At 48.7% G+C, this 115,343-nt stretch carries 104 protein-coding genes (2 of these 104 cut by a window edge); 60 read left to right on the forward strand and 44 right to left on the reverse strand.

What is annotated here, in order from left to right; translation table 11 throughout:
* The 5 genes from P2H89_RS11760 to P2H89_RS11780 form a co-directional block, all read left to right on the forward strand.
* On the forward strand, window positions 1-2,114 hold the 3' portion of the coding sequence (locus tag P2H89_RS11760) for a B12-binding domain-containing radical SAM protein (protein WP_275826941.1). 88 nt of this gene lie to the left of the window's left edge; the window shows 2,114 of its 2,202 coding nt (coding positions 89-2,202); the start codon falls outside the window, past its left edge; it ends in the stop codon at window positions 2,112-2,114.
* A gap of 22 nt (window positions 2,115-2,136) precedes the next feature.
* Window positions 2,137-2,637, forward strand: coding sequence for a DUF2004 domain-containing protein (locus P2H89_RS11765; protein ID WP_275826942.1), 501 nt, complete (start codon window positions 2,137-2,139; stop codon window positions 2,635-2,637).
* Between the two features lie 176 nt (window positions 2,638-2,813).
* A complete protein-coding gene (locus P2H89_RS11770) occupies window positions 2,814-3,923 on the forward strand; it encodes an ionic transporter y4hA (protein WP_275826943.1) in 1,110 nt (369 codons plus the stop codon).
* Window positions 3,924-4,025: 102 nt separating this feature from the next.
* Window positions 4,026-5,381: an AraC family transcriptional regulator ligand-binding domain-containing protein gene (locus P2H89_RS11775; protein ID WP_275826944.1), complete on the forward strand. Its 1,356-nt coding sequence runs from the start codon at window positions 4,026-4,028 to the stop codon at window positions 5,379-5,381.
* A 6-nt stretch (window positions 5,382-5,387) separates the two neighbouring features.
* Window positions 5,388-6,023, forward strand: coding sequence for a response regulator transcription factor (locus P2H89_RS11780; RefSeq protein WP_275826945.1), 636 nt, complete (start codon window positions 5,388-5,390; stop codon window positions 6,021-6,023).
* Here P2H89_RS11780 and P2H89_RS11785 read toward each other — a convergent pair.
* The 4 genes from P2H89_RS11785 to P2H89_RS11800 form a co-directional block, all read right to left on the reverse strand.
* Complete coding sequence (locus P2H89_RS11785) at window positions 6,016-7,209, reverse strand: DUF3179 domain-containing (seleno)protein (protein WP_275826946.1); 1,194 nt, start codon at window positions 7,207-7,209, stop codon at window positions 6,016-6,018. The two genes, P2H89_RS11780 and P2H89_RS11785, sit on opposite strands and share 8 nt — an antisense overlap.
* Window positions 7,210-7,236: 27 nt before the next feature.
* Window positions 7,237-9,483: a CRTAC1 family protein gene (locus tag P2H89_RS11790; RefSeq protein WP_275826947.1), complete on the reverse strand. Its 2,247-nt coding sequence runs from the start codon at window positions 9,481-9,483 to the stop codon at window positions 7,237-7,239.
* A 126-nt stretch (window positions 9,484-9,609) separates the two neighbouring features.
* Window positions 9,610-10,152, reverse strand: coding sequence for a hypothetical protein (locus tag P2H89_RS11795; RefSeq protein ID WP_275826948.1), 543 nt, complete (start codon window positions 10,150-10,152; stop codon window positions 9,610-9,612).
* Window positions 10,153-10,239: 87 nt separating this feature from the next.
* Window positions 10,240-10,509 carry a hypothetical protein gene (locus tag P2H89_RS11800; protein ID WP_275826949.1) on the reverse strand — a complete coding sequence of 90 codons (270 nt, stop codon included), beginning with the start codon at window positions 10,507-10,509 and terminating at the stop codon, window positions 10,240-10,242.
* A gap of 92 nt (window positions 10,510-10,601) precedes the next feature.
* Here P2H89_RS11800 and P2H89_RS11805 point away from each other — a divergent pair, with 92 nt between their 5' ends.
* Window positions 10,602-11,417, forward strand: a complete 816-nt coding sequence (locus tag P2H89_RS11805; RefSeq protein WP_275826950.1) for a helix-turn-helix transcriptional regulator — start codon at window positions 10,602-10,604, stop codon at window positions 11,415-11,417.
* 103 nt (window positions 11,418-11,520) lie between these two features.
* Here the strand turns inward: P2H89_RS11805 and P2H89_RS11810 are convergent, their stop codons facing one another.
* The gene (locus tag P2H89_RS11810) at window positions 11,521-13,887 is read right to left on the reverse strand and encodes an ABC transporter permease (RefSeq protein WP_275826951.1); all 2,367 of its coding nucleotides are present in this window, start codon (window positions 13,885-13,887) and stop codon (window positions 11,521-11,523) included.
* A 140-nt stretch (window positions 13,888-14,027) separates the two neighbouring features.
* Between P2H89_RS11810 and P2H89_RS11815 the strand changes: the two genes are divergently transcribed.
* Window positions 14,028-15,647 carry a Na+/H+ antiporter gene (locus tag P2H89_RS11815; RefSeq protein ID WP_275826952.1) on the forward strand — a complete coding sequence of 540 codons (1,620 nt, stop codon included), beginning with the start codon at window positions 14,028-14,030 and terminating at the stop codon, window positions 15,645-15,647.
* Between the two features lie 384 nt (window positions 15,648-16,031).
* Here the strand turns inward: P2H89_RS11815 and P2H89_RS11820 are convergent, their stop codons facing one another.
* Entirely contained in the window at window positions 16,032-18,413 is a 2,382-nt protein-coding gene (locus P2H89_RS11820) for an ABC transporter permease (protein ID WP_275826953.1), read from the reverse strand.
* A gap of 231 nt (window positions 18,414-18,644) precedes the next feature.
* Complete coding sequence (locus tag P2H89_RS11825; RefSeq protein ID WP_275826954.1) at window positions 18,645-19,310, reverse strand: DUF1080 domain-containing protein; 666 nt, start codon at window positions 19,308-19,310, stop codon at window positions 18,645-18,647.
* 602 nt (window positions 19,311-19,912) lie between these two features.
* On the opposite strand from P2H89_RS11825, the gene P2H89_RS11830 reads away from it, so the two are divergent.
* The 6 genes from P2H89_RS11830 to P2H89_RS11855 all read left to right on the forward strand — a co-directional run bounded on the left by P2H89_RS11830 (window position 19,913) and on the right by P2H89_RS11855 (window position 26,546).
* Window positions 19,913-20,971, forward strand: coding sequence for a histidine kinase (locus P2H89_RS11830; protein WP_275826955.1), 1,059 nt, complete (start codon window positions 19,913-19,915; stop codon window positions 20,969-20,971).
* Complete coding sequence (locus tag P2H89_RS11835) at window positions 20,968-21,678, forward strand: LytTR family DNA-binding domain-containing protein (RefSeq protein ID WP_275826956.1); 711 nt, start codon at window positions 20,968-20,970, stop codon at window positions 21,676-21,678. The genes P2H89_RS11830 and P2H89_RS11835 overlap by 4 nt, the downstream gene beginning before the upstream one ends.
* Window positions 21,679-21,705: 27 nt before the next feature.
* A complete protein-coding gene (locus P2H89_RS11840) occupies window positions 21,706-23,475 on the forward strand; it encodes a CocE/NonD family hydrolase (RefSeq protein ID WP_275826957.1) in 1,770 nt (589 codons plus the stop codon).
* Window positions 23,476-23,570: 95 nt separating this feature from the next.
* Window positions 23,571-23,993, forward strand: coding sequence for a DUF6157 family protein (locus tag P2H89_RS11845; protein ID WP_275826958.1), 423 nt, complete (start codon window positions 23,571-23,573; stop codon window positions 23,991-23,993).
* 226 nt (window positions 23,994-24,219) lie between these two features.
* Window positions 24,220-25,386 carry a helix-turn-helix transcriptional regulator gene (locus P2H89_RS11850; RefSeq protein WP_275826959.1) on the forward strand — a complete coding sequence of 389 codons (1,167 nt, stop codon included), beginning with the start codon at window positions 24,220-24,222 and terminating at the stop codon, window positions 25,384-25,386.
* A 278-nt stretch (window positions 25,387-25,664) separates the two neighbouring features.
* On the forward strand, window positions 25,665-26,546 hold the full coding sequence (locus P2H89_RS11855) for a DMT family transporter (RefSeq protein WP_275826960.1): 882 nt from the start codon (window positions 25,665-25,667) through the stop codon (window positions 26,544-26,546).
* On the opposite strand, the gene P2H89_RS11860 is transcribed toward P2H89_RS11855, so the two are convergent.
* From P2H89_RS11860 to P2H89_RS11905, 10 genes are all read right to left on the reverse strand, one after another.
* Window positions 26,508-27,449: a hypothetical protein gene (locus P2H89_RS11860; protein WP_275826961.1), complete on the reverse strand. Its 942-nt coding sequence runs from the start codon at window positions 27,447-27,449 to the stop codon at window positions 26,508-26,510. The two genes, P2H89_RS11855 and P2H89_RS11860, sit on opposite strands and share 39 nt — an antisense overlap.
* A gap of 589 nt (window positions 27,450-28,038) precedes the next feature.
* A complete protein-coding gene (locus tag P2H89_RS11865; RefSeq protein WP_275826962.1) occupies window positions 28,039-28,575 on the reverse strand; it encodes a TlpA disulfide reductase family protein in 537 nt (178 codons plus the stop codon).
* Between the two features lie 52 nt (window positions 28,576-28,627).
* On the reverse strand, window positions 28,628-29,212 hold the full coding sequence (locus P2H89_RS11870; RefSeq protein ID WP_275826963.1) for a hypothetical protein: 585 nt from the start codon (window positions 29,210-29,212) through the stop codon (window positions 28,628-28,630).
* A 35-nt stretch (window positions 29,213-29,247) separates the two neighbouring features.
* Entirely contained in the window at window positions 29,248-30,003 is a 756-nt protein-coding gene (locus P2H89_RS11875; protein WP_275826964.1) for a hypothetical protein, read from the reverse strand.
* Window positions 30,004-30,011: 8 nt separating this feature from the next.
* Window positions 30,012-30,746 (reverse strand): hypothetical protein, encoded by a 735-nt coding sequence (locus P2H89_RS11880; RefSeq protein WP_275826965.1) that lies wholly within the window; start codon window positions 30,744-30,746, stop codon window positions 30,012-30,014.
* Window positions 30,747-30,803: 57 nt separating this feature from the next.
* Window positions 30,804-31,244 (reverse strand): hypothetical protein, encoded by a 441-nt coding sequence (locus P2H89_RS11885; protein ID WP_275826966.1) that lies wholly within the window; start codon window positions 31,242-31,244, stop codon window positions 30,804-30,806.
* Window positions 31,245-31,305: 61 nt separating this feature from the next.
* On the reverse strand, window positions 31,306-32,109 hold the full coding sequence (locus tag P2H89_RS11890) for a hypothetical protein (RefSeq protein WP_275826967.1): 804 nt from the start codon (window positions 32,107-32,109) through the stop codon (window positions 31,306-31,308).
* A gap of 84 nt (window positions 32,110-32,193) precedes the next feature.
* Window positions 32,194-32,676 carry a hypothetical protein gene (locus P2H89_RS11895; RefSeq protein ID WP_275826968.1) on the reverse strand — a complete coding sequence of 161 codons (483 nt, stop codon included), beginning with the start codon at window positions 32,674-32,676 and terminating at the stop codon, window positions 32,194-32,196.
* 290 nt (window positions 32,677-32,966) lie between these two features.
* The gene (locus tag P2H89_RS11900; RefSeq protein ID WP_275826969.1) at window positions 32,967-33,827 is read right to left on the reverse strand and encodes a hypothetical protein; all 861 of its coding nucleotides are present in this window, start codon (window positions 33,825-33,827) and stop codon (window positions 32,967-32,969) included.
* 121 nt (window positions 33,828-33,948) lie between these two features.
* Window positions 33,949-34,338: a hypothetical protein gene (locus P2H89_RS11905; RefSeq protein ID WP_275826970.1), complete on the reverse strand. Its 390-nt coding sequence runs from the start codon at window positions 34,336-34,338 to the stop codon at window positions 33,949-33,951.
* Window positions 34,339-34,797: 459 nt separating this feature from the next.
* Here P2H89_RS11905 and P2H89_RS11910 point away from each other — a divergent pair, with 459 nt between their 5' ends.
* Both P2H89_RS11910 and P2H89_RS11915 read left to right on the forward strand, forming a co-directional pair.
* On the forward strand, window positions 34,798-35,670 hold the full coding sequence (locus tag P2H89_RS11910) for a DUF4886 domain-containing protein (protein WP_275826971.1): 873 nt from the start codon (window positions 34,798-34,800) through the stop codon (window positions 35,668-35,670).
* Window positions 35,671-35,677: 7 nt separating this feature from the next.
* The gene (locus tag P2H89_RS11915) at window positions 35,678-36,988 is read left to right on the forward strand and encodes a PKD domain-containing protein (protein ID WP_275826972.1); all 1,311 of its coding nucleotides are present in this window, start codon (window positions 35,678-35,680) and stop codon (window positions 36,986-36,988) included.
* A gap of 94 nt (window positions 36,989-37,082) precedes the next feature.
* Here P2H89_RS11915 and P2H89_RS11920 read toward each other — a convergent pair whose 3' ends face one another.
* From P2H89_RS11920 to P2H89_RS11945, 6 genes are all read right to left on the reverse strand, one after another.
* Window positions 37,083-37,703 (reverse strand): hypothetical protein, encoded by a 621-nt coding sequence (locus tag P2H89_RS11920; protein ID WP_275826973.1) that lies wholly within the window; start codon window positions 37,701-37,703, stop codon window positions 37,083-37,085.
* Window positions 37,704-37,788: 85 nt separating this feature from the next.
* Window positions 37,789-38,046: a helix-turn-helix transcriptional regulator gene (locus P2H89_RS11925; RefSeq protein WP_275826974.1), complete on the reverse strand. Its 258-nt coding sequence runs from the start codon at window positions 38,044-38,046 to the stop codon at window positions 37,789-37,791.
* Between the two features lie 562 nt (window positions 38,047-38,608).
* On the reverse strand, window positions 38,609-39,487 hold the full coding sequence (locus P2H89_RS11930) for a hypothetical protein (protein ID WP_275826975.1): 879 nt from the start codon (window positions 39,485-39,487) through the stop codon (window positions 38,609-38,611).
* Window positions 39,488-39,510: 23 nt separating this feature from the next.
* The gene (locus P2H89_RS11935) at window positions 39,511-39,732 is read right to left on the reverse strand and encodes a hypothetical protein (RefSeq protein ID WP_275826976.1); all 222 of its coding nucleotides are present in this window, start codon (window positions 39,730-39,732) and stop codon (window positions 39,511-39,513) included.
* A 54-nt stretch (window positions 39,733-39,786) separates the two neighbouring features.
* Window positions 39,787-39,987, reverse strand: coding sequence for a hypothetical protein (locus P2H89_RS11940; RefSeq protein WP_275826977.1), 201 nt, complete (start codon window positions 39,985-39,987; stop codon window positions 39,787-39,789).
* A 255-nt stretch (window positions 39,988-40,242) separates the two neighbouring features.
* Window positions 40,243-40,890, reverse strand: coding sequence for a DUF6266 family protein (locus tag P2H89_RS11945; protein ID WP_275826978.1), 648 nt, complete (start codon window positions 40,888-40,890; stop codon window positions 40,243-40,245).
* 491 nt (window positions 40,891-41,381) lie between these two features.
* On the opposite strand from P2H89_RS11945, the gene P2H89_RS11950 reads away from it, so the two are divergent.
* Window positions 41,382-41,960: a sigma-70 family RNA polymerase sigma factor gene (locus P2H89_RS11950; protein WP_275826979.1), complete on the forward strand. Its 579-nt coding sequence runs from the start codon at window positions 41,382-41,384 to the stop codon at window positions 41,958-41,960.
* A 113-nt stretch (window positions 41,961-42,073) separates the two neighbouring features.
* Entirely contained in the window at window positions 42,074-42,430 is a 357-nt protein-coding gene (locus P2H89_RS11955) for a hypothetical protein (protein ID WP_275826980.1), read from the forward strand.
* Between the two features lie 227 nt (window positions 42,431-42,657).
* Here the strand turns inward: P2H89_RS11955 and P2H89_RS11960 are convergent, their stop codons facing one another.
* From P2H89_RS11960 to P2H89_RS11980, 5 genes are all read right to left on the reverse strand, one after another.
* A complete protein-coding gene (locus tag P2H89_RS11960; protein WP_275826981.1) occupies window positions 42,658-43,413 on the reverse strand; it encodes an alpha/beta hydrolase in 756 nt (251 codons plus the stop codon).
* 53 nt (window positions 43,414-43,466) lie between these two features.
* Window positions 43,467-44,222 carry an SDR family oxidoreductase gene (locus tag P2H89_RS11965; protein WP_275826982.1) on the reverse strand — a complete coding sequence of 252 codons (756 nt, stop codon included), beginning with the start codon at window positions 44,220-44,222 and terminating at the stop codon, window positions 43,467-43,469.
* Between the two features lie 176 nt (window positions 44,223-44,398).
* Entirely contained in the window at window positions 44,399-46,666 is a 2,268-nt protein-coding gene (locus P2H89_RS11970) for a sigma 54-interacting transcriptional regulator (protein WP_275826983.1), read from the reverse strand.
* Window positions 46,667-47,203: 537 nt separating this feature from the next.
* A complete protein-coding gene (locus P2H89_RS11975; protein ID WP_275826985.1) occupies window positions 47,204-48,049 on the reverse strand; it encodes an oxidoreductase in 846 nt (281 codons plus the stop codon).
* 80 nt (window positions 48,050-48,129) lie between these two features.
* On the reverse strand, window positions 48,130-48,717 hold the full coding sequence (locus tag P2H89_RS11980; RefSeq protein WP_275826987.1) for a TetR/AcrR family transcriptional regulator: 588 nt from the start codon (window positions 48,715-48,717) through the stop codon (window positions 48,130-48,132).
* A 329-nt stretch (window positions 48,718-49,046) separates the two neighbouring features.
* On the opposite strand from P2H89_RS11980, the gene P2H89_RS11985 reads away from it, so the two are divergent.
* Window positions 49,047-49,229, forward strand: coding sequence for a hypothetical protein (locus P2H89_RS11985; RefSeq protein ID WP_275826989.1), 183 nt, complete (start codon window positions 49,047-49,049; stop codon window positions 49,227-49,229).
* A gap of 150 nt (window positions 49,230-49,379) precedes the next feature.
* Here P2H89_RS11985 and P2H89_RS11990 read toward each other — a convergent pair whose 3' ends face one another.
* The gene (locus P2H89_RS11990; protein WP_275826991.1) at window positions 49,380-50,435 is read right to left on the reverse strand and encodes a two-component regulator propeller domain-containing protein; all 1,056 of its coding nucleotides are present in this window, start codon (window positions 50,433-50,435) and stop codon (window positions 49,380-49,382) included.
* Window positions 50,436-50,801: 366 nt separating this feature from the next.
* Between P2H89_RS11990 and P2H89_RS11995 the strand changes: the two genes are divergently transcribed.
* Together P2H89_RS11995 and P2H89_RS12000 are read left to right on the forward strand one after the other, a co-directional pair.
* Window positions 50,802-51,395, forward strand: a complete 594-nt coding sequence (locus P2H89_RS11995) for a hypothetical protein (RefSeq protein ID WP_275826994.1) — start codon at window positions 50,802-50,804, stop codon at window positions 51,393-51,395.
* 214 nt (window positions 51,396-51,609) lie between these two features.
* A complete protein-coding gene (locus P2H89_RS12000; protein ID WP_275826996.1) occupies window positions 51,610-52,854 on the forward strand; it encodes a metallophosphoesterase family protein in 1,245 nt (414 codons plus the stop codon).
* Between the two features lies 1 nt (window position 52,855).
* Here P2H89_RS12000 and P2H89_RS12005 read toward each other — a convergent pair whose 3' ends face one another.
* Entirely contained in the window at window positions 52,856-53,497 is a 642-nt protein-coding gene (locus P2H89_RS12005) for a response regulator transcription factor (RefSeq protein ID WP_275826998.1), read from the reverse strand.
* A 270-nt stretch (window positions 53,498-53,767) separates the two neighbouring features.
* On the opposite strand from P2H89_RS12005, the gene P2H89_RS12010 reads away from it, so the two are divergent.
* Window positions 53,768-54,826: a histidine kinase gene (locus P2H89_RS12010; RefSeq protein ID WP_275827000.1), complete on the forward strand. Its 1,059-nt coding sequence runs from the start codon at window positions 53,768-53,770 to the stop codon at window positions 54,824-54,826.
* A gap of 81 nt (window positions 54,827-54,907) precedes the next feature.
* On the opposite strand, the gene P2H89_RS12015 is transcribed toward P2H89_RS12010, so the two are convergent.
* Window positions 54,908-55,309: a helix-turn-helix domain-containing protein gene (locus tag P2H89_RS12015; protein ID WP_275827001.1), complete on the reverse strand. Its 402-nt coding sequence runs from the start codon at window positions 55,307-55,309 to the stop codon at window positions 54,908-54,910.
* 100 nt (window positions 55,310-55,409) lie between these two features.
* On the opposite strand from P2H89_RS12015, the gene P2H89_RS12020 reads away from it, so the two are divergent.
* The 4 genes from P2H89_RS12020 to P2H89_RS12035 all read left to right on the forward strand — a co-directional run bounded on the left by P2H89_RS12020 (window position 55,410) and on the right by P2H89_RS12035 (window position 58,399).
* Window positions 55,410-56,078 carry an NAD(P)H-dependent oxidoreductase gene (locus tag P2H89_RS12020; RefSeq protein WP_275827003.1) on the forward strand — a complete coding sequence of 223 codons (669 nt, stop codon included), beginning with the start codon at window positions 55,410-55,412 and terminating at the stop codon, window positions 56,076-56,078.
* Between the two features lie 96 nt (window positions 56,079-56,174).
* Complete coding sequence (locus P2H89_RS12025; RefSeq protein ID WP_275827005.1) at window positions 56,175-56,732, forward strand: dihydrofolate reductase family protein; 558 nt, start codon at window positions 56,175-56,177, stop codon at window positions 56,730-56,732.
* A 60-nt stretch (window positions 56,733-56,792) separates the two neighbouring features.
* Window positions 56,793-57,152 (forward strand): YciI family protein, encoded by a 360-nt coding sequence (locus P2H89_RS12030; protein WP_275827007.1) that lies wholly within the window; start codon window positions 56,793-56,795, stop codon window positions 57,150-57,152.
* A 23-nt stretch (window positions 57,153-57,175) separates the two neighbouring features.
* Complete coding sequence (locus P2H89_RS12035) at window positions 57,176-58,399, forward strand: sigma-70 family RNA polymerase sigma factor (protein WP_275827009.1); 1,224 nt, start codon at window positions 57,176-57,178, stop codon at window positions 58,397-58,399.
* Between the two features lie 5 nt (window positions 58,400-58,404).
* On the opposite strand, the gene P2H89_RS12040 is transcribed toward P2H89_RS12035, so the two are convergent.
* Complete coding sequence (locus P2H89_RS12040; protein ID WP_275827011.1) at window positions 58,405-58,797, reverse strand: DoxX family protein; 393 nt, start codon at window positions 58,795-58,797, stop codon at window positions 58,405-58,407.
* Between the two features lie 259 nt (window positions 58,798-59,056).
* Here P2H89_RS12040 and P2H89_RS12045 point away from each other — a divergent pair, with 259 nt between their 5' ends.
* On the forward strand, window positions 59,057-61,345 hold the full coding sequence (locus P2H89_RS12045) for a GMC oxidoreductase (protein ID WP_275827013.1): 2,289 nt from the start codon (window positions 59,057-59,059) through the stop codon (window positions 61,343-61,345).
* Window positions 61,346-61,443: 98 nt separating this feature from the next.
* On the opposite strand, the gene P2H89_RS12050 is transcribed toward P2H89_RS12045, so the two are convergent.
* Both P2H89_RS12050 and P2H89_RS12055 read right to left on the reverse strand, forming a co-directional pair.
* Window positions 61,444-62,166, reverse strand: coding sequence for a LytTR family DNA-binding domain-containing protein (locus P2H89_RS12050; protein ID WP_275827015.1), 723 nt, complete (start codon window positions 62,164-62,166; stop codon window positions 61,444-61,446).
* Complete coding sequence (locus P2H89_RS12055) at window positions 62,163-63,662, reverse strand: sensor histidine kinase (RefSeq protein WP_275827017.1); 1,500 nt, start codon at window positions 63,660-63,662, stop codon at window positions 62,163-62,165. The genes P2H89_RS12050 and P2H89_RS12055 overlap by 4 nt, the downstream gene beginning before the upstream one ends.
* A gap of 228 nt (window positions 63,663-63,890) precedes the next feature.
* Here P2H89_RS12055 and P2H89_RS12060 point away from each other — a divergent pair, with 228 nt between their 5' ends.
* From P2H89_RS12060 to P2H89_RS12140, 17 genes are all read left to right on the forward strand, one after another.
* Window positions 63,891-64,793, forward strand: coding sequence for an ABC transporter ATP-binding protein (locus P2H89_RS12060; protein WP_275827019.1), 903 nt, complete (start codon window positions 63,891-63,893; stop codon window positions 64,791-64,793).
* A complete protein-coding gene (locus P2H89_RS12065) occupies window positions 64,787-68,317 on the forward strand; it encodes a M1 family aminopeptidase (protein ID WP_275827021.1) in 3,531 nt (1,176 codons plus the stop codon). The genes P2H89_RS12060 and P2H89_RS12065 overlap by 7 nt, the downstream gene beginning before the upstream one ends.
* A gap of 193 nt (window positions 68,318-68,510) precedes the next feature.
* Window positions 68,511-71,651 (forward strand): SusC/RagA family TonB-linked outer membrane protein, encoded by a 3,141-nt coding sequence (locus tag P2H89_RS12070; RefSeq protein WP_275827023.1) that lies wholly within the window; start codon window positions 68,511-68,513, stop codon window positions 71,649-71,651.
* A gap of 17 nt (window positions 71,652-71,668) precedes the next feature.
* A complete protein-coding gene (locus P2H89_RS12075; RefSeq protein ID WP_275827025.1) occupies window positions 71,669-73,354 on the forward strand; it encodes a RagB/SusD family nutrient uptake outer membrane protein in 1,686 nt (561 codons plus the stop codon).
* A gap of 19 nt (window positions 73,355-73,373) precedes the next feature.
* Complete coding sequence (locus P2H89_RS12080) at window positions 73,374-74,060, forward strand: hypothetical protein (RefSeq protein WP_275827027.1); 687 nt, start codon at window positions 73,374-73,376, stop codon at window positions 74,058-74,060.
* Window positions 74,061-74,098: 38 nt separating this feature from the next.
* Window positions 74,099-75,073: a DUF5007 domain-containing protein gene (locus P2H89_RS12085; protein ID WP_275827029.1), complete on the forward strand. Its 975-nt coding sequence runs from the start codon at window positions 74,099-74,101 to the stop codon at window positions 75,071-75,073.
* Window positions 75,074-75,370: 297 nt separating this feature from the next.
* Window positions 75,371-76,183, forward strand: coding sequence for a polysaccharide biosynthesis/export family protein (locus P2H89_RS12090; protein ID WP_275827031.1), 813 nt, complete (start codon window positions 75,371-75,373; stop codon window positions 76,181-76,183).
* Between the two features lie 8 nt (window positions 76,184-76,191).
* Window positions 76,192-78,531, forward strand: a complete 2,340-nt coding sequence (locus P2H89_RS12095; RefSeq protein WP_275827033.1) for a polysaccharide biosynthesis tyrosine autokinase — start codon at window positions 76,192-76,194, stop codon at window positions 78,529-78,531.
* An 8-nt stretch (window positions 78,532-78,539) separates the two neighbouring features.
* Window positions 78,540-79,820 carry an oligosaccharide flippase family protein gene (locus P2H89_RS12100; protein ID WP_275827035.1) on the forward strand — a complete coding sequence of 427 codons (1,281 nt, stop codon included), beginning with the start codon at window positions 78,540-78,542 and terminating at the stop codon, window positions 79,818-79,820.
* A 3-nt stretch (window positions 79,821-79,823) separates the two neighbouring features.
* On the forward strand, window positions 79,824-80,750 hold the full coding sequence (locus P2H89_RS12105; protein ID WP_275827037.1) for a hypothetical protein: 927 nt from the start codon (window positions 79,824-79,826) through the stop codon (window positions 80,748-80,750).
* A gap of 19 nt (window positions 80,751-80,769) precedes the next feature.
* The gene (locus P2H89_RS12110) at window positions 80,770-82,032 is read left to right on the forward strand and encodes a glycosyltransferase (protein ID WP_275827038.1); all 1,263 of its coding nucleotides are present in this window, start codon (window positions 80,770-80,772) and stop codon (window positions 82,030-82,032) included.
* On the forward strand, window positions 82,029-83,561 hold the full coding sequence (locus P2H89_RS12115; protein ID WP_275827040.1) for a hypothetical protein: 1,533 nt from the start codon (window positions 82,029-82,031) through the stop codon (window positions 83,559-83,561). The genes P2H89_RS12110 and P2H89_RS12115 overlap by 4 nt, the downstream gene beginning before the upstream one ends.
* On the forward strand, window positions 83,558-84,190 hold the full coding sequence (locus P2H89_RS12120) for an acyltransferase (protein WP_275827042.1): 633 nt from the start codon (window positions 83,558-83,560) through the stop codon (window positions 84,188-84,190). Before P2H89_RS12115 ends, P2H89_RS12120 begins: the two co-directional genes overlap by 4 nt.
* A 4-nt stretch (window positions 84,191-84,194) precedes the next feature.
* Window positions 84,195-85,355, forward strand: coding sequence for a glycosyltransferase (locus P2H89_RS12125; protein WP_275827044.1), 1,161 nt, complete (start codon window positions 84,195-84,197; stop codon window positions 85,353-85,355).
* 30 nt (window positions 85,356-85,385) lie between these two features.
* Entirely contained in the window at window positions 85,386-86,447 is a 1,062-nt protein-coding gene (locus P2H89_RS12130; protein ID WP_275827046.1) for a glycosyltransferase family 4 protein, read from the forward strand.
* 1 nt (window position 86,448) lies between these two features.
* Window positions 86,449-87,021 (forward strand): acyltransferase, encoded by a 573-nt coding sequence (locus tag P2H89_RS12135; RefSeq protein ID WP_275827048.1) that lies wholly within the window; start codon window positions 86,449-86,451, stop codon window positions 87,019-87,021.
* Window positions 87,022-87,079: 58 nt separating this feature from the next.
* Window positions 87,080-87,796 (forward strand): WecB/TagA/CpsF family glycosyltransferase, encoded by a 717-nt coding sequence (locus P2H89_RS12140; RefSeq protein ID WP_275827050.1) that lies wholly within the window; start codon window positions 87,080-87,082, stop codon window positions 87,794-87,796.
* A gap of 87 nt (window positions 87,797-87,883) precedes the next feature.
* Here the strand turns inward: P2H89_RS12140 and P2H89_RS12145 are convergent, their stop codons facing one another.
* Window positions 87,884-88,429 carry a hypothetical protein gene (locus P2H89_RS12145; RefSeq protein ID WP_275827052.1) on the reverse strand — a complete coding sequence of 182 codons (546 nt, stop codon included), beginning with the start codon at window positions 88,427-88,429 and terminating at the stop codon, window positions 87,884-87,886.
* 244 nt (window positions 88,430-88,673) lie between these two features.
* Here P2H89_RS12145 and P2H89_RS12150 point away from each other — a divergent pair, with 244 nt between their 5' ends.
* From P2H89_RS12150 to P2H89_RS12190, 9 genes are all read left to right on the forward strand, one after another.
* Window positions 88,674-89,864: an acyltransferase gene (locus tag P2H89_RS12150; RefSeq protein ID WP_275827054.1), complete on the forward strand. Its 1,191-nt coding sequence runs from the start codon at window positions 88,674-88,676 to the stop codon at window positions 89,862-89,864.
* A 245-nt stretch (window positions 89,865-90,109) separates the two neighbouring features.
* Window positions 90,110-91,489, forward strand: a complete 1,380-nt coding sequence (locus P2H89_RS12155) for an undecaprenyl-phosphate glucose phosphotransferase (protein WP_275827056.1) — start codon at window positions 90,110-90,112, stop codon at window positions 91,487-91,489.
* A 288-nt stretch (window positions 91,490-91,777) separates the two neighbouring features.
* Window positions 91,778-93,043, forward strand: a complete 1,266-nt coding sequence (locus P2H89_RS12160) for a dihydroorotase (RefSeq protein WP_275827059.1) — start codon at window positions 91,778-91,780, stop codon at window positions 93,041-93,043.
* 8 nt (window positions 93,044-93,051) lie between these two features.
* Window positions 93,052-93,555 carry a DUF4199 family protein gene (locus P2H89_RS12165; protein ID WP_275827062.1) on the forward strand — a complete coding sequence of 168 codons (504 nt, stop codon included), beginning with the start codon at window positions 93,052-93,054 and terminating at the stop codon, window positions 93,553-93,555.
* A 6-nt stretch (window positions 93,556-93,561) separates the two neighbouring features.
* Window positions 93,562-94,506, forward strand: a complete 945-nt coding sequence (locus P2H89_RS12170; protein WP_275827063.1) for a glycosyltransferase family 2 protein — start codon at window positions 93,562-93,564, stop codon at window positions 94,504-94,506.
* Window positions 94,507-94,514: 8 nt separating this feature from the next.
* Window positions 94,515-95,708 carry a glycosyltransferase gene (locus P2H89_RS12175; protein WP_275827065.1) on the forward strand — a complete coding sequence of 398 codons (1,194 nt, stop codon included), beginning with the start codon at window positions 94,515-94,517 and terminating at the stop codon, window positions 95,706-95,708.
* Window positions 95,709-95,840: 132 nt separating this feature from the next.
* Window positions 95,841-96,419, forward strand: coding sequence for a D-sedoheptulose 7-phosphate isomerase (locus P2H89_RS12180; protein WP_275827067.1), 579 nt, complete (start codon window positions 95,841-95,843; stop codon window positions 96,417-96,419).
* A gap of 24 nt (window positions 96,420-96,443) precedes the next feature.
* The gene (locus P2H89_RS12185) at window positions 96,444-97,001 is read left to right on the forward strand and encodes an HAD family hydrolase (protein WP_275827069.1); all 558 of its coding nucleotides are present in this window, start codon (window positions 96,444-96,446) and stop codon (window positions 96,999-97,001) included.
* Window positions 97,002-97,085: 84 nt separating this feature from the next.
* On the forward strand, window positions 97,086-98,102 hold the full coding sequence (locus P2H89_RS12190; RefSeq protein ID WP_275827071.1) for a hypothetical protein: 1,017 nt from the start codon (window positions 97,086-97,088) through the stop codon (window positions 98,100-98,102).
* A 160-nt stretch (window positions 98,103-98,262) separates the two neighbouring features.
* Here the strand turns inward: P2H89_RS12190 and P2H89_RS12195 are convergent, their stop codons facing one another.
* The 4 genes from P2H89_RS12195 to P2H89_RS12210 form a co-directional block, all read right to left on the reverse strand.
* A complete protein-coding gene (locus P2H89_RS12195; RefSeq protein ID WP_275827073.1) occupies window positions 98,263-98,910 on the reverse strand; it encodes a PH domain-containing protein in 648 nt (215 codons plus the stop codon).
* Between the two features lie 105 nt (window positions 98,911-99,015).
* Entirely contained in the window at window positions 99,016-100,083 is a 1,068-nt protein-coding gene (locus tag P2H89_RS12200; protein WP_275827075.1) for a DUF922 domain-containing protein, read from the reverse strand.
* A gap of 110 nt (window positions 100,084-100,193) precedes the next feature.
* Window positions 100,194-101,987: a translation elongation factor 4 gene (gene lepA, locus P2H89_RS12205; RefSeq protein WP_275827076.1), complete on the reverse strand. Its 1,794-nt coding sequence runs from the start codon at window positions 101,985-101,987 to the stop codon at window positions 100,194-100,196.
* 103 nt (window positions 101,988-102,090) lie between these two features.
* A complete protein-coding gene (locus P2H89_RS12210; RefSeq protein WP_275827078.1) occupies window positions 102,091-102,591 on the reverse strand; it encodes a hypothetical protein in 501 nt (166 codons plus the stop codon).
* A gap of 354 nt (window positions 102,592-102,945) precedes the next feature.
* On the opposite strand from P2H89_RS12210, the gene P2H89_RS12215 reads away from it, so the two are divergent.
* The 4 genes from P2H89_RS12215 to P2H89_RS12230 all read left to right on the forward strand — a co-directional run bounded on the left by P2H89_RS12215 (window position 102,946) and on the right by P2H89_RS12230 (window position 106,273).
* The gene (locus P2H89_RS12215; protein WP_275827080.1) at window positions 102,946-104,406 is read left to right on the forward strand and encodes a T9SS type A sorting domain-containing protein; all 1,461 of its coding nucleotides are present in this window, start codon (window positions 102,946-102,948) and stop codon (window positions 104,404-104,406) included.
* A 151-nt stretch (window positions 104,407-104,557) separates the two neighbouring features.
* Complete coding sequence (locus P2H89_RS12220; protein WP_275827082.1) at window positions 104,558-104,815, forward strand: acyl-CoA-binding protein; 258 nt, start codon at window positions 104,558-104,560, stop codon at window positions 104,813-104,815.
* Between the two features lie 67 nt (window positions 104,816-104,882).
* The gene (locus P2H89_RS12225; protein ID WP_275827084.1) at window positions 104,883-105,431 is read left to right on the forward strand and encodes a hypothetical protein; all 549 of its coding nucleotides are present in this window, start codon (window positions 104,883-104,885) and stop codon (window positions 105,429-105,431) included.
* Entirely contained in the window at window positions 105,416-106,273 is an 858-nt protein-coding gene (locus P2H89_RS12230) for a hypothetical protein (RefSeq protein ID WP_275827086.1), read from the forward strand. Before P2H89_RS12225 ends, P2H89_RS12230 begins: the two co-directional genes overlap by 16 nt.
* On the opposite strand, the gene P2H89_RS12235 is transcribed toward P2H89_RS12230, so the two are convergent.
* Window positions 106,205-107,269: a hypothetical protein gene (locus tag P2H89_RS12235; RefSeq protein ID WP_275827088.1), complete on the reverse strand. Its 1,065-nt coding sequence runs from the start codon at window positions 107,267-107,269 to the stop codon at window positions 106,205-106,207. The genes P2H89_RS12230 and P2H89_RS12235 overlap by 69 nt on opposite strands.
* Window positions 107,266-108,714, reverse strand: coding sequence for an oligosaccharide flippase family protein (locus P2H89_RS12240; protein WP_275827090.1), 1,449 nt, complete (start codon window positions 108,712-108,714; stop codon window positions 107,266-107,268). Before P2H89_RS12240 ends, P2H89_RS12235 begins: the two co-directional genes overlap by 4 nt.
* Before the next feature lie 80 nt (window positions 108,715-108,794).
* Here P2H89_RS12240 and P2H89_RS12245 point away from each other — a divergent pair, with 80 nt between their 5' ends.
* Window positions 108,795-109,925, forward strand: a complete 1,131-nt coding sequence (locus tag P2H89_RS12245) for a glycosyltransferase (protein ID WP_275827092.1) — start codon at window positions 108,795-108,797, stop codon at window positions 109,923-109,925.
* Here P2H89_RS12245 and P2H89_RS12250 read toward each other — a convergent pair.
* Complete coding sequence (locus tag P2H89_RS12250; RefSeq protein WP_275827094.1) at window positions 109,903-110,814, reverse strand: hypothetical protein; 912 nt, start codon at window positions 110,812-110,814, stop codon at window positions 109,903-109,905. The two genes, P2H89_RS12245 and P2H89_RS12250, sit on opposite strands and share 23 nt — an antisense overlap.
* A gap of 122 nt (window positions 110,815-110,936) precedes the next feature.
* Between P2H89_RS12250 and P2H89_RS12255 the strand changes: the two genes are divergently transcribed.
* Entirely contained in the window at window positions 110,937-111,542 is a 606-nt protein-coding gene (locus P2H89_RS12255; RefSeq protein WP_275827096.1) for a hypothetical protein, read from the forward strand.
* Window positions 111,543-111,671: 129 nt separating this feature from the next.
* The gene (locus P2H89_RS12260) at window positions 111,672-112,973 is read left to right on the forward strand and encodes a radical SAM protein (protein WP_275827097.1); all 1,302 of its coding nucleotides are present in this window, start codon (window positions 111,672-111,674) and stop codon (window positions 112,971-112,973) included.
* On the opposite strand, the gene P2H89_RS12265 is transcribed toward P2H89_RS12260, so the two are convergent.
* Entirely contained in the window at window positions 112,918-113,592 is a 675-nt protein-coding gene (locus P2H89_RS12265) for an NAD(P)H-dependent oxidoreductase (RefSeq protein WP_275827099.1), read from the reverse strand. The two genes, P2H89_RS12260 and P2H89_RS12265, sit on opposite strands and share 56 nt — an antisense overlap.
* Window positions 113,593-113,652: 60 nt before the next feature.
* Window positions 113,653-114,234, reverse strand: a complete 582-nt coding sequence (locus P2H89_RS12270) for a Crp/Fnr family transcriptional regulator (RefSeq protein ID WP_275827101.1) — start codon at window positions 114,232-114,234, stop codon at window positions 113,653-113,655.
* A gap of 146 nt (window positions 114,235-114,380) precedes the next feature.
* Here P2H89_RS12270 and P2H89_RS12275 point away from each other — a divergent pair, with 146 nt between their 5' ends.
* Window positions 114,381-115,343: the 5' portion of an MFS transporter gene (locus P2H89_RS12275; protein ID WP_275827103.1), read on the forward strand. The gene runs 237 nt beyond the window's last position; 963 of the gene's 1,200 nt are visible here — the first part of the coding sequence; it begins with the start codon at window positions 114,381-114,383; its stop codon lies off the right edge, out of view.

The following is a 115,343-nucleotide window of genomic DNA, read 5'->3' on the forward strand; positions in this document are numbered from 1 at the left end:
ACACCCGGAATATCACCTCTTTCCAGGCCGACCTGGGTATCGAAACGACTGTGGCCCTCTTCAACCGCAAGGGCCTGCAGGAGCTTTTTGCCCGCATCGGTCAAAACACCCTCACTGCCCAATCCGAGAACATTACCCGCATCATTGCCCTGCAAGATGATTATATCGCCACCATCGACGACGTCATCCTCTTCCTGCAAGGGCATAACCCCACCCTCGCCCACCGCATCTGCAAACGCGATTTCCTCCCCGAAGCCGGTCGCTTCGCACAACTCGAAGACCTCGACTGGGCTTTCGGCTCCATGGGCACGCAAGACAAAGCCAAGCATTTCGCCACCATGTACCTCGAAGACCTGAGCGACCTTATCCGCGAATGTGTGGACGAGCACTTCGGCTTCAGCCGCTACGCAGAACGCCTCGGTCGCTCTGCCAATAGCTTCGATGAACTCTACAACGCCCTGCAAAAAGAATATACCTATATCGATCAGTTGCTGATCGCCCTCCTGCAACAACATATGAAGGCGGTTCAGCCCAAGCTTGTCGCTATTTCAGTGCCCTTCCCGGGCAACCTCTATACATCCTTGCGCTGCGGACAATGGATCAAACAAAATTGTCCCGGTGTGAAAGTGGTGATGGGCGGCGGCTTCGCCAACACCGAACTCCGCTCCCTCTCCGACCCACGCGTTTTCGAATTCTACGACTTCATCACCCTCGATGATGGCGAAGCCCCCATCGAAAACCTCGTACACCACATTGAAGGCACCAGGTCACTGGAGGAACTAAAGAGAACCTTTACGCTCGTAGACGGCCAGGTCACTTATTTCAACAATAAGGCCTGCAGCGATTATAAGCAAGGTCAGGTAGGCACACCCGACTACAGCGATTTCCAGCTCAACAAATACATCAGCGCTATCGAAGTCGTAAATCCCATGCACCGCATGTGGAGCGACGGCCGCTGGAACAAGCTCACCATGGCACACGGCTGCTATTGGGGCAAATGTACCTTCTGCGATATTTCGCTCGATTATATCCGGCTCTATGAACCCATCGCCGCTTCCCTGCTCTGCGACCGCATGGAGGAGATGATCAAACAAACCGGAGAGAACGGATTTCATTTTGTGGATGAAGCAGCCCCGCCGGCGCTCATGCGCGCCCTCGCGCTGGAGATCATCAAACGCAAACTCGTCGTTAGCTGGTGGACGAATATCCGCTTTGAAAAAAGCTTCACGCGCGACCTATGCCTGTTGCTTAAACGCTCTGGCTGCATTGCCGTTTCCGGCGGACTGGAAGTGGCCAGCGACCGCTTACTCGAGCTCATACAAAAAGGCATTACCGTAGCCCAGGTGGCCCAGGTGAACCGCAATTTTACCGAAGCAGGCATCATGGTGCATGCTTACCTCATGTACGGCTTCCCCACACAAACGGCCCAGGAAACCATCGATTCCCTGGAAATGATCCGCCAGATGTTTGGCGCCGGCATCCTTCAATCGGCCTTCTGGCACCTGTTTACGATGACGGCACACAGTCCAGTTGGATTGGAACCCGCCAAATTCAATGTACGCCGTGAAAGCGATGGCCTGGGCAGCTTTGCCAACAATGACCTGGTACATGTCGACGAATCCGGCGCCGACCATGAAACCTTTAGTTTTGGCCTCAAGAAATCATTGTTCAACTATATGCACGGCATCGGTCTCAACGATCCCCTGCAAAAGTGGTTTGAGTTTAAAGTCCCTAAAACCAAAGTAGCTCCCGACTATATTACCCAAACACTCACACAGGACCTGTACGCAACCACCCGCCCTACCACCAAGATCGTGTGGCTGGGCAAACAACCCGCTGTGGAGCATTTCACCAAGTCGAAGAAAGGGAATAGTTGGGAGATGACCTCCCTCACCTTCCAGGACCGCCGGGAGAAATACAGCATCAGTGTAGGGCGCGAACAGGGCGACTGGCTGGCCGGTATGCTCGACCAATTATCTGTCAACAACGCCAAGACCTATACCTTACAGGAAGTGATGGACAGCTATCGTGAAGCCGGTTTCGAAGACTTCGAATTGTTTTGGGACAACAAGCCGGTAAACACACTCCACAAAGTTGGACTGCTAAAATTGTAACCCATAAATTCTACCTATACCCATGACCTTTTTTGAGCTTCCCTTTTTTGGTAAGATAAATACCGACAACCTGGAAGAGTATTATGACACTGTGATCGAATTTAACGGCACGGCCATTGAACTAGACCTCAACTTCGAAAGCAACACGATCGAACCTACCCAATTAGAGAAGGTAAAACAGTTCCTCAGCAAACTCGACCAATTTGACAAAGACTGCCGCAAAGAGATCCGGGAGGATTACGACGATGAAGACGCCGATACCGTAAGAGAATACATCGACTTCCACCTGGAGAACATTGAGGTCAAAGACCTGGCCAGGGCTTTGAATATGGACGCTAAAGCAGTTGAGCAAAAGGAACCGCTGGTTGAAAAACTCCAACTGGTTCGATTAGGTCTGTATCCGGATAGTGAGGATGAATATGCGATCTTCGATTACTCATTCGGAAGAGGCATCACCGATCACCTCGTTGTATTGTGGAAAGATGAGGAAGGCACGCTTACGGAGATCGGCATGGAAAGCTGATCGCCGTAACCATACGATCTGCACTTTTGTACGAAAAAGAACTACTTCAACCTTCTAAATTGTACAAGATTGACTATCTTTCAAGGGATCATAATTTCCTGTCCGACCTGTGCCGGCATTAGCGGCCATCTTTACCCCTGACCAGCCATCGATCACCAATTGTAATCACATCTATTATGGAGCAACCGAAATACCTGCATCCCCGGCTGAAGATCGCATTGCCATTTTGGACATTGGTTTGCCCGCTTATCGGGCTCTTCCTCATCTTACTGGTACCTAAAATACATCATGGCATTTTCGATATTGTGATGGGGATATCATTGATCTCTGTTGTATTGAGCGCCGTACACCATGCAGAAGTGGTTGCCCATAAAGTGGGTGAGCCGTATGGTACCCTGATCCTTGCGCTTGCTATCACGATCATAGAAGTATCATTGATCGTTACCATTATGCTGTCGGAAGGAGAAGGTGGCGCCACCCTGGCCCGTGATACCGTGTTTGCAGCTATCATGCTGATCCTTACGGGCATCATTGGCGGCTGCCTGTTGCTGGGAGGTTACCGGTTCAAGGAGCAGATCTTTGTGAAACAGGGCGTGAGTGCCTCGCTGGTCGCCCTGATCACCATTTCAATGCTTACATTAGTATTGCCCAATTTCACCACTACTACGCCGGGGCCCGTCTATTCCACCAGTCAGCTGATCTTCGTGGCCGTCGTGTCGTTGGTGTTATACCTGGGGTTTGTCATGGTACAGGCCGTACGGCATCGTGGTTATTTTTTACCCAAGGGTGAAGATGGAGAAACCGATGAAGATATGGCCGAAGCTCCCTCCAACCTCACCACGATCAGCAGCCTCATTGCGCTGTTGCTGGCGCTTACCGTGGTCGTTATCCTGTCCAAAATGGAATCGCCCGTCATAGAGTCGATCGTGGTACGCATGGGGGCACCGAAGAGCCTGGTGGGTGTTATCATCGCCTCGGTGATCCTGTTGCCCGAAGGGCTGGCTGCTTTAAGGGCCGCTCATCGCAACCGTTTGCAAACAAGCCTCAACCTGGCGCTCGGCTCCGCATTGGCCAGTATTGGGCTCACCATACCGGCTGTAGCCATCGTAAGTTACTTTACGGGCTATACCATCACCCTCGGTATCGATGCCAAGTCGACCCTGTTGCTGGGACTTTCCCTGTTCACGATCACCATCTCTTTCAGCGCAGGAAAGACCAATATCCTGCAGGGCATCGTTTTGCTGGTGATCGGCGCTACCTACCTGTTTACCACGATCGTGCCTTAAAGCCTGTTGCAGCAGGTGAATCGCCCTTACCGGCTATCCATCTCAATACCCCGGGAAGCCCGGATGCAGTACATTGCTGTCTTAAATTCGAGATTATTGACCATGAGCATGAACAACCAGGTAGTGGCGGCCGAAGGATTGAAGGTAGTGTTGATCTATACGGAGAAACTCGGCATTTCTTCTACAAAGATCCTGCAGGAAGCAGGCTTGCGAACAGATATGCCGGAACTGAACCGCCATTTTATTTCGATGGCCGAATTCAGCCGCTTCTTTGCCGCAGCCTGTAAACTGGCCAACGACCCTTATCTCGGATTGCATATCGGCGACCATTCGAACCTCGATGCCCTGGGCATCGTAGGGCAGTTATACCGCTACAGCCGCAATACCATCGAAGGCACCCATCGCATCACCAAATACCTGCCTCTCATTCACACCATATTCGTGTACGAACTGGCAGAGAAGGATAAGGAGATCGCCATTCGCCTTACGCCGGGCTATCATTCGGAAGAAGCCACTTTTGCCAACCGGCAGATCATCGAGCTGGCCATGGCCTTCACCCGCCAGGGCATACAGGATGGTACGCAATCGAATATCAACCCACTCGAAGCTCATTTTGTATGGCCGCTATCGACAGCAGAAGAAGCGCACTATGCCAGTATTCTGCAATGCCCGGTGAAGGGAACACAACTACACAATGAACTCATTTACGATAAAACAGCTGCCTCCATACCCCATGTCTTTTACGATCCCATACTACTAAAAGCACTTGAAGCCAGCGCCAATGCCGGCTTACAGTTTTCCCCATGGAGCAGCAACGATCTGCAGAAAGCACTGCTCATTATGAACGCAGAAGAAAAAGAAAGAAGCAGGATCGCACGCGACCTGCACGATGGGGTTTGCGGTACACTGGCTGCCGTGAAGATGCACCTGAGCGCTGTGCAGGCCCAATATCCCGGTGGAGAATCAGCCGATTTCCGGCAGGCCTTGCAATTGCTCGACCAGGTATCGGACGAGGTGCGCAAAACAGCCCATAGCCTGATGCCGGAAGTATTGCAGAACTATGGATTGGAGGAAGCGCTTAAACGTTACTGCCAAAGCCTGGCGCCCTGCTGCGCCGCCACCATCAATTACTATAGCTCGGGAGAGCCAGCCCGGTTTGAAAAGGGATTTGAACTCGCCACCTATCGCATCGCTCAGGAATTGTTACACAACGCCATCCGGCATGCACAGGCACAGAACGTATTGGTTCAACTAAGCCTCGATGAAGATATGGTGCTTACCATCGAAGACGACGGCATCGGCTTCCGGAAAGAACAACTGAGTCCCGGCTCGGGCCTTGACAATTTGCAGCAACACGTCAACAGCCTTGGCGGCGCTATTTGCTGGGAAAGCAACGAAGGTGAAGGCACTTCCGTAACAATCACTTTTCCCGATACCCATCGCCATTATAAAATCTAGCGTATCATGGCACTAACCATCGCTATCACCGACGACCACCTGCTGGTTATCAATGGCCTCAAAGCCATGGTGAACCAGCTGCCCGATATAGAGCTGATCTTTGCCTGTGTAGACGGTAACTCCCTGCTACAGGAACTGGAACATCAGCAGCCCGATGTTTTGCTGCTCGATATTCAGTTGCCCGATATTCCCGGTACCGAGCTGTGCAGACGTATCAAAAAACAATATCCCAACATCAACATCATCGCGCTCACCAGTCACGACGATGCCAACTACGTACGGCAGATCTTGCGGAATGGCGCTTCAGGCTATCTGCTGAAGAATACCGACATACCTACCATTCACAAAGCGATCCTCACCGCCTACGAAGGTGGCCGCTTCATCGACGAGCAGATTCAGAAGAACCTCGTGCACGAAGCCATTACGGGACAACGGCTCAGCAACAACGACATTCCCCTCACGAAAAGAGAAAAGGAAATACTTACCCTGATTGGCCAGGAATTAAATAGCCAGGAAATCGCCGACAAGCTGTTCATCAGCCTGCGCACCGCCGAGAACCACCGTTTCAATATCGCCAAAAAGCTCGGCGCCAAGAATACGGCTGCCCTCGTAAAGGAAGCCATCCGACGTGGCCTTATTTAGCAGCCCGATACTGTAATGTGCCCGGATGAAAGGTGCGCCAGGAATGCCAGAACTCCTGGTAAGCCTGCACCCTTTCGAGTTGCGTGCCCTTTAGCGGACCTCCTACGCTTAAGCCGCTGGTAGTCCACCGCGACTGGGTATTGACGTCCGTCAGCGAATCAACTCCGTTATCCTTTTTAAACTGGAGCGTTGTACCATTTACCGATCTTTTCAGCACATGAAAACTGGCCGTATCGCTATCGAGCGTTAACAGGATGGGCATACCCGGCAAACTGTCTTCTATCAGTTGCTTGCGGGTAAGATCTGTCCAATCATACGCCTTCGCCTGATCGCCCTGTTCAACACCCACCACCCACGACTTCATTTTCCAGGCAGCCGGTTCGCGCTTTTCAAGGCCACTCTCAATGGTCCCCTTATCAAACAACGCCAGGTGATCGTATTGTTTATTGAAAGTAGTGTCGGGTTGAAAGACCAATGATCCTGGATACTGCTGCAGCCAGGCAGCCAGTGTCATTTGAGTGGAAGGTATCTCTGTGAGTTTTTTTCCTTTGAGCGGTCCTGCTATGGCTTCTCCGCTTACCTGCCTCCACCAGCTTTTGGTAGTGGCATCCTCAAACATGGCATTGAAATGATCCATCCCCACAAGCCGGAAGGTTTCAGGATGGCCGTCCACTATCGGGCTAAAAACGCGTCCCGTGCGGCACACGGTGCAATAAGTCACCATCACGGGTAAGTGACCGATTGTATCACGCACCTGGTGGTGATAGCCGATCAGTTGAATGGGATAGGCCTTGGCCACGCCGTCGGCCACCACACCGATCACCAGGCGGTCCGCAGCGACCTTATTACTGGCTGCCGGGGCAAATGCCGTAGTGCCCGGCTGGTAGAACATCTTATCGGCCAGAAAACGGTAATTGAAAAAATAAAACACCGTGGCGTAGAGGGCCAATACCACCACCAGCAGCACTTTTTTCCAAGCCCCCGTTTGTTTGAATACCTGCACTACGGGATAAGCGATGAGCAGCAGGCCCAATATCCTGACCCAATAGATATTATTGTGCAGCCAGTAAGCAAGATCGATCGTATTGCTTTGCTGACTGCCCGGAAAAGGCATGATGTAATAAACACGGAGTATTTCAGCAGTGAAAAGCAGGAGCAGGCCTGTAACAAGCAGCAGTTGTTTCATGTGACGATCGTTATGGTTATTTGGGCATTAATGGTGATCCGTTGCCGGCGTACACCCCAGTAATTTATCACCTGCCAGGGCAAAATCAGCTTTCTTTACCGTTCTTCTTTTCAACACATTGTCCCCTTCTTTGATCAGTACATTCGCACCGGGTTCTATGTTGTTGAACAGCTGCACGGCACCGCTTACCGGCCAGCTCACTTCGATGCGCTCTACGGCAACGGCCTGCCCAATACCTATGTGCTGCATCAGTGGGTTCGACCCAAAGCTGCCGCCCGAATTGACGTCGCGGTACACTTCCCGCACAACACCCTTCTCCTTAAATACCACTTTTATTTTCGCACCAATAGCGGATCGGTTGGTCTTAGTTCCTTCCAGGCAGATATTGATCCACTGGTTATTGTTTTGACCGGGGTTAAGGTATAAAGAGTTCTGGTAAGCATCGCCGGTATAGGCCCCGCCCATTTCCACATACACATCCTGATCGCCGTCGTTATCCAGGTCGGCAAATGAAACCCCATGTCCCTTTTGCAGGTTGCCCACCCGGGCAGCCGTCGTAACATCTTCAAATTGTTTACCGCCTTTGTTGCGGAACATCTTATTGGGCACCAACGACTGGTAGAGGGGATTGCCCGTACCGAAATACATATCGAGGTAACCATCATTGTCAATGTCGCCAAAATTGGCGCCCATGGCGAATACGAGCCGGTGAAGTCCCGCCTGCTTCGACACATCTTCAAATGTACCATCGTGTTTGTTCCTGAACAGGATCAGGTGACCCGACGGGCCGGGATCGCGACCCAACCCTTCCTGGCCCGCATACCAGGCCAGCGACTGTTCGAACTCATAGCCCGACACGAGTATATCGAGCCAGCCGTCATTATCATAATCCCAGAACCAGGTGGGGAATGTCCGTGTTTTATTGCTGGCCAGTCCGGCCGGTCCGGCTACATCCGTGAACTGCACGGTACCACCCGGCTTTGTCATATTCTTCAACAACGCTTTACGACCATCGAGGGTGGATACAAAAATATCCGTGAGGCCATCTTTATCGTAGTCACCCGAGGTCACCCCTTTTACGAAAGCGACGATCGCACATCCCGCCTTTGCAGCCTGTTCGGCAAACGTACCATTCTTGTTGTTGATATAAAGCTCACAGGGATTGGGATCGGCTGCTTCGCTGGTCTCATTGCCAATGAAGAGATCGAGCCAGCCATCGTTGTTGAAATCGGCCCAGGTGGCCGTTTGGGTGGGATGGAATGAGAGCAGGCCACTGGCTTTGGTAACATCCGTAAAAGTGCCATCGCCGTTGTTCTTGAGCAGCGAATTGGGTTCTTTGCCAAAGCGGCCCTTCCAGGCTCCTCGCAATACGAAGATATCTTTCAGGCCGTCGTTGTTGTAGTCGGCCTGTATAAGGTTAAGGCCTCCTGTAAATTGCTGTAACCCCGAAAGCGCCGATTCATCCGAGAATGTGCCATTGCTGTTGTTACGGCAGTAATGCATGTTTTGCCGCAATCCCCAGCTGCTGGTAACGAGGTCGAGGTAGCCATCATTGTTGAAATCATCCACAATGCTGCCCCCAGCCATATTGTTGGTGTTGAGGCCGGTGCTGATAGCTATATCGGTAAATGGCTTGAACCCTGCTGCCGTGTCGGCATCGAGCCCGGGTATCACCAGCGAGGCGGGCACGCCGGCCGGATACTCGCCAATGGTCATGTAAGCAATGTTGAGGAGCCAACGTGATTCGAAATCGGTTGGATCTTCGCGCAGCAGCTCCTCGTAGGCCGAGATGGCCCTGCGCGAGCCGGCCTTGTCGGCATGTATCCCTTTGCCGGCTATGGGGAATACGCAGGATTCGCCCGTATGGCTTTTGATACAATTGGTGCGCTCGCCCAGGCGCAGACAGGCAATGGCAATGGTCTTCAATACAGCCCGCCGGTGTGCCTGCTCATACACCGGAATGCGCCGCACCAGGGCTTCACTGATCTGCATGGCTTTTTCTTCGTCACCCAGCTCGAGCAGGGTGCGCGCAATGGCGTACTGAACAAAAGACGAATCGGTTTCATTGTGCGACTCCCGCAAGAGGGAATCGAAGTATTGCAAACGCGCTTCGGGATAAAAGGAATTGTTGTTGTTGTAGGATGCTTTGTCGGCCGCGGCCAGCAATTGCACCATCTCCTGATTGGGATTGGGACTGGCATGGCTGCTACAGGCCTGGAATAACACCGGCAGGCTGGCCGCAGCGGCAATCGTAAAGATGCTGAATAACTTCATAGCCCAGGTTTAAACGGTAACCAATAGCCTCTGGAAGGCCTGAATTGAATAGTTGCAGCGGTTAAACAGGCTGCAACCCTGCTTCCGTATTTGGAAGCATTGGCCATCTTAAACGATGGTCACAGATCAGGCCAGTACGCGGGGAGGTTTATAGGTGTCCTGGACAAATGCCAGGTGTGGGCCGGCCGAAAGGTACCCGGCAGGTGCGATGAAGGTTTCGACAGTACCAACAATTGTATACTTCAATACAGGTTCCTGGAATTCGGCAGAGAGGGCGATCTTTTTGACAACTGACCTGGAGGTGTGCCCTGTAGTACTCATGCCATTTACCTGGCTGGCATAGTCGTGCCTTGACTGGTGAAATTGTGTTTTGGGTTGGTTGGGCACACAAAGCAGGAAGAGTGTATCGTTATGAACTTTTCGCTTAACGTAGTTGTAGAAAACACCATTCACTTCCATTTCCCCATCGACCCTTTCATAGTCGTTCCAATTAGTGAGGTAAGGCAGGTGCAGCGGAAGTTTTACTTCTAGGAGCTGATCGTCTTGGTATTGACGTTTATCGAGTTGTTGAACGAGGTGTTTGTCGGACTGAGCGATGAAATAACCGTAAAAAAGGTGATACCCGGCGAGATTGAACAGGTGGATAACAAGCAGTGTTATGGCAATCAATCTTTTCAGAACGAAAGTTTACTGAATGTAGCATTTTTTTGCCAGATTTAGCTCTTTCGTTCTGAAAAGCAGTTAACCTTGGCCTGATTACTTAGGCAGGATCCTGAAATTCTTGGAAGAAACGTACAGCATCAGCGTTACGATGTTCAGCAGGAAGGTTGCCATTCCACAAGCAAACATCACCTGCTTGCTTTCGAGCCATCCGAAAACGGTCCAGCAAAGCGTAGCAGGAAGCATCAGCAACAGTAAACTAACAGAGAGATACCGGGCCTTTCTTTTACGGAGTAACCGGATCGATTGAAATAATAAGAGACTGCTCACAAGCGAGTTAGCAAAGATTGCCACCAGGGTGTCCATGATATTAGATTTTAGGGATATTGATAACCAGTTATAATAGATTGTACAAAAGGCCCGATTTTTGTAATTTCATCCCAGTTCATTCCTTAGCCATGAAATGTCAGCAATTACCACCGCCCGAACATCTCAAAGAATACATCCGGAGCATCTGGACCCTCGAAGTACCGGCCGACGGCCAGACCCCTCATGTTTTCCGCACCTTCGCAGAAGGAGCCCCGGGGCTTGTCTTTCAGCAGGCAGAAGACGGTAAGGTTTACCAGAATGATAAGGAGCTACCCGGTTTGTTTCTTTATGGCTCTGCCACCACACACGCTCGTTTACACGCAACCGGTAAATTGAAAATCGTTGGGATCTTTTTACACCCGAATGCATTAAAGACTGTATTTGGCCTCAATGCCGGCTTACTGACGGATACCTGCATCGACGCCAGTACGCTGGCCGTTCGCGAGTATCATTCTTTACCGGAGCAATTGGTGAACACGAGGTCTACAATCGGGCAAATAGAACTACTTTCTTCGTGGATAAAGGTTAAGGCTGATAAGAATCATGCACGGCGGGACAACAACATGCAATATGCCGCATCCGTCATTGCAGGATCTAAAGGGAACGTAGTTTTGAAAGGGTTACAGATCGAATTACAACTATCCGAAAGAAGCTTTGAACGCAAATTCAAAGAATATATTGGGATGAGTCCTAAATTATTTTCCAGGATATGCCGGTTTCAGTCTTCGCTTCAACAACTCAGAGACAACGACTACACGAAACTATCCGACATCGCTTTTGAAAATGAATACGCCGACCAATCGCACTTTATCCGCACCTTTAAAGAATTCGCCGGGTTCTCACCGTTTCAATACCAGAAGCAATCGCCCGAGGTCATTGAAAACTTAGCCACATTACTAAAATGAATAAACTATAGGTTTTATTGTAATCAACGATAAAAAAGACCCCGGGGTTTACCCGGGGTCTTTTTTATGAACGATCTGGTAAAAGTCAAAGTTCATCCTTAGTCTACTCGGTACGCAGACTTTTCACCGGGTTGGCCAATGCTGCCCGGATGGCCTGGTAGCTCACCGTAGCGAGGGCTATCAGCACAGACAGTAAACCCGCCAGGGCAAACACCCACCATTGAATGGGTACCCGGTATGTATAGTCATTGAGCCAGGAATGCATGGCCCACCAGGCAACCGGCGCGGCCAGCAGGAAGGAGATCATCACCAGGGTCAAAAAGTCTTTGGAAAGCAGGGTAGCCAGCCCCGTAACAGAAGCGCCCAATACCTTGCGTACCCCTATTTCTTTTACACGGCTTTCGGCCATGTAAATAGCCAGTCCAAACAATCCCAGGCAGGAAATGAAGACTGTGAGGCCGGCAAACAGGCCTGCCAGTGTGCCGGTACGTTTTTCGTCCTCAAACTTGCGGGCATACTCTTCATCGACAAACTTATATTCAAACGGGTATTCCGTATTGAATTTCCTGAAGATGGTTTCCGCCTGCTTGATATTCGTGGCGGTAGAATTGTTGTTGTTGAGCTTGATCAGGATCACATTGAACCAGGCTTTACCACCGGCGATCAGCATGGGCCGCGTAGGCTCGTAAGGATTAGTGAGGATGAAATCCTTGATAACACCCACAATATGCCAGTCGGTGCCATTGTCCTTGACGATCTTACCGATGGGATCCTTAAACTTCATCACCTTCAGGGCCGATTCATTGATGATCATGCCTGTTGAGTCGGTGGGAAATTTCGTAAGGTCGAAGTCGCGGCCTTTCACGAACTGCAGGCCGGCGGTAACACCCAGGCCCTGATCGGCATTGTAGCGAAAGAAGTCCGTTTTATCGTTAGGGTCCTTCCCCTCCCACTCCTGTCCCCAGCCATCACTCCAGCTTTCGGTGATGGGGGCGCTGGTCTTGGTAACCGAGGCGGCTATTCCTTTCGAGAGTAGCTCCTGCTTGATCAGTTCAAAGTTCTTTTCGATATCACCAGTAAAGATGTGATACACCAGGTTGTTCTTATCATACCCCGTTTGCCGGTCCTTCGCATAATCGATCTGCTGCTTTACAATGATGGTGCAAATGATGAGGATTATGGCAAAGGTGAATTGCAGTACCACCAGCACTTTCCGGGGAGCTACCAGGGCCTGCGTTTTTTTGAACGTGCCTTTCAGCACTTTCACCGGTTGAAATGATGACAGGAAGAAGGCAGGATAACTACCGGCCAGCAATCCGGTCAGCAAAACAAACCCTACACCCACCAGCCAGAACATCGGACTCGTATAAGGAATGAACAGCTGTTTATCGGTTAGTTTGTTGAAGCCCCCGAGCGTGCATTGCACGACGATAATGGCGATGAGCCCCGCAATAAATGCCAGCAGGATCGATTCGCCGATGAACTGGCCTACCAGCGATATCTTTTGAGCGCCCACCACTTTGCGGATACCCACTTCTTTCGCCCGTTTTTCACTACGGGCAGTGCTGAGGTTCATGAAATTGATACAGGCGATCAGCAAAATAAAGCCCGCCACGATGCCGAACAGGCGAACGAACGTGATACGGCCGTTACCATCTTCCTTACCGTTTTCAAAGCTGGAATAAAGCCTCCAGCGCTCGAGCGGATAAAGGAACATTTCCCACTTCGGCTCGTCCTTCGCATAACGCTGCTTCATGACCTTTACTTTGGGGGCCACTGATGCGAGCGTAGCATTAGGCTTTAGCAGTACATAAGTACGGGTGCTGTTATTGCCCCAATACTGGTCATCATCGCCCAGGAAGCGCTTATAGGCCCAGGGCACCAGGTATTCGAAGCGGCTGAAGCGGGTATTGTTGGGCATGTCTTTCAGAATGCCCGTTACCGTAAAGTTCTCCTTGTTATCGATCTTGATGATCTTATTCATCGGATCTTCCTTCCCGAACAGTTTTTTGGCCAGTGACTCCGTGAGTACGATGGAGCGCATGTTCTGCAGCACAACTTTGGGGTTGCCTTGCAACAGGGGGAAGGAAAATATTTGCAGAAAGTTTGAATCGACCATGGTACCCCGTACCGTGAGTTTCTTTTCGCCCACAGTAAACAGGAAATTGGTTCCCCAATCAACCCGCGCGGCCATTTCCACTTCGGGCAGGTCTTTCTCGAGGGTACGCGCCAGCACTTTGGGCGTAGTATTCCAGCAATTGAGCTCACCGCTGAACTCGGCCCGGTTCCAGGCTTCGTAAATACGGTCTTTCTTTTCATGGAACTGGTCATAGCTGACTTCGTTCTGTATCCAGAGTAAAATGAGGATGGCGCTGGCCATGCCTACCACCAATCCGAGGATATTGATGGTCGAAAACCCTTTGCTGCGTAGCATATTGCGCCACGCAATCTTGAAGAAATTCTTGATCATAAGCGCTGGTTAAGCTGATTTTTTATCCGGTAATCCTTATAAGGACGCACCACCGGAGGATATGTTACAGCGCATGACCATTTTCCCTAAAAAAACTTTCGATACATTATTTTTACGTCCAATACCAAAGTAACTGACGGATGCACAATAACTTCATTATTTACATTGTCCTGGTGCTGGCGATCCTGTTGCTCGTGATGCTGGCAAAGCGCATCAGGGTCTCCTACCCTATCCTGCTCGTAGTAGCCGGGCTGCTCATCAGCTTTATTCCCGGCCTGCCGGCCATAGAAATAGACCCCGAACTGATCTTCGTGATCTTCCTGCCACCCCTGCTGTATGAAGCCGCCTGGAAAACCTCCTGGAAAGAGTTCTGGCGATGGCGGCGGGTGATCTCCAGCTTCGCCTTTCTTATCGTGATCCTCACCTCCTGTGTAGTAGCGGTGTTTTCCAACTGGCTGATCCCTACGTTTACGCTGGCCCTCGGATTTCTGCTAGGGGGCATTATTTCCCCACCCGATGCGGTATCGGCTTCGTCTATCCTGCAGTCGGTGAAAGTGCCCAAGCGGCTTGTTTCGATCGTTGAAGGAGAAAGCCTGCTCAACGATGCGGCGAGCCTGATCGTATTCCGGTTTGCGCTTGTAGCGGTCAACACCGGCGTGTTCGTTTTTAGAGAAGCGGCCTGGAGTTTTGTGGTCGTTATCGTGATGGGCATACTCACAGGCATCGCTATCGCATTGGTGTTCTACGCCATGCACCGTTGGCTGCCCACCACCCCGCAGATCAACATCGTATTGTCGTTTATAGCCCCTTATGTCATGTATATCGTGGCGGAGCAGTTCCATTTCTCCGGCGTTTTGGCGGTGGTGAGCGGTGGCCTGTTCCTGTCGGTACGCAGCCACCATTTCCTCGACCATCGCAGCCGCATCCAGGGCTGGAATGTTTGGGAAACCATTGCTTTTGTATTGAACGGACTGGTATTTATGCTCATTGGCCTCGAACTGCCGGTGGTGATCAACAGCATGGGTGAGGTAAGCCTCCGCACAGCAATCTGGTACAGCGCCGCCATATCGTTGCTGGTGATCGTATTGCGGCTGGCCTGCACCTTTGGCGCCTCTGTATTCACCGTGTGGGTAAGCAAATACATAACCACGGCCGATAACCGCCCCGGCTGGAAAGGCCCGCTGGTACTGGGCTGGGCAGGTATGCGCGGTGTGGTATCGCTCGCCGCGGCACTTTCCATTCCGGCTCATCTCAAAAACGGCAGCCCGTTTCCTGAGCGCAACCTGATCCTTTTTATCACCTTTTCGGTGATCCTGGTTACGCTGGTGTTACAAGGGCTTACCCTGCCGGCGCTCATCCGATGGGTGAAGCTGGAAGACCGTGACCATATCATTCCCGAAGAAGAACAGGATGCCCTGGTGAAGAAGAAGATGTCGCAGGCTGCACTTCGAGTATTGCGCGAACAACATGCAGACAAACTGACCACGAATACCCTGCTGCAAAGTTTGCAAACGAGGCTACAGGCAGAGGTGGATGTACTTGGTGGCAGTCCGGGTACAGCGCTAAAGCCCAACGAAGCAAAAGAACTCATCCCCCATTATCAGTCGGTATACCTCGAACTCCTGAATGAACAGCGCACGTTACTGCATAACCTCAACCGAAAAGCGGAAGTAGACGAAGCCATTGTAAGGAAATACCTCTCATTGCTGGACATCGAAGAAGAGAAATTGTTTGTGCAATACCACCAGGCCGGACATTGATGAGCGTTAACGAACGGGTTCCCGAATACAGATACGGACATCAAAAAAGGTGAGCGCGTTCAAGCGGCTCACCTTTGTTCAGAATCTTTTGGACGTGATCAGGAAAACTTAACCTTGGTTTTTCAGGATAATTGGATATTGACAACCGGATAAGGTCTTTGTTGTTTTATATGATATAGTATCCCGGTGGTTTTTCGGATATGGACATCCCTATTTAAACTGGTTTTTCATGGACTTACTGGACTTGGATAACCGTATCATCTAATCAACAATACAAAAGTACACACCAGCCATGGCGGCTGCAAGCGCAAAACCGCCCCTTCTCTTTCCTGCACCATCTACTGGCAAAATCGTAGAATTACGGATACCCCTATCGGAGATTAATTACTCGCTTCTTAGTGACTTCACCGGGCTAACTACGGCTGCCTTGAGGGCCTGAAAACCCACTGTAAGCAATGCTATTGAGGCAGCTATGAAGGCTGCCAGTACGTAAACCCACCATTGGATATCGACGCGGTAGGCAAAACTTTGCAGCCAGTTATGCATGGCATAATATCCTATAGGTACGGCGATCAAAATGGCCAGCAATACAGGCTTCAGCAGATCCTTCGATAGCAGCAGCACTATATTAGGTACCGAAGAGCCCAGCACCTTCCTTACACCGATCTCTTTGGTGCGTTTGGCGGCCGCAAAAGAGGCTAGTCCGAATAAACCCAGGCAGGCGATAACGATGGCCAGTCCCGAGAAGATACTGAGCAGGGTTTGCTGACGCAGGTCCGATTTATAAGAGGCGTCGAATTTTTCATCCAGGAACTCATACTCGAAAGGATAAGAACGCACCAGTTTCGTATACTCATTTTTGATAGCCGCCAGGCCATCTGGTACGTTACCGGGTTTCAGCCTGATGGCGATCACGCGGTGGTCTTCGGAGGGAGAGATTACCAGCGGCTCTACCTGTTCTTTCAATGACTGGAAGTTGAAGTCTTCCACCACGCCAACAATCCTCCGTTTTGCATTGTCGCGGATCGTGTTCCTAACCCATTTACCAAGCGCCTGGTCGGGTGTAAGTCCCAGCTGCGTGGCAGCTGTACGATTGATCAATACACTTTCTGCGGTATCGGTGGGGAATTGACCAGACAGGTCTCTGCCGGCGATGATCTTTAATCCCAGCGTGGAAGCATATTCAAAATCAGCGAAGGCTGTTCTTAATTTTACCACCTGGTTATTGCCTGCTTCGTATTCGAAATTCTGTTGATCATGAAAACCGCCCGGCGCGCCCGACATGATCGAAACACTGGCAATTCGACTGTTCTGCTGCAATTCTTTTTTAAAAGTCCACCGGTGCTCATAAATATCGTTATTGTCAACCGTCACCAGTACGGTTTGCGCTTTATCAAAACCGAGTTCCTTGCTTTTCACATAACGCATCTGGTTCATGATAACGATGGTGCCGATGATGAGGAATACGGATATACTGAATTGTACCACCACGAGTGAATGGCGGAAAAAAGCGCCGCCTTTGCCGAGACGTAATTTGCCCTTGAGGGCCTCGATGGGAGAAAAACCCGACAATACGAGGGCCGGGTAACTGCCGGCCAGGAAGCCCACCAATACAATAACCCCCACCAGGAAAAGATATATAGGCATCGAGTTCCAGGATACGGTGAGCGAGTAACCCAGCAGTTGGTTGTACCAGGGCATCAGCAACTCCATCGCGCCAATGGCCAGCAGACAGGAGATAGTGGCCAGCATCATCGACTCGCCGATGAATTGCCATACCAGGTCGTGACGCAACGCACCCAGCACTTTGCGCAAGCCAACTTCCTTGGAACGCTCCACGGCACGCACCGTCGACAGGTTGGTGAAATTGATGCAGGCCACCAGCAACACGAGCACTGCAATGGAGAGGAAGATATAGACAACTTTTTTATCGCCATGCCTCACTTCATTAAAGGCGGGAGCAGGCTCAAAATAGATATCAGACAAAGGACTCAGCTTCAATTCGAAGGTTGAGCCAAAGCGCTTCATATCCGCCCCCATGTATTTCTCCATGAAAGCAGGGAACTGCTTTTCAAGTGTCGCTTTCTCCGCCTGGCTGTTCACCTGCAGATAAACGAACTGGTTATTGTTGATCCATACGTTGAACCAGTCTTCCCGGCTCACAATGGAAAGGGGTAATACAAAATCGAAGTCGAGGTGCGAGTTAAGCGGTATATTTTTAGCCACGCCGGTCACTTTCAGCGACAGACGTTTATTGAATTCTACGACCTTACCCATGGGATTTTCCTTACCGAAGTACTTCTCGGCAGCCGCCTCGGAAAGCACTACGCTTCCGGGTTCTTTGAGCGCCGTAGCGGGGTCGCCTTGCAATAAGGGGAAGGTAAACAGGGAAAAGAAATTATCATCGGTCATGATGAGTTTCCTTTCGTTGTAATGTTTATCTCCATAAGAAAGGAGGCCTGAGGTAGCCCGTACCCGAACCGCTTTCTTGATGGTACCACCAAAGTCATTGAGTAGGGCGGGGGCATAAGGGCCGGATAGGTAAGGCGTCCATTTTGTATCGCCATTGGCGCCATAGCCGCGCATAACCCGGTAGATCTGGCTGCCGTTCTGGTGAAACTTATCGGCACTGAATTCATTAAGCAGGAAAAGGAAGATCATCATGCAGCAGGTGATGCCGATGGTGAGCCCGAGAATATTGATAAAGGAAAAGACCTTGTTCTTGCGGAGGTTCCTCCAGCCTGTCTTCAGGTATGCTTTAAACATAGTGTATCGTTTATGGGCTATGCGATGAAAACGATACAGTTCCAGAACGGTGCCGGTTTTATAAACTGTTCGGAATCAGCCACAATACACGTCAAGACAAGTAGTTCACTGTCCGCTTTCGATACAGGCGACGTTCACTTTTAATAGGTACAACCGGGTAGTTGGCAACCTCAAATGGTCATAACACAATACACTATAAGCTAAATACAGGCGCCGCAAGCGGCGCCTTTTCTATTTTATGGGGGTAATGTGGATATTGCGGAAATCGATCGGAGAGCCTTCGTATTGCAGCAGGATGCGGCCGTTTTGGGAAGAGGCGTTAGTACCCTCGTTCACCAGCACGCCATTGAGGAACTGCGCACAGGCGCCTTTTACGTGTTTGATGCGGATGGTGTTCCATTCGCCCAATGGCTTCTCCTGCTCCCCCAGCCTGTTTACCGCCACACTTTTACCGGGTGCTTTCGTTTCGCCACGCACGGTAAGCGTTACATTTTCCAGCAGGATAAAATCGCCGGTAGCGCCTTCCTTTACCTGAAACTGGATACCTGCCGGCCATAGCATGTCGCGGGCCGTATCGGGCACACTATACATGACCCCACTGTTCTTTTTACCACTGCCCCGCTGAAATTCCTTTTCCATATTCCAGCGGTATTCGAGCGTCAACTCAAAATCACCATACGATTGCTTCGACATCAGGTAGCCCGTCCGGTCGCCAAACAGCCTGATCATGCCATTGGTGATCGTATAAAGCTGCCAGGGATCCTCGTACCGCTGATCTTTTGTATAGGCATACCAGTTTATGGCCTCACCGGAGCCAGTAGCAGTGGCAGCCTTTTTGGAAGGTGTACAGGCAGGGAAAAGTAAAACGATCAAAGGCAGTAGCAAAAGTTTGTTCATGTGCGGAGGAAGTTATCGGAAAAGGCAGGAAGGTAGATAAAAAAATAAGCCCCGAGAAATCGGGGCTTCATAACTTTTTTGGACGGTCATCAGGAAAAATAAATCACACGGCTTTTCCTGGATAATTGGACATTGACATTGGATTTTGAAGGGTTGCTTAGTTGATATTGTTTCCTGGTCTTTGGATTTGGATATTGGATACAATCAGAACTTCGGTCTTTCTGGATATCTCGGTGTTTACACCGTTGGATTTTTTGAAACCGTATCAACTAATTCAACAATACAAAAATAGTTATCAACAAGTGTGGATACAAGAGCAAAACTGCCCAATCTCAACATTGCATCAACTACGGCCCCCATCGTAAATTTACGAACACCCGGAAAAGTTCCTTTTTTACCCGTACGAGACCAGTGCTTCATCCCCAAAAATCCGGCGCGTCAATCAATCCTTTTCACAGCTAAAGCCCGTCAGCACAGCATTACACACGCCGCTTCACTTATACCATCAACGTTCATCCACCCCCTCCTCACGCTCGTGTACTTAGTTTTTATCAAACCATTTCAATTGTTTTGCTTTGTTGTCGTAAACAATCAAACCTATAATGTCTGGAAAAAGTACGCTATCACTCTATTGGAAATGCCAGCTCATCGGCTGGTCGGTAGCTTCCCTTTTCTGGAACTTCATGGGGTATATTTCGCCGGGATTCAGCGCCTCACTGGCGATTATCCACTTCTTCGGCGATCTGCTCATCTACATTCCCGTTACCCACCTCTACCGCAATTACTCGGTTAAGCAGGGATGGCATCGCCTGCCGCCCCGCCCATTGATCATTCGCTTGTTACCAGCGATCCTGATACTCGGTATACTCTTCATGGCACTAACCATTGGCAAGAACTACTTGTTGCGCTATTGGTTCGAGCCGAATTTTTTCGGTACGCTGTCCGACTACTTCCGTCAACAATGGCTTCCCGTATTCGTGGCCGGCACGCGGCTGATGAGCATCTGGCTCCTCGCCTACTATGGTTATCACTATGCCCAGCGGGAGATCAACGCCACCCGTGAAAGCGCCCGGCTTTCCATCATTGCCCGCGACGCCCAACTCAATAACCTGACCGCCCAACTTAACCCGCATTTCTTTTTCAATTCGCTCAATAATATCAAAGCCCAGGTCATCAATAATCCCCAGGGCGCACGACGCGCTATCGACCTGCTCTCGGAAGTTTTGCGCACCGCGCTGTACAACCGCGATACCGCCCTTATTCCCGTACAACAGGAAATGGCACTGGTAGCCGATTACCTCGAACTGGAAAAGATGCGCTTTGAAGAAAGACTACAAGTAAAGATCGAACTGGACGACACCCTGGCTGCCGTCCCTATTTTGCCATTAAGCATCCAAACCCTCGTCGAAAATGCGATCAAACACGGTATTGCACAACGCAAAGCCGGCGGCACCATACGTATTGCCATCACCCGTATCGGTTCACACTTACAGGCCATGGTCGAAAACCCCGGGCAATTGCAACTGCCAGCGCCCCAGGGCCTCGGACTCACAAATCTCCACGAACGCTTACAATTGCAGTTCAACGGGCAGGCTAGTCTGCAGTTGCTTCAAACCACTTCCGGTACCATATTGGCCACCCTTACAATCCCACTGCCATGAGCTATTCCGTACTGATCATCGACGATGAACGACTGGCCCGCGAAGAGATCAGGCAGCACCTGCTACCCTATCCTGCCTTTACAGTGGCCGGAGAAGCAGCCGATGCAGACGAAGCGGAGCAACTCATCGCTCAACTGCATCCGCAGGTGATCTTTCTCGATATTCAGATGCCCGAACGCAGCGGATTCGACCTGCTGGAATCGCTCGACGTAGTACCTGAGGTAGTATTTACCACCGCCTACGATCACTATGCTGTACAGGCTTTCGACACCAATGCCATCGACTACCTGGTAAAACCCATCCGCGAAGAACGATTTGCCCGCGCCATGGAAAGGATACTGGCAGCACTGCAACAGCAACAGCCCTCCGCCACCACGTTTACCCATACCCTTTTCATCAAGGAGGGAGAAAGGTTTCATTTTATTCAAACAAAGGATATCTTTCTTATAGAGTCCACCGGCAATTATGTACGCATCTGGTATGGCCAGCAAAAGGCCTATCTCAAACGCTCGCTGAACCAATTGGAACAATCGCTCGATCCTCAACATTTTTTCCGCACCAGCCGCACCGCCATGATCAATACCCAATACATCAAACAGGTTACGGCACAGGAGGACGGCCGCTTACTCATCAGCCTGCAGGCCGGCCCAACGGTTACCGTATCCAACCGCCAGTCGGCCGTTTTCAGGAACAGGAACAAAACTTAAACGACTCACTTTTTAAATGATCATTTTATGAGAGCAATCATCTCAGGGGCATTGCTATGCCTCTGCTTTATTACGCGTATTATGGCCCAAACGAATGCAGCCAGCCTGCCTTCCCATCCCGGCCCCGGTTATATCGTCAACGACAGTGTGCTTATCAAAACCAGGGATGGCGCCTATATCTCGGCACTGATGGTGCGCAAGGCAGCAATGCAAAAACCCCAGGCAACCATTCTTTACTTTACCATTTATGCCCGCCCCACAGATATTAAAAAGGCCATTGAAGCGGCCGACCGCGGTTATGCAGGCATCGTTGCCTATACCCGTGGTAAACGGTACAGTCCCGAAACCAGGGTGGCGCCCTACGAATACGATGGCCGCGATGCCTACGATGTCATCGACTGGATCGCCCATCAATCCTGGAGCAACCAACAGGTAGGCATGTACGGCGGCAGCTACAGCGGCTTTGCCCAATGGGCGGCCACCAAGCAATTGCATCCTGCGTTGAAGACCATCGTGCCTTCCGCGGCTGTAGCACCCGGGCTCGATGCGCCCATGACCAATAATGTGATCATGACCTTTCCCTTTTCCTGGACTTACTATGTCTCTAATAATAAATGGCTCGATGAAGACGATTACCGCAGCAGGAAGTGGAACGACGTGCAATGGCAGTGGTTCCGGGAAGGCGGCACCTACCGATCGCTCGATACCCTCGCAGGCAGGCCCGGCAACCGTATTTTCCACAGCTGGATCGACCATCCCACCTACGACCGGTACTGGCAAAACATGATCCCCTACCGCAACGAGTTTGCCCATATCAATATTCCGGTGCTCACCACCACCGGGTATTATGACGGCGGACAGATCGGCGCTACCTATTATCTCCGCGAACACCTTCGGTATAACCCGAAGGCCACCCATTATTTATTGATCGGCCCCTATGGGCATTTCGGTTGCCAGGGTTATCCTGACTCCGTATTCAATGGTTATCGCATCGACCCAGCCGCCAATGTTCCCATACATGAGATCATCTATCAATGGTTCGATCATATTCTGAAAGGTGGCCCTAAGCCAGCTATCCTTCAAGACAACATCAACTACCAGGTGATGGGCAGCAACCAGTGGAAACATGTGCCCACCTTATCGGCCATGAGCAATGACAGCCTTACGCTCTACCTGCAACCTGCCAAAGCGGGCAACGAACATGAACTCGCGGCGCGGCGCCCATCGCAACCGGACTACCTGACCCAGCTCATCGACTTCGCCGACCGTACCACGTTCAACAGTTATTATTATATCAACAATCTCCTGTACGACAGTCTGCCCATCAACAACGGGATCGTTTATAAAAGCGCCCCCCTGCAAACGTCATTTGAAATAACGGGCAGGTTTTCCGGACAATTATCGGCCATGATCAACAAGAAAGACATGGACTTCAGCGTCGTATTATTTGAACAGATGAGCGATGGCCGTTATTTCTACCTTACCTATTTTATGGGGAGAGCCAGTTATGCCTATGGCGGAACAAGCCGGCGCTTGCTGAAGCCTGGCCGCAAATCGCCCTTGCCTTTTACGAACACGTATATCACCAGCAGGTTGCTGCACCCCGGCAGCCGGATCGTGGCCATCGTGAACATCAATAAGAGCCCCTTCGAGCAGATCAATTACGGTACCGGCCGGGAGGTAAGCCTCGAATCGATCCGGGACGCCAAAGAACCGTTGGAGATCAGGTGGTACAACGACAGCTATTTGAAGATACCCATCTCCCGGCAGGCGCTTCCGGCTAAAGGTCGGGGTTAGGCAATCATGTGCCACAAAGGCAGTACCGGATACAAGTTGACACCAGCTCGTTGCTAAACGAAAAAAGTGTTAACTTGTATTTTGCCATTGAAACCATGAAAGACAGAGTCCATACCACCAACTACCATAACACCTTTATTGAAATTGCAGACGACTGCCCCGTGAGGATCGGCGAAGTGCCGCCACAGAAAGGGGATAGTAAAACAGTAGCCAATCACCAGTTCGACCTCATTGCCCACAATCCATACAAATACACTTCCGACGATATCCTGTTCCAGGTATACGCCATCAAGAACAATATCGATCGCCTGGAACAACCCGCCGCAAGGGCAGCCTTTTTCTCGAAAGGACAACCCTGCCTGCGCTCTTCTCCGCTCAGCAAACGATATGGCTGGGGCATTCACAGTGATGCAGAAGGTAAAGTAGCGCTGTATGCGGTAGACTCTCCAGAGTACCGGCAAAAGCTGAAAGACAAAACCCTTCAACATGTAAGAGCCATGCGTTCAAAAAAAGCGTAGCTTTCACAATTAAATTACATAGGAGTCCATACATCCAACTCAAAATACATTATCTTAGCTTTAATAGCTACCTCTCCTTACAGATACCTTATCCCTCAGTTTCTAACCCTGTTTAAACATTGACTCTACTGGTTTCGCTTGTATCACCATTTATAACAGACCTCGACTGCCTGAATTTTCGTGTCTTCTTACGAGAGTAATGAACCCGATGCTCCAAAACATGCTTATGCAAGTAATCTACACACCTGCAGCCATATTCTGTTTGATCTCGGTGGTATTGTCTTTGCTTACCGGCGTCGTGCTGGTGGCATTTTCTCCCAACGTAGATAAAAAAGCCAACCGCCTGCTGGGTGCCTCCTTCCTGGCATTTGGTATTACCTTAACGGTCATATACCTGATCTATACAAGGTTAATCCTCTTTTGCCCACATTTCTACCGCATCGGAAATGTGTGTTGGCTCTTATATATTCCACTATCCTACCTATACGTGCGCGCAACAGCAAAAAGGGAATACCTGTCCTGGCGCGACCTTATCCATCTGCTGCCCATGCTCTATTATATGATCGACTATGGTCCGTTCATCTTTCAATCTGCTGCTGCAAAAGTCCCCCTCATCCGGGCAGATCTCGACAACCTTAACCTTGCCAGCAGTTTCCGGCAGGGATGGCTGCTGCCTGCCAATGTACATGTGCCGGTACGCACGGTGATCGCTGCCTTCTACTGGATTCTACAGGTAAGGATATTGAGAGGGATCGATAAGAAAGCGATAAGTCCCAATCCCGTATGGCTTCGCTGGCAATACATTTATACCGCCCTTCAGCTATTATTGTTCTTGCCTGCCCTCATTAGTTTCATCGCCGGGCAATCGCTCGTATGGCCTACTACTATACCACCTGCGCTGGGCGTCTTGCTATCGGCCGTAACACTGTATCTCTATCCACAGATATTGTACGGCATCAAAGGAAACCAATACGAGTCTACCTCATCGCATTCTCCTCCACCTGCACCCAAAACACGTTCCCAACTGGAGGAAGGATTCGTGAAGCAATCCACCCTCGCCCTGGAACGACTGATGGAAGAGAGCAAACCATTTCTCAATAGTCATTATAGTTTGAAGGAACTGGCCGAAGACCTCAATATGCCATCCCACCAGGCATCTGCCTTTATCAACCAGGCTACCGGCAAAAACTTCAACGACTACCTCAACCACCAACGGATACAATATTGTCTTGAATTCATCCGCACCGGAAAAGCCGACAACCTGAACATGAATGGTATATCCCAGCAGTGCGGCTTCAACAACCGCAATACATTCGCCATCGCTTTTAAAAAGGTAACCGGTAAACTACCTTCCGAATACATGACAGGGCTTGAAGGAAGGCCCATGCGATAGACCCTGGGGTCCCCACCTTTTTACCGGAAATAGGCGTATCATTGCAGTCGCAAATAATGTCGATCATGAATCATCGCCTGCAATTATCTACACCTCCGCCTCCGGTTACCGCCACCGCGCAATAACCGGCAGCCTCCTTACAGGTATACTTCACCATTCCTGGAACAGGAACTATTTCGCTTTTGCAGGAAGTCCCGTTACGGGGCTCCGGTTGTTTATTGCCTAATCAGGCAGGCTGTATAGCCTGCTATCAATGATCATTTCTACAACCGGAAACAATGACTAAATATATCATCATGGTATTCGCCGGAGCGAGCAGCTTCGGCATTCTCTCCACCTTCGTGAAGCTGGCTTACCTCGAGGGCTACACGGCAGCAGGTATTTCGGCTACACAAGCCCTCACCGGAATGCTGGTTTTATGGTTATGGGCATGGATAAGGCAACAGCAACAGAAAGACAATTGGAGTTGGTTAACCATTCGTCAAAATGCCTGGCAGGTACTGGCTACGGGGGCAGCTATCGGCCTCACCACCTTCACTTATTATGTATCCGTTCAGTATATCGCCGCTTCGCTGGCGATCATATTGCTCATGCAGTTTACCTGGATGGGCGTTCTATTAGACTGGATCCTGTTTGGTAAAAATCCCGACAGGATGCAAGTGATCACCATTGCCCTGATCATCGGAGTCACAATTCCCGCCAGTGGCATTAACCATGTAAGCCTGGATGCATCCTTTCTTAAAGGAGTGGGTTATGCGCTGTTGTCGGCATTACTGTATGCCTTGTACGTGGTAGCCAATAGCCGTTATGGAAATACACTGCCTGCTGCGCAAAAAAATGCCCTGATCATGACCGGCTCTACGATCGGCATTGTTGTCTTCAACCTGCATGCATTCACTCAGCAAGCTCATTTCAACCTGGGCTTATGGAAGTGGGCATTATTTCTGGCAGTATTTGGCACCATCATACCACCGGTATTATTTGCCAAAGGCATACCGAAGATCGGTGCGGGTTACAGTGCCATCATCATGACAGCAGAGTTGCCTGTTGCTATATGCTGTGCACACCTCCTACTGGGCGAACTGGTGAGCCCTTTACAATGGACAGGCATGACCCTGATGTTATCGGCCATCGTTTGGATGAACCTCCTCCGGGCATAGCCGGTCGATATCGCGCAGCAACACCGAAGCTTTGATCCACTTCACCTGGTACTCGCTGCTATAAAAGAAGAAAAGCCGGTCGGGTGAGAAGTAAGAACAGTATTCGTAAGTAGGCGTATTGACCCTTTTCCCCAGGTTGGCGGCCTGTCGCCAACCTGCTCCTTTCGTGCGTTTGGAGCCATAGAGATCCGCTTCTCCAAAACCATCCTTGCGTTCGGCCCCTGTAAAGACCAGGTATTCCTCGTTAGCGGAAACAGCAGGATCATGTTCGGTAAAGGGCGAATTGATAGCTGGCCCCAGGTTCTCTGGTGTGGTGTACGCGCCATTCACCAGCTTGCTTACATAGATATCACCTTCGCCAATGCCACCGGCCCGGAAGGAGGCGAAATACATATTGCCATTTCCTGCAAAGGAGATATAATATTCGGTGCTGTCGGAATTGACGGCCTGCACATTTTCCGGTTCACTCCATTTCCCGTCGGCGAGGGGGCGCCTGCGCCAGATATCGTAGTTCTGCAGGGAGTCGCCCGCTTGCCGGGGCCGGTTGGATATAAAATAGACGGCGCCATCGGGAGCAAATACCGCATCTGCCTCGGCATAATTCGAATCTGCAAAGGGGGCAGGCACCGGCTGATTCCATTTGCCGTCATGGTAATGCGATACCAGCAAATTCCATTTTCCGATGCGGCGGGTAAAATAAAAGGATTGCAGATCGGGCGCAAAGGCCGCATTGAAGTCGAGCGAGTCGCTGCAAACGATGCCGGGCATAAAAGGAAGGGCTACAGAATCGGGCTGCGGACTTGGGTAAGTGATGGTGGGCGCAGGCGGCATGGGGCTGCACGCTGCCAGCAGGGCCGGCAATAGCAGGCCGTACAGGCGCTTTGGATAAGGCAGGCAGATCATGGCAAGGTGATTTCTATAAAGGTACCTGGAATTGGCCGTTTTCCGGCCTGGCGGGGCTATCGGGGGGCCTACCGAACGCAGCAGATTACCGATGCTGCAAAGAGGAGGTCCGTACAAATGAAAGCCGGGATAGGGCTAAAGCGGCAATGATGCGAAGCGTATTGTTTAGGAGGAGGAACGATCAGGGACAAAAAAAAGCCCCGCTGGTGCGGGGCTTAAAATCTTTTGGACGTGATTCAGATGAACATTAACCATGAAAGATTTTCCGGGATAATTGGATATCGATACTGGAATTTTAAGGGTTGTTAAAAGACATTGTTTCCGGTGGTTCTTTCTGGATTTTTGGACTTAGATGGCTTTTCTTGGATATTTTGGTCTTTCTGGATGTTGGATCTTTCGGAAACCGTATCAGTTATCAACGACATAAAAGTACTCTTAAGATACCTTTAACACAAGAGTGAATATGCTCTATTAATTTGATTCGGAAAATCCACCCCTTATCGTAAATCTACGATCCGCAGGATAAGTTCTTCATCGTCATCTCATTGGTAGGGGTTTCCAGAATGCCTTAACTAGGGGGACGACATGATTAATTCGTTTTGAAAATCTCCCTCAGTTTCGTCTTAACCTGCCCCAATTCGCTTCCACCATTTAATAACACTTTCCCATCCGGATCAACTAAAAAATAATGTGGGAAGCTGGAAACATTGAAGTTAAACGCGGCGCCTTTATTCTCCGTTTTATAATCGGAAAGATTGGTCCAGATAAGTTGATCTTTCAATACTGCGGTTTTCCAATCATCTAAATTATTATCAACCGAGATACTCACGATTTCAAAATTCTGAGCATTATAGTCATTGTAAATTTCTTTTAGTAAAGGATTGTTTTTCCTGCAAGGAGGGCACCAGCTTGCCCAGAAATCAATTAATACGTATTTGTTTCTAAAATCCGACAACTGTACAAATTTCCCTTCAATATCTTTCAATGTAAAGGGGGGCGCCAACATTCCTTCACGCAAAGGAGGATTTAATTCCTTATCAATTTTTGCGATTAAATTTTTCCCTTCTTCACCAGTAATAATTTGAGTCGGAAACAATGACACAAAAGAGGCCTTTAAATCTCTCAAATAGTTCTTGTCATTTTTAAAAAACCCGAGAGCGGGAATAATAACTTGATTCCTACAGTACCAAAAAGCAAAAATAATTTGAAGAATAACCTTTAAAAAACGAAAGCGTACGGTTGTTCATTCTTTTTTGTAAAACTCTGTTAATCAAAAAAAGAGAATCGTTACGAACAACATCACTGCCATGTTTTGACCAAAGATCACTCAAGTCCTTTGCTTCTTCAAATCTGTATAAAAATATTTTCTTATACAAAGTATTTGAATGGGTGTCTAAAACTGAAACTGCATTCAAACAATTTCTATACTCCAACTTTTGTGTTGATCCTTCACCGCTTACACTCAAATGAATGGAGGACTTTTTTTCATTTACAAAAAACACATAAGACCCTATAGACTCGTTTTCATGTACATAATCAATATTAACGGCAACCATTTTCGAAACAAATTTGTCAGCTAGAACTGCCTTACGCACACTTAGAGTATCTGGAAGGAAAATATCTTCATAACCATTATAATATGAAAGCCTTAGTCCCTTCGGATTGACTGTTGAATCACACCAAATGGTTAAATCAAAAACCTTTTGAGAATATGACAAATGACAACAAAATAACAGTATCAATATACTTCTAACGCTCTTCATGTAAGGTGATATTTAGATAACAGCGAGGACCGATTTTACAGACCTTTTTTTGTACGCTCACTTGTCAAAATGTCAACTCCGGTGTACTTAATTCTTCTATAAATATCCTGCCGACAGCCACATGAGCAGTTTGGCTCAAGATGTACTGTCATAATCATTTCTGATCCGTGCAAATTTTTGGCTAAAGAAAATGACCAATTTTCATTTTTATCCTCAAGCAGAATGTTATAATAATTTACCCTTGTAAATTCAATTCCTGCTTTTTGAACTACGACCTTATATGATGTCTGTCTGAATAATGAATCATTGAAATAAAAATATGCAGTATGCCCGTCAAACCTAATAACTTTCCCTGTATCAATGTCTGTAGTCGTTGTTGTTTTTAAAACCATCCCAGTCCAAAAATCATGACTAAATCGCCACTCACCTTTTAAATTACTCTCAAAATATGCTGTATTTGATTTTATTATCCTGTCAAGTTGTGGATTAAAGTATTCATCTGAATATTTTATGGTGTCATAAAGTGACAAACCCCACATTATTTTTGTCGCCTTAAACGAACTATCGGGATTGTTTTCTTCTATTAACGATTTTACTTTGTCTTCAAAAATTCCACAATTGGTGCTGCTGTATATGTAATTGTATTTGCCCAATACTAGACTTTTAAAATCCTTCGTGTTAGGATACGTTTCTTGTCCGTACACACATGAACTTAGACTGAAAAACAATATTAAAGCCTCAAATTTCATAATATCTCTATTAAGTGTCGCACAACGACCAGGGTTTGTCATGATGCATGCTAGATTTTCTTTGCCGTATTCAAGTCATCCGAAAGCCTTAGCAGATTAGCCCTGATAGAAAAATTATTTGAATTAATAGTATTTGAGGCTTTCGTACCATTTGAGTAAAACACGTTAATACTTTCCACATATTTTATCGGTGAAAGATAACCTCTCTTCGGTTGGATCCCAGGAAAGGAAATGGTATCACCTTTTAGTGTTCGAAGGAAAAGCCCTTTTGTTTTTGAATCTTCATTAATTGTAACAATATTTGAAATATCGTTGATGGTAACTTTCCATTTATTTAGATTGACGTCAACTAATTCAGTTTTGTCCCTTTCATTGCCATGCTTTGTAACAAAACCGTAGCTATTAAAAGACATCTCGCTAAAATCTCGGGTCAAAGTTATTTTGACACTATCTAACCCGAAGTTCTTCCCAAAAAGGGTAAAATACTTTTTCGGAAACAACACTTCGTCAGCAAGGCATACATTCGACATTATTTTGCCAGTGAAAAAATAGGAAACGATCGAATCTTTTATCGCCTTCTCAATTTCGGAATCAATTTTTGATACAGAAAGAATACTATCGGTTAGAGCCGCTAATGTCTCTGGATCGTTTTCACATATCAGCGGCACTTCCGATTTAACCAAATGATTCACTGAAACGACTGCTTTTGATTTCCCATCATCGGAAAATAATGTGCACTTTGTTAATGCCATTAAAATGATGATGATAAAAATAGAATGCTTCATAAAATCACGCTTAAAGTTAAAGTATTATCACTGTGGCGGCATCCTGTATCCTAGCTGCTATTCACTTTTTATGATGAATCTTTTTATGCGATAAAAGCGTTCTCCATAGTCGAATTGGATCTCCCCGTCATACTGCTTATTAAATTGTTTTTCAGTCCAGTTATTCCTAAGTAGCAGTGCTTTCTCATTGTCAGTTAGCTCAACTTTATCTATCTCTCTAGACTGGGAAAACCTATAGTACACTGAAATATGGCCGCCTTTGCTTTTTAGCTCAATCATTTCAAAATTCTTTGAAATTCTTTTCAGCGTGTCAGCTTGACAGAGTTCATTAAGTCCAAAGTCTCGTCCATTTGTTAGACTTAAATAGTCATGAATTAAAGTCGAAAGTATTATAATGTCTTTATTGCGTTCTGCTATTGGATTGTTTGTCGTCAGTCTTGAAGTTGTCGAACATCCAATAGCAAAAAATGTGAATACAATTAAGATTTTATGCATCATAGCCAACGAGCAGGGTTTTAAGTAGGTCGAGTACTTATATTTCGTATACAAATAACCGGTGTCACCGTTCCCATACTTTCCTTATGAGTTTTAATAATGGAAACTCTTTCTTTTCAATTGAGCTTTTTAATTCTGAGTCTTCTTGATTGGCTTGTTTAACTTCTTTATCCTTTCTCTTTTCTTCAATTTCATACTCTTTCATTTCTAATTCAAACCGCTCATCCTCGTCGAGTGGTTGTTTTAAATCTGCGCCGCCTTTGTGTGCAAATTGAACGTAGTCTTCAGGTGGTGTCGGTAATTGGTTTTCGCATTCCTTTGAACAAAGGTTTGCCAATAGAGGCAATACGTCTGTACCTACATGTAGAGAAATCCAAAGTTGATTTGTTTGCTCATAAGTCATTGACTTACCACAAACGCTACAGTTCACTGTGTCACCCGAATAACGTACCGGGTTATGATTCAACCGGGGAAATCCCATTCTATTTTTCCAATTGCCATATAAGGCCCTTGTACTCACTCTGCTATTCTTAAGATTTTTGCACTTTGTAATTTCGTAGGGGAACCAATGTAAGTTATATGAAGTGTAAGGGTCAAAATATTCAAGAGCTTCCATCTGCCCAATTTCTGGTGGAATACGTTTCAGCTTACTACCATATAGCCAGACTTTTTTGACTTTCTTAAGCTTTGATATTGTCTCAGGCAAAGTATGTATTTGAGCAAATAATTCCTGTCCAAGCTCCTCTACTGGAGAAAATTCTTCTCTGTTTTCTGCTTCAATCTTGTCGACATAATCACAGAGCCTTTTCCAGGCAACAGAATCTCTGTCTTGCACATCATTCACAACTCTAGATATTCTGTTATTCATTGTCTGTTAGATTTCAGTGTCTGTCGTTGATTGCCACTAATGTTAGCGGGCCTTTTGTTCGGGCGGATTTTATTCGGTCAGCTATTATTCATCGTCCATTCTGAATATTCGTGAATAGTCGCCATACTCTGTATTCCTTAAATTATCTTCAATTACTTTTTTTGCCATTTCAAAGTCCACCACAAGACAACCTGCCTCCATAGTACCACTTCCTATGCTTCCACCATCAACGTGTCCAAGTCCTGTCCAACCTAAAAGCTCGTTCAAATGTTCTTCAAGTCTGTGACGCTTGTCAAGGTCTTGGTCTGTCCCAAAACCATCAATTTTATACTCAACTTCCAGGGAAGCCATGTTACCTTCGTCAAAGGCGGCATAGCCTTCTTTTATTTTCTTTTCAATTTCTTCCTGAATAATCTTGCGAAAATTTGAAAAAAGCCCACCCTTAACTTCTTTACTTTGTCCTCGTTGTCCTACAATGCCCCAATGAACAATCGCAGTTTTTTCATCTTTATCCCAAGTCTCCCAATAGTAAAGCTGGTTGTCAACCTTTTTATAGAGTTTTATCATACTACTTGTAGTTTCTGTTGTAGTCCTATTGCCTGCTGAACAAGCGAAAAAAGTGACCGTTAAAATTGTCAATAGGTAAGTTATCAAATTCATGGATATCGTCTTTTGAGCGGCTGCAGATCGTCCAAGGCTTCTGCTGTGCCGATATTCTGTGATCTGCCAGCACGGTCTGATGCCGAGCAAGTTTAACGTAGTTGAGTTTTCCTAATTGCATGAATTTATGCAAACAGCCTTAAACAAATCGAACATGCGCGCAGGATGATCGGCAACTGTATTCAGCCAGCATTGTGTCATTTTGTTTTACTATCAAATCCATTTATTATTGCTTTTTTCTCTGAGTCTGTCAAAGTTCTCCCGTTGATTTCTTCCCACAGTTTTGCTGCATTTTCTGATGAATTAATTCCAATCACCTTAACTTTCTTACCCCACAGATAAATCGCAAAGTCCTTTTTGTTGTAAGCAACTCCGTCATAAAGGAATAATGTTTGAGTTTCCTTTTCTAATAATTTGTTGAAGTCAAGTTTACCTCCGACGGTCTCCTTTTTTATATATTCAATCGGGTCTTTGATTTTTTCTTCAGGAGCCGCCAGTTGTTTAGCGATTTCAATTACCTCTGCTTTGAGCTTGTCGTAAGGTTGAATTCTATAAACAATTCCATTGAACAGAAGTCCTTTTCCGCTGTTTGCCAAATCAATAATTTTAGCGGAAGTATCTACATTAAGTTTCACAAGTTCGTCTGCACGCTTTTCACTTACCTCTCCCCAAACATTACAAGGAACCTGCATACTTTTCCCATTGTTCGGGTTTACAATTTTGTAAGTAAGACTCGTCTTTGAGCCGTCATTCTTCTGCATTACCATTATCATAAGCATCACGCTTTGTCCTTGATGAATAATGAAAAAGTTGGAAGGAAGGTCACGGGCAAATTTCAGATAGTCGGTTAATGTCGGCTTGTCAATAACATATACAGATGAACCCTTGTTTGAAATATTGTTGTCGACGGTGTAATAACTTGAAGTCAACTCAAATCCGTCAAGTTTCTCTTCGCTAATTAGTTCACTGTTGAATACTGGATTTCCATGTTTGTCAACCTGTCCAAACACATTTACCTGCGCAATAACTGTTAGAAAGATTAGTACTATTTTTTTCATGTCTGTCTTTTAACTAGCGGGGGGGGGTATTCTAATGCTGAAACTGACGTTAAGTGGCGAATAGGGCGATCAGAATCTATATTATAGCCGCCATATCTCCAAACCGATGCAGAATGCAGGCCTATTCAAGCTTAAGCAGCCTCCCGTACCATTTATCACCTCCTATTTCGGCTGAATAATGAATAATATCCCCCTCAATTCTAAGGATGGTCACCAACATCACGGCACCAGGTTTGAATGGAAAATCAGGAATTGTATTTGAAAGCATCTTCATTTCATACTGGCAGTCACTAATCCACTTAACTTTCGATTTTATGTGGTATTTGCCGTCTCGATGATACTCAGTGTGATTTTCCTTCTTTATTCTGAAAAATGCCGTTGTATCCGGAATGTCCAGGTATCTAAAAGTACCCGTTTTAACAATTGAGCAGTTCACTTTTTCTCTATCGCCTTGGGCTATAGCATAAAATACGACTAATTGTAGGATGAAGAAGAGGAAAATTCGCTTCATGATAACGTTTTAAGGGTTACATACAAAGCTCAGGGCTTGGTACCAGGGCAATATTCCGTGATCAGCCTGAACTGGTACTGAGTAAATATATGTTGTTGATATTATATTCTGTTGCTTGGCGGTATTCGTCAGCCGGAACTGCAGCTGAGCAGCGAACGGAACGACGAGTACCTCCACACAAACACAGCTTCGCCACCTCAGTCACATACCGAGACCAACCAAATGCGCTCAACCACTCTCCTTTCCGGTTGAAATTCAACTCGGCAGCATCAAACCCGATTTTACAGAAAATAAATGAAATAAATGGCGTGAATAGCCGAAATCTTTTGTAAAATAGTGCCCCCTCCTAACATCTGTTTTTATAATACGAAGCTCCCTGCTTACCTCATTTTAATCTCGAAAATGCAACGGCCGCCCTGATTGACCTGTCAATCCAGCGATCCTCACAACTGTATAGCCATGCAACTTCATTACCGCGACAGGTTCACTGGTGCCGGAAAGAAGCATCCATTACAATTCAGACAGTCCAAAACTTCACTGGCATGCCTGCTGTTGATGCTGTTGGCAGGTAGCCTTAGCGCACAAGGCAAAAAGGCGCGTGTATTGTTTATTGGCAATAGCTACACCTACGTCAACGATCTGCCTGGCATCGTAGCCAACATGGCGCGATCAACGGGCGACACCCTGGAATACGACATCAGTGCGCCGGGCGGCCATACCTATGCACAGCATGTGGGGCCCGCCAATAGTAATACGGAGACTATGTCCAAATTGCGTACCGGCGGGTGGGACTATGTCGTACTGCAGGAGCAAAGCCTATTCTGCGCTAAGCTGCCCGAAAATTATTACCCCAGCTCGTTCGTATATGCCCGGTACCTGATAGATACCGTGAGGCGCTACAGCCCCCGGGCAGCAGTGATATTCTATATGACCTGGGGCCGAAAAAACGGGCTGCCGCCCAATGAGTGCGTCTACTTCTTCCCACCGTATACCTGTGCCTATAGCAGCATGGATAGCCTGATACGATCCCGGTACATGGAACTGGCCAGGTTCACCAACTCAATGGTATCGCCGGTAAGCGCAGTATGGCGCTATATCAGGAGTCATCATCCTGCCATCGAGCTGTACGATACCGACGAAAGCCATCCCTCACCTGCAGGTTCTTATGCAGGGGCCTGTAGTTTCTACACCGCCATCTTCGGAAGATCCCCTGAACGGGTCAGCTACAATTTTTCACTCCCGGCACCTGAAGCGGCCACTATCCGGCAGGCAGCGCGCCGGGTAGTGTACGATAGTCTGCCAACCTGGAACATTAAAAAGCGGGATAAATAGCCTTTCTATGAAGAATCTATACATACGGAGGAAAATAGCGGGCGTTATATTCAGTTTGTTGGCCATTCAAGGTTCCCATGCTCAACCCCAAAAGGTACGGGTGCTTTTTATCGGGGATACCTATTCAGCCAGCAATGAGCTGCCGAAGATCGTAGCTGGAATGGCAGCATCCGTGGGCGACACCCTGGAGTACCGGATCACTGCGCCGGCCAACCATAGCATCCGCACACATGTAAGGCCCTATGCATTATCACCCTCTACCGCCCTATACCGGTTGCGCACGGAGCGTTGGGACTATGTGATACTGCAGGAAAGAAGCGTCACCGGAGCGGAGGTTGAATATTACGACTACCAGGAATACTACTTTACCTCGTTTGCCTTTGTGAAACATATGGCCGACACGGTGCGGCGGTATAATCCCTGTGCCCGGATACTGTTTTACCAGAACTGGGGTTGGAAGAACGGCGTGGAAGAGCGCTGCCGCCTTGATCCACGCTGGCCGCATTACTGTAGCTATCTCGCCATGGATAGCCTGATACGACTGCGCACTTTGGATCAGGCACGTTTCAACCGGGCGGCGGTGGCTCCCGGTGGCGCTGTCTGTCGATACTTACGGGCTGCCCATCCAGCCATCGAACTGTATCAAGCCGACGGGTTCAATCCAAGCCTGGCGGGGTCTTATGCGGGAGCCTGCAGCATTTATACCGCTATTTTTAAGAAGAAAGTCGATGGCATTCAGTTCAACGCTTCCCTTCCTGCACCCATAGCCCTCACCATCAGGGCGGCTTCGGATAAGGTAGTGTACGATAGCATACGGTATTGGCGTATCGGCCAGGATGAATTGAAGGCCGGTTTCAGCTATCAACCGCTGCGGATACAGATGTTCAGGTTTCAAAACCAGTCCGTCAACGGTCAACAATACAAGTGGGATTTTGGCGATGGAGAATCTTCTACCGCAATTGACCCTGTCCATACCTATCGGAAGGCTGGCAACTACACCGTACGGTTAATTGCAATGGGTACATCCTGCAGCGACACTTTTTATGCACCTATCAGTGTGCCGGATGATCCGGATGCAGGATCCTTCATCGTGGCGCCCAATCCCGTAACCAACCAATTGTACATTACATCTAGTTTGTTTGGCCGGGATGTATATCTGTTCGAACTGTACAATTCCCAGGGACAGGTAGTGCGAAAGCAACAAGCCACCGACGCACCAATACAACTGCTGGCTGTAACCGGGCTTGCCAAGGGGGTATATATCCTGGTCATTAGCAGCGGTCGGCGCATCTATCAGAGAAAGGTTGTTGTACAGTAAAGGTAAATCCTCATATTGGCTGCTATTTTTCTCTCTCCCTAAACAATGCCTTTTTAAACAGTAGAAGCCATTCCAGTTACACGTGCGCAGGGCTTCAAAACGGATAATGTTTCAGATACTCAACTTTCGGATTCATTTTCACCCAATCGCCTATAGAAACCCAGTCGTTATTCTCTGTTAATGGCATAATTGGATATTCCAAATCATCTAGTGCATAATCCTGTTCTTCAACACTTGCGGGAAATGCAAAACTCTCTATAAAGTTCCTGTCCATTTTGGAAATCAAGTCATCAAACTGCGCCTTGTGAAACTTCTTATAGTTGCTTAGTAAAAAGTCTGCTACCATTTTAAAGACAACCGTAGCATATTCATAAGGAGCTATAGTCTGATCGATATCATCTGCAATAACGGTCATAGTTGCCCATTTCTCTACTCTGTTAAATGTTCGAAAGCCTTTTTGCGAAAAATACAATCTTGTTTCGTTCGCGAATGGACTCGTATAAGGAAATGGAAATTTTCGATTCCTGGGAATTAGATGAGAAAAAGAAAAAGTAAACTCATAGGTATATTGATCGCTTTGTAGTATTTTATTTGGCTTCAGCAAATTCACATTAATTAAGTCAAAAACATAGTCGCTCACATGGTGAGAGATTCGAGGCCTTGCCAAAAGGCTTTTATAGTCCGGATCAAAGCTTCGCTTTATTACAAATGACATAAATATGAGCGGTTTTTATCTATTCATCAGGCTATTCAACTCATTTATTGCCTTGGCAACCAGAAACATGTCTCCGCCGGATTGTTCACTTTTTCTTATCCAGCTTAAACAAGGGCGAATCAAAAAACTCTTTTAGGCTGATGCCCAAGTGGATGCAGTAATTGCGCACCACATACATGGAGGCTCCCCCACCCGTTTCGTATCGGCTTACCGCCTGTGAGTCAACCCCCAGTTCATACGAGAATTGGGTTTGATCCAGGCCAGCTTTTTCCCGCACTTCCCGTAAACGTTGAGCAATGAGGTCGCGGAAATCAATTTCCTCTTTGGTTAGTTTATTTGCCATCGGGCAATATGACACCGTGCGGAAAAAATATCTCCAACAATAATGTTGGACTTCAACTTTATCCCCTTATCTTTACGTCTCCAACCAATCACAGGCACACCTCACAAGTATTGCCCGCGAATCTAACTAGTGATAAAGTCGCACGTGCAAGTAAGTGCTCAGTCTCTATATACCCATATGGAGTTGGACTTGTTGCTGACCTTTGTGTCCCGTAAACGATTCCTGCAAGCTTCAAATATCAAAACGCTTTTGTTTCCCTACTGTGGCGACTCTCATATAGTCACAGCCTCCTGGTTAGTAGCAGCCTGGCAACCGATATCATTGCCCGGCACTGTAGGGGGATTACACCTAACGATCACCGCAGGCCGGGCCCCTGGTTGAAGACGGAGGATCACGCACTCTATGGTTAGATGTGCGTTGAACTTACCGTATGCCAGTACGAAGCCTGCGGCTCGTTTTTTTGATCAGTTTCCCAGGTATTAGGTCACAAAGGCTTTTATATACCCAAACCCTGTTACTGGAAGGTTAATGGTAAGTAGCCCGGCTCCGCAAGGTGTCGGGTTTACTTTTTTCTACTCCTCAATACCTCGTCGATCAGCTCATCCCCAATAAACAAGGCATCGAAGTAATAAACATAGTAGTAATCGACCGCCGGGTCGGGGCAGCGCAAGTGCAAGGCATTTGCCGCCTCCTCATTAAACATGGCCTGCAGCATAAAGGGCGTATAAGGCTTTATCTCTTTCCCTACATACTGTTGCTCCGCTTTGTCGAGCGCATCGGCAGCACGCTCAAGCTTTTTGAGGGCTTTGCCGGAGTTAAATGCCTTATAGTGTGCTTTAAATAAAGTCCTGTAATCCGGATAGGGCGTTTGGTCAATTTTGATGAGATCACTATAATGTTCCGCAGCCTCCGCAAACAACCTGGCATCGTCTTCACTTCCCTTCGTTTCGCCCAACGTAAACCAGATCATAAGTGCAGTATACAATTCCAGTGCCCCTTTCCAAATTAAGGGCTGCTTCGGATCATCGGGAATCTCTACGAACGCGTTGGGTGGCTGCAGCGGGCGGAGGGTTTGCGGCGATATCCCCGTTGCATGCAGGAAGTTCAGCACATCGATCAATCGCTCGTGCTCCGCCTTTGATGGCGACGGTGATATGCCGGCAGTAGTCAACATATCGATAATCTCCAGGTCCTGCTTTAGCCGGTGTACTTCGGATGCCCCGAATTCTTCCGGATCGAGCTGGTCTTCCAAGGCCAGCCGCATGGACCTGAAATCCTTATAAGGCGATTTATCGAGTACCACCTTTTTTAACATGGCGGTGCCCAGTTCATCGATATTATCATGAATTTGTCCAAACAACATAACAGTCGTTAAGAAACCTGCTGGTTGACCGAGCCAAACGATGGCGTTGCCTCTTTGATCTTCTTTATTAGGGTGCATACAATAAGTTTTAAGTTGACTAATTAGGATTGTTTGCGCGGAGCTTGTTGCACCGCCTGCAATAATTTAAGAACTGTTTCTTCCGGCATCCGGCATTCCTGGCAAAAATCGGACAGCGATATCCAACGCTGTCGTGGCAATTCTTTCTGCGCCCATATTTCGGTGATGAATTTCCTGGCTTTGTTGATACCCCAACCGGTAAGTGCGGTTACATCGCTGCGATAAAGCAGAATTGGTTCGATCATAAAGGCAGATTTTAATTGACTGCCGGGCCGGCCATCCGGTATCCCGGCAGTGGGTTAGTGTTTTTTGGATGCCCTGCTCTTGTGCCATTTTACAAGCTGGCTCATCGCCAGGGATATCGTAAAGCTTACGGAAGTACCGATGGCAGCCATGATGGCGGTTTTCAGCAGATCTCCCGGATGGATATTCATAACTGTCGAAAAAATGGCGCCGCCGGTAGTGCCGGCCTTCAGGGAAAAATGATCATGATGGTTCATAAATGATCTTTTTAGTGAAGAATTAATTGTAGAACCTGCATGATAATAATGCGCTGGTGGCGCGTTGATACAAGGCCAACTCGCATCAACATAATATAGCTGATACATAGCGTGTATTTGATGGGTTTATCAACCCGGCCAAAAAGGAAAATGATTGAGAAGAGAATTGAAGAAGAGAAGAACGATCTGAGGCAAAGATGGATAAAATTATTGTGTGCACCCAATAATTTCATCTTTTTTAACAATTGCGAAGCATTACTCGGAAAGCACGGTTACCTGTCCGGTATAGATACTGTCGGATATATCCTTGATATCGGCCGACGTAAACGTGATCCAGGTATGAACCACTTTGCCCGCAAACCCTGCCAGCTGTATCGAATCGGTGAGGGCGCTACGGAGCGCACCTTTTTTGTACACCGCACGGTTAAGCTCAGGGCAGTAGGCTACTACCAATACCTGGTCGTTGGGCGACTCTTTGCCAATGCCGGCTCCTGCGTTGACCCAATTGAATTGCACCGAGCCTCCCGCTGCGGCTATGGCGGTTGCCGATAACGCATTGGGCAAGCTGCCCCGGCTTATGTATACCAGGCTGTACAGGATAGTATAGCTGGGATAACTACCGGTAATGGTGCCCTTGAGTACATTGGATAAACCTGAGTTGACGCCGCTCATCTTGTTCGCGTACTTGTTGTAGGTGATCATAAAAAGATCTGCCATACTTCGGATGAACCTGACGCCGAGAGCAAAGCGCGCTTGTTGCTCCAGTTGCGCCTGACTGGGTGTTCTTCCCTTTTTGAAAGTGGGCAGGCTGCGCATGTAGTCGATGCCGTTCCAGCTGCCGCCGATTACGGTGCCTACGGTTCCGGAGAATCCGCCGAGCACCCCTTTTCTAATTCGTCCCATGATTTGTAAGTTTTAACTTTAAGAAAATTGTTTGTTGGCAACAGTAGCGGTTAACCGGTGTGGCTGCTGTTGTTCCATTCGAAGATACGGTGGCGCAAAGGCGATTTCCAACACCCCCGTGGCGAACCGTGGCTTTCCGTGGCATATAGTGGCTTTCCGTGGCATATAGTGGCTTTTTTAGCTTTCTTTAACAGCAACCAATACCTGCCTGCAGGTGTGCTTATGAGCGGATTAATTATTGCTTTGTTCGGTACTTGTTCGGTAATTGTTCGGTATTTGCTTAGGAAACCTTCGCAAAATAGCGAAGGAGGTACGAATGATTCTCGAACAAATACCGAACAAGACATAGCGTTTGTATAGCCGAGGCAATACCCGGATACGGTCAAGCGCCTGCGTACTTATACGCATTCGCAACACTTTTCAGTTTTTCCAAAATCTATCACCAAGCCCTGTCCGTAGGTTACCGCTGGTATTGAACAGCCATCCATTTTATGATTAACCGTCACTACAAACTCCGGCCTAACGAAGAGGCATTTCAACAGTATTACCGCGACTTCAGACACGTTTTCTACAAATACACTTACCAACTCATTCTTGAAGCAGAAGTAGCCAAAGACATTGTAAGCGATGCCTTTAGCAAGTGCTGGGAGCGCACCGAAAAATACAATACCCAGCCGAAAATGAACGCGTTCATGTACACGGCTTGCCGCAACAGTGCGTACAATTTCGTGAAATACGGTAGCGGGTACAGGCACAAAAACGAAATTCCTATGGAAGATCTGGAGTCACTGGTACGTGACCAGGAGCTTAAAGACCAGGCGCTTAAGGACCTGATCATCAAAGAACACATCGAAGAAGTACGAAGAGCCATGAAGCATCTTTCGCCGCAGGAGCAGTCGGTGATCGATATGTTTTATTTCCAGGACATGAAGATCTATGAGATTGCTGATGCACTGTCGCTTAATGATCCGCAGGTTCGGGTAGTAAAACACAATGCACTGGTGAAGCTGAAGAAGTTGTGCAAGTGCGATCTGGTGTTTGCATTGGCCGGTCTGCTTTTACTGATATGAGCCGTAGCAAGGTTTTTTAGAAAAAATATCGAAGCGGGCATTAACGTTTGGCTCGCCAACTTGTTTAAGTAAGTAAGAAGAGAACAGCGATCACAAACATCAAATTCAAAAAAATGAGACTGTCTGTACATGATGCAACCGCCATGCGGCAGCTGATCTACAAGTTGGCCGATGGCGAGTGCACACCCCAGGAAAAAAGCCTCCTGCAGGAGTTCATGAGCAGGTCACCCTCCAATGAGGAATTGGTTGACCTCCTGACCACCGAAGAAGGAACTGCAAAACTATTGCGCGAGCAGGCCGAAAGTGAAAAGATATGGGCGGGGCATCATTTGAAGCTGCGCCGCCGCAGACGCAAACGGCGCAAGATGATGCCATTCGGCATGCAGCTGGATATGGTAACCCTTATAGCCTTACTCCTCCTCGTAGGCGCGACTGTTTTTATGGTGTATATGTATCTTGGGAAGATTTAACTCCAGCGGATGAGAGACGATTTCGAGGCTTGTGGCGAGCCCTTCCCTGTCTGAGCGTGGTGAGTAGATCAAATCAAAAAGCCACCCCAACGGGTGGCCCAACGACCTACACCTAATCCTCAACATCCGCGTATACCATCCGGGCGATGACGAAATAAATGATCAAGGCAGGTATGGAAACCCCATTCTACTAATCTTATTGGACCTTGGTCTCACTCCTATTGTTATTACAGCTTTGCTGCAGCGCTAATGATAAAATCCGCTACTTTATTGGGCTGTGATACCATGGGAACATGGCCTGACTCAAGTTCAATCGTAGTCGCCTTGATCAGCTTTGCCTTAAATCTTTCCAGGTCAGGGTTGATCACGCCATCCTGTGCTGCGACGATATACCACGAAGGTTTGGTTTTCCACGCGGGGCTGTTTACTTTCTCTTCAACGGCTCGCCCAGCCAGCGGCACTTGCGTAGCATATATTACGCCCTGCTCTGCAGGTGATGCATCGGGTACGAAATGCTCCCTCACCGCTTTCGCGGACAGGACCACAAAGCCCTCAGGGCTAATCTGGAATTCCTTTTCGACGCCCGTTGTAGGCATTGCCGCATTAACGTCATTAGCATTTTGTCCATCTTCAGGCACCAGGGCTGCAACGTAGAGCAATCCCGCCACCTTTGGATCATTTCCCGCTTCAGAAATCACCATCCCGCCATAGGAATGTGCGGCCAGGAGCACAGGACCGTCCATTCGAGCGATTGCCCGCCTGGCCGCAGTTACATCGTCAGCCAATGACGTGAGCGGGTTTTGAACGGCAACGACATTCAATCCCTTTGCCTGCAACAAGGGAATAACTTTTGCCCAGCTCGATCCATCGGCAAAAGCACCATGCACCAAAACAACATTTGTTACCCCTTTAATGCCAGCAGGTGGTTTTACACCTTGTGACGCTATAGACACGGCCGATTCGGCTTGTTTAACAGTAGACATACATTTAATTTTTAGATTTATTAGCTGATTTGACCTTCTTTTCTTATTTCCTGTTACACCTTTTGCGTTTGGCTGCTAAACCATTTTTCAAAGTCGATGGAGCCCAAGGTCGCTTTGCCCGCCGGCACCAATGCGGCATGAGTGATTTCTCCACCAAAATACTCGGGCTTGCCATTCGACACTACCTTGCGTGGATCGCCTGTATGTTGCAGGTATCGCTCAACAATCTCATACATTTTAAAACGCTCCGGACCGGCTATTTCTACCGTACCATTGACTGGAGTTCCCAGGGCATAATTGGCTACAAAGGAAGCTACATCATCCGCCGCAATGGGCTGGAATTGTACATCGGAAAGATGCACTTCGTTTCCATCAGTGGCCTGGTTCGCGATGCCCGCAATAAACTCGAGAAACTGAGTGCTCCTGATGATCGTATAAGGAACACCTGATTTTTTGATCAGCTCTTCCTGAGCGATCTTGGCACGCATGTATGGGATATTTTGCATGATGTCGGCCCCAACGATTGAAAGCGCGAGATGATGCTTTACGCCCGCATTGATCTCCGCCCCCAATAAATTACGGCCTGCTGTCTGGAAGAATTCCATGACCGCTTTCTCTTCAAAAGAAGGAGAGTTAGCGAGATCGATAACGATCGCTGTTTCCTTCATGGCTTCTGCCAGCCCTTCGCCGGTAATAGTATTGATGCCAGTGGCCGGGGAAGCCGCAATAACGTTGTGTCCTTGTTGACGAAGCAGTCCAACTACTTTCGTTCCGATGAGGCCTGAACCTCCAATGACTACGATTTTCATAATTTTATATTTTGGGTATGATGATCATAGCAGGCCAACAAAATGCCAATCAGGCAAATCATTGATAGCCAACAATATTGCATTATTCAGCATTACTGTTTTACACGGTATTTCGTGAAAACACGAAATGTTTCACTAAATAGAGGGATAAATACACGCAGGGCGGGCAATTATGATCAGGAGAAGTAATCGCTCTTACTGATGCCCAGCTTTTTGATTTTGGAATGCAAAGTATTGCCGGGTATTTGCAATATTTCAGCAGCGCTGCCCGCGCCTGAAACTTTACCGACACAACGTTTCAATAGTTGAATAATATATTCCCGCTCAAGCTCTGCCAGCGAACGATTAATACTGAAAGCATTTTCCAGCTTATCTTCAACATTTTGCCGGGGAATAAATACATCGTCCAATATGCCATCGGTGCTTAGCAATATGCTGCGTTCTATTAAATGTTCCAACTCTCTTACATTACCGGGCCATGTATAACTTCGTAGTTGTTGAAACACTTTTGGAGCAACTTTTCTGATGTTACGTCCGGTAGTCCTGCTATACTTCTGAACAAAAAATTGGGTAAGCGGTTCAATGTCTTCAGCGCGGTCACGTAAGGGAGGCAGGGCAATAGGAAATACATTAAGCCGAAAATAAAGATCAGCGCGAAAACGTCCGGCCTTCACTTCTTCTTCGAGATGGCGGTTGGTTGCTGCAATTAATCGTACATCGACCTTAATCGTTTGCGTCCCGCCCAGGCGCTCCACTTCGCGCTCCTGGATTACACGCAGTAGTTTAGCCTGCGCTTCTAAAGGTAATTCACCAATTTCATCGAGGAAGAGGCTGCTATTATTGGCAAGTTCGAATTTTCCGATGCGACGGTCCAAGGCTCCTGTAAAAGCCCCCCGTTCATGACCAAACAATTCACTCTCGATAAGATTTGCCGGTAGTGCAGCGCAGTTAACTTTTACCATCAGCTTGTCTTTGCGCGGTGATGCACCATGAATAGCCCTTGCTATCAGTTCCTTACCGGTTCCGGTTTCTCCCAGTACCAAAACAGTGGTATTTGAATCCGCAACCAGCGACATCAGGCGATATACTTTTTGCATTTCCTCGCCACTGCCAACAATTTCTGAAAAATCATAGATGGTTTTGATCTGCTCTTTCAGGTAATCATTTTCTACTTCCAGCTGCTTTTTATAGGACAGCAGTTTTTCATTAGCCTGTATATTGGCAACGGCAACAGATATTTGCGCACAGATACCTTTCAGCAACAACTGGCTGAGCCGGTTTGCCAGCAGCCAGATAGTGCCGATGTTCTTATTACCCATTCTGAGTGGCAGGCCATAAACATTTTTTAAGCCCGTTGCCTTCCAGAGTTTCGCGTAGGCATTGCCACTGTTCAATTCTTCTTCTATATTAAACACCAATCCATCTTCACTGGCTAACACCTTCGATGTATAAATTTCTTCAATGGTGATTCGGGTGGCTGCCATTTTACCAAAATCCGCGGTAGCTTTTCCAAACAACCTATCGTTATACAAAAATGGCGACATATGAAACCCATCCTCGTCTATCAGGCGGATCATGGCAAATTGTGTGTGCATAGTACTTTCCAGCACCGTGGCAATGGCCTCCTGCAGATCCATTTTGGTTCGTACGCGTGTAATATCATTGCTGAACTGCAGCAGGAAAGCCTGTTCATCCTGCTTTCGGCCGATCTGTTCATTGGCCATAATATTCGCAAGGGCAATAGATATTTGCGCACAGATGCCCTGGAACAATTGAATATTGATTTCTTCGATATCCAGCAGCAGGATACCCAGATTTGTTTCACCATTCCGCAGCCTGATACCTACAAAGTTTTTAAACCCTACCGTTTTCCAATGCTGTAAATAGGGAGCCTTTATCCCTCGTTGAATTTCCCTTTCTATATTAAACAACAAAGGAATGGGGCTATTCAATACACGGTCCTGCAATCCGTCGTTGATAGGAAATTTGGAGTTCAATAAGACACTGATCACCTTTTGATCACCCGTCCTTGCGCCAAGATCGAATACATAGGCCGTCAGGGTAGTATTATCTTCATTGATCCTGCGAATGACATAGCCGCTTTGGGGGTTTAACTTATTCATTGCCCTGCGAACGGCAAGTCCCAATTCCTTTTTCGTACGTACCGCTGCGATGTCGCAGCTAAAATCAAGCAGGAACGACTTCTCTTTTTCCTTTTTGAGTATCTCCTCATTTTTAATAATGTTGGATACGGCGCTTGATAACTGGGGCGCAATGCCATGCATAATGCTCCTGAACTCTTCGCTAAAGCCGCCGGGTATGTCAGTGTAGGTTTGGATAAAACCCATCGGCCTCCCTTCCTTCATCAATTTCGTCACTAAAACTTCTTTTGCCCCTACTTCAAAATTAACGCGCAGGAACGCGGGACTTTGTGGCAGGTCCATTACCTCCTCCAGCACAAAAGAAACAGGTTCCCCGGCCTGCAATACCGCCTGGATAAAAGGTTCATTCAGGGCGAAATGGGCATGAACCATTTCCTGGTACTGTTTATGCGACTTGATAGGTGAATCATCGTTATCGAGCAGGAAAGGAACATAAGTTGCGTCTTTATTGTCGATCATCATGACGATCGAATGGGTAATGTGAAATAACCCCTTGATCCGTTGCTTAAACAGGATCATGAGATCATTTTTATCCCGTACCCCCGTCAGGTCATTGCCTAAAGCCAGTAGAACTTGTTTTTCCTTTTTATAAAGCTCTACTGATTGCTGGAGTGTTCCTGCATTTTTCATGAAATGGGATTTGCAGTTAACGCAATTCAATGAAATAGATGACTGTAGGACGAATAGAAGGATAGCTTACTCTTACAATTCCAAAATTATGCCTTTCTTCTCATTCGCCCCACAACCCAATAACTACTGCAGGAAATTAACTGCTTTCAACTTAATGCAGGTAAGTATGACGCAAAATACCAACTACCCCTAGGCAGGTTGATGATCTGTGCTCTTAGAGATAGATTCCCAGGCTTCTACTTCTCTGCCGATCAGAAGAGCCTTCTGACGAAACCGTTCTACAGCATCTGCCCCGATCGGCAAATGCAGCGGCGGATTGTTCGAAGCAACCAGTGTAAGGATCACCGCAGCCAGCTTTGATGGATCTCCGGGTTGGCTACCATGAAAATTCGCCATACGAGCCCTCATTACCCCAACGGTTTCGCGATAATCGTCAATAATTTTAGACGATGTCTGATAAGAATTCGCAGATGCGAAATCTGTAGAAAACAGGCCTGGCGCTACAGACGTAACATGGATACCAAATGGTTTCAATTCAACCGACAAGCCTTCGGATATCCCTTCTACTGCATACTTTGTAGAACCATATAACCCTAAGCCGGGAAGGTCATTCAAATAGGCAAATAATGAAGATATATTGATGATATGGCCTGAAGCCTGTTTCCTGAGTTGAGGAAGAACACTTCTTGTTACATTAAGCAAGCCAAAGACGTTGGTATCATATTGCTTTCTGACCTCGTCAGCAGTGGCTTCTTCTGTCGCTGCCAATAGACCATAACCAGCGTTGTTTACCAGCACATCTATTCTCCCGAAACGGTCGATGGCGGCTTTTACCCCCGTTTGCACATCGGGTTCGTTCGTTACATCCAGGGTAACCACCAGCAATTGTTCAGCAAAACCCAGCTTATCAGCCAGTTGTTTTGCGTCCTTCCTCACAGTGGCAACGACCTGATCGCCGCTTGCAAGGACGGCCTTGGCAATTTCAAATCCAAATCCCTTTGATGCTCCGGTGATAAACCAAACTTTGTTTTTCATAACTCATTTTATTTTAGAAATAAGAAGATATAATTAAGTTCCACAACTTGACCGATCGGTCATTTATTAGTTAAAAAAAATTACTTTAGCTGGGCCTCGATCATTTTCTTAAGGTTACGGTTGATCACTGCCATTTTATCGATCTTCCGGGTGGTATTGCTGATCAACACCCCTCCCTCGATCATGGCAAACATCATGGTAGCAAACTCCTTGTAATTCCAGTCTGCCTTAAAGACACCCTGTTGTATACCTTTGCCAATAATATCGATGATGACCTGCTGACTTTTATTCACCAGGGCAGCCACTTTCTCCAGCACCACCTCATTTTGATCGTCAGCCTCCATTCCAAAATTAAGCATGGGGCAACCGCCTTCTACCAACGGCTTCAACGGGTTGCGGAACGCATCGATATAAGCAAATAATTTATCCTTGGGATGGTCAACCCGACCAATAGCAGCCATTACCTTCTTCTGTAGCATTTCCAAATTGTGGTCTACAACCGCTTCAGCGAGAACGTCCTTGTTCTCAAAATGAACATACAGGCTTCCTTTGGAAAGTTTGGTCACATCCATAATATCACTCATCGCTGTAGCGGCTATCCCTTTCTTATTAAAGACGGGTGCGGATTGCTCGATGATCATTTGTCTGGTTTGTTCCCCTTTGTTCATCTTTTTCCATTTACGACACAAAGATAAGTGACCGATCGGTCATATTATTTATTTCCCCCTTAAAGATTTGTTATTGTCTCCAACTCAGAACAGTCCTGGCCACAACTTTCGGAATTTTCTTCGTGGTCATAATCGCCATTTTCAGCCGGATCCCTACTCTCAAACCACCCAAAAAGTTTCTGCACCCCGTAAAGAAAAGTGCAGACACTTCACAGAATCAATGAGATAGGGTTATTAAGGCAAGTAGTGGATAAAATCACGGCGTCGATCTCATAATTTAACCTTGAAACCTACAGAAAATTATCATATTTGCACCTGAACAGTTCAATATGGCTACCAACCTAATCGACGCTGCCAACAATTACAGGAAACTGTACGACTATTTATCAGTAATGAATGAAAAGCAGATCATTAAACTGATGAAAATTGCTGTGGGAATTTTACCGCTGCAAGCCTTTTCGAAAGAAGAAATAGATCTGTTACAAGGCGTATCTACCATGACCATCCAATAGAGCACCGAGCACTACGACAGACCAGTTTTGTGGTTTTATCTTGTCCAGTTCTTCTTCAGCAATAATAAATTGTAAAAGGTGTTCCATCGTATCGAGGTGTGAAAATCAAACACAAGGAGCAAAGCACATACGGGGTGCGTATTCCCTATTTCATTGTAGATGGTGATTAGGCTTCACTTGCTGATCCCCTTTTGTTCTAAAATCCGTGATAGTCTTACCATCATAACGATGCACCCCACCTCCAGATCCAAACCATATACTTCCATCGCTAGCTTCCAATATCGCCAAAAAATCCATTGGTCCCCCTGTTATAATTTCGCTTACAGTAGGCTTTTTATTGTACAAAGACTTTGCATCATAGCGTGAAAGCGCCCAGACGTTCGGATTTACTTCACCTGTAGTCCAAATGTTTCCTTTTTTATCTTCGATTATTGCATAAGCCCCCCTCTCCGATACCTTAGTATAGGATTTGCCGTCATAGCGCCAAAGACCATCAACGTCACCGAACCAAATGCTTCCTTTTTTATCTTCGATTATTGACCAAACGTTTTTAAACGCTTTGCCATCATGTTTTTTCAAAACGGTAAATGTTTTTCCATCATAAAAACAGGGCTCGCCCCTTGTGCCAAACCATAATTTCCCGGTTTTGTCTTCCATGATAGTGGTAAGATCATTATTGGAAAGTCCTTCTTTAGTAGTAAAATTTCGAAAAGATTTCCCATCGTAGCGGCTTACTCCCCCTCCGGTGCCGAACCAAATAATGCCCGCTCTATCTTCATAAATATCCATAACCCGATTATCGACAAGTCCCTCCCTGGTAGTAAAATGCTGAATGACTTTGCCATTGTAATGATAAACTCCGGAATCAGTGGTAGCAAACCAAAGGCTTCCGCGTCGATCTTCCAGAACATCCCAGAATCTGTGCAAACCTATTTCACTACTTGTGAGATTAGTAAACGATTTTCCATCGTAGCGAAAAACACCACCCCATGCTGCAGTAATCAAAATGTTTCCGGTTCTATCTTGCTTTACATTCCGAACCATACTCTTAGGCACCCGGGAGGTAGCCAACTCTTTAAGTTGCGACTCGGAGTAGCCATTGTGCTGTTTAATGAAATCATCTTGTGGCGGGTTTGTTTGGTTTTGTCCACAGGAAGTGTGAAAAACAAGCATCCAGAACAAAGTATAGATAAGTACGCATTTCATTAACAGCAAAACTACTTTGATCCATTCAGCTTGACGGGGCAGGATTGTAAATTATAATGTAACCTTTGTAAATTATTGTAAATAGTACCCTGGACCTTAGCAACTCGTTGTGTAAGATCATCCCTGACCACAAAAAAGGTGGCTGGCTGTAAGGTAGGTTACGACTACCCGACCCGTTTCGGGCATAAACCATTCCATGTATGGGAAAAAAGGGCGTTCAACGCGGCCTATCGCCCGATCGCTGCCAGCACCCCTTATGCGCTGCTTGAAACCGGTCAATAAATTAGGGCCACCTGGCCCGGCTGGCTGGCAAAGCTGTCCAAAACAGCGTATCTTGCTCCCGGATTTACTCAATAATCCCCGACCATGAAACTGCTTACATCCCTACCACTATTTTTGCTGTTTGCCGGTACGGCATTTGCGCAACAAAACATTCCCTGCCAATACACCTCCATTAAGAAAGTGCAATACGACAGTGTCGTTCGCATACCCTTCTTGGTACGTAATCCGCAGATCCAAAAACAACCCGGGCGCCTCATCATTCCGCTGGCCAACCAAAAGTTCAAAGTATTCGACGACATCAACGTCGATACGGATATGGGCGAATACAGCTACCTGGGTGATGTACGCAATACCAGACTTTCGCTCATCCGCAAAGCAGCCCTGCACAACGAAATGTATTTCGTCGTGAACCAGCTCAACGGGAAAGTAGATACCCTGATCGGCGGACCGGTATTTGCCCCGAACCTGCAGGATTTTGCCTGCCTCAACAATCCCGGTATGGAGGAGGCACAACGCATACAACTGGGCACCATCCGCGACGGACAGCTCACCATCAGAGGATATATTCCCGAAAAAAAGAAAACCTTCATTACTGCAATCGGTTATGCCATCAACAATGCGCTTTACGCAAAAGATGAGGATGGTAAATGCTGGCAGCTCAACGTCAATACGCCGTAACCAGCTAAAGTAACGAACCACCGGAATGAGAAATGCTGGCAGCTCAACGTCACTACACCGTAACCGGGTGAAGTAACGATCAACCGGAGAAGTAATACTCCACCAGAATGAAGCAGGCCCTCCCCTGCCCCAGCGCAAACGTTTGCTCATCTTTCAAGCTGTCTTTTCCCTAATTTGTGGTGAACACCATTCACCACCACCTGCCTATACAATTATGAGCGACGCCACTAAAAATCCCCTCGACAGAAGAAGTTTTCTCGGCACCCTCACCCGCGCCGGCGCCCTGGGTACCGCTGCCCTCACGCCACTGGCTACCCTGGCTGGCAGTGCCGATGAGGTAACTACAGGGCAGCCTGCTGCAGTCGAACATATTTTCCTGGCGAAGCCTTACCTGCAGGCCGTGAGCCCCACCAGCATGAGCATTCGCTTTATAACCGCCCTGCCCAGTTATAGCTGGGTAGAGTATGGAGTGCAGGGTTCGTTCGACAAAAAAGCGCATGCTATAACCGACGGCATGGTGAACGCCAATAACCGCATCCACGAGATCGTGGTGGATGGACTGACCCCAGGTCTTACTTATAACTACCGGGTCGTATCCAAAGAAATAAAGGAGTTTAAGCCTTATAACCTCACTTACGGAACAAGTATCCAGAGCGATACCTACCAGTTTTCAACCATCCATCCCGCAGCCAAGGAAGTGAGCTGGCTTATCTTCAACGATATCCACGACAGGCCGGCTTCCTTCGCGCACCTGATGGGCCTGAACAAGGAGAATCCCTATGACTTTGTTTTCTTGAATGGGGATATGTTCGACTACCAGACCGACGAACAACAGATCATCGATCACCTGCTTACGCCCTGCACCAGCTGTTTCGCTACCGGCAAACCCATGATGTTCGTACGCGGTAACCATGAAACCCGCGGTAAATACGCCCGCAACCTGAAAGATTATTTCACCAACCCGGGTGGCCAGTACTTCAGCTTCCAGTGGGGCCCTGTATTCGCCATGGCCCTCGATACCGGCGAAGACAAGGAAGACGAACATCCCGTGTATGCAGGCATCGTCGACTTCGATCATTACCGCGTAAAGCAGGCAGCCTGGCTGGAGCAACAACTGCAAAGCAAGGCCTGCAAAAAGGCTAAATACCGCGTGGTGATGATGCATATACCACCACACTATTCGGGCAATGCACACGGCACTTTGCACTGCCGCGAACTTTTCTCTCCGCTGTTCGACAAATACAAAGTTGATATCGTAATCGCCGGTCATACGCATACCTATGGCGTACACCCACCAGTGGCAGGCACCCACAACTATCCGCTGATCATTGGCGGCGGCCCCAAGGAAGGAAACCGTACGCTTATCCGCGTAAAAGCCGACCAACAGGCGCTGACGCTCCAAATGTTGAAAGACGATGGTGCTGAAGTGGGGAGATATGAAGTGATCGCAAAGAGGTAGGCTACTCTGCCAACCCCATTTCGATGGCCTTTTTCACGAGGGCTGCCGTATTCTTTACATCCAGTTTCTGGATGAGGTTAAAGCGGTGGTTTTCGACGGTGCGCACACTCAGGAACAACCTGGCGGCAATTTCCTGGTTGCTGAGACCCTGCACTACCAGGGCTATCACTTCGCGCTCGCGACGGGTAAGCGGTGTGGTATATGGGTCATTGCGTTTGTTGGTAATGATCTGCTGAAACATGACCTCTTTCAATTCCTCGTGCACATATTGCTCGTTTCGCATCACGGCATCGATGGCCGCCCTGATGACCTCACCATCGGCTGTTTTGAGCAGGTAACCCGATGCCCCGTGCTGAAACATGCTTTTTACATAATGCCGGTCGTTACAATTGGTGAACACGACCACTTTCACCGAAGGCCAGGTTGTTGTCACTTTTTTACATAAACTGATCCCATCCTCACCCGGCAACTGGATATCCATGATCACCACATCGGGTACTGCCTCCGCCAGGCCCGCCATCAACTCTGTTGCATTGACATAACCGCCCAACACCTCTACCTGCGCAAATCCGGCAAGGATCATCCGCAGCCCGTTCAATATGGCCGGATGATCATCTACCAGGCTAATACGAATCATTTTCATACCCGTTGTTTTAATCATTCCTGCAATTTCCTACATCGCCGGTAGGATACCAAGCAAATCTTTCACCGTTCACGTATATACAGCGCCGCTTGTACAGGAAATTAAGGGATGAATTTCTATGCATGCGCTGTAAAAATCCGACACATTTTAGCTGCCAGCATCGTATTCGCACGCAGGCTAAGTACTAGTACTCAATTTCAAATACAGGTATTTGTTCTGCAAATATTGAGCCCACCGAAAGATAGTTTTGTAGCAGATTTTTTGTGTGCTATGATATTACTTGAAAAGAAAATAGTAAGCCACCTTTTAACCCGGAAAACAACGACCACCTGGTTGCTGCATACTGCAGAAGCCTTCAGTGTGTTGTTTGTGGCAGTTTTGCTTTTCAACACCTGCACCTCAACCGATGATCTCTTTACCGGCACCACCGACCTGCTCATCAGGATATTGCTGGTCGCTTCATGCTGGTGGTTAAGCATACACCTCTTTCGCCGCCAGAAACTGCACACGCAATTCATTGTACATAGCATTACCCTGGTACTCTTTTCAACCAGCTGGATCCTGGTGATCACCAATTTTTTTGGTCAGGCCACGCTGACCAATCACACCGCCGGTGCTTTCAACTTTCTCTTCCTGATCGTATTGTTGTATTGCATTGCACTGGCAGGCTTTCATCTCTGGAACTTCCGGGCCCGTTCCATCGCCCATAGAGCCAGGGCCCAGGAATGGAAACGCCTTGCCAACCAAGGCGACGTACAGGTGTTGAAAGCACAGATCCAACCTCATTTCCTCTTCAATACCCTCAACCGTATCAATGCCTCTATTCCGCCGCAACAGGAAGAGACCCGCGAGCTGATCGCCAAACTGGCCGACACCTTCCGCTATGCGCTACAGGCTACCAAAGAAGACGAAGTATTACTGGCTGATGAGCTCAGGTTCATTCAAACCTACCTGGAACTGGAAAAGGAACGGTTTGCCGACCGGTTGCAGATCAACATCACCGCTGCGCAGGACGTGCTCGGCGCCCGCATTGCGCCTATGTTGTTGCAACCCCTGGTGGAAAATGCCGTGATCCATGGCATTGGTCCCAGCATCGACGGGGGGCAGATCAGTGTGCATTGTCAGCCCGTAGCAGGAAGGATCCAGATCAGCATCAGCAATACTGGCGCCCGCTATATTGGCCCTGTGGAGTGGCTGATGGAAGGCAAAGGAGTGGGCTTACGCAATACCGCCCTCCGCCTGGAGAAGATCTACCAGCAGCAAATGAAGATCGGCAAAAACAGCCAGGGAGGCCTCACCTTCACGTTCTCCATTCCCGCTACGGCCTGATGTCGTCTCGGGCGAACCCTCGTTCAATTTTTCCACCTCAGCTACCGCCTGATTACGCGTCATGTATACAACCTGCCATGACTAATTCCTGTTTCCAGCTTCTTCTACCGGCTCCGCTTCCACCTGTTCCATCACCGACCGGTGCTGCAAGCCCCATTGCTCGAGCTGTTGCCAGATGGGTATCAGTAAGCGCGCGCTATCGGTAAGCTGGTAATCTACGCGCGGAGGCACTTCAGCATATACGGTCCTTATCAGCAACCCATGTTGCTCGAGCTCCTGTAAATGCAGCGTGAGCATACGATCGCTGATGCCAGGCAATTTCTTCTTCAGTTCACTGAAGCGCAATATCCGTTGCTCCAGTTTATACAAAATGAGCAGCTTCCAGCGGCCACCCAACAGGTCTACCGCGTAGACCATTCCGCAAAAATCGATGAGGTTATCCCGGTTGATGGAATTGGTGGAGGTTATCTTTCGTTTTGCCATTACTTACAATTTTGTGTGCTGCACACAACCGGCGGCACTGTTCCTTTGTAACCACCGGGCTGGTAGTTTTGTTGCCCCCTTATTAAAATCGGGGGTAATTATGAAAGTTTTGATCATCCTTGCGCATCCTGAACCACAGAGCATGAACAGCGCCCTGTTCAATACTGCCGTTGAAACACTGCGCGCTGCAGGGCATACTGTAAAGACCTCCAACCTGTACGCCATGCGCTTTAATCCGGTTTCCGACAGCGCCAATTTCATTCAACGTGAAAACCCTGCCTTCTTCAAGCAACAACTGGAAGAACTGCATGCTACGGCCACCCAGGGCTTTGCCCCCGATATCGATAGTGAGCAGCAAAAAGTGGAATGGTGCGACCTCATGATCTGGCAGTTCCCGTTATGGTGGTTTAGCCTGCCCGGCATCCTCAAAGGTTGGGTGGATCGTGTGTTTGCCATGGGTCGCTTTTACGGGAAAGACAAGCTGTACGAACAAGGGGTATTCGCCGGTAAAAAGGCCTTGCTGAGCTTAACCACCGGTGGCGACGCCGGTGCTTACGAAAAAGGCGGGTTCAATGGCGATATGTACAATATGTTGAAACCAGTGCACCGCGGCATTTTTGGTTTCACCGGTTTTACGGTGTTGGATCCTCATGTAGTGTATGGCCCTGCCCGCCTGGCGCCTGCCGAACAGGAAGCTGCCCTGACACAATGGTCCCGCCGCCTGCAATCCATTTTTGAGGAAACACCCCTGAAAGTGGGTACTTATTGAAAACCGGAAAAATTGTGGCGGCTGGCTGTCCAATCGCAGGCACCTCATTTGTTATGAAGTGGTAATACATTATTCCACCACACAAAAGTTATAACAATGAGCCGATTATCCACTTTCCAGTTCCTTACGCTCAATGGTTTCTACAAAGGACCCGATGAAGATACCAGCTGGCACCGCCATGGCGGCGAAGAAAGTGAGTTTGCCAGCGAGGGCGCCCAATCGGGCAGCATACTGCTCTTTGGCCGCACCACCTACGACATGATGGCCAGCTGGTGGCCTACCGCACAAGCGAAAGCAGCCATGCCGGGCGTGGCCAAAGGCATGAATGAATCGCAGAAGATCGTGGTATCGCGCAGCCTGAAAAAAGCCAGTTGGCAAAATACCCGCATCATGAACGACCTGCTGCCTGGCATCAGGCAATTGAAACAGGAGTCTGCCAACGACATTACCCTGCTGGGCAGCGGCAGCATCCTGACCCAATTGGCCGGTGCCGGACTAATTGATGTATACCAGTTCATGATCGACCCGGTAGCCCTGGCACAGGGCACTACGATATTGCAGGGACTGGAGCATCCCCTCAATCTGCAACTGACCAGTCACCGCGTTTTCAACAGCGGCGTGGTACTGCTCACGTATGAACCCTTGAAAAACTAAGTTACATTTACACAGAGGCTGTTGCCCCCGGGGCAACAGCCTTCCCTCAAACACAACTATATGGAAGAATATTTATTGCTGATGCGGCTCGACCTCATCACCAAAGACGCGCAACCATCGCCTGAGCAAATGCAGGTCTATATGCAGCAATACCATGCCTGGGTGAGCGGCATCGCGGCGCAAAACAAATTCGCCGGCGGTACCGGCCTTTCTACCGAAGGCAAAGTAGTAAAGGGTAATGAGGTGGTAACAGATGGGCCTTATGCAGAGATCAAGGAATCACTGGCGGGTTTTATCGTGGTAAAGGCAGCCAGCTTCGACGAAGCGGTGGCCATGGCGCGCGCCTGCCCTATCCTGCAGGGCGATGGCAATAGTGTGGAGGTAAGAAAGATCGTCAGTGTGCACAACAAAGACGCCTGACCGCACCACACTGCTCATCCACCATGGACCAGCAAACACTCATACCACATTTATTCCGCACCGAATACCGTAAGATCGTATCGGTGCTGTATCGCCATTTCGGGTTCGATGAAATGGCGACGGCCGAAGACCTGGCCAGTGAAACATTTCTAACAGCAGCACAAACCTGGGGCATCCATGGCCCGCCAGCCAATCCCGTGGCCTGGCTTTACCAGGTGGCGAAGAACAAGGCCATCAATCAACTGCAGCGCCAACGCACTTTTGACAGTAAAGTAGCGCCCGACCTTCGCGTGGCCGCCTTGCCGGAATATGATGACATTGACCTGTCGCTCCAAAATATCCTCGACAGCCAGTTGCAGATGATGTTTGCCATCTGCCATCCATCTATACCACCTGAAGCGCAGATCGGTTTATCCCTGCGCATTCTTTGCGGTTTTGGCATCGATGAGATCGCACATGCTTTTTTGACCAACCGGGAAACCATCAACAAGCGGCTCTACCGGGCGCGTGAAAAACTCAGGGCCGAAAAAATAGCCATCGAACTGCCGCCCGATGCAGATATAGATGCCCGGCTCAATACGGTGCTCAACACGATCTACCTGCTTTTCAATGAAGGATATTATTCATCGGGCGAACACCAGCCCCTGCGCAAAGAATTGTGCTTTGAGGCCATGCGCTTATGTACAATGCTGATAGAGCAGGAACGCACCAACCGGCCGGCCGTCAATGCCTTGCTGGCCCTCATGTGCTTTCATGCTTCCCGTTTCGATGCCCGCACTACCCAGAGTGGTGAACTTGTCTTATACGATGACCAGGATACCGGTCGTTGGAACACCGACCTCATTGCCAAAGGCGGATACTTTCTACACCGGGCAACGGGCGGTGATACGCTTACGCGTTACCACCTTGAAGCAGGCATCGCTTACTGGAATACACAACCGGCCAGCAACACCGAAAAATGGGAACACATTCTGCAGTTGTACAACCGCCTGTTGCAAATAGCTTATACCCCTATCGCGGCCCTTAACCGCACCTTCGCATTTTCGAAAGTATGGGGTAAACAAGCGGCCATCATCGAAACTGAAAAACTTACGTTCGACGATCATCTTTTCTATTTTCTGTTACTGGGGGATCTCTATAGCGATCACGACCGCACCAAAGCGAAGGATTATCTTGACCGGGCCCTCGCACTTGCGCGAACAGAAGCCGAAGAACAGACTATCCGGAAAAAGATCGGCAACCTGTAAATAGCTTACCTTGTTTTACCGGTATACCCGCCCGGGTACATGAGGAAAACAATTACGCAGATCAGCAGGAAATTGAACTCTACCCCATTGCGCCCCCCGCCTACCACATACCAGCCTTCGGGGTAATGAACCATAATGATGCCGACTACAAGAATAAACAAGGTGATCCACCCGGCAGGCCGCACAAACTTATTCAGCAGGAAACAAACCGCACAAACGATGTGCGATAGCTTGATGGCCCAGGCAATGGGCAGCCCCAGGGGCTTAAAGCCTACCTCGTTGAGGTACAGTTTACCAAAGTCGTTGATACCGTTATTGAATATCCCGGGAATGCTGTGCATCAGCAGGATAATGGCCACGGCCAGCCGGAGGAGGAAGATCGTTTGAAACCTATTCATGAAAGAAAGATTTTACCAATCCGGTAATTCAACGCCCCATTTCCCGTAGAAGTACGCCCGTATTTTGTTGTAAATTGCCTGATAGTACCCGTTACTACCCTCTACGGCAACACTCCGATTATTGTAGCAATTACTCCAACCAGTAGTCAACATTGTGTCGACAGCACAGGCATTGGCTTGTGCACCCTACCCGCTTTATGTAAGCGTTAGACGGCCTATGCCCTCGCGCAACCTGAACATATCCAAAACTAAACATACCATGGCAAAATCAGCTAAAAAGAAAGTGGCAGCTGCCAAAGCAGCGCCTAAAGCAGCAACCAAAGCGGGCATCAGCGCCGTTCAGGCAACCTACGCAGTGCTCTACGATGTATGGTTCCCCATCAGCGCCCTGCCCATACCACCCAATGCATTGGCATCGATCACCACCATTTCGCAGCAGGTGCAGAATGGCTTCTGGGCTTATATCAACGCAAAGAATCCCGCTTTCCTGGCTTTACTGACGGCCCTTGCCAATCCGACGCAGTTGCCTTTTTACCCGGCCCTCAAGCAATCGAACAATGCCGCCATCCAGCGATTTATCAGCAATCCTTTGGGCATGGGTGGCCTCACGCGCGACCAGGTGACGCAGGTACTGAGCTTTTTCTTTACCGGTACCGCTGGCCCCTTCTCCACGCAGGTGGCCATGATGGTGCGGGAAGCCTTTCTCTCCGCCATCTGGGACCTACCACTGGCTGTGCCACTTACGGGCATCCAGGCGCCTACTACTTTTGTCACCAACCCGGTCGTTTATTCGCAGATCAACAAACCAGTTTTCCCGGCTACCTGGCTCACCTACGATGCCGGCGCCAAACTGCTCAAGGCTAAAACGGGCAGTATCGATTACCTCATCATCGGCAGCGGGCCAGCCGGAGCAGCGATGGCCCATGAGCTGCAACAGGCCGGTAAGAAAGTGCTGCTGATAGAGCAAGGGCCCTGGGTGGTGTGGGGATCGATGGATACCATGAGCTACTCACGGCTGATGTTCAACAACGATGCTGCTACAACGATCGACAACAGCGTGATCCTGCGCAGCGGGCAGGCCATGGGTGGCGGCTCTACCGTCAATATCGATCTTGCCTTCTCGCCACTTGAATCGACCATACAGGCGCGTGTTGCCCAATGGATCGAAAATGGCTGGCTCGATGGGCAATACTATACGCAGGCACGCGTGGCGGCAGCCTATCAATGGGTGCGCAATGCCATCGGTACCCGCACGGTTTCGCAAAGCGAACTGAACCGCGACAATAAGGCCCTATGGGATGGCGCCAACAGACTGGGCGTTGATCCTTCGCTGTATCACCTCAACCGCTTTCCGGAGTTCCTCTCTCCCTCACCCGTAACGCAAAAACGGGATGCTGCGCGAGAATTGATATTGCCTGCCGCCCTCGACAAGAATAACCCATTGGCCGTGCTGCCCGATATGGCTGTGCAACAATTGACCTTTGCCTCCACCGGCACCGATGGCAGTGTAAAAGTAACCGGCGCCCTGCTGCAAGCCCTTGCTCCCTGGGCAGGAGCAGACAACCCGGCCGGCAATACCATCGTTGATCCCTATCAGTTCAATATTGCACCCGGCACCATCGTGAAGGTTGCGGCCGACAATGTGATCCTGTCTGCCGGCACCATCGGATCGGCAAAGATCCTGCTCAATACTGCGAAAACACAATCAGCAGTGAAGAATCCGCGGGTGGGAAAAGGGTTGATCATGCACCCCTCCTTCCCGCTCATCGGTGTGATGGATGAACGGATCAACCTGCTCGAAGGGCTCGACAGCGCTACCTACCTCGAAGCATTTGGGGTAAGTCCGGGTTTCATCTTTGAAACCATGGGTGCCCTGCCTGCCTATGGCGCTATCCTGATACCGGGCTCGGGTGTTGAAGTATACAATAAACTCATTCAGTTCAACAACTCAGTAGGTTTTGGGGTAATGCTGGTCGATACGCCTTCTGATAACAATTATGTAGCACTCGATGGACAGGGCAATGTTGTCGTTAACTACGCGCTCAGCGATAGCGACAAACAACGGTTCCGCATCGGGGTGGGATTGGCCATCCGAATGATGTTCCTGGCCGGGGCCAAACAAGTGATCATCCCCACCAACGAGAATGTACTTAATCAGTCGAATTTCGATCCGATGAAGGGCGTTTACCTTACCGACATCAAACAGGCCGAGCTGGTAGAAAAGAACCTTCACTTTTTGCCCAACCGCACCATACTGACCTCCGCCCATTTGCAGGCCACCAACAAACTGGGTACGGCGGCCACTAATTCGGTAGCATCGCCCGGCCAACGCATCTGGAATGTGAATACCGGCAAAGAAATTCCCAACCTGTACCTGATGGATAGCAGCATGTTCCCCACTTCGGTGGGCGCCAACCCGATGCAATCGCTGTACACCTTTGCCCGGATCTTCTCCGACCGTTTGCTGGGCAGGGCTGCAAGGCCCGCGGCTTCCAAGTTTTCAGCCACTCCATCGGACGAACCAGCTATTGGTCCGCGCAAACTGTAAGCAATCTTATTATCGTTCCCGGGTATACACACCAAAGCCATCTTCCCTTGCGGTCGATGGCTTTTTTTGAGTATCGTATCTATTACTGCGTTCTCTTTTCACAGGTCTTTGACTATCTGCTTGTAACTTTTTCCCACGGGCAATTCCTTTCCATTCTTCAACCGGATGGTATTGCCTTCTATGTAGTGAACGAATTTTTTATTGAGCATATACGACTTGTGGATGCGAACAAAAACATCAGGCGGCAACTGTTCTTCAAAGCTACTGAGTGTACGCGCCGTCATCACGAACTTTTCGGCGCCCCATACTTTTACGTAGTTGCCCACGCTCTCGAGGTAATATACTTCATCCAGCTCCAGCTGGATCTGTTTCTTATCAGATTTGATGTAGATGCGCCCCGGCTCGGTAACCGGCGTTGAAGCAACCGGTGTTGCTATAACCGCTTCTGTAGCCTGCTTCCGCAGTGTATGGGTAGCGAGGGCCCGGTTGGCAGCTTTCAGAAAGCGGTCGAAACGAAATGGCTTCAGCAGGTAATCGATCACTTCCAGCTCAAAACTTTCGAGTGCATGTTCCTCATACGCCGATGTAATGATCACCATGGGGCGATGTGGCAGGGTACGCAGCAGTTCGAGTCCGTTGAATTTAGGCATGCGGATGTCGAGAAAGATCAGGTCTACCGAATGCGCATTCAGGAACGACAGGGCTTCGGTAGCCAGGTAGCACTGTCCCGCCAGCTCAAGGAATGGCACATCCTCCATGTATTTGAGGATGACCTGGTGTGCCAGCGGCTCATCATCGACGATCAAACAACGTAGTTTCATGATAGATCAAGCTCCAGTTCAGCCTTAAATGTATGATTTTCCTGTACGGTAATCAACCGGTGTTTGCCGGGATACAGTAATTGCAGGCGGCGCTGCAGGTTCTTTAGTCCGATACCGGCAACGGGTTGATCGGCCGGCTCCAGCGAATTGACGCATACAAACTGCAGGCGGTCGCCTTTCACTTTGAGCGACAGGTGCAGGAAAGCCCTTTCCGCGGCCGGCTCTATGCCATGTTTGAAAGCGTTTTCGACCAATACAATAAACAACAGGGGCGCCACGGGTGGCGCCTGGGCCTGTATCGATTGCTCGAACCGGATATCGGGGGTACGTTTTAAACGCATTTGCTGCAAGTCGATATAATCCTCCAGGTATTTGACCTCGTCGCTGAGCGCCACTACCGGCTCTTTCGCTTTGTAGATCGTATAACGCATCAGCTCCGACAACCGCAAAATGGTGTCGGGCGTTTCTTTGGCCTGCGAGAGACTTAATGCGTACAGGTTGTTAAGTGTATTGAAGAAGAAATGCGGATTGAGTTGCTGGTGCAGCAGATCGAGCTCGGCTTCTGCTTTCTCTTTTTCCAGGGCGGTAATGGTTTGGTTTTGGCGCGACCATTGCAGGGCCATTACCACCGGCCAGCTCACCAACAGGACCATCACTGCTCCAAATCCATTTTCGAAACGAAAAGGATTCTCCGAAAAGATGTAACCCAGCCTTTTGTTGAGGGGCAGCCAGGCCAGCATTTGTCCGATCACGGGATATAGAACGCCTACAATGGCGAGTCCGGTAAGACAATATAGTACAACACCTTGTTGCTTCAATATCACCGGCACCAGGATACGGTTGTTGAGGAAGAAGAAAAAATAGCCACAGGCGTACAGAAACAGGAACTGTAAAAAATACGCCAGGAACACATGTATATGCGTGATCACTTTGCTGGCGTTGAATTCAAAGCCCAATAGCAGGCGGTTGTCGTAATCGTACCGCGGATCGTTCATGCTCGACACTGCCATCACCGAGAGGATGACGGACACCAACACGATACAAAGAAGGATAGACCTTTCGAGGCTCAGGCGTTGAACCCATTTCCACTGGCGGCCGCTTTGCTGCAGAAAATCATTGATGACCAGCACCAGCTCCAGGATGATGCTGAACATGGCCGACAGCATGATCTCACGCGTAAGCCACCAGCCGGGTTGCGTAATCATGCTCCATCCATAGAGCCAAAACGGCAGATATAGTCCAAATAACACCAGCCAGCACAACCAATACTTCCTGGCCGGCCATCGTTGTTTCCAATTGGTTTTGTGCCATTCAAAGTACAGCACCGGCAATAGAAGAACGACCAACCCCAGCATGTTGCGCAGGTAGATGACCCATGTTGCCCGCTGAATTTCTTCCATTTGGTTAATGACCACCCAGCTGTACAGGCCCAGGAACAGCAGGGGCGCCGAATGCCGCTTCAACAGGGAGTATATCCGATCGATCCATCGCTTCATAATCACAAATAAGCGTAAAAGAACAGGTACGGTCCTTTACCCGCAAATAATAATGATGAACGTACCGGTTTCAATGATGTAAGTCGCCGTTTCCTGATATCACGATCCGGCACCTGTTGGTCACGCCCTTCCCCACCCTGGTCATCTTTAGTTTACCCGCCCTGGTGCGCCGGCTACATTGCAGTCAATTAGCCCTGTGGCCACGGCGCAGGGCAACAAACAAACACTATGCAACGACTACAGATACACAACTTATCCAAGCAATACAAGAACGGCGTGCAGGCCCTCGACCGGGTAACACTGAATATCTCCAATGGCATGTTCGGATTGCTGGGCCCCAACGGCGCCGGCAAATCATCGCTCATGCGCACCCTGGCCACCCTGCAGCCGCCTGATAGCGGACAGGTGTTCTTCGATGGCCAGGATATCTTCAAAGACCCGCAGCAATTGCGCAGCAAGCTGGGCTACCTGCCGCAGGACTTTGGGGTGTATCCGAAGATCTCGGCGCTGGACCTGCTCCATCACCTGGCCATCCTCAAAGGCATTACGGATGCTGCTGCACGCAAGGAACAGGTGGCAGCTCTGCTGCAACAAACGAACCTGTATGCGGTGCGTAAACAGGCAGTGAGCACCTTTTCCGGCGGCATGCGTCAACGCTTCGGCATTGCGCAGGCTTTGCTGGGTAATCCACAGCTCATCATCGTGGATGAACCAACGGCAGGCCTCGACCCGTTGGAGCGCAACCGCTTTCATGATCTGCTGTGCGAGATCGGCGAGCAGGTGGTGGTGATCCTCTCCACGCATATCGTAGAAGATGTGCATGATCTATGTCCGGAGATGGGTATACTTTCGGGCGGCAGGCTCGTATTACAGGGCAAACCAGCTGTCCTCACGCAGGCTTTGGAAGGCAGGATCTGGCAAAAGTCTATCGGGAAAGCAGCCTTACCGCAATATCAACAATCGTTGCCGGTGATCTCCACCCGCATGACCGGCGGTCAACTGCAGGTGCTGGTGTTTTCAAACGACCGGCCCGGTGCAGGATTTGAAGAACTGGCGCCCGATCTTTCTGCGGTGTATTTCACGGCGCTTTTTGGTCAGCAGCGAAACAAAAAGGAGGCAGGCGTATGTTAAAGCATTTATTGGTCTTTGAACTGAAATACCATGCGCGCCAGATAACATTCATCATTGCAGCCATTTTATTCCTTGCGTTGGGTATCCTGATCGCACAGGGCAATTTCGGCAGCAGTGAACTGCACCGCAACGCACCTTATGTGATCGCTTATATTACCTGCATGCTTAGCTTGTTCGCGATCTTTGTGAGTACCCTCTTCTGCGCCAACGTGGTACTGCGGGATACCACGTATGATTTCAACAGCCTGCTGTTTACCACTACCCTGCGCCGCATTACTTACTTCGGTACCCGGCTGGCGGGATTTTTGCTGGCAGTGTTCTTTATACTGACCATCGGCGTGGCTGGTATCTATATTGGTACTATGCAAGCCCGTCCCGAAGAATTGGGTGCCTTTCACCTGCAAAACTTTGTACAACCCTTACTGGTATTCGGGTGGCCCAATATTCTCTTTTGCAGCAGCGTGATCTTTGGTGTGGCGGTCCTAACCCGCCAGGTAAGAGCTGTTTATGTCACGGGCGTTATGTTGTTCATGCTTTACTTTATTGGTTCTATACTGGGCAATTCGCCCCTGATGGCCAATTCCTCTTTGAAGACGCATGAATACGGCCTGCTGCCCCACCTGCTCGATCCATTTGGCATTACCTCTTTCTTTGGTATCACGCGGAGCTGGCCGGTGGAGGCCCGCAATCATCAACTATTTCCCCTGGCCGGTCCCTTCCTCATCAACCGCATCGTTTGGACAGCATTGGCTGCTGTTGTATTATACCTCAGCTATCGCTTCTTCCGCTTCCGCTTGCCGGTGGCGGCTGCCGGTAAACAACGGACCACCGGTTCGCCGGCCATCGCCCTTATGCCCTATCGTACGGTGAAAACCTATGCAACCGGATTTAAGTATGGGTTCCAGACTTTCCGATCACAACTTAAGCTGGAAACACTTTCTGTGTTCAAACACATTCCCTTTCTGGTGATGCTGGCGCTGTGGGCTTTCCTGTTCACGATCGATATGAAGGAAACCATCCTGCATGGTCCTTATAATATCAAATTCTACGCAGCCACCGGCTATATCGTCGATTACCTGTTGTCGATGCGACCGGCTCTTTTGTTACTCCTGTTCTACGCCGGCGAACTCATTAGCCGCGAACGCGGCGCCAATATGCAGGGGCTTGTGTTCAGCACACCGGTACCCAACGCCGTGATCTGGGGCGCCAAATGCGCTACCCTGGGTGTTTTGATCGCTGTACTGATCACCACCAATATTGCCGTTGGCATCGGCTTTCAATGGTTCCATGGATATACACATATCGACTGGCTGTTGTATGGTTCCCTGTTTTATTATAGTGGCTGGCCGCTTTTCCTGTTTGCAGTGCTGATCGTGTTCATTCAAACCCTGGCTGGCAACAAATACCTGGGTATACTATTAAGTATGGTGGTGGTGGCCATTATCCTCTTTGGCCGGCGCCTGGGGCTCGACAGCATGCTGGTGCGTTATGCAGCCTTGCCATCCATGGAATACACATACATGAATGGATTTGGTGAAGTAGCGAACGCCGTTCACTGGCACCTCCTGTACTGGACTGCCTTTGCGGGTATCCTGGCCCTGCTGGGCGCAGGCTTGTGGCAGGGAGGCGCCTTCACCAGTTTGTGGCAGCGCGTGCTGCGTATTGGCCAGCGGTGGAAAACTCCCGGCCTGGTAGCCCTCGTGGTGTTCATGATCGTCTGGTTCTCTACAGGTTTCTACATTTACCAACAAACGCCCCGGGTAAGCACTGCACGAGGTAATCAAAACAAGCTCGACTGGCAGGCGGCCTATGAGAAAAAGTACCGGGCAATCGACTCTGTAACGCAGCCTTACATTACCTCCGTAAAACTGCAGGTACAATTATACCCTTCGCAAGGCAGATATACCGTGCAAGGTTCTTATCTATTGAGAAATGAAAGTGCAGCTACCTTAACTACGCTTTGGCTGGGTATCGATCCCGAAGTAACTACTGTTACTTACTCCATTCCACAGGCTACGCAGCGCAGCAACGATGTGGAATTCAAACAGGCTTTCTACCAATTAAAGCAACCGCTGTTACCCGGCGACACCACGACCATACAATTCGGTACGGAGGTAACGCAATCCGGCTTTACCCCATTCAATGCAGAACACTCGATTGCCGGCAATGGAACCTATATTGAATTGGAAAAATACCTGCCCCGGTTGGGCTACAATGACCGGTACGAAGTAGCAGATGAACAGGCACGTAAACAATTGGGATTGCAGCCGCCGGCGCCTGCAACGGCCAGCGACAGCAATTATCATTTCGTCGATTTTGAAACGGAGATATCCACAGAAACCGGGCAGCAGGTAGTTACAGCAGGCACCCTGCAGAAAGAATGGGATGATAAAGGGCGCCGCTTCTACCATTACAAAGCGCCACGGCCGATCGCCTTTATGTTTGCCTTGAGCTCCGCCGTCTATGCCAAAAAGCAATCGACCCACAAGGGTATTGCACTCAACCTGTACTATCAACCGGGGCAGCAAGCCAACTTGCCTGTACTGGAACAGGCTATGAAAGACGCTTTAGACTATGGACAGGCGCACTGGGGTCCCTATCCTTTTAAACAGCTCACGCTTGCTGCTATAGCACGCTATCCTGGTGCTGCAACGGCCTATCCCGGGGTATTGTTCAGTGCCGAACGACTCAATTTCATGAGCGACCTTACCGACAGCTCCCGTTTCAATAATATTTATGCCATCACGGCTCATGAGGTGGGGCACCAATGGTGGGCCAATGCACTCGCTCCCCAATCTGCCCCGGGACGAGCCATGCTCACAGAATCGCTGGCCAAATACACCGAGTATATGGCGACCGAAAAACGCTTTGGGAAACCTTACCTCCGCCGTTTATTGCAGGCCGACAACAATCTTTACTTCGCCTTGCGCAACCAGAGCAGTGAACAGGAGCTGCCCCCCTTCCGTTCACATCAATTGTACGTATATTATCAAAAAGGCGGATTGGCCATGTATGCCATCCAGGAAATGCTGGGTGAGGAACGCATGAACCGTGCTTTGCAAAACCTCCTCGCAAAACATGGTTATCCCAACCAGTGCGCGCTGACCACCGACCTGATAAAGGAATTGAAGACAGGCGCCAGCACAATGGAGGTCGCACAGATCGAAAGTCTACTGGAAAAGGTGACTGAATACGACAATCAACTTACCCTGAAACGTGTTGATACCTTATCCGGGGGCCGCTATAAAGTGGAATTGGAAGTGAAGCTGGTCAAAGCTGCGCAGGTCAATGGAAAGCTGCAGGCACAGCGGGTGGATGAAATGGTCACGATAGGTTTGTTTGCGCAACCTTCCCCACAATGGGACACCCATACAAAACCACTGTACCTGCAGCAACATCACCTTACCAATGGCATCACCAGGTTGACGATTGAGATAAATCAAAAACCTGCTGTTGCGATTCTCGATCCCTGGTGTTACCTGCCCGATCCCAACCCATCAGACAATGAGGTTGCATTACCATAATTCACCAAGCATCCTAATGCTGTCTACAAATTTTGTTGAGTAACGATCAAAAATTATCCTGCTCAAACGAATATCATTTCGTCGTCACTGAGAAAACATTCAAGCAAGCAATTTCAGTAAAGAACAAGTTACTTTATGCGTAGTGTTATCCTGACACTAAATCTACCTTTAGGGTCAAACCAAATTAATTGCTATGACGAAAAAGTACTTTTTCTCATGTGTATTGCTATGCCTGTTATTCTGCGCACGAGGGCAGGATATCAAAGTGAGCGGTGTCGTCGCCGATGCCAAGAATGAGCCACTCGCAGGCGCGAGTGTAAAGATCAAGGGCACCGACAGAGGCGTATCGACCAACGAGAAAGGTTTCTTTACCATCTCGGCTCCTGCCAACGCTACACTCGAAGTCTCCTCCATTGGGTATGTAGCACAATCTGTGAAAGTAGCGGGCCAAAGTACTTTATCCATCAAGCTCGCAGAATCAAACAGCAACCTTACAGAAACAGTGGTCATCGGTTATCAGAAAATAACCCGTAAGATGAGCACGGCCGCCATTTCAAGCATCTCTGGCAAGGAACTGGCGAACCTTCCTTCCTCCAGCTTCGACCAGTTGCTACAGGGCCGTTTGTCGGGTGTAAACGTACAGAACTTCTCCGGACAACCGGGTACTTCCCCTACGGTTTCCGTTCGTGGTAGTTCACTCGTAAGCCGCGACTTCGATAACGAAGGTTATCAGGTCATCAACCAACCGCTATACGTGGTGGATGGCGTTCCCCAACCTACCGAAACGTATGCAAGTCCCAATACGGGAACCGGCACCAACTACCTGGCCGGTATCAACCCCAACGATATCGAGTCTGTAGACGTGTTGAAAGACGCATCGGCCGCTGCTATTTACGGTTCAAGGGCTGCCAATGGCGTAATCCTCATCACCACTAAAAGAGGCCGCAGTGGTGCACCCCGTGTAACGTTCGTAGGGTTTGCCGGTATTACCCAAAGACCCGAATTGCGTGAAGTGACCCTGGGTGCTACGGAAAGAAGGCAGAAAATGGAGATCCTGCAAAGGCAACTGGAACCCGGCGCTCTCCGCAACCTACCCAAACTGCTTACAGATAGTCTAAACCCTGCCTTCAATGGTAATACCGACTGGCAGGATATGTTTTACCAAACCGGTATCATCAAGAGTGCGGACCTCAGTTTAAGCGGCGGCGCCGAGGGCATGAACTACCGCTTCAGTACGAGCTATTTCGATGAAGAGGGTATTGTGAAGGCCACCGGTTTCAAGCGCTATGCCACCAGGTTGAACATCAACGCCAAAACCCTCAACGGCAAACTGGATATCAATCCCATTATCTATTATGCACGTACCGACCGGGCACGTGGCAATGGCAGCAATTCCAGTCCCATAGCGCTGAGTGCAGGCAATATGCCCAGTTCCCTGTTTGCCCTCGACGACAGCAAAAAAGAATTCCTGCTGGGTCAATACGACAAGAACATGGATAAGAACGTGGGCAGCATGTTCTCCTTCAACCTGAATCTTACGTACGAGATTAACAAGCACCTGAAGCTGAACTCTCAGTCGTCCTATATGCTGAATTCTCAACGCAGGGATTATAACCGTACTAATGCGTTGGAAAACAACAATGGAAACTACTCCTACGCTTACTCCAGCAGTAACGTGAACCTGCTTACATCGAACTATATTTCCTATGTACAGTCCTTTTCAAAACATAACCTGAGTATGGTTGTGGGTTCGGATGTGCAATTCAACGAGAACCAGTCCCAACAGGCCTCCGGATGGAATGGCGTATCCGACCAGATACAGGTAGTACAGGGTTTCAAACAGGATCGTATGGAAGCCTCTTCCGATTACCAGGCCTTCGGTCTCCTTTCGTTCTATGGAAGGCTGGCGTATGACTTTGACGGTAAATATCTGTTGTCGGCCAGTGCCCGTGGTGATGGATCTTCCCGCTTTGGTACCAACAATAAATGGGGTTTCTTCCCCGCGGCCTCTGTGGGCTGGATCTTGTCGGAAGAAAATTTCCTCAAGGCGTCCAACATCCCCTTCTCGCTGGTTAAAATTCGCGGTAGTTTAGGTACATCAGGCAGCCTGCCTGGTTCCAACTACCTGCAGTATAGCTTGTACAATGTAAACGCTGGCGAATTTGCCGGTACTCCAGGCGCAACCTCTTACAATGGCCAAACGGCCGTAACGCCCAACTATAGTAATGGTGTAGCGCAAAAGAACCTCAGCTGGGAAAAGTCGATGCAGTGGAACATTGGTACCGACCTCGAAGTGATGGGTGGAAAATATGCTGCCTCCTTCGATGTATATAATAAAGAAAGCTCTCTGCAATTGTTCAGTGTGATATTGCCGGTGACTACAGGCTACGATCAGGCAATGACCAACTCGATCGGTGTAAGGAACTCAGGTGTTGAGCTTACCCTGATTGCCAATCCGCTGCCTTCCAAAAAACTGTTGAAGTGGACCTCCAGCCTCAACATCTCTTATAACCGTAACCGGATCATGTCGCTGCCCAATGGTGGCCGCGACCTGCCCATGAATGGTGACCGCTTCGACAAAGCACATATCCTGTCTGTTGGCCGCCCCATCAACTCGTTCTATCTCTACAAAACGATGGGTGTGTTCCCCACAGATGATGATGTACCGGGTAACCGCTTTACCGGCGACCGCCTCAGCGGCAACGGTGCTTACCTGGGTGGTGAATTCTACCTGGCCGACCTGGATGGCGACAGCCGCATCGATATCTATAATGACTGGGTAAATCCTGATAAATTGCCCGTAGGTGATCCCAACCCGAAGTTCACCGGTGGCTGGACCAACAATTTTACCTGGAAGAACTTTAACCTGAGCATCTTCTGTACGTTTACGTTCAACAGGGATGTACTCAACCTGTACGAGTCGGACATTTTCAATACCTCTTCCTTTGCCGGCCCCAGTGAATTTGCCTTCTATTCCACACCCGATTTCAGCAAGATCGACATCTGGAAAAAGCCAGGCGACAAAGCAACGTATGCTAAGTATGATATCGGTACCTGGAGAGCTTATTATACCAGTGCACAAACTTTCTTCCTCGAGAAAGGTGGATACTTCCGCGTTAAGAGTGTTAACATGGGTTATAACCTGCCCAGCAACAGTCTGCGCAGTATTGGCATCAGCAGGCTGCGTTTGTTTGGAACGATCGACAACCTGCTCATGATCCAACAATCCAGCAAGCTGCCCGATGCAGAAGCGGTAAGCCCTTATGGCGAATACAATGGCGGCGGCTATCCAATTCCGAAGAAATTTACCCTTGGCTTTGAAGTTAATTTTTAACGGTAACAGCAAACATTATGAAGCAAATCAATAAGTATAATCTATACCTCGCGGCGATCTTGTGTGTACTGGCCGGCAGTTCCTGCAAAAAAATACTGAACCAGGAGCCTAAGAACTCCACCTACGACCAGGCTTTCTGGCAAAACGCTCGTGACTACAAAGCCGCTATGGCTGGCAATTATTCCCTCGTGCGTGCAGCTTTCATGGGCCCCAATGCCGATGACGCCTGGAGCTACAACGGAGGAAAGATCTATTACTATATGTATGGCGACGCCATGGCCAAGAACTATTTTACCATCCAGTACAGCGGCGACCGTGGTGGTGGCGATGGCCTGGAATCCATCCAAAACGGTGATTACACTTTTAGCTATAACTACAATTCACTCGGCAACTGGACCAAACATTTCAAATCCATTGCCAATGCTAACCTGATCATCGAGAAGGCGACAGCCGCGCCGATTGCTGTATTCAGCGATGCTGATCAACCCGAAAAGTTCAGGAACAATGTGCTTGGCCAGGCCTATTTCCTCCGTGCATTGACTTATTTCGCCATAACGCGTGTGTGGGGTGATGTTCCCATCGTGACTTCTACTTACGAGGACCCACTGACGGCTCCCCAATTGCCCAGAAGTCCCAAAGCAGCGGTGTTTACACAGATCGAGCAGGATGCCAAAAAAGCAGCCTCCCTCCTCAACTGGAAATATGAAAATTCAGGCGATCGCGGTGTAATCGCCAACAGGGGTTCTGCGTATGCATTGCTGGCCCATTTTTACCTGTGGCGCGCCACCATGACCAATGTTAACTCCAACCAGCCCATTATGCAGGATGTGAACAGCGCCGATACAGCGATCGATCGCATCGTTGCCAATGGAGGGTATACGCTTACAGACACTGCCCGTTACTACAATACGTTCATCAGCAAGAGCAGTGAATCGATCTTCGAACTGGCGATGAGCGAAGAAAACCGCGAAGGCACACCCGGACATATCGGTATGTCGTTCCTGCGCGGCGACCAAGTGAACACCTTTGGTTCTAATCCCCGCTTCTTCGTACCAAGGTCGTATATCTCTAAACACTTCCGCATCAAGGGCGAAACCATCCCGGCACACTGGGAGTGGACCGGTACCGAGTGGGTTTGGATGGAAGAAGTGGTGAATGAGATCCTTGACTCGAACGATGTTCGCTTCAGAAAGAATTTCGACTATGTAAAGACCGACAGGCCCGCCTGCATCAAATATGCCAATGTATTGTACCGGAGCCCCAACCAGCGGGAACCTTACCTGAGCAATGACATGATCATCTTCCGCTTGTCGGATATGCTGTTGCTGAAAGCAGAGATCGCGCTGTACAAGAATAACCCTGATGCGGCTGCCGATATCATCAATTCATTCAGGATCAGGAATGGCTGCTACATCAAGCAAGATCCTACCGATCCGGAAGACAAGGACCTCATCGTTCCCCACGGCCTTACAGTAGCGGATGTGATGAAGCAATATGTTATCGAAAGAGGCAAAGAGCTGTTCCTGGAAGGGCATATCTTCTATGACCTGTTAAGGACCAGGGAGTACAAGGAAAATATCGACTGGTTACCGAATGACGAATCGAGGTTTAAGAGAGAAGGTTTCTACCTGCCGGTAGACCCCTTGCTTTTCAGGTACAATCCCCAGTTGAAACAAACCACTTATTGGGTCGGTAAAGTTTAATCACAGCAAAAAAAAACTCATGAAAAGACATTTCAATATACTGTTTCCCGTGCTGGCGATCGTGCTGCTGGCCTCTTGCAAAAAGGACGGGTATAAGAATGATGGCGGCCAGAGCAAAGCTTTCGTCAATATGACCACCTACGAATACCTGAAGTCGCAGAAAGTATTCGATTCATTGGTTCGCCTGATCGATCACGCCGGTATGAAAGATGCCATCAATGGAGATATCACTTTCTTCGCTACCACCAACTACGGGATAGCCGATTTTGTACAGGCACGGAAAATAAAAAGAGGTGCGGAGCTGGGTAACGAGAATCTCCCCTTCACGATCGACAGTTTACCCAAAGCCCAGATGGCAGATTCGCTGAAGACCTACATGTTTGCCGGAAAGATCAACCGCGATCAGATGTCGGTGGCCGGACAGTTGTACAACAGTTTACTGGGGCCTATTCCCAATATACAGTTCCTGATCAACCTGCGCAGAACCACCGATTATGGCACTTACCTGAACAAGGTGGACTATGTGCGGTTTACCAAGGTGATCGGCACCCGCGATGACCAGGAGCCCGATCGTACGCAAATTCCTCAGAAAGACCGGGATATGTCGCTGGATTGCCAAACCTCCGGTATCATTACCACCACAGGGATTGTCCATGTGCTGGACGGCAACCACCGGTTGTTTTTCAATGGTGACCGCCTGAACTAAACCTGGTTTGAAAACTTCGCACTTTAAAAATTAACGCAATGAAAAAATTACTCTATACCGCGGCAGGACTGTTGACGATCCTCACAGCCTGTGAAAAGATCGAAGAAGGATTTCTGAGCGACCTGGTCCGTTACAAGGATAATGTCATTCAATGTAAGAGAGGTATGCCGCTGGTCAAGTCGGCCCCCATTGAAGGCGACGGCTCTACCCCACCCTATACCTTTAAAATGGTAAACCTGCGCGACGCAAATGGCAAGGCGGCCCCCAAGGAGTTCGATACCGAATACGACCTCGTCGTGTTCAAGGAAGGACTGGCATTTAACCCCGAAACGGATACCACCCTCGCCCTGCTCAATAAGAAGCGGGAGACCCTAAAAGTAAAGCCGCTTATTTTCAATGAAAAGAGCGGACAGATCGTGTTCAACCGGGGTTCCACGCACCTGCCCCTCGGCGATTATCAGTTCGATGTGGAAATGAATAACGTGAAAGGGACCAAACTGTTTCCTTCGATCGCCAAACTGCAGGTCGTAGACCCGCTCAATGAGGACTTCTTTACGCTGTATGCTGCTGCAGCGGCGGCAGCAACCCCGGCAGAAGCATTTTCGGACATGAAAGCCCCCAGGGTAACCTGTAAGCGCGTTTCGGGAGAGGGAGCACGGGTTATTTTGAAGATCGTGGATAAGAATGGCGTCACCTTCAATCCGAAAGCTGGCGAGATCATCAAACGCGGCGATCGCCCTATCTTTGAAACCTACGCGAAGTTTAACCCGGTGATCATCACGGATACCGCCATGATCTGCGATTTTGAAGTGGCCCCTTTCCCGATGGCCAAATACATCACACCGGCTACCAATTGGGGATACCTGATCTATTACCGTATTCCAGCAGCCTTCATACAGGTCGACGAAAAAACGGCTAAAACCGTATCGGCCAACCCCCGGTTCGAGTTTCAACTGATGATGGAAGGTACATATGTCGTAGAAGTAAAACTGACAGATGCTATAAAATTATAATACCACCCTACGAATGGTTAAGGCAACTGCCCCTGCATCCCGTTTCTGAAACATGGAACGGGATGTCTTTTTTAGCAGATGCCTGATGATTTGACATAACCTTAAATAATTAAAAATTAAATAGGTAGACTTATAATAAAGATGAATTTGTCCCGTTTAGAGATTGGAAATCCAATATTGGGAAAACGCCCCGGTTACTTGCCACGAATTCCTATGATCATTACCTGTCCGGCAAAGGAGCCAAATGGATGTATTTGAAAAACCATTAATCAATAAATCTAATATCGGATAAAACCCATGAAACGGTTAAGTCTATCCTATTCGGTCATTACCCTGCTATTATGTTTTATCATACTGGCAAGTTCGTGTACCACCAATAAAAAAATAACCTATTTCCAGGATACGCCCGATTCGCTTTATCTCTCCCCCCGGAATCTTACGGGCGCTCCATACAGGGATCCGCAGATCCAGGCTAATGACATATTACAAATTTCCATTCTCACACTCGACCCACAGGTAAATAATATTCTCGCTTCGGCCAACTCGGCTTCTTTTGCCGTTCAGCCGGGCTCCACCAGTACCGTCACCAATACCCCCACGGTAAGTGGTTTTTTGGTTGACAATAATGGCGCTGTGGAATTGCCCGTTGTTGGGAAAATTAAAGTCTCCGGTATGTCTACCGCAGCAGCGCGCGACAGTATCCACCACAAAGTGTCCCTTTACTATCGGGATCCCGTTGTGAATGTGCGATTCGCCAATTTCAACATCACTGTGTTGGGCGAAGTAAGCAGACCAGCCACTTACATCGTACCTAGTGAAAAAGTGAGCATTCTGGATGCCATCGGCATGGCAGGAGATCTCACCATCTTTGGAAAACGAGAAAATGTATTGCTTATCAGGGACTCTTCCGGAACCAAGCAAATGATACGGTTTGACCTCAATTCATCTTCTACTTTACTATCCCCTTACTTCTACCTGAGACAGGGGGATGTTGTATATGTTGAACCATCCAAATCGAAAGTGGCCAGCACTGATGCCAATAAGGCGAAGAACTTTACGTTACTGGCATCCGGCCTTTCTTTACTCGTTGTCATTTTCACCAGATTATGAGCATGCATATGTCACCTAAACCGACCTTTTCCAACATAGAAGCACAGGAAGCAGAAAAGAGCAATCAGCTGATCCAGAAATTGCTCAATAAGTTTTTCAGTCTTTGGCCCTGGCTGATCGTTTCAGCTGTGATGGGAGTTGGATTGGCCTATTGCTACCTGCGTATTTCATTTCCAGCTTTTAAGATCCATGCATCCGTGCTGGTACAGGACGATAACAAAAGTACAGACCTGGGTGAAGCCAGTATTCTGCGTGACTTTGGGCTAATGGGCAAAAGCAATGTCGACAATGAAGCAGAGATCTTCAAGAGCCGTTCGCTCATTGAACAGGTGGTGCGCGATATGCGGCTCAATGTGGGATATTTTACAGAAGGCAAAGTAAAGAATACAGAGATCTGGGGGGGGCGCCCGGTTGACTTCCGTTTTCTTGTTCCATCTACCGATACGTCCGATATCAGTGCAACCTACATACTCACCTTTAATAAGAGCAATACGACACGTTTCACCCTGACAGGCAACGAACAGGAATTCGAAGGCCACCTGGGGGATACCGTTCACCTGCCCGAAGGTCCCGCGCTGGTTACCCCGGCAGCGGGTTATGCCAAATGGCAGTATGAACAACCATTGACCATTGTAGTGTCTCCGGTTGATGCTACTACCCAAAAACACCTGGCCTCCCTTAAAGTTGAAATACCCAATAAGCAGGTAAGTGTTATATACCTGACCTTGAATGACATTATTCCAGCCAAAGGGGAAGGGATCCTCAACCAGTTGATCAGTGCCTACATGCAGGCCAATGTAACCGACAAAAACAGGATCGCAGACAGCACCATTCAATTCATTCAGGAAAGATTGCGACTTGTATTTGGAGAACTGAATGATATCGAAAAAGACATTGAAAGATTCAAGACGGCCAACAAACTAACTGACCTGTCGGCCCAATCCAGCATTCTATTGGAGAACACCAGTGAATATGCCAAACAGCAAACAGGGCAGGAAGTACAGTTATCGGTTGTTGAAGAACTAGAGCAATTCCTCAAGGAAAATATCAATAATACCAGGGTTGTCCCCTCTTCACTCATCATGCAGGATGTGACCTTCAATGCTTTGGTGCAGCGTTACAATGAGACACAGATGCAGCGCGAAAGAATGCTGATGAGCCTTACTTCCAATCACCCATCGATCAAAACCGTCGACGAGCAACTTACCAATCTGCGTGCGGAGCTGCTGAGCAGCATCCAGTCTGTCAGAAGGGGAATCCAGATAAGTGTTAACGAGCTAAAGAAGAGAACCAATGGAATAGAGTCTGCCATCACCACCATACCTGCCAAGGAAAGGACCTTTCTTGACTACTCGCGTCAACAGGCTATCAAACAGGAACTATATCTTTTCCTGTTGAAAAAGATGGAGGAAACAGCCATTTCCAAGTCGGCCACGATCGCCAGCGCGCGAATCATTGACCGGGCCAAATCGGATCCCAGCCCCTTTAAACCCAGCAAGAGTATGATACTCTTTATGGGACTACTGAGCGGACTGGTATTGCCGTTTGCCCTGAGTTTTGGCCGCGACATGCTCAACACCAGGGTGGCTTCTATGGAAGACATCATTAACAATACTTCCATTCCGGTATTATCCGAAATCGGGCATAACAATGCCAACCAAACGGTGGCCGTTACCATCAATTCAAGACAACTGATCGCAGAGCAATTCCGTTCTCTCCGTACAAATTTACAGTACCTGATCCCCAACAAAAACGAAAAAACGATCCTCATTACTTCCAGTATGAGTGGTGAAGGCAAATCGTTTCTATCGATCAACCTGGCGGTAACACTGGCTATAGCGAATAAAAAAGTAATCCTGCTGGAACTTGATCTACGCAAGCCCAAGATCTCCGAAAATCTCGGATTGCAAAAGAATGGCTTTACCAACTTTATCATTTCCGAAGGTATGGACTGGCGCAACCTGGTGCAGAAAGGCAGCGACAATGCCAACTTTGATGTACTTGCCTCCGGGCCTCTTCCTCCCAACCCTACCGAGTTACTCATGCTGCCCAAGATGACGCAACTGATGGAGGAACTCAAAGAGACGTATGACTATATCATCATCGATTCGCCACCTGCCGGTATGGTAACAGATGCAGAGATCATGGCCACCTATGCGAACCTTACGATCTATATGGTAAGGCACCATTACACTTTCAGACATCAGATCAAACTGATTGAAAAGCTGCATCACAAGCAAACCTTACCCCGCATCAATATTGTCGTCAATGATGTTGCCATACAGAAGGGCCGGTACGGCTATGGGTATGGTTACGGATATGGCAATTATCATGCAGAACAAAAATAGGAACAGGCATGCAGATCAGCCGGCTATATATCAATCATAAACATTCCATCAGGAACCTGTCGCTGTATTTCACAGCCAACATCATACAGGTTGTGATTGGCCTGTTACTCAATCCGCTGCTGTCTTCGCATCTTTCGGCTGAAGATTTCGCCTTAATTGGGTACTACGACTCCTTCAACCTCTTCATACTTCCTTTCCTGAGCCTGTCCCTATCGTCCTATTATGCAAAGAATTATTTCACCTGGGATGAGGGAAAAAGGAAAGAGGCACTCAATTCCCTGGTATTGTTTCAGGGCCTGATAGGACTGGTCTCCACCACGCTCTTACTGGTATCGTTGAAGATCTATTTTACGGTACAGCACATCGCCTTTGATTTCTTTCCGTTTGCGCTGCTTTCGTTCGGAAAAGTGTATTTGCAATGCATCTTTTCTTTCTACTTTATGCAATTGCGCCTGGAAAAAAAAGCGAAGGCTTTTTTTAATGTCAACGTGCTCTACAACCTGCTGAATGTGGTGTTTGTTTTACTGCTGGTGGTCGCGATCAAAGGGGCAGCCACCGGTCGCATGGCGGGACTGTTCATTGTAAACCTGGGGCTCGGCATATATGCCTTCCGGAAACAGGTAGGCAAGGCTACCATCAATTTCAGCATCACCAAAGACGCTTTGCGTTTTTGCTGGCCCCTGATGCTGTCTGCCCTGCTCACCTACTTTTTCTCCGGCTTCGATACTTTACTCCTTGAGAGGGTGGACGATATGTACAGTCTGGGTTTGTACAGTGTGGCAGTAAAGATCGCCTCTTATTTCCTGCTGTTCTCCACCTCGATCGATTCTACTTTCGAACCTGACTTTTACCGCCATATATCCAACAACAACCGGAAAGGACTATTAAAGGTCATTTTAACTACCAATGTGCTGAAAATTGCGCCGGTATTGGTCTTCCTGGTAGCTGCAGAATTGGTGATGGGTATACTCACCAATTACCGGTATGTGGATGCTACCGGATTTGCCAGGATCATGGTATTTGCAAGCATTACACGATCGATCAGTTTTACTTTATCCATGACGATTGTCGCTTGCGGCTATTCAAGACTATCTCTTGTGGAAAAACTGTCCGGTTCAGTACTGGTCGTCATTATGTATGTTTTACTGATCGATCGCTATGGATTTACCGGTGCTGCCTGGGGGCAGGTATTATCCTATGCGATCATGAGCATTATCAGCCTGGGATTTCTTGCCTGGCTGTACTGGAACAAAAAAATATTTCAACCTGTACATAAACCCTCTTTATAACCCATGGTGCAGCATCCGGAAGCGCCGGTTTTACTGGTAACTTTTAACCGGCCAGATTATTCAAAACAGGTATTGGAGCAGATCAGGAAGGCCCGGGTGTCTAAGCTCTACGTATTCAACGACGGTCCCCGGGAAGGCAACGCTACCGATGCTGAAGCAAGGACGGCTATTCAACAACTGCTGAAAGAAATTGACTGGCCCTGCAGCCTGCAGACGTTCTTTCCTGAGAAAAATATGGGATGTGCGGCCGGCGTTTCATCTGCTATAGGATGGATCTTCAGCCATGAAGATCGTGCCATCATCCTGGAAGACGATACGGTTCCAACCCAGGGGTTTTTCCAGTACTGCGGGGAAATGCTAGACCGTTACCTGCATGACACTCGGGTATGGATGGTAAGCGGCAACAATTACAACGAAGAATATCAATTGCCATCCAGCTACACCTTTTCCAGGAGTGCCATTCACATATGGGGCTGGGCTACCTGGAGGCGTTGCTGGCAACATTACGATATATCGCTGGAAGCTTGGCCACTATTCGCCCATGCAGGAGGCTTCAATAACTTGTTTGGCTCCAGAGCCGTGATAGATTTCTGGACTAAAAGGTACCAACAATTGTATGCAGAAAAAGACACGGTAACCAGAAGGACCTGGGATTACCAATACGTGTTGTCACTGCTGACCAATGGCGGCCTGTGTATTGTACCAGCTAAAAACCTGGTCACCAATATCGGCCATACCGGGACCCATACTGCAGGTGTTCATTCTTCTCATAACCTGCCGGTGGATGAAAACTTTAAGGTAACCAGCCATCCCGGGTTCATTGTTCCCAACGCAGGATATGACAGTCACCATGTGAAGCATTTCTGGAACAGGAAAAAAGCCTTTACCACCAGGATCAACAACAAAATCAGAAAACTAATTAGCAGGTAACCCCGGAATATCCGAAACGATGAAAGTGCTTTGGTTTACAAATACCCCTTGTTCTGCTGCAGAAAAACTACAGATAAAAAGTCATGGCGGAGGCTGGCTAAAGGCCCTCGAGCAGGAACTTGGTAAATATCCCGAGATCGACTTGCATGTTTGCTTTTACAGCGCGCTCCCCTACGAACCATTCAGGTATGGCAACACTCATTTCATACCGGTTCAACGTGCCAACAGGGCTTCCAAACTGCAAAGGCTATTGCAACGTATAACTGACAAGAACCATGATGCGGCGGAGATACCTCAATTGTTACAGGTAATCAATCAGGTTAATCCCGAAGTCATCCATATTCATGGTACCGAAGAGAATTTCGGACTGATCCAACAACATACCAATACGCCGGCGATTTTATCCATCCAGGGAATACTATCTCCCCTGAGTGAGAAATTCTTTGCAGGCATTCCTGCCTGGGACGCATTCCGCAAAGAGAGCCTGAAAGCAAAACTATCTTTCAAATCGGCCGGAAGGTTGCACAAGACACTTCGTCGCAATGCACGCAGGGAACAACAAATACTTCAACAATGCCGGCATGTGATCGGACGCACCGGGTGGGATAAGCAGGTATCCCGTGTAATGTCTCCCGGAAGTTCGTACCACGTTAACAATGAAGCATTGCGCGAGACCTTCTATGAAGCCCGCTGGCAGAAACAAACAGTGGGAACAACTTTGCGACTCGTAACAGTAGCCAGCGATGCGATATACAAAGGGTTCGAGACGATCGTAAAAGCAGCCCGATTGCTAAAAGCATATCCAGGACTTAGCTTTGAATGGACGATTGCCGGCTTACACAATGCCAGTGAAATCGTTCGTACCACTCAAAAATGGCTAAAAGCGGATGCCGCTCAACTGAATATTAAGCTGGTTGGAGGACTTAACGAGCAACAGATCGCCACATTACTGCAGGAGTCGGACATCTATTGCCAGGTAAGTCATATTGAAAACAGCCCCAATAGCCTTTGTGAAGCCATGTTAATGGGGATGCCGGTGATCGCCAGTTATGCAGGCGGCACTTCTTCCCTGCTTGAAAATGAAAAGGAGGGACTATTGGTTCAAAACGGAGATGCTCACGCGTTAGCCGGCGCTATCCTCCAAATGCGCAGTCATTTTGAGGAAGCGGTAACCATGGGCAAAAACGCCAGGTTACGGGCTGTAAAAAGACACGACAAGGCCTCCATCACACTTGACCTCATTGACATTTATAAAACAGTGATCAACCTTCGGGCTTCATGAAGCAGGTACCGGCCATAGCAGCGTTCGACTTCGTGGATGTGAAAACCATCCTCCGCTACCTGTGTATATTTGCCGTGATACTCGCCGGAGGTTTTGTGGCCGGAGAAGTATTTGCATTGCTGGTTGTGGGAGTAATTCTATTTTACATGGCCAGCAAGCGGCTGTTCAAGACTATCGAATGGTGGCTGCTTTGGCTCTTTTGTTTCGGCTTTTACCAGGGGCAATTGTACATTAAAACAGAAGCCATCAGCAAGTATGTGGCAAAACCCACCTTTTTGCTGTTCCTGGTATTCGTAGTATTCTTTTACCATATCCCCCGGCAGATCAAGCTTTCCCGATACATCATCAGCTGGATTGCATTTCTAACGCTTGCCTTATTAAGTCTGCTTTATCATGGACAGTCGCCATTTGTATTGATCACTGCCAGCGCTTTCTTTCTCGTTTATATTGTGCAACGAGGTAGTACCATCACCCGGGAACATTGCTTCCAGTTGTTCAATTTGTTTACAGCAGCCATGATCCTTCAAACCTCTATGTGCATTTTACAAGTGGCACAGATCATTCCTCCTTCATCCAGTATGATGGACGATGGATCTGGCGGGCAATTCGAATGGGTGGCGGGTCTGGATGACGTCGCCTGCGGCACATTTGGTCCTGTCTCCGGTCATATCGTTTCGTGGTTTGCGTCGCTTATGGCGCTGTTCTTAATACTGGCCTGGACAGTTAACCGGCAGTCCAAGTACCTGGTACTGGCAGGCATCTCTCTGTTACAATTTGCCACCATCGATTCCAAAACCATCATGGGCGTAATGATCCTCATGATGCTCTATACTTTCTATTTCCTAACCAAACACAAGGCACAGTTTCGTCTGCCGGCCCGCAGGCTAACCTCTTTTGCCATATCGGGGGGAGTTATGGCCTTCTGCCTTTTTATCGGGTGGCAGTACTATTATGAGTACCAGAACAGGGAAGGCGGAGCCCTCAACCGAAGTAACTTCAATGAGGTATACGAGTCGGAAATCAAAAAGTCGCAGGAGCTCGTACTGGAAAACATCGGCGACTGGGGTAAGATCAAAGGATTTTCGTATGTATTTACCGACTTTATCGAAAGCGATCCATTCGAAGTTTTCTGGGGTTACAGTCTGCAGGGATACAATTTTAACGGCAAAATGAGTTATATCGAAAGCAAAGACACTCCTTTGATGCAGTTGAACAACTTCACAAAAAGCCGATCTACGTTCATTGTGCAGTTTGCCCAAAGCGGCCTGCTGGGATTCTTTGTCTTCCTGCTGGCCCTTTTCCTTTGGTACAAGTTCAATGTCAGGTCGGAACCTGTTAATTCGATAGATATGATGAGGATCGCGTTGGTGAAGATCTTTTTACCCTTTACTATGGTGGCTGCGTTCGTATACAATATTACACTTACCAGCGTTACTTTAATCTGCTTCTCCGCCCTTGTTTCGCTTTTGAAACATTACTCGGATTATATAGAACAACAAAAACGAGAACTTAATAATCCTGCATTATGAAGTTTAGAAGCATAGCGCATACCGCTTATACGATATCAGTAAAATGGCAGGAACAATGGGGCAAGCTAAACAGGTTGAGAGCAGCCTGGTGGGGAGTGGAATTGGGAACCAGTAGTCACTTCATCGGCCGGTGTTTTTTTAAGAAGTACCCAGGAACCAATATCGCCATCGGAAAAGACTGCACTTTTCTGTCCAAAGCAGCTTCTAACCTGATTGGCATCAATAGACCCTGCATACTCTCTACCCATCAGTCCGACTATCAGGCTACTATCAAAATAGGAAACCAATGTGGATTTAGCGGTACAGTTATCGGGGCATTCCGCTCGATCAGCATTGGAAATCATGTTCGATGCGGAGCCAATACCCTGATCACAGACGCAGATTGGCACCTCGACGACCCGCGAAGCGGGGAACCAGCGCCAATTGTTATAGGAGACAATGTATGGCTCGGCGTAAACTGTACAGTGATGAAAGGCGTAACCATCGGTGCAAATACTGTGATCGGAGCCAATAGCGTGGTAACTAAAAGTATCCCGGCCAACGTTATAGCAGCAGGCAATCCCTGCCGGGTAATTCGTGAGCTGCCTGTTGGCAAAAACGCCGTTCCGTTTACCGCCCAACAACCTTAAAAACATGGACAAGAACATCATATTTCTCGGAGCAACAGATAACTATCCGCTCAAATTTACAGCCACCAATTCCAAGAATGAGTTGGTTGCGAGGGGACTATTACCCTATGCCGATCGAATTACTTTTATCAATTCTCCACTAGGCCTCAATGGCACGACCCCCAATGGCGCACTGACTGGTGATAAACTTGGATGTGCTTATCATGTATTTCCCAAAAGCCGCGGTTTCAGTTTGTTCAGAAACCTTAAATCAGTATTCAGACTGATGAAAGAAAAGCGGATCGAAAAAGGGCAAAACATCCTGATCATGGAGCATAGCTATGTACCATTGTATATGCTCTACACCTTATTTGCAAAGAGATTGGGCTATAAAACGGCAGTTTTCATTACAGAGTGGCATATGTATTTCGAGAATGTTCCGGTACATAAAAAAATAGACTACGCCCTGTTCGATTATACATTTGGTTATTTCACGCATGGCATTATGCCCATCAGCCAGCTCCTGGAGCAAAAGCTTGCTCACTTCAAAAAGCCTATGCTCAAGGTACCCGTACTGGCCGATTTCGACATGCTGACCCCTCTACCCTATACACCAGCAACCAGCAATTCGGAATACTTCATGTACTGTGGTACCCTTGGCTATTTTTCAGTGATCGTATTCATCATCAAAAGCTATGCCCTGTTTGTAAAAAAAGGACATCAGCAAAAATTAAAGCTCGTACTAAATGGCAGCGCCGAAAGAATGCAGCAGGTGGAAGCTATGATCAGGGACGAGGGCATCACACAGCAGGTAATCATTGAACAGAAACTGCCGTTTGCCAAATTGCTTGAAGGCTATCAGCATGCGCTGGCACTACTGATCCCGCTGCGTCCAGACCGGCAGGATAAAGCAAGATTTTCACACAAGATCGGCGAATACTTATCCAGCGGACGCCCCATTGTAACCGGACGTGTGGGAGAAATCAGCCACTATTTCGAACATCGAAAGAACGCATTTATTGCAGACGACTATACACCTGAAGCCTATGCGACTTTATTGAGCATGATCGCCAACGACCGTGACCTTGCCAATGAAGTTGGCCGCGCAGGCAGGGAACTAGGCGAAAACAGCTTTGGCTACCAGCAGCATGGTCAAAAAATAGCAGCCTTTTTCAGCAACCTTTAATCAAGCCTATAATCATTTAACAGTATCAAGATGAAAATACTTATGACTGGCCCCAATAACGATCCAGCCAAATCCCTGGGTGGCATTGTTACCGTGATCAACATGATACTGAACAACAAATCGCATCCTACCGATTTTTTTGACCGGGATCTTGGTTCTAGTGGGAAACTGAAAACCTGGTGGAGAAAAGTCAATCAATTCCGCCAATCCATTTCAAAAGAACGGTACGATCTCATTCACTTCCACTTTTCGTTTGATAAAAAATCTGTGGTCCGTGAATTTATTTATCTATACCTGGCAAAGAAAAAAGGCATCCCATTTATAGTCCATTTCCATGGCGGGAGCCTTGCTTATCAGAAGAGTCATTCCTGGATGGTGGGATGGCTGCTCGCCGCGGCAAACCAACTCATCGTATTGAATGAAGACGAAAAAGAATCCATCCAACGCCTTTACCAGGTAGCACCGGAAAAGGTATTGATCCTGCGCAATTGTATTGACTTCGGGGAAATACCTTCCTTTACCAGGGCTGACTCCGCTGCCTATAACAGGATCATCTATTTCGGTCGTCTTCACATGCCCAAAGGCCTGAAAGAGATTGTGGAAGCCCTCAAGATCCTGAAGGCAAAGCAAATCCCTTTTAAAATGGAAGTATATGGATCGGGGCCGGATGAAGCCTGGTTCCTGGATGCGTTGAAAGAACATGTGGGTGACGCATTTGAATACAAGGGCGTTGTTTGGGGCAAAGAGAAATGGCATTCGTTAAACAACTCCGACATATTCCTGCTCCCATCACATGGTGAAGGTATGCCGATGGCTCTTCTGGAGGCCATGGCATTGGGGAAAACGGTCGTAGTGTCTGATGTGGACGCCTTTAAGAAGGTAGTGATCGACAAGGAGAATGGATTTCTCGCCCGCCAGCGTTCTGCAGACGATCTCGCCCGTTCCCTGGAATTGGTTTTACTAAATCCAGCCGATCAACAGGAGGTTGGCAAGAAAGCCAAACAAACCATAGAAAAAGAGTATTCTTCCGATTATTACATAAAATCACTGGGATCTGTATACAATAGTTTACTCGCTAATGCGATAAGTTAATATGGGTATTTTTAAGAAGTTATATCAACTGCTGTTCCTGCCTTTGAATTTGTTTAAGCTGTGGTTCTTCAAAGTGAAGCATAGCGAGGTTACTATATTCGGGCCACTACTTATCCTCAACAAAGGCACTATGGTATTGGGCGATCGCGCCAGGATCAATTCAGGGAAATACAAGAATCCTATCGGTGGCGACACTCGCAGCTCGATCGTGGTCAAAAAGAACGCCTCTCTGATCATAGGCGCCAATTTGCGCATGAGCAATTCTGCGATCTATTGTGCCCAATCGATCACGATAGGAAATAACGTAATGATCGGAGGTAGTTGCAAGATCTGGGACTCGGATTTTCACCCCATCGATCCTGATATCCGATTGGCAACCCCCAACGAAGGATATAAAACGGCCCCCATACAGATAGGCAATAACGTATTTGTTGGTGGTGCTTCCATTATTCTGAAGGGCACTGTAATTGGAGAAAACTCGGTCATAGGCGCAGGCAGTGTCGTGACAGGAAATATTCCGGCAAACGAGATCTGGGGAGGCAATCCTGCCCGCTTCATAAAAAAATTAAAATAGGATGTACAAAAGACGGTTTGACTTCTTAGGGGTCGGGATTTCAATCATCAATCAGCCAATGGCTCTGCAGGCAGTGAAAGACTATGACTTTTCAGCCCCAGCCTATATCTGTTTTCCGGATACCTCGGTAGTAAAAGAAGCCTATAAAGATCCATTTCTGATACAAGTATTGAATAATTCCTACCTGACTATGCCGGATGGGAAACCTTCCCAACTGGTTGCCAGGTTGAGAGGCCATAAGCATGTCAGTACCGTATCGGGTTTTCATTTGTGCAAGAGCCTCCTCGATTCAGAACTCACCCATTACTTTTATGGAGGCAGTGACGAAACGATCGCCATCATGAAGCAAAAGCTGCAGGATCAATTCCCGAAGGCCAGGATACTGGGCTTCAAATCGCCTCCCTTTGTGAGCACCGGAGAGATTGCCAATAGTCAGCAGATTAAATCAGACATGGAAGAGATCCGTTCATTAAATCCAAATCTGGTATGGATCGGGATCAGCAGTCCTAAACAGGATTATGTGATGCATCACTTTTACCGTTTGCTTCCGCATAGTGTTATGCTTGGCGTTGGTGGAGTTTTTCTGTACATGGCAGATGAATCATTGAGAAGCCCCGAATGGGTTAAGAAAATCGGGATGCGTTGGGCTTACCGGCTTCTGAAAGAGCCCCGTCGTTTATGGCCAAAGTATTATGAGACATTCAGGTTCCTTTTCCAGAACAAGACATTCTTTCTCAAACTGATCTTCCGGAAGAAACAGGCAACCGCGGGATAATTACCGCTTCGGTTTAAATAAAAAAACATGCACCAGATGCATGTTTTTTTATTTATCTACAGTAAAAAAGATTTATTACATTGATCCTTATTCGGAATTGCTTCTTCCAAAGTGCAGGTTATAGGCAACCATAATGCCAGCCACTGATATCCTCGCCATCGAAGGATTTGCGGTCGTAGTATAATAAAAAGCAGAAAAGTCAACTTTGCCATTCAGTGAGTAACCAACAGCTGGCATGTAACAAAAAGAGTTATAATCGGTACCAACAAATGCCCAGCCTATCTGTGGCTCCATATAAAAATAACTATAGCTTTCTTCTTGTCTGAAATCGTAACGGTATCCCATCATACCCGAAAGTATATCACGTTCCTTCAAACCTTTTCCCTGGAATTTCCCGTTGATGCTGATGGCATTCATTGACACTGTACAATAATCGCTGGTACCAAGTGGCAGCGCAATTTTCCCAACGCCGCCAGCAGCCCATCCATAGGCTTTTATCTCTTTGTTGAGTGGCATACCAAACTGTCCGCTTAAACTTATAAAGGGTCCATCACTCCACTGGGAAAAACCTGGCAAGGAAAATAGCAGCAAGAAGAATACCCCGGCATGCCGGGCATAGGCAACTGGTTTCATAAATAGGTACGAATTAGGATTGAATTATGGGTTATAAACAACAGCTCAAGATACTGCGCACCTATAGTAAACGCAATAGGCATATACTTATTTTATGAAATTAATTACCCCACGCCCCTGCATTTCTTCCCATATCTGGAATAGACAAATGTGAATATTAAAATCTAATGAATGAACACAAATCAGGCCAGACATTGCGTTATAATATGGAATCAAATATCCCAATATCCTAAAGATGAACGGCATGTCGTCTGGCAAAATATACTTTCCCGGTCTCAATGGCATTCGATGCATAGCAGTTGCCATTGTGATCTTCTTCCATATCAATCACTACCTTACGGCTTTCAACCTCACACCATTTCAATATTTTGAAGCAAGAGATGAGATGTCCCGCAACGGTGTGCTGCTCTTTTTCGTATTGAGCGGATACCTGATCACGTATTTATTATTGAAAGAGAAGGAAGTATATGCCTCCATCGACCTTAAGAAATTCTATATCCGTCGTATTCTCCGGATCTGGCCCATTTACTATACGATCATAATCCTGACTGTATTATTGTTATCGTTCCAGTCTTTATATCCTTTACTGGAAGCAGAAGGCCATTCTGCCTGGCATAATATAAAGACCATCATTCTGTATTCATTCTTTTTACCCAATTTTGGTATCATACTGCAATATTCCCTGACTACTATCGCACCTTTGTGGTCGGTAGGTATTGAAGAACAATTCTACGTAACATGGCCTATATTAATTAAGAAATCCAGGTTGATACTCCGTTCAATGATCTGGTTTCTGGTGGGCTATATGGCACTGAAAGGGGGCGCCTATCTATATGCCGAAATAACCGGCAAGAATAGAATGTTTGATATGCTCAACCTATTTTCCTTCGACAGTCTTTGCCTCGGTGGAATAACAGCCTACCTTTATTTTAAACAACACAGGATCTTACAGATCTTATACAACCGCTACCTGCAGGCCGCAAGCTGGCTGCTTTTAATTGCATCATTAATATTGGGGCCCTTGCAGCTTACCCACGTATATGATAAAGAGCTTTATGCACTGGCATTTGCGATCATCATCCTCAATGTGAGCACCAACAAGAAGACGATCATCAATCTCGAAAACCAATTCTGCAATTTCATAGGTAAGATATCCTACGGCCTGTATATCTACCATATGATCATACTGTGTTTATTATCGTTGGTCATGAAAGATTGGACTGTTGACAACAAAGCGCTTCACTACATTATCATTTTCTTGTCTGTCATTAGTTTATCCGTACTGGTATCCCATTTGTCGTATAAATACTTTGAGTCAAGGTTCTTAACCATTAAAACACGTTTCATGAAAATAAAAAGCAGCAACCAGCAGGAAGAAGAGGCAGACACTGCACCGTCGCAACAGCCCAGGCACGCGAATACGGCAACAGCATAGTCAACACTATGTTTACAACAATTCCACACAGGGTAAAACCCTGTAAAGAACTTTTTAATAGTTATTTGTAGTTACATACAATAATATACGAATAGCAGCTTTTGTTAATTGATAATATTTTTGTTCAATTACTATTAGATGCGACATATAACTGATAGTTTTACGTTATTAATGCAACCGTAGGAAAACTATTGTTACGGCACCGTGATCCTTTTATTCTAATGAAAACTTAACCCATATCCTCTATGATTCGTTCAGACAGGCGGCTTACATTATTATATGGAGCCGGAGACTTTCTAACACTGGGAGGTTGTTTCGCAGGAATAAACCAGTTCTATGGCACCGGGATGAGTAATCAGAATTATCTGTACCTCATCACCTTGCTTTTTACCTGGATCTTCCTTACCTCCAAGAATAAAGTCTATTTTCTGCACCTGCACAATGGACTAAAATACAGGTTCAAAAATCATTTGAAGACGCATTTCGAAATGATAGCAGTGTTGTCACTGTTGTACCTGGTGCTGGGGATCCCGCAAGGCTATATTAAATCACAGTTCATAGTATTTCTGCTTGGCTTTCCTGCCGTGAACATGATCGTCAATTATTTATTGTTTACGATCGTGCGCGCCATGCGCATCAACGGCCGCAACGTGCGCAAAGCATTGGTGATCGGCGCTGGCCGTGTAGGCGCACATATCGACAACTATTTCCGTCATAATCCTGACTTCGGTTACCGGATCATCGGATTTCTGGATGACAATCCCGATGAATCGGAATTGCATTACCAGATCATTGGCCGCATCCAGGATATGGACAATATTCTAAAGGCAAAGAAGGTAGATGAAGTGATCGTTGCCCTCCCCACCCACCTGGATGAAAAGATCCAGTTCGTGATGGACAGGGCCGACTATCATGGCATACGCGTTAGGTTGGTACCTGACTACTTCCGCCTGCTTGGCAGGAATTACAAGACCACCAGTTTTGGAGATATGCCCATCATCAATATTCGCGAAATATCGCTCGACCGCTACCGGATGGCATCGTTGAAGCGAATATGTGATGTGATCTTTTCCACCATGGTACTGATCATGCTGGCACCGCTGTTCCTCGTGCTCGCCCTATTGATCAAGTGGGAATCTGCCGGCCCTGTATTTTATTGCCCTATCCGTTTAGGACAGGGAGGCCGCCAGTTCAAAGTATATAAGTTCAGAAGTATGCACACGAACGATGCAGCAGTAGCCGGTAAGGCATCTACTACAAAAGATGATCCCCGCGTTACCAGGATCGGTCGCTTCATTCGCAAATACAGTCTTGACGAGTTACCCCAATTCATCAACGTACTGATCGGCGATATGAGCGTGGTGGGCCCCCGCCCCCATCGTATCTACCTCAATGAGGTGATGCAGCGCGAGGTCGATAATTATATGATCCGCCATTACCTCAAACCCGGCATTACCGGCTGGGCACAGGTGAACGGATGGAGAGGACCTACCGATACCGAGGAGCAGCGCAACAACCGTACAGCCCACGACCTTTGGTATGTGGAGAATTGGACACCTTTGCTCGACATCAAGATCATTTTTCTCACGGTATTCAGTGAGAAGACCCATAAAACAGCTTTTTAACCCCCTGACCCTTCCTCAAGAGGGTAGGCTCCCCCAAAAGGATCCTACCCTTTTGCTATTGATACAAACGCCCAATAAACACCTGCTTGTCAAAACCACCGACCGGCAGGCCCGGAGACTATACCCGCAAGGACTTCTGCAACCGCTTGCCGGAGCGGCCATTTTCTGCTGCAAGGCAGGGTGGCCAAGGCCCTTGAAAAGACGACTCCATCGTTGATAATCAACATTTTTTCAACCGTAGGGCCTTTAACCGGCGTAATCCCGTAACTTCGCTCAATTTTTTGAACAATGGTGTTGCTTATTCAACAGGCTTACATTACAGATCCATCCTCCCCTTTTCATGAATCCAGGCAGGATATACTTATTGAATCCGGTATTATTAAAGATATTCAACCCCGCATCGATGCCCGGGCCGACCAGGTGATCGACGGCAAAGGGCTTCATGGGTCACCCGGCTGGGTCGACATTTTTGCCCAGTTTGCCGATCCGGGTTATGAATACAAGGAAACCCTCGAAACGGGTGCCGCTGCTGCTGCTGCCGGTGGTTATACCGATGTATTCGTGGTACCCAATACCAAGCCGGTCATCGACAATAAACCCCAGACAGAATACATCCGGCACAAATCAAAAGGACTGCCCGTAAATATATACCCGATCGGCGCGGTGTCGAAAGGCGCTGAAGGAAAGGACCTGGCCGAAATGTATGATATGCGTGCCAGCGGTGCGATCGCTTTCAGCGATGGTCTGCATCCCATTCAAAGTGCAGGGCTACTGATGAAGGCCCTTCAATATGTGAAAGCCTTTGACGGCGTCATCATACAAATACCCGACGACAAAACAGTGGGCGCCAACGGGCTCATGCACGAGGGCATCGTTTCTACCCGGCTCGGACTGCCCGGCAAACCCATGATGGCGGAAGAATTACTGGTAGCCAGGGATATTAAGCTGGTCCGTTATACGGAATCCAAACTTCATTTTACAGGTGTCACCTCTCCCCGTTCGCTCGAATACATCAGGCGGGCGAAGGAAGCCGGGCTTGCAGTAACCTGCTCCGTTACCCCGTATCACCTGTTCTTTACCGATGCCGACCTGCAGGAGTACGATACCAACCTGAAGGTTTATCCCCCGCTGCGCACAGCCACAGAAGTGAGTGCGCTCAAGAAGGCCATCCTCGACGGTACCATCGATTGCATCGCCTCTCATCACCAGCCTCATGAGTTCGATAGCAAGGTGCTGGAGTTCGAGTATGCGAAGAACGGAATGTCGGGCCTCGAAACAACTTACGCTGCCTTGCGCACGGCCATGCCCGAAGTACCTGAAAGCAAATGGGTGGAATTGCTCAGCATCAATCCCCGTAAAATATTCGGACTGGAACCGGCTTCCCTGCAAAAGGGAGCGAAAGCATCCATCACCTTGTTCGAGCCGGATGCGTCGGCAACCATTGACGCGAAACAGTTCAAATCCAAATCGAACAACTCGGCCTTTAACGGGAAAACACTTACCGGTAAAGTAAGAGGTATTGTGAATGGTGTACATACATCGATAACCCCATAATTACCCTCATGGAAAAGAAGACGACTTCTGCGGTAACTGCTGGGCTTATCACTGCCGCTACTTTGATCGTATTGGCGCTGCTTCTGTATTTTACTAAGCAGCATGGAGAAAAGTGGGGACAATATGCAGGTCTCACGATCTACATGGTCTCCATCGTGATCGGAATATCCATACATGCAAAGCAAACCGGTCATAGCGCGAGCTTCGGCATATTGTTCAGTTATGGTTTCAGGATGGTTGCAGTAGTGATCTCTATGATGGTCCTGTATACAATAGCATCGGTTTATTTGTTCCCTGAAGTGAAAAGCGAATTCCTGGAGTTCAACCGCGCCGCTGCATTGAAACTGCAGGATAAGACACCTGCGCAGATTGATGAAGACATCAGGATGCTCAGCAAGAATTATATGATTCTGATCATCATGGGGCAGCTTTTTTATTATATGGTACTTGGCGCCATTGCCGCCGTGACAGGATCCATTATCGCGAAAAAATCAGCACCCCAAAATCAATAACCAGGTATGGATGTATCTATCGTAGTACCATTACTGAATGAAGAAGAGTCCCTTCCGGAACTTTGTGCCTGGATCGACCGGGTAGCGAAAGCAGAAAACCTTTCCTACGAGGTGATCCTGGTAGACGATGGAAGTACCGATAACTCCTGGGAAGTGATCGAATCCCTGCGCGCGGACAACTGCTCTATCAAAGGCATCCGCTTTCAACGGAACTATGGCAAATCGGCGGCGCTTAACGAAGGCTTTAAAGCAGCACTGGGCGATGTGGTGATCACCATGGATGCCGACCTGCAGGACAGCCCCGATGAAATTCCGGAATTGCGCCGGCTGATTGTGGAGGATGGGTATGATATGATCAGCGGATGGAAGAAAGTGCGTTATGACAATACCCTCACCAAAAACATTCCCTCCAAGTTCTTCAACTGGAGTACCCGGCGCATTTCTAAAATAGAGTTGCACGATTTCAACTGCGGTCTTAAATCCTACAAGCGGAAAGTGGTCAAGAGCATTGAAGTGTATGGTGAAATGCACCGCTATATTCCTGTACTGGCCAAATGGGCAGGTTTCAGAAAGATCGGCGAGAAGGTAGTGGAACACCGCAAACGTAAATATGGTACAACTAAGTTTGGCTGGGAGCGCTTTGTGAACGGCTTCCTCGACCTTACGTCCATCATGTTTGTGAGCAAATATGGCAAAAGGCCCATGCACTTCTTCGGCCTCATTGGTACCATCAGCTTTCTCATTGGCCTGGCCATGATCATGGTGCTGGTGATCGGCAAATTTGTCGATCCCGCCAAGGCACTTACCAACAGGCCGCCGTTCTACATATCGTTAACGGCCATGGTTATCGGCACTCAATTGTTCATGGCGGGCTTCCTCGGCGAACTCATCGCACGCAATGCCCCCCACCGGAACAATTACCTCATCGAGCAGAAAATCGGTATTGAATAATACCTTCCATGGAAAAGAAAAAGATCGTTATCATCGGCCCGGGCCATCCACTGCGTGGAGGCATCGCCACCTTTAACCAACGTTTGTGCCGTCAATTCATCGATGAGGGTCACGAATGCTGCATCTATTCTTTTTCCCTGCAATACCCTTCTTTTTTATTTCCGGGCACTACTCAATATTCGTCCGAGCCACCACCGCCGGGCATCGAGATCTATTCGGTCATCAATTCAGTACATCCGCTCAACTGGTGGCAGGTGGGCAATGCCATCCGGCGCATCAAACCCGATATCGTATTGGTACGGTACTGGCTGCCGCTCATGGGACCCGCGTTGGGCACTATTCTGCGGCAGATCAGGAAGAATAAACATACCCGCATCATCGCGCTTACCGATAATGTAGTGCCGCATGAAAAGCGCCCCGGCGACATCCCTTTCACGCGGTATTTCCTGAAACCCTGCGATGCATTCATCGCGATGAGCGACAAGGTCATGAACGACCTGCGGCAGTTTGAACCGAACAAACCAGCCCGGCTCATCAGCCATCCACTGTATGACAACTTTGGCGCCGCCGTATCAAAGGAAGCCGCGCGCGAACGACTGGGCATCAGCCCCAACGATAAAATACTGCTGTTCTTTGGCTTCATTCGCAACTATAAAGGGCTCGATATCCTGCTCGATGCCTTGAAGCTGATCAGGGAAAAGAAACAGGCTGCCCTGGCTGCGGGAGCAGCCGTCTCCGGAACAGACAACCCGGTTAGTTCCCTGAACAACCTGAAATTACTGGTAGCCGGCGAGTTTTACGCTGATGAGAAGAGCTACCAGGAGCAGATCAAGCGCCTGGGTATCGAAGAGGACCTGATCCTGCGCACCGATTTTATTCCCGACAGCGAAGTGAAGTATTATATGTGCGCTGCCGACTGCGTGGTACAGCCTTACCGGGCTGCTACCCAAAGCGGTGTTACCCCCCTCGCCTACCATTTCGAGAAACCGATGATCGTTACCAATGTAGGCGGACTGGCCGACCTGGTACCGCACGAAAAAGTAGGACTGGTTTGTGAACCCAATCCCGCATCGCTGGCCGAAGCAATACAACACTATTTTGAGTTGGGCGAGCAGCGGTTTTTGCCTGGCCTGCGGCAGGAAAAAGAAAAGTATGGCTGGAACGTACTCACCAACGCTATCATCGACCTGGCTGGCTCCTGACCACTACGGCGCCATATTGCGGATTTATTCGCATCTTCGCAGCCCGGGAAGCAAATCCCGCGGCATCCAAAACCAGCCCTGGCGGCAGCTGCTTTTAAACAATTATCTAATATTCAGTTATCAGGATACATTATGCAAGAGAAGATACAAAGGATCATCGCTGAATCCGTTGCCGTAAAACAAAGTGTACTGGAAAATGAGGCATTGCTGAAGACCGTCAACGAGATCGTAATTGCCATGGTAGAAGGCTTACGCAACGGAAAACATATTTATTTCTGCGGCAATGGTGGCAGCGCTGCCGATGCCCAACATCTCGCCGCTGAATTCTCGGGCCGTTTCTATATCGACCGCGATGCTCTGCCCGCCGAAGCGTTGCATTGCAATACTTCTTACATGACAGCCGTTGCCAACGACTACAGTTATGATGTGATCTATGCACGCCTCATCAAAGGCATTGGCAAGCCTGGTGATTTCCTCGTAGGATTATCTACCTCTGGAAACTCGGCCAATATCGTTAAAGCCTTTGAAGTGGCCCGGGAGAAAGGTATTGTAACCGTTGGCTTCACCGGTGAAACCGGCGGCCAGATGAAACCGCTCAGTGACTACCTGGTCAACATTCCTTCAAAGAATACGCCCCGCATCCAGGAAAGCCATATGCTGCTGGGACATATCATTTGCGAACTTGTAGAAGAACAATATTTCAAAGCCTAACGCTGCCACCTATCCATAGAACACATGCTCGATCTGAAACAGGTTGATAACAGCTGGACCCTCTTCCTTGACCGTGATGGTGTCATCAACATCGAAAAGTACCAGGACTATGTGTACAACTACGATGAGTTCTTCTTTTATGAGGGCGCACTCGATGCGCTTCGCGAATTGGCCAACCGCTTTGAACGCATCATCATTACCACCAACCAAAAGGGTGTTGGCAAAGGCCTCATGACCGAGGCCGATCTGCACGAGATACACCGCCGCATGCTGGCCGATATAACTGCCGCCGGCGGGCGCATCGACAAAATATACTACTGCACAGCGCTGGAGAACGACCATCCCAGTCGCAAACCACAGCCCGGGATGGCCTTCGAAGCCGTACAGGACGATCCTTCCATCGATCTTACAAAGTCGCTCATCGTTGGCAACAACATCAGCGACATGGAATTTGGCCGCAACGCCGGCATGTTTACCGTTTTTGTACAAACAACAAGTCCCAACGAGCCATTACCCAACCCTTTGATCGATTTGGCCGTCAAAGATCTACCGGCTTTTGCAAAAGCTTTGCAATTGGCATAAAATTTAAGGGTAGCTTTAGCGTTCCTTGGTGGGTGCCGCTGTTACTTTACACGGCATTTATACTCAGTTGATTGTACTCATATTATGAATATACGGATTATCAAATATTTACGCGCCTCCGGCATTTTTCTGGCCTTGCTGGCAATGGGCATCGACCTTCATGCACAGCAGATCAGTGCCGGCGACCTCGCTATCCTGAAAAAGAAAGAAGATTCCTTACAGGCCCTTTCTGCCCGCATGGTCTTCGACTCCATACCCGCCAACCGGTTCAGGAGCGATAGCCAGTTTGTACGCACTTTCGTACGGGCCCTGGTTACTCCCAACTCTTTCTATTATCCTTTCGATTCGCTGAATATTTCGCGGCTCTATGCGCCCGACAGCAGCTTTCGCATCTTTACCTGGCAAATGAAGAAGGACGAATATGTTTACCTGCAAAAGGGAGCTATCCAGGTGCCTACCAAAGACGGCAGGCTGAAACTGTATCCCCTGTTCGACGCATCTATGTTCACCAAAAATCCGATGGACTCTGTGCGCACGGCCCGCAACTGGATCGGCGCCATCTATTACCGGATCATCCTCAAGGAATCGAACGGCAAAAAGTATTATACCCTGCTGGGCTTCGATGATTACAGCATCAACAGCAATAAGAAATGGATGGAGGTATTAACGTTCAATGCACAGGGAGAACCGGTGTTTGGCGGACCCTTCTTCTCTTACCAGAACGACTCCATCAAGAAGCCTGTGCAAAAGCGGTTCAGCATTGAATACAAAAAAGAAGCAAAGACCTTCCTCAATTATGATCCCGAACTGGATGTAATACTGGTAGACCACCTGATCTCGGAAAGCGATGAAACAGAAAGGAAGTCAACATACGTACCCGACGGCGATTATGAAGCATTCAAGTGGCAGAATGGCCAATGGGTACACATCAACAAGCTCTTCAACCAAAGCCTGAAAGACGGCGACTTCCCCAAAGAAGCATTGCTGCTCGATGATGCCGGCAAAGCCAATGAACGGCAACTGGAAGAAGCCTCGAGGAAGAATATCGAGAAGTCGAACAAGAAGCCGGCACCGGCAACACCCAAGAAAAAAGATAATTGATACGATAAGTGCTTTACAGGGGCTGACCTTCAATGGTTGGCCCTTTTTCTTTTGTAGCAGCGGTCAGCAAGGGTTGATTCGAATAGTCGGACAAACCAGCTTGAACGGTAGAAATGAGTAAGGGGGATTCCCGGCGAGTCACATCGCCCGATGCCCGGCCTTATTGCCCCAGCAATTTATTCTTGGCGCGGTTGTATTCTTCTTCTGTAAGAATTCCCTGTTGCTTTAGCTGGTGCAGTTTTTCCAGTTCCGAGGCGATATTGTGACCTGCGCCGCTACCGGCTTGCGCAGTTCCCGCAGTAGCCGTAGACTGCCATCCCATGGCCGCCGCCATTTGACGGGCCTGACTGGTGAGCTGCATATTCTTGTATTCCGATTGGGCGAGGGTAATGGTATCCTTTAATTTTTTCGGCTGGTGTACGTTGAAGTAATCGGTAGCCCCAATCTCAGCGGCGGTTTGAATTTCCACATGGCCGTAATTGAAGATGCGGCCCCAGATGTTCTGGTCGTACGATACATTGTTGATCTTATCCAGCGGACTTTCCTTTGCATAATGGTTGATGAGCCCTGTTTCATCGATCACCCGCAGGTTGGTGACCACCCATATATCCACTTTCCAATCCCAATAAGCGTATAGAAAATAAAGCACGCCCACCAGCGCAGCGATCCACCCGTAGTATTGGATGAACCCGATAAAATACGAAGCCACAAAACCAATCAGCACCAGCAAGGCAGGCACTACCAGCTTGAGCCAGCTTCTGTGGGTAACGAGCAAAACCTGTTCATCTTTTTGCAGGGGTGTACGCATGGATTATGTTTGATGGATAAATTTACAGTTTTCGTTCAATATGTACAGGGAGTTAACCCACACGTGGCATGCTGCAGGCGAAGCGCCGATCCAAGCAGGATGCGGCTACCGGTAACAGGTCTTCTTCTCCAGCATTTCTTTTACCCACCTGTTCCAGTGGTCCTGCACAGCCGGCAGGGTTCCGTGGTTGGTTTCTGTATCATACAGCCTTTGCAGCGTTTCCAGCTCCCGTTGCTTTTGAGCGTGCACCTGTTCCAGTTTCTCCTGGTGGTTCTCGCGCGTTAGTTGCAACAGCTTCAGGGTATCGGCCAGTTCGCAGACCTTGAGGGCGGTGATATCAAAATGGATCTGTTCGTGGGTGAGTATCCGCTCGTTGGTGCGGTGCCGCTTACCGAACCAGGAACGTGAGCGGTCGAAATAAGCAGAAACAATGACCTGCAATTTCATTTCGCCGTTCTCGTAATTCGTGGCATAGCGCAAGGTCATGGCGCTGGCTGTTTGGGCTGCCGCTTTACTGAGGTCATCGATGGGGCCCATAAAGTCGGTTACGGTAAGCGGTCTCGAAGGCGAATAGATAATCTTTGACGTGTCGTTGGTGGTGCGGGCTATTTCAACGGTCAACGATACCGGTGCATTCTCCGAATAGAGCCGCTTGTTCTTCCCCCACCATCCGTCAAACTCAACGAGGCTATTGGAAATATTCTGCCTGATCACATCTTCTATATGACGAAAAAGGTCGCCCATGGTTTGCACTTCACCTTTACCCCGGTAATCGGTAATGCGTTTACCGCTCACCCAAAATGCCAGGGTGACCGCCGTTTCTATTTTGGTGCGCAGGCCCGCGGGCTGCTCTGTGAGACTTAACTCGGTAATATGTATTTCCACAGGCGTTGCAGCTGCATCTTGCCTGGCATTGAGGGACACGTATTGATTGATGGCGGATGCTGCCCCGCCTTCCAAAGCCACCAGGACCGTCTTTTTACCCAACAACCCCGTTTTTACCGAGCCGATGGCGCCGGTATCTGCGCGATCATCTTTTATGCCTGTCAGCCGGTAATGCTGCAGTTGTAAAGCAGGACTTTCATTTTTGAACCGGATGAGCCGGGTGTCCTGTGCCAGCAACCCTTGAACGGCCAGCAGCAAACAGGTCAGTATTGATAAGGAGCGGTACATATTTTGGCAATATAAGCAAGATGGTGGATTTCATCAATGAAGGCAGGCCACGAAAAAGGGTGTGCCGCGATTTGCAGCACACCCTTTTCTATCTTACGTTAATACGTTTCTTAATCGTCAAGTTTCAGTACGGCCAGGAAGGCTTCCTGCGGCACTTCTACGTTACCGATCTGGCGCATCCGCTTCTTACCTTCTTTCTGCTTTTCGAGCAGTTTACGCTTACGGCTGATATCACCACCATAACATTTGGCGGTAACGTCCTTACGCATCGCAGAGATGTTTTCGCGGGCCATGATCTTGGCACCTACTGCCGCCTGGATGGCGATCTGGAACTGCTGACGTGGCACCAATTCCTTCAGCTTTTCGCAAAGCTTGCGACCGAAGTCCTGCGAACGGCCACGGTGGATCAGTGCGCTGAGGGCGTCCACTTTGTCGTTATTGAGCAGGATATCCATCTTCACGATATCGCTTTCGCGGTAACCGATAGGATGATAATCGAATGAAGCATAACCGCGCGTCTGGCTCTTCAGTTTATCGTAGAAGTCGAATACGATCTCGGTGAGCGGCATTTCGAACTGGAGCTCTACCCGGGTAGTAGTGAGGTAACTCTGGTTGATGAGGATACCACGTTTGCCAAGGCAAAGCGTCATGATATTCCCAATATATTCGGGCTTGGTGATGATCTGTGCTTTGATAAAGGGTTCTTCGATACGATCGGTCTTCACCGGATCGGGAAACTCGGTCGGGTTGTTGACGATCACCTTCTCCCCTTTCGTGGTATAGGCGATAAAACTTACGTTGGGTACCGTGGTGATCACCGTTTGATCAAATTCCCTTTCCAAACGTTCCTGGATAATTTCCATGTGCAGCATGCCGAGGAATCCGCAACGGAAACCGAAGCCAAGGGCCTGCGATGTTTCAAGTTCGAAAGTAAGAGAAGCATCATTCAACTGCAGCTTGTCCATACAATCGCGCAATTCCTCAAACTCATCCGTATTTACCGGGAAGATACCGGCGAATACCATGGGCTTCACTTCCTGGAAACCCTTGATCATTTCCTGGGTAGGATTAACCTTGGTCGTAATGGTATCACCCACCTTCACCTCTTTGGCATTTTTGATACCGGTAATGAGATACCCTACGTCGCCGGCGCCCACTTCTTTCTTTTCCGTCATCTTGAGCTTAAGGATACCCACTTCGGCAGCTTCATAATCCTGTTCGGTAGATACAAACTTGATAATATCGCCTTTGCGGATAGTGCCATTGAGAACCCGGAAATACACGATGATACCACGGAAACTATTGAATACGCTATCGAATATAAGCGCCTGTAACGGTGCTTCCGGATTGCCTTTGGGGGCAGGGATACGGTCTACGATAGCTTTGAGGATGCCCTCGATACCGATACCGGTACGGCCACTGGCCAGTAGGATGTCTTCGGGTTTGCAGCCGATCAGCTCGATGATCTGGTCCTGCACCTCTTCGATCATGGCGCCATCCATATCGATCTTGTTGATCACCGGGATGATCTCGAGGTCGTTGTCGATGGCGAGGTACAGGTTGCTGATGGTTTGTGCCTGGATACCCTGGGTAGCGTCTACCAGCAGCAGGGCGCCTTCGCAGGCGGCCAGGGCACGGCTCACTTCATAGCTGAAGTCGACGTGACCGGGCGTATCGATCAGGTTCAGGATGTACTCCTGACCGTCGGTATGCTTGTAATTGATCTGAATGGCGTGGCTCTTGATGGTGATCCCCTTTTCCCTTTCCAGATCCATATCGTCGAGTACCTGGTCCATCATTTCACGTTCGCTGATGGTATTGGTAGATTGTAATAATCTGTCTGCCAGGGTGCTCTTACCATGGTCGATATGGGCGATGATGCAAAAATTCCGGATATTCTTCATGTACGTTGCTTCCTCTGTTTAGGAGGTGCAAAAGTAGTTGATTTTAAGCAAAAAGCCCCCTCTTGCGGAGGGGACCTTTCAACATCTTACTGACGCAGGATGATTAGTTCTTATCGTATACGAAGGTATTCTTCGTTTCGCCGCGGGGAGATGTAGTCGTATTGTCGATCGACAGGCTTTTGCCGCCATCGAGCAATTTCCACACTTCTACTGTTTTGATCTCGAAGGTATTACCGTCGCGCTCGAAATTGGTGGTAGAGTTGATGGTCAATTCTTCGCCATTAGCGCCCCAGGCTGCGGTAGACACCTTTTTGGAGTTGCCGAAAACCGTGCTTTCCGATGATTTACCATCGGTAGTGATCTTTTCATTGCTGGTGCGGGTTTCGCCATTGGGACTGGTCGATGTGCGCTCGATCACGATGGCGTCACCATCGGCCGAAACCTTGATCTTGGAGGCATTCATACGGAAACGGCCTTCGCTGAGCTTGCTTTTCTTCTCGTTGAAGTTCCATTCTCCTTTAAAATCGGCATTCACGATCACCGTGGCCGCGGTGCCCAGGATGGCCATGCCGGCTACTAACAGGGCAGCAAATTTACTTTTCATATAAGCTGGTTTTGAGTGTGTTAAAAGATTGTCAAGGTAACAATTTAACCCGATGTCCTAAGCATATTATTTTCAATTATATCAAGGGGCGCCCCCCGGCAGCCGGGGGTAAAACCGCCAATACGCTGCGCCAGGCCTGAACAAAAGCACCACCAGTACCTGCCGGCACCCAGCCGGTAAGGTGTTTTACTTAGCGGCCGACCGGCGCTGGCCCTAAGCTTCCCAGGTCGGGAATACTGCCCTGCATTTGGGAACCATCAAGAGATACTGTTGATCGTAATAGCCTAATAACCAACCAATATAATTCAGGTACGCCGTTTGAAAACTCCATGCCAGATCAATTCGTACCCAATCATGCGCCCCTCCGTACCCCATCAACCCCGCCAACGCGCCCAGACCATCAGCGTGGCCTTTCCAGACGCCTTCCTCAGGAGGCGTGTATTGATCACCCTGCTGCTGCTGACGGCCTTCTACATAGCCGTTAATGCCCAGTCAGTCACGGAAGTGATCACCGATTATGGCGGCTACTGGAAAAGCGGTCAGTCGGCCATCAGCACAACCAGGCCGGACAACAGTCACAATATGCTCGCCTTTCAGTTCAACGGCACCCGCTACTCTACCGGCGTCAACGACGCCCTGCTCACTACCCGCGGCGATCATTTTACCGCCGGCGATTATAAAGCACTGCCCGTTTATCAAAGCACCGGTTCTTCGTCCGACACCAAGATCGGCCTGGGAGCATCCTACGATGGCGTAGCCAATGGCGCCAGCAACCCGCGCCCGGTTAACAGCATCAACAAGTACCTGACCGATGGCGTTAAAGGTCTTGACCTTGGCACCTGTGTGGCCAACCTGCCCGCAGGCGACCTTATGTTTGCCGTTACCAATATGCAGGCGCAGCTGGTGGGCGATGGCATTCCCGACTTGCTCATTACGCAAACAGCCGACCCTTCCGGCGCCCAGGATCGTTATGAGTTTGTAGATATCAATGGCAACCGTGTCGGTAATTCCGTAAACATCAACCTCAGCAGTTTGCCGGTAGTCGGCAACTGGACGGCCGACTTCTACGATGTAAACAGCAATCCCATGTCGCTGGCCAGCGGATTTACTCAAACCGACAGGCCTATCCGCTTATGGGCAGCCGACTTCTCCACCTTCGGCATCAACGCCACCAACATCGGCCAGATCGTTTATTTTCGTATACGCCTCAATGGTAATAGTGATGTAGCTTTTGTAGCGTATAACAACAAAACATTTAGCCTCAACTCGACCCTGCCTACCAAACTGGCTTACTTTACCGCAAAAGCGGCGGGCCAGCAGGTGAAACTGAACTGGCAATCCGTTACCGAAACGCAACTGGCCCGTTTCGCGGTAGAAGCCAGTTATGATGGCCGCCAGTTCCATACGCTCGACAGCGTAAAAGCAACCGGAAACAGCACAACACCTAACAATTACGCTTTCATCCACCGCAATGCGCCTAATGGGAAGATCTGGTACCGTTTAAAGCAGATCGATATAGATGGCCGTTATGAATACAGCGCCCTGGCCCAGGTGAATAATGTGAACGAACATTACACGGCGCTGCGTGCTTACCCCAACCCCGCCACCAACCGGGTGATCGTTAGTCATGAACCCGCTACCGGCAAGGAGCAGTGTGCCATCCACAGTATGAACGGCACTGTGATGGTGCAGGCTAAACCAGCTGCAGGAAGTGTTCAAACAACCTTTGATGTGCAGTCGCTGCCAACCGGTACTTACCTGCTGGTAATGACCAACGGGCAGGCACAAAACACCACGATGCTGCTTAAAAAATAATTATATATTGTACAAACCAACCGACGTCCCGTTTCTACGGGACGTCGTCTTTTTGATTCCAGCATTATTTTTTCGGCAGGTTTGTACATTAGCGAAGTTCTTCATCAGGACTTCAGACTTTTCCTTACATTCGCGATAAACTTAATGTGAAATGGACCTGAAAACCCTTTTTGAACAAGCAACCGAAGACAGCAAAGCATTATCCGACCGCCCCAGCAACGATACACTCTTACAATTGTATTCCTTGTACAAACAAGCTACCGAAGGGGATGTAAATGTAGATCCACCTGCGAATCCATTTGATTTTGTTTCCAAAGCAAAATTCGAAGCATGGTCGGGCCTGAAGGGTAAAACAAAAGAAACCGCTATGCAGGAATACATCAACCTCGTGGGAAAACTGAAGGGATAGGCTTACCTTTCAGCCTGCCGTAATGCTCCATGAATAAACACGGCGGCAGCGCACCGGATAAAGCACCATGAAAAGAACGTTTCTCTACCAGGTTTGGCAACACGATAAGCGGCTGTTCTTTGTATTGGCCGCCTTTTGCCTGGCTACCCTCATCACCAATTTGCTGGGCGATCAGATCTCCCCCTTTTTTGTATGGGGCATGTATTCTGAAAAAGAAGCCCCCGCTGTGCAATACACACTTTTAAGATCCACAGTCAACGACAGTCTTGTCATCGACCATAGTGCCGGCAGGCCCACGGGTACGCTGTTTTATTTGCAAACACCCCTCTCCTATTACAAGCAGATCAAAGACAACGGACATATTGATCCTACGGTGAGCCTGTTGCGATCCAAACTGGGCGAGCGCTACGAGGTCATCAAGCCATTGGAAGCCACCTTGTTCAATAACGACCGTGAGCTGGCTGCGTTTTTGCCCTGGTATAACCGCTACCTGCAATCCATTACAGGCATCCCGGTCACTTCCCTCAACATCGATGCGCTGCAGGTGCATTACAATCCGCAGCAGCAAATCATTACCGATACCACCTACCTATTCGAGCAATGGAAACAACCCTGAGCAGCAGCCCTTTCTATACCGGCAATGAACGCAGCTGGCTTTGCCGGCTTGTGTTTGCGTGGATAATCGGGTCGCTGCTGTATGGATTTTATGCGCATACCCTCACCTACCAGCTGCAGGCGCCCGTATTGAAGTATCCCTATGTAGACCTCACCTATTGGCTATTTGAAATACTGCAGGTGCCGGCATTCATCACGGGAAACGTTGTAGTGGCCATCCTGTTCGACGCTGCCTTGTTCTCCCTGGCGGTACTTTGCTTTTGCTACCCGGCGCGGCGATGGTTCATTGGCCTGTTCATGCTTCTCTATTTCATCTACTTCATCATATACAACCTGTATGGGGCTCACCACACCAATCCGAAAATAGGATGCCTGCTGATGCCCGCCGCTTTTCTCGCTATCAGCGACCGGTCGTTCAACTATCTGTGGCAGTCGCTTCGCTATTTCCTGTGTTTTGCGTTCGGCAGTGCCTTTCTGTGGAAGCTATTACGGGGCAGTTGGTGGCATGCCGACCAGGGATTGCTGATCATGAAAAAGAACCTGGCCGCTTACCTGTATTTCAATCCCGATACATCGCTGGCAGCGATTTCCCGTTGGTGCTTACAGCATCCTTCATTGGTAAATGGATTGTATATAGCAGGGGTTCTGCTGGAAGGCGTTTTTTTGATCGGCTTCTTTACGCGAAAGTATGATCGATGGCTGCTGGTGGCTGCGCTGTTATTGACCGTTGGTTTCTGGTTCATGGCCCATGCCACCTTCTTCGAGCTGCTTATTCTATGCTTTACGCTTGTCAACTTTCACCGCTTCCGTTATTTCAAGCAACTCCCTCAGCGCCCGCTTTAAATGCTCACCCGCCGCCAGGCGCTGTGCCAGTACTTCGGTATTGACGCACATTTGCTGGTATTCGGCTTCCGTTAATTGCTGCAGCCTGGCAGGTATCTCTTCAAGACTGTTGATGGTAAAACCTATCTGGTGTTCGCGAATAAAGGCAGCGGTACCGGCCTGTTCATAAACGATCGAGGGTATGCGGCTCATGATGTGTAACGATACCTTGTGGTGCGATATATACTGCATATAGTGCCCGAAACTTCCTGCAATGCGGTCGGCCTCTTCCCCATCCCATACCAGGCCAAAGGCTGCATCTATGTGAGCAGGCAGATCGTAAGGCCTGAAGACACCTTTGTAAACAACATTCGCCGGCAGGGTGATTGTATCGGGCGCAGGGAGTCCGTAGAGATGAAACACCAGTTCTCCTCCATTGGTTAGTTTGCCGAGCCGTTCCTGAAACCCGCTTTCGGCGAGGTTACCTGCATAAGCAATTACCGGCGCGAGGGCGCGTTGCCGCTTAACCGGTGTGGTCAGAAAGTCGAAGAGTTGCAGGATGGTCGTTTGGCGGCCCGGCACGTTCTCCCGGAACCAGGTCTGCATAGCATGATTGTGTACGATCACAAAAGGAAACCGGGTAAACCATTTCTTTTCCCAGGCCAGTAAGCCATGGTCGCCATACTTTAGACCGTTGATCTCATCGATGAGGCAAACGACCCTGACTTTTTTCCTGAACAGGCGCAATGAGCGCAGCAATATATAGTGCAGCCGCGCATACAGGGGGTACTGGAAGAATACAATCGCCTCTTTTTCCAGCGTAAACAACAGCCGTATGCCGTAAATGAGGCGGTATAGCTTGGCCTTTAGGGTAAAGCTATTGTTATAGGGGAAGAACAGGGCCTGCGCTCCTTCCTGCAGCAGGATACGCTCTATATCGGCCGGCCCGATGCCGCCATGATAGAACTCCTCATGCAGGTGCTCCTGTATAAAATAGATCTTTTGCTTAACCCTCATGCCGTTTTCAGTAAATGTTGAAGCCAGTCTTTCATCAGCAATGCTACTGTATTCTTCGCGATAAAGAACTGTATCGAAAAGTACAGCAACAAACATACAACGATGCCCGCACTCAGCTGCCACAAAGGTTGCGGCACCCAGCGGTTCACGGTGTATACCACGGGAAAGAACAATACACTCACCCCCACCGCCTGCAGCAGGCTTTTGCCATCGAAGCGGCGCAGGATGGCGGGGTGCAGCCTTTGTACATACATTATATTCAGGATACCCGTGATCGTTTCGGCCACCAGCAAAGAGATACAGGCGCCTGTATCGGCCCAGTAATAAGCCAACAAAGGTGTCAATACAAGAAACAGCAAGCCGGTGATCAACAGGCTGCGCAAGTAGGCCCTTTCATGGTTACCCGCCATCAACACCTGGTTGCCCAGGAAGAGGTTGAGCGATTTAATGCAGGGGAACAGCGACAGTATTTTGATATTCATCACTGCCGGCAGGAACTGCGCGCCGAACATTACCAGTACGATATCCTCCGCCATCAGGAATATACCTGCCGATAAAGGCACGGCAAAGAAGATGAGCAATTGCAGGTTACGTTTCATGACCAGGTCGGCCTCTCCGGTCCCGGCTTCGTTCATCGCTACAATGCGGGGAAAGAACACCAGCAGCGAGTCGGTGATCAATGCCGTGGAGATGCGCACTACTTTGGCCGAATAGGCATACAAGCCCACCGCCGCGGCCGTACTCACCAGGCGCAGCAACACGTTGTCGAGCAAAAGGGTTATGCTATAGGTGATACTGATATAGTAGATGAACCTGGCCTGCGCAATATGCTGCCGCCAGTTGATAGTGCGAAAGCTGATCTTCACCAGGCGGGTGAGTTGATACCAATTGAATGCAGCATTGAGGATGGCCGAACCGGCAATGATGCCATAGTACAGGAAGTAGTCGGAGGGCGCTTTGAGGAGAATAAAGATCGATACCAGGCCGAGCAGGCGGGTGAACAATGAGCGCAGGGCGATATACCTAAACGATTCCGTGCCCCGGAAGTACCATTCACAGGCAAAGGCATTCATGATCACGAACGACAGGGAGAACAATACCAGGCGCCAGTCATGGATCTTTTGCCAGCATAGAAAAACGGCCACACCGTAAATCAATAGTACAACACCGGTTGCCCGCAGGTGAAGGGCGATCAGTTCGGCTACGGTTTTGGCTAGCTGCCCGCTGTGCTGCCGCTGGCGCGATATAGCACGCGTGCCATATACCAGCAGACCCATTTCGGCGATCACCACCATATAATAAGCCAGGGAATCAATAAAGCTCACACGACCGATGCCATCGGGATCGAGCACCCGCGCAATGTAGGGAATGGAAATAAACGGGATCAGCACCTGGCTTACGGACAGGCCGAAATTATAAACCAGATTTTTCTTTAAGTTTGCCACCAGGGTGCCGTTTTATGAACCGTAGCATGAGTTACAAACATAATACTTATAGCGCAACTCCTACTCCTTAACACACTTTAATGAAAATAGGTATTTTTGAAACAGAACATTTTGAAGGCGCCTACCCGGTTATCCGTCTCTTCGATACGCCTCAAAACGAACTCTTCATTTTTACCGATAATAAGACCTATAAACGTTTTGCCGATCTCTTTGGTACTTCTACGAGCCGGTATCAATGGAAGATCCTTCAAAAAGGCGCCCTTCGCCTCTCGTTTTTCTGGAAGTTTTACCGGGCCGTCAAAAAGATAAAGCCCGATATCCTTTATATCAACACCATCAGCTCGAACCACCTGCTGTTTGCCCTCGTGATCAGGTTGGTGCGTCCCTGCCGGGTGGTGACGACCGTACATGATATCAATTGCCTGTTTCAATCCAAACCAGCCGCCAGCCTGCGCATACTGGCCCACCACCTTGGTAAGCGCCTGTTGCTGCGCTGGGTGAAGGAGTTGAATGTGGTATCGGACACCATGATCCCTTATCTCGAAACACAGACAAAGGGCACTAAGGTGATTCACAATGTACCGGGGGCGGTATTCGACAATTACCAGCATCCTGGCATTTCCTCCAACTACTTTCACCTGGTGATCCCGGGCAGTATCGACCGCAAGCGGCGCGACTACGCGCAGGTATGGGCCCTGTTGCAGGAAGCAGAAACGAGACAATTCCCTTTGTACCTTACCCTGCTGGGCGGTTACTCCGACGGCTATGGCAAAAGCATCATCAACGAAGCGCGCGAGTTTCCGACCTACTTTACACATCTCCGCTTCTATAACACGCACATCGTAGACCAGCACGAATTTGACCAGCGGCTCAATGAAGCGCATTTCATATTCATACCCTCGGTGGTCAATACGGCCATCTGTCACGACATTCCAGAGGTGTATGGCATCACCAAATCATCGGGCAATATCTTCGATGTGATCAAACATGCCAAGCCTTTCATCGCGCCGGCGACTTTGAAAATACCCGAAAAACTGTCCACCAGCGCATTTGCTTACCAATCGGTAGAAGAGATCGTCAATTATCTCGAGCGACTGCAGGCACAAAGGAGCAGTTATGAACTGCTGTTGCAGCAGGCACTGAAAAATTCCGGAGAGTACACGACAGAGAAAGTAAGGGCTGCGAATCCTACACTTTTTGAAGCTTCGTGAAGCGGGAGTAATGAGCATGCATACGATCCAGCACTTCCTGCACCGAAATAGAGCTCACAACTTCGGGCGTATTTTCTTTACCATAAAAGTATTGCTGCAGCAGCGGGCTCTCCACTTTCTCCAGTAATCCGTAGTCGTAGATCTCGGCCGGACTGGTGCAATTGAAGATGGCCAGCGAAGGTATACGGTAGGCCAGGGCGACGTGCATCGCCAACGTATCGCCCGACACGAAATAATCGCAGCGGGCTACGTCATCGAGATAATCCCTTAAATGTTCTTTCTGCGACAGTACGAGGCAACGATAGCCCTGCGCCTGAAGGCGGGCTGCCAGTTCACCATAGCCCGTCCAGTATTTATTGGGCCAGCGGTTACCACTGCGCGTTTCGATGCCGATGAGGCCTTCTTCTCTCTGAATGGTCGTGGACTGATAAATGCAATAGGGCTCTGCTTGAAAGGATAGCCCTACCATTTGGAACAGCCAGTATTGAAAGGTGTGGGTGTTGGTTGCTTTGAGGGCATTGGCCTTTTCGCGGCCCAGTTTCGATACCAGGCTCATATCGAACCAACCGGCCACTTCCGCTGTGTACAGCATCGAACTGCCTGAGGCGTATACGCCGATCAGTCTTTGGGTAGTGACGTCGCCTGCCAGGCGGGCGCAGGCAAGGTCTTCTTCGAGCGACAGGGTGAGGTCGAACGATTCGCCGGGCAGTGTTGCCACCGCTTCTTCCAGGGAGAGTATGCGCGCGAGCGCCGGATGCCCTTCGGGCAGCAGGCTCCGGTAGCGTTGGTCTATTACCCATGTTACACGCCCTTCCAGCACGTTCAGTAAGCTGGTGGTGCGTACCACATCACCGGCAGCGCCGGTCTTTATCAATAGTATCCTGGCCATATTAGGAGGTAATATACTATGTTGTTCTTTGTAAAGCAGTAAAAATAAAAAACTACCGGAAAAACTTTATGTGCATTTATGGAATTATCTTGATCCTGCATCTAGTATCAAACTACTGTGGTATGAACTCCTTATCTTTCCCCGTTGTGCACCCCAGCTTTCAGAAATTGAAACATGCCGGTCGTTTACTCCATTTAACGGCAGGAATGTTGATCCTTGTACATGCCATTTCACATTTCCAACAACCGGAATCGAGCCGCATCTATCTCGGATGCCTGTTGCTGATGGCCCTCGACATCTTCATCCTGGTATTTGCCGGCAAGAACATCCTGAATGACATGCCCCGGGTGAACCTGTTCTTCCGGCTCACGGAGATCCTGTTCTTCCTCGGCATCGGCATTACCCTGCTGGTCGAAAAGCAATGGCTGATGGGTACCGTACACCTGGTGCTTTGCAGTGTGTACATTTACCTGTTCTATTGCGAGAAAAAGGCCCAATCGGCCGAGTACGTGGCCATTCACCATACCGGCATCAGCGTACCGGGATTGCCCGAAAGTAAATTCTTTCTCTGGACCCATATCAACGGGGTAGATGCCTGCTACGACAGCATCCGCATTGAAACCGCCAGCAGCGGTTCGTACGAGTTCGACCTGCGCCAAAATCTTGCATTCGAAGAACTCGATCAAATTCACGAATTTTGCAGACATTATTTAGGCGCTGGCCGTTAAAGGACCTCCTCCAACCAGCCGACCTCCGGAACCTGGCATCGCCGCCTACCAGCGGCAGCGAAGGGCCACCGGCATCGGCGGCAGGGCAAGGGAGCCGGCAAACGGCAGCCGTGAACTGAAAAAAGCACAATGTCTGTATTAAAGCAATCGCCGTATTTACTGTACTCCGACGGAAAAGGGAACATTTTTGAAGATACAAGCCTCTACGCCACCGGCCGGGCCGGCTGGGATGCCTTTGAGGTACCTGTAGAGGATTGGATCGAGCTGCCCGATGGGGGCAACTTGTATGAACTACCCGGCCGCCGGGGTATCGGGATCGACGTTAAAACAGGCGAAATGCGCCTTTGTGAGCTTGGCTGGGCCGTGGCTGCCTTTATTCCGCCCGCCCATACCGGCCTGTACCTGGCCGCCTACGAAACCGGGCACGACGCGCCTACCCTCCCCCTGTTCTGCTATACAGCGGCAGGCTGGCATAATGAAAAGATGTACGTGCCGGCGGTCCGGATCGAGCAGGATATCCGCCAGGAATGTGCCGGTTTCGACCAAAATAAGGTAGAAACCGGGGTTGAGCACTTTCTGCAAGCCTATCCCCACAACCGCCTGGTTCAGCACCTGGCCAATAATTGCGCCCTCACCTACCATTGCCCGGCAGCCCGCAACTATTTTATGGGTCGCTGGGAATGCCCCATACCCAGTTCGCCCGCCTGCAACGCCAACTGTATCGGTTGTATCTCGTTTCAGCCGGCCGACGAAGAGATCGTATCGACCCAGGACCGCCTCACCTTCAAACCTACGGCCGAAGAGATCGTAGAGTTTACGGTGCCCCACCTGGAATCGGCCCCCTTCCCCATTGTGAGCTTTGGACAGGGCTGCGAAGGCGAACCCTTGCTGATGTGGGAAACCATCCGCCAGTCGATCATCGAAATGCGCAAACATACTTCCAAGGGAAGCATCAATATCAACACCAACGGTTCGAAACCGGCGGCTGTAGATGCGCTGTGCAAAGCGGGGCTCAACTCCATCCGGGTAAGCACCAACTCGGCCCAGAAGCATATTTACGAGGCCTATTACCGGCCCAATAACTACCAGTTTGAGGACATTGTGGAGAGCCTGAAGGTCATGCGCAGCCATGGCGGCTGGGCGAGCATCAATTACTTCGTATTCCCCGGCGTAACGGACAGCGAAGCCGAATACGAAGCACTGCGCAAGCTGATCCGCGACACGGACCTCACCATGATCCAGTGGCGCAATTTCAATATCGATCCCGACTGGTACCTCGGTAAGGTTAACCTGTATGAACAAGGCGACCTGCTCGGCATCAAACAATTGCAGGAGCTGATCAAAGAAGAATTCCCGAATGTGAAGTATGGCTATTTCAACCCGCCGATGGAACGCATCCAGGGCAATTTTGAGGTTGACTTTGCCCACTGAGCTGTTCAATAGTGTGGTAGATCTCTTTTTTCGATCGCTCAAAAATTTCCCCGCCAAACTCTTCATTATCCAGCGAGATAACGGTGGTGTTGGTAACGCCCATCATGGAGAACACAAACTGCAGGTAGGCCGTTTGGAAGTTCATGTGGCTGTTCTTTTCCTTGTCGCCATAACCGGTATCGCCCCGGCTCGACAAGATGAAAAGGCGTTTGTTTTCGAGTAATCCAACATAGTCACCATCCGGAACGCCTGAGCGGAACTTCCAGGTTTCATGGATGCGCATTACCTGATCGATGTAAGCTTTCAAACCGCTGGGTATTGACCAATTGTACATCGGCACGCCGATGACGTATACATCATGTTCTTTCAGTTCACGTACCAGTTCATCGCTGAGGGCCAGTGCAGCCTGGGGCTGCAGGGTCTTTTTCTCAGGTTTCACAAAAGCCGCTGCGATCCATTGCTCATCGATAGGTGGTATCGCTTTTACGCCCACTTCCCGGAAGGTAAAGGTATCGGCAGGATAAGACTGTTGCCAGTTGGCAGCAAAATGTTGCGTCAGCTTTCTGCTATGGGATCGCTCACTCCTGACGCTGGCATTGATAACAAGCACTTTCTTCATTTGCGGTGTATTTATACCAGCAAACTTCTGCAGAAGCAACAGGAAGAATATTGACCTGGTTCAAGAGATATCTTGTTTTTTCCGGATACGGCTGAGGAATTCGGCCGACATGTCCAGGTAAGAAGCGATGAGGTACAGCGGTACCTGCGCTGCCAGTTGCGGATACCGCGCCAGAAAATCAACATACCGCTGTTCGGCATCGTACACTTTGTTGAGGATGATCCTTCTTTGCAAGGAGGCCGTATAGCCTTCGAGGATGATCCGGAAATATCGTTCCAAGGCGGGTACCTGTTTCAGCATCTCTTCGAAACTGATATGATTGATCTGCAGCAGCCGGGTGGTGACCAATGCCTGAATATTGTAGATGGAAGATTGTTGTTTACGGAAGCTGTCGATGTCGGTTGCCCACCACAGATCGATGGCGAAATATAGGATCTCTTCTTTGCCAGTATCTCCATTGATGTAGAAAGCTTTTAAAGCTCCCGCGAGCACGAAATTATCTGTACGGCAGATATCTCCATTGCGCAGCAGGTAGTCGCCTTTGCCGAGTATCTTTTCGGTCCAGCAGGCTGTCACCAGGTCTATCTCTGCGGGTGTCAGCTTCACGTGCTTCAACATATCGGCGATCAGCGGATTGTTCATGGTGCAATACTAATCAAATATGATCACCGGTTTCACTTTTACAATTGATGTTGCCGGCCTGGCCGTTTCTGCACCATTGATGTCCGTTGAAAGCTTCCCTATTGCCTTATCTTCGCTTCGGACCAATGTGGTTCACGAACACAGGTATGAAACAAGATGCAATGGGGAAGGCCAGTCATCCGCCTTCCTATATCCTTCCGCTTATTGTGCTATCCCAGTTTGCAGGCACTTCCCTCTGGTTTGCCGGCAACGCGATCCTGGCCGATCTGCCGGCACTGGCCACCCGGCCTGAGGCCGTAGGCCATATGACGGCTGCTGTGCATATCGGCTTTATAGCAGGCACCCTGCTGTTTGCCCTGCTCACCATTGCCGACCGGTTTTATGCGCCGCGGGTCTTCTTCTTTTCCTGTGTGCTGGGCGCCACCGCCAATGCTGCCACGCTCTTTACAGCCGACAGCTATTCATTGCTGCTCCTGGGTCGTTTCCTCACCGGCTTTTTGCTGGCGGGTATTTATCCGGTTGGGATGAAGATCGCTGCCGATTGGTTCGATAAAGGGCTGGGTAAAGCACTGGGACTGCTGGTTGGCGCGCTGGTGTTCGGCACGGCGTTCCCCCACCTGCTGAAGGGGGTGTCGTGGAAACTGTCGTGGCAGGCTGTCATCATCGCCACTTCGGCTTTTGCGGTGGTGGGTGGCTTGCTGATCCTGCTCTTTGTACACGAAGGCCCGTTCAAGAAGAAGGCCAGCGGCTTTCATCCAGCCATACTCGGCCAGGTATTCCGTTCGCCGGATTTCAGGGCGGCCAGCTTCGGCTATTTTGGACATATGTGGGAACTGTATACCCTGTGGGCCTTTGTGCCCCTTATGCTGAAGGCAAACAGTACTGCACATGGCACTACGCTCAACCTATCTCTTTGGTCATTTTACATCATAGCGGCCGGCGGATGTAGTTGTATGCTGGGCGGCCTGTTATCGCAGAAGATCGGCAGTGCCCGGGTGGCTATTACCGCGCTGCTTACTTCCGCCGTCTGTGCCAGCACGTCTTACTTCTTCATTCACCTGCCGCCGGTTATTTTTCTGCCCTTTATGCTGATCTGGGGCCTTGCGGTG

This window comes from Paraflavitalea sp. CAU 1676, from assembly GCF_029223285.1.
Classification (GTDB): Bacteria; Bacteroidota; Bacteroidia; order Chitinophagales; family Chitinophagaceae; genus Paraflavitalea.

Coding starts and splice junctions, on each gene's coding strand:
- P2H89_RS12095 (WP_275827033.1), top strand. CDS start 76,192: ATGTCACCTAAACCGACCTTTTCCAACATAGAAGCACAGGAAGCAGAA.
- P2H89_RS12075 (WP_275827025.1), top strand. CDS start 71,669: ATGAAGCAAATCAATAAGTATAATCTATACCTCGCGGCGATCTTGTGT.
- P2H89_RS12000 (WP_275826996.1), top strand. CDS start 51,610: ATGAGCGACGCCACTAAAAATCCCCTCGACAGAAGAAGTTTTCTCGGC.
- P2H89_RS12190 (WP_275827071.1), top strand. CDS start 97,086: ATGAATATACGGATTATCAAATATTTACGCGCCTCCGGCATTTTTCTG.
- P2H89_RS12120 (WP_275827042.1), top strand. CDS start 83,558: ATGAAGTTTAGAAGCATAGCGCATACCGCTTATACGATATCAGTAAAA.
- P2H89_RS12055 (WP_275827017.1), bottom strand. CDS start 63,662: ATGAAGCGATGGATCGATCGGATATACTCCCTGTTGAAGCGGCATTCG.
- P2H89_RS11790 (WP_275826947.1), bottom strand. CDS start 9,483: ATGAAGTTATTCAGCATCTTTACGATTGCCGCTGCGGCCAGCCTGCCG.
- P2H89_RS12085 (WP_275827029.1), top strand. CDS start 74,099: ATGAAAAAATTACTCTATACCGCGGCAGGACTGTTGACGATCCTCACA.
- P2H89_RS11860 (WP_275826961.1), bottom strand. CDS start 27,449: ATGATCTGCCTGCCTTATCCAAAGCGCCTGTACGGCCTGCTATTGCCG.
- P2H89_RS12135 (WP_275827048.1), top strand. CDS start 86,449: ATGGGTATTTTTAAGAAGTTATATCAACTGCTGTTCCTGCCTTTGAAT.
- P2H89_RS11800 (WP_275826949.1), bottom strand. CDS start 10,509: ATGGACACCCTGGTGGCAATCTTTGCTAACTCGCTTGTGAGCAGTCTC.
- P2H89_RS11875 (WP_275826964.1), bottom strand. CDS start 30,003: ATGACAAACCCTGGTCGTTGTGCGACACTTAATAGAGATATTATGAAA.
- P2H89_RS12245 (WP_275827092.1), top strand. CDS start 108,795: ATGAAAATAGGTATTTTTGAAACAGAACATTTTGAAGGCGCCTACCCG.
- P2H89_RS12130 (WP_275827046.1), top strand. CDS start 85,386: ATGAAAATACTTATGACTGGCCCCAATAACGATCCAGCCAAATCCCTG.
- P2H89_RS11855 (WP_275826960.1), top strand. CDS start 25,665: ATGACTAAATATATCATCATGGTATTCGCCGGAGCGAGCAGCTTCGGC.
- P2H89_RS11985 (WP_275826989.1), top strand. CDS start 49,047: ATGGCTACCAACCTAATCGACGCTGCCAACAATTACAGGAAACTGTAC.
- P2H89_RS11925 (WP_275826974.1), bottom strand. CDS start 38,046: ATGGCAAATAAACTAACCAAAGAGGAAATTGATTTCCGCGACCTCATT.
- P2H89_RS11990 (WP_275826991.1), bottom strand. CDS start 50,435: ATGAAATGCGTACTTATCTATACTTTGTTCTGGATGCTTGTTTTTCAC.
- P2H89_RS12170 (WP_275827063.1), top strand. CDS start 93,562: ATGGATGTATCTATCGTAGTACCATTACTGAATGAAGAAGAGTCCCTT.
- P2H89_RS11765 (WP_275826942.1), top strand. CDS start 2,137: ATGACCTTTTTTGAGCTTCCCTTTTTTGGTAAGATAAATACCGACAAC.
- P2H89_RS12185 (WP_275827069.1), top strand. CDS start 96,444: ATGCTCGATCTGAAACAGGTTGATAACAGCTGGACCCTCTTCCTTGAC.
- P2H89_RS12195 (WP_275827073.1), bottom strand. CDS start 98,910: ATGCGTACACCCCTGCAAAAAGATGAACAGGTTTTGCTCGTTACCCAC.
- P2H89_RS11940 (WP_275826977.1), bottom strand. CDS start 39,987: ATGAACCATCATGATCATTTTTCCCTGAAGGCCGGCACTACCGGCGGC.
- P2H89_RS12210 (WP_275827078.1), bottom strand. CDS start 102,591: ATGAAAAGTAAATTTGCTGCCCTGTTAGTAGCCGGCATGGCCATCCTG.
- P2H89_RS11785 (WP_275826946.1), bottom strand. CDS start 7,209: ATGAAACAACTGCTGCTTGTTACAGGCCTGCTCCTGCTTTTCACTGCT.
- P2H89_RS12050 (WP_275827015.1), bottom strand. CDS start 62,166: ATGAAACTACGTTGTTTGATCGTCGATGATGAGCCGCTGGCACACCAG.
- P2H89_RS11835 (WP_275826956.1), top strand. CDS start 20,968: ATGAGCTATTCCGTACTGATCATCGACGATGAACGACTGGCCCGCGAA.
- P2H89_RS11980 (WP_275826987.1), bottom strand. CDS start 48,717: ATGAACAAAGGGGAACAAACCAGACAAATGATCATCGAGCAATCCGCA.
- P2H89_RS12060 (WP_275827019.1), top strand. CDS start 63,891: ATGCAACGACTACAGATACACAACTTATCCAAGCAATACAAGAACGGC.
- P2H89_RS12150 (WP_275827054.1), top strand. CDS start 88,674: ATGTCGTCTGGCAAAATATACTTTCCCGGTCTCAATGGCATTCGATGC.
- P2H89_RS12005 (WP_275826998.1), bottom strand. CDS start 53,497: ATGAAAATGATTCGTATTAGCCTGGTAGATGATCATCCGGCCATATTG.
- P2H89_RS12100 (WP_275827035.1), top strand. CDS start 78,540: ATGCAGATCAGCCGGCTATATATCAATCATAAACATTCCATCAGGAAC.
- P2H89_RS12200 (WP_275827075.1), bottom strand. CDS start 100,083: ATGTACCGCTCCTTATCAATACTGACCTGTTTGCTGCTGGCCGTTCAA.
- P2H89_RS11975 (WP_275826985.1), bottom strand. CDS start 48,049: ATGAAAAACAAAGTTTGGTTTATCACCGGAGCATCAAAGGGATTTGGA.
- P2H89_RS11935 (WP_275826976.1), bottom strand. CDS start 39,732: ATGATCGAACCAATTCTGCTTTATCGCAGCGATGTAACCGCACTTACC.
- P2H89_RS12265 (WP_275827099.1), bottom strand. CDS start 113,592: ATGAAGAAAGTGCTTGTTATCAATGCCAGCGTCAGGAGTGAGCGATCC.
- P2H89_RS11845 (WP_275826958.1), top strand. CDS start 23,571: ATGAAAGACAGAGTCCATACCACCAACTACCATAACACCTTTATTGAA.
- P2H89_RS11915 (WP_275826972.1), top strand. CDS start 35,678: ATGAAGAATCTATACATACGGAGGAAAATAGCGGGCGTTATATTCAGT.
- P2H89_RS11910 (WP_275826971.1), top strand. CDS start 34,798: ATGCAACTTCATTACCGCGACAGGTTCACTGGTGCCGGAAAGAAGCAT.
- P2H89_RS11815 (WP_275826952.1), top strand. CDS start 14,028: ATGCACAATAACTTCATTATTTACATTGTCCTGGTGCTGGCGATCCTG.
- P2H89_RS12260 (WP_275827097.1), top strand. CDS start 111,672: ATGTCTGTATTAAAGCAATCGCCGTATTTACTGTACTCCGACGGAAAA.
- P2H89_RS11770 (WP_275826943.1), top strand. CDS start 2,814: ATGGAGCAACCGAAATACCTGCATCCCCGGCTGAAGATCGCATTGCCA.
- P2H89_RS12140 (WP_275827050.1), top strand. CDS start 87,080: ATGGCTCTGCAGGCAGTGAAAGACTATGACTTTTCAGCCCCAGCCTAT.
- lepA (WP_275827076.1), bottom strand. CDS start 101,987: ATGAAGAATATCCGGAATTTTTGCATCATCGCCCATATCGACCATGGT.
- P2H89_RS11955 (WP_275826980.1), top strand. CDS start 42,074: ATGAGACTGTCTGTACATGATGCAACCGCCATGCGGCAGCTGATCTAC.
- P2H89_RS11805 (WP_275826950.1), top strand. CDS start 10,602: ATGAAATGTCAGCAATTACCACCGCCCGAACATCTCAAAGAATACATC.
- P2H89_RS12180 (WP_275827067.1), top strand. CDS start 95,841: ATGCAAGAGAAGATACAAAGGATCATCGCTGAATCCGTTGCCGTAAAA.
- P2H89_RS12025 (WP_275827005.1), top strand. CDS start 56,175: ATGAGCCGATTATCCACTTTCCAGTTCCTTACGCTCAATGGTTTCTAC.
- P2H89_RS11945 (WP_275826978.1), bottom strand. CDS start 40,890: ATGGGACGAATTAGAAAAGGGGTGCTCGGCGGATTCTCCGGAACCGTA.
- P2H89_RS12020 (WP_275827003.1), top strand. CDS start 55,410: ATGAAAGTTTTGATCATCCTTGCGCATCCTGAACCACAGAGCATGAAC.
- P2H89_RS12235 (WP_275827088.1), bottom strand. CDS start 107,269: ATGAGGGTTAAGCAAAAGATCTATTTTATACAGGAGCACCTGCATGAG.
- P2H89_RS12165 (WP_275827062.1), top strand. CDS start 93,052: ATGGAAAAGAAGACGACTTCTGCGGTAACTGCTGGGCTTATCACTGCC.
- P2H89_RS12010 (WP_275827000.1), top strand. CDS start 53,768: ATGATATTACTTGAAAAGAAAATAGTAAGCCACCTTTTAACCCGGAAA.
- P2H89_RS12035 (WP_275827009.1), top strand. CDS start 57,176: ATGGACCAGCAAACACTCATACCACATTTATTCCGCACCGAATACCGT.
- P2H89_RS12220 (WP_275827082.1), top strand. CDS start 104,558: ATGGACCTGAAAACCCTTTTTGAACAAGCAACCGAAGACAGCAAAGCA.
- P2H89_RS11885 (WP_275826966.1), bottom strand. CDS start 31,244: ATGATGCATAAAATCTTAATTGTATTCACATTTTTTGCTATTGGATGT.
- P2H89_RS12115 (WP_275827040.1), top strand. CDS start 82,029: ATGAAGCAGGTACCGGCCATAGCAGCGTTCGACTTCGTGGATGTGAAA.
- P2H89_RS12040 (WP_275827011.1), bottom strand. CDS start 58,797: ATGAATAGGTTTCAAACGATCTTCCTCCTCCGGCTGGCCGTGGCCATT.
- P2H89_RS12160 (WP_275827059.1), top strand. CDS start 91,778: ATGGTGTTGCTTATTCAACAGGCTTACATTACAGATCCATCCTCCCCT.
- P2H89_RS12110 (WP_275827038.1), top strand. CDS start 80,770: ATGAAAGTGCTTTGGTTTACAAATACCCCTTGTTCTGCTGCAGAAAAA.
- P2H89_RS11780 (WP_275826945.1), top strand. CDS start 5,388: ATGGCACTAACCATCGCTATCACCGACGACCACCTGCTGGTTATCAAT.
- P2H89_RS11810 (WP_275826951.1), bottom strand. CDS start 13,887: ATGATCAAGAATTTCTTCAAGATTGCGTGGCGCAATATGCTACGCAGC.
- P2H89_RS12070 (WP_275827023.1), top strand. CDS start 68,511: ATGACGAAAAAGTACTTTTTCTCATGTGTATTGCTATGCCTGTTATTC.
- P2H89_RS11970 (WP_275826983.1), bottom strand. CDS start 46,666: ATGGACCTGCCACAAAGTCCCGCGTTCCTGCGCGTTAATTTTGAAGTA.
- P2H89_RS12145 (WP_275827052.1), bottom strand. CDS start 88,429: ATGAAACCAGTTGCCTATGCCCGGCATGCCGGGGTATTCTTCTTGCTG.
- P2H89_RS11950 (WP_275826979.1), top strand. CDS start 41,382: ATGATTAACCGTCACTACAAACTCCGGCCTAACGAAGAGGCATTTCAA.
- P2H89_RS12155 (WP_275827056.1), top strand. CDS start 90,110: ATGATTCGTTCAGACAGGCGGCTTACATTATTATATGGAGCCGGAGAC.
- P2H89_RS11900 (WP_275826969.1), bottom strand. CDS start 33,827: ATGAAAAAAATAGTACTAATCTTTCTAACAGTTATTGCGCAGGTAAAT.
- P2H89_RS11825 (WP_275826954.1), bottom strand. CDS start 19,310: ATGAACAAACTTTTGCTACTGCCTTTGATCGTTTTACTTTTCCCTGCC.
- P2H89_RS11895 (WP_275826968.1), bottom strand. CDS start 32,676: ATGATAAAACTCTATAAAAAGGTTGACAACCAGCTTTACTATTGGGAG.
- P2H89_RS11840 (WP_275826957.1), top strand. CDS start 21,706: ATGAGAGCAATCATCTCAGGGGCATTGCTATGCCTCTGCTTTATTACG.
- P2H89_RS11995 (WP_275826994.1), top strand. CDS start 50,802: ATGAAACTGCTTACATCCCTACCACTATTTTTGCTGTTTGCCGGTACG.
- P2H89_RS12230 (WP_275827086.1), top strand. CDS start 105,416: ATGGAAACAACCCTGAGCAGCAGCCCTTTCTATACCGGCAATGAACGC.
- P2H89_RS12250 (WP_275827094.1), bottom strand. CDS start 110,814: ATGGCCAGGATACTATTGATAAAGACCGGCGCTGCCGGTGATGTGGTA.
- P2H89_RS11880 (WP_275826965.1), bottom strand. CDS start 30,746: ATGAAGCATTCTATTTTTATCATCATCATTTTAATGGCATTAACAAAG.
- P2H89_RS12215 (WP_275827080.1), top strand. CDS start 102,946: ATGCGCCCCTCCGTACCCCATCAACCCCGCCAACGCGCCCAGACCATC.
- P2H89_RS12255 (WP_275827096.1), top strand. CDS start 110,937: ATGAACTCCTTATCTTTCCCCGTTGTGCACCCCAGCTTTCAGAAATTG.
- P2H89_RS11890 (WP_275826967.1), bottom strand. CDS start 32,109: ATGAATAACAGAATATCTAGAGTTGTGAATGATGTGCAAGACAGAGAT.
- P2H89_RS11870 (WP_275826963.1), bottom strand. CDS start 29,212: ATGAAGAGCGTTAGAAGTATATTGATACTGTTATTTTGTTGTCATTTG.
- P2H89_RS12225 (WP_275827084.1), top strand. CDS start 104,883: ATGAAAAGAACGTTTCTCTACCAGGTTTGGCAACACGATAAGCGGCTG.
- P2H89_RS12080 (WP_275827027.1), top strand. CDS start 73,374: ATGAAAAGACATTTCAATATACTGTTTCCCGTGCTGGCGATCGTGCTG.
- P2H89_RS12125 (WP_275827044.1), top strand. CDS start 84,195: ATGGACAAGAACATCATATTTCTCGGAGCAACAGATAACTATCCGCTC.
- P2H89_RS11905 (WP_275826970.1), bottom strand. CDS start 34,338: ATGAAGCGAATTTTCCTCTTCTTCATCCTACAATTAGTCGTATTTTAT.
- P2H89_RS12270 (WP_275827101.1), bottom strand. CDS start 114,234: ATGAACAATCCGCTGATCGCCGATATGTTGAAGCACGTGAAGCTGACA.
- P2H89_RS12175 (WP_275827065.1), top strand. CDS start 94,515: ATGGAAAAGAAAAAGATCGTTATCATCGGCCCGGGCCATCCACTGCGT.
- P2H89_RS12065 (WP_275827021.1), top strand. CDS start 64,787: ATGTTAAAGCATTTATTGGTCTTTGAACTGAAATACCATGCGCGCCAG.
- P2H89_RS11830 (WP_275826955.1), top strand. CDS start 19,913: ATGTCTGGAAAAAGTACGCTATCACTCTATTGGAAATGCCAGCTCATC.
- P2H89_RS11820 (WP_275826953.1), bottom strand. CDS start 18,413: ATGTTTAAAGCATACCTGAAGACAGGCTGGAGGAACCTCCGCAAGAAC.
- P2H89_RS11850 (WP_275826959.1), top strand. CDS start 24,220: ATGCAAGTAATCTACACACCTGCAGCCATATTCTGTTTGATCTCGGTG.
- P2H89_RS12045 (WP_275827013.1), top strand. CDS start 59,057: ATGGCAAAATCAGCTAAAAAGAAAGTGGCAGCTGCCAAAGCAGCGCCT.
- P2H89_RS12030 (WP_275827007.1), top strand. CDS start 56,793: ATGGAAGAATATTTATTGCTGATGCGGCTCGACCTCATCACCAAAGAC.
- P2H89_RS12090 (WP_275827031.1), top strand. CDS start 75,371: ATGAAACGGTTAAGTCTATCCTATTCGGTCATTACCCTGCTATTATGT.
- P2H89_RS11775 (WP_275826944.1), top strand. CDS start 4,026: ATGAGCATGAACAACCAGGTAGTGGCGGCCGAAGGATTGAAGGTAGTG.
- P2H89_RS11930 (WP_275826975.1), bottom strand. CDS start 39,487: ATGCACCCTAATAAAGAAGATCAAAGAGGCAACGCCATCGTTTGGCTC.
- P2H89_RS12105 (WP_275827037.1), top strand. CDS start 79,824: ATGGTGCAGCATCCGGAAGCGCCGGTTTTACTGGTAACTTTTAACCGG.
- P2H89_RS11920 (WP_275826973.1), bottom strand. CDS start 37,703: ATGTCATTTGTAATAAAGCGAAGCTTTGATCCGGACTATAAAAGCCTT.
- P2H89_RS11965 (WP_275826982.1), bottom strand. CDS start 44,222: ATGAAAATCGTAGTCATTGGAGGTTCAGGCCTCATCGGAACGAAAGTA.
- P2H89_RS12015 (WP_275827001.1), bottom strand. CDS start 55,309: ATGGCAAAACGAAAGATAACCTCCACCAATTCCATCAACCGGGATAAC.
- P2H89_RS11960 (WP_275826981.1), bottom strand. CDS start 43,413: ATGTCTACTGTTAAACAAGCCGAATCGGCCGTGTCTATAGCGTCACAA.